General features: G+C 70.0%; 99 protein-coding genes and 3 pseudogenes (2 of these 102 cut by a window edge). 49 read left to right on the top strand and 53 right to left on the bottom strand.

Going from position 1 to position 114287, the window contains the following annotated elements; genetic code table 11:
- From ACZ4MU_RS09480 to ACZ4MU_RS09440, 9 genes are all read right to left on the bottom strand, one after another.
- Window positions 1–593 carry the 5' portion of a hydrolase gene (locus tag ACZ4MU_RS09480; protein ID WP_467873121.1) on the bottom strand. It extends 70 nt beyond the left edge of the window, so only the first 593 of its 663 coding nucleotides appear in the window; the start codon lies at window positions 591–593; the stop codon falls past the left edge of the window.
- A 165-nt stretch (window positions 594–758) separates the two neighbouring features.
- Window positions 759–953 (bottom strand): hypothetical protein, encoded by a 195-nt coding sequence (locus tag ACZ4MU_RS09475; RefSeq protein ID WP_467873119.1) that lies wholly within the window; start codon window positions 951–953, stop codon window positions 759–761.
- A gap of 83 nt (window positions 954–1036) precedes the next feature.
- Window positions 1037–1168 (bottom strand): hypothetical protein, encoded by a 132-nt coding sequence (locus ACZ4MU_RS09470; protein ID WP_358835152.1) that lies wholly within the window; start codon window positions 1166–1168, stop codon window positions 1037–1039.
- A gap of 33 nt (window positions 1169–1201) precedes the next feature.
- The gene (locus ACZ4MU_RS09465; protein WP_467873115.1) at window positions 1202–4618 is read right to left on the bottom strand and encodes an RHS repeat-associated core domain-containing protein; all 3417 of its coding nucleotides are present in this window, start codon (window positions 4616–4618) and stop codon (window positions 1202–1204) included.
- 498 nt (window positions 4619–5116) lie between these two features.
- A complete protein-coding gene (locus ACZ4MU_RS09460) occupies window positions 5117–5980 on the bottom strand; it encodes an SAM-dependent methyltransferase (protein ID WP_467873112.1) in 864 nt (287 codons plus the stop codon).
- A gap of 478 nt (window positions 5981–6458) precedes the next feature.
- Window positions 6459–7247: an ABC transporter permease gene (locus ACZ4MU_RS09455; protein ID WP_467873109.1), complete on the bottom strand. Its 789-nt coding sequence runs from the start codon at window positions 7245–7247 to the stop codon at window positions 6459–6461.
- Window positions 7244–8236, bottom strand: a complete 993-nt coding sequence (locus tag ACZ4MU_RS09450; protein ID WP_467873107.1) for an ATP-binding cassette domain-containing protein — start codon at window positions 8234–8236, stop codon at window positions 7244–7246. Before ACZ4MU_RS09450 ends, ACZ4MU_RS09455 begins: the two co-directional genes overlap by 4 nt.
- A 77-nt stretch (window positions 8237–8313) precedes the next feature.
- The gene (locus ACZ4MU_RS09445) at window positions 8314–9162 is read right to left on the bottom strand and encodes a DUF4097 family beta strand repeat-containing protein (RefSeq protein ID WP_467873104.1); all 849 of its coding nucleotides are present in this window, start codon (window positions 9160–9162) and stop codon (window positions 8314–8316) included.
- A 90-nt stretch (window positions 9163–9252) separates the two neighbouring features.
- Complete coding sequence (locus ACZ4MU_RS09440; RefSeq protein WP_467873101.1) at window positions 9253–9777, bottom strand: hypothetical protein; 525 nt, start codon at window positions 9775–9777, stop codon at window positions 9253–9255.
- A gap of 425 nt (window positions 9778–10202) precedes the next feature.
- Between ACZ4MU_RS09440 and uvrA the strand changes: the two genes are divergently transcribed.
- Window positions 10203–12671, top strand: a complete 2469-nt coding sequence (uvrA, locus tag ACZ4MU_RS09435; RefSeq protein WP_467873098.1) for an excinuclease ABC subunit UvrA — start codon at window positions 10203–10205, stop codon at window positions 12669–12671.
- 83 nt (window positions 12672–12754) lie between these two features.
- On the opposite strand, the gene ACZ4MU_RS09430 is transcribed toward uvrA, so the two are convergent.
- The 7 genes from ACZ4MU_RS09430 to ACZ4MU_RS09400 form a co-directional block, all read right to left on the bottom strand.
- Window positions 12755–13171: a carbohydrate-binding module family 20 domain-containing protein gene (locus ACZ4MU_RS09430; protein ID WP_467873095.1), complete on the bottom strand. Its 417-nt coding sequence runs from the start codon at window positions 13169–13171 to the stop codon at window positions 12755–12757.
- 628 nt (window positions 13172–13799) lie between these two features.
- Complete coding sequence (locus tag ACZ4MU_RS09425) at window positions 13800–14207, bottom strand: TraR/DksA family transcriptional regulator (protein WP_467873093.1); 408 nt, start codon at window positions 14205–14207, stop codon at window positions 13800–13802.
- A gap of 332 nt (window positions 14208–14539) precedes the next feature.
- Entirely contained in the window at window positions 14540–15082 is a 543-nt protein-coding gene (locus ACZ4MU_RS09420; RefSeq protein ID WP_467873090.1) for a GNAT family N-acetyltransferase, read from the bottom strand.
- Window positions 15083–15154: 72 nt separating this feature from the next.
- On the bottom strand, window positions 15155–17389 hold the full coding sequence (locus ACZ4MU_RS09415; RefSeq protein WP_467873088.1) for a hypothetical protein: 2235 nt from the start codon (window positions 17387–17389) through the stop codon (window positions 15155–15157).
- Entirely contained in the window at window positions 17379–17792 is a 414-nt protein-coding gene (locus ACZ4MU_RS09410) for a hypothetical protein (RefSeq protein ID WP_467873085.1), read from the bottom strand. The genes ACZ4MU_RS09415 and ACZ4MU_RS09410 overlap by 11 nt, the downstream gene beginning before the upstream one ends.
- Entirely contained in the window at window positions 17789–19210 is a 1422-nt protein-coding gene (locus ACZ4MU_RS09405; protein ID WP_467873082.1) for a PrsW family glutamic-type intramembrane protease, read from the bottom strand. The genes ACZ4MU_RS09410 and ACZ4MU_RS09405 overlap by 4 nt, the downstream gene beginning before the upstream one ends.
- Window positions 19211–19245: 35 nt before the next feature.
- Window positions 19246–19602 carry a hypothetical protein gene (locus ACZ4MU_RS09400; protein ID WP_467873080.1) on the bottom strand — a complete coding sequence of 119 codons (357 nt, stop codon included), beginning with the start codon at window positions 19600–19602 and terminating at the stop codon, window positions 19246–19248.
- 261 nt (window positions 19603–19863) lie between these two features.
- On the opposite strand from ACZ4MU_RS09400, the gene ACZ4MU_RS09395 reads away from it, so the two are divergent.
- From ACZ4MU_RS09395 to ACZ4MU_RS09375, 5 genes are all read left to right on the top strand, one after another.
- A complete protein-coding gene (locus tag ACZ4MU_RS09395; protein ID WP_467873078.1) occupies window positions 19864–20265 on the top strand; it encodes a hypothetical protein in 402 nt (133 codons plus the stop codon).
- 143 nt (window positions 20266–20408) lie between these two features.
- Window positions 20409–21791, top strand: a complete 1383-nt coding sequence (locus ACZ4MU_RS09390) for a S41 family peptidase (protein ID WP_467873075.1) — start codon at window positions 20409–20411, stop codon at window positions 21789–21791.
- 681 nt (window positions 21792–22472) lie between these two features.
- The gene (locus ACZ4MU_RS09385; protein ID WP_467873073.1) at window positions 22473–23774 is read left to right on the top strand and encodes a glycine-rich protein; all 1302 of its coding nucleotides are present in this window, start codon (window positions 22473–22475) and stop codon (window positions 23772–23774) included.
- Between the two features lie 154 nt (window positions 23775–23928).
- On the top strand, window positions 23929–24159 hold the full coding sequence (locus tag ACZ4MU_RS09380) for a hypothetical protein (protein WP_467873071.1): 231 nt from the start codon (window positions 23929–23931) through the stop codon (window positions 24157–24159).
- Window positions 24160–24164: 5 nt separating this feature from the next.
- Window positions 24165–25193 carry a serine hydrolase domain-containing protein gene (locus ACZ4MU_RS09375; RefSeq protein ID WP_467873068.1) on the top strand — a complete coding sequence of 343 codons (1029 nt, stop codon included), beginning with the start codon at window positions 24165–24167 and terminating at the stop codon, window positions 25191–25193.
- A gap of 115 nt (window positions 25194–25308) precedes the next feature.
- Here the strand turns inward: ACZ4MU_RS09375 and ACZ4MU_RS09370 are convergent, their stop codons facing one another.
- Complete coding sequence (locus ACZ4MU_RS09370) at window positions 25309–26958, bottom strand: class I adenylate-forming enzyme family protein (protein ID WP_467873065.1); 1650 nt, start codon at window positions 26956–26958, stop codon at window positions 25309–25311.
- Window positions 26959–27422: 464 nt separating this feature from the next.
- Here ACZ4MU_RS09370 and ACZ4MU_RS09365 point away from each other — a divergent pair, with 464 nt between their 5' ends.
- The gene (locus tag ACZ4MU_RS09365; RefSeq protein ID WP_467873063.1) at window positions 27423–27794 is read left to right on the top strand and encodes a VOC family protein; all 372 of its coding nucleotides are present in this window, start codon (window positions 27423–27425) and stop codon (window positions 27792–27794) included.
- 228 nt (window positions 27795–28022) lie between these two features.
- Here the strand turns inward: ACZ4MU_RS09365 and ACZ4MU_RS09360 are convergent, their stop codons facing one another.
- From ACZ4MU_RS09360 to ACZ4MU_RS09350, 3 genes are all read right to left on the bottom strand, one after another.
- Entirely contained in the window at window positions 28023–28442 is a 420-nt protein-coding gene (locus ACZ4MU_RS09360) for a VOC family protein (RefSeq protein WP_467873061.1), read from the bottom strand.
- 143 nt (window positions 28443–28585) lie between these two features.
- Window positions 28586–28882 carry a hypothetical protein gene (locus ACZ4MU_RS09355; RefSeq protein ID WP_467873059.1) on the bottom strand — a complete coding sequence of 99 codons (297 nt, stop codon included), beginning with the start codon at window positions 28880–28882 and terminating at the stop codon, window positions 28586–28588.
- A gap of 5 nt (window positions 28883–28887) precedes the next feature.
- The gene (locus ACZ4MU_RS09350; protein ID WP_467873057.1) at window positions 28888–29886 is read right to left on the bottom strand and encodes a helix-turn-helix transcriptional regulator; all 999 of its coding nucleotides are present in this window, start codon (window positions 29884–29886) and stop codon (window positions 28888–28890) included.
- Window positions 29887–29973: 87 nt separating this feature from the next.
- Between ACZ4MU_RS09350 and ACZ4MU_RS09345 the strand changes: the two genes are divergently transcribed.
- Together ACZ4MU_RS09345 and ACZ4MU_RS09340 are read left to right on the top strand one after the other, a co-directional pair.
- Window positions 29974–30360 carry a VOC family protein gene (locus tag ACZ4MU_RS09345; RefSeq protein ID WP_467873054.1) on the top strand — a complete coding sequence of 129 codons (387 nt, stop codon included), beginning with the start codon at window positions 29974–29976 and terminating at the stop codon, window positions 30358–30360.
- 132 nt (window positions 30361–30492) lie between these two features.
- Window positions 30493–32001 carry a DUF4246 domain-containing protein gene (locus ACZ4MU_RS09340; RefSeq protein WP_467873052.1) on the top strand — a complete coding sequence of 503 codons (1509 nt, stop codon included), beginning with the start codon at window positions 30493–30495 and terminating at the stop codon, window positions 31999–32001.
- Between the two features lie 95 nt (window positions 32002–32096).
- Here the strand turns inward: ACZ4MU_RS09340 and ACZ4MU_RS09335 are convergent, their stop codons facing one another.
- The 6 genes from ACZ4MU_RS09335 to ACZ4MU_RS09310 form a co-directional block, all read right to left on the bottom strand.
- Entirely contained in the window at window positions 32097–33278 is a 1182-nt protein-coding gene (locus tag ACZ4MU_RS09335) for an ARPP-2 domain-containing protein (RefSeq protein ID WP_467873050.1), read from the bottom strand.
- Complete coding sequence (locus tag ACZ4MU_RS09330) at window positions 33275–34726, bottom strand: hypothetical protein (RefSeq protein ID WP_467873047.1); 1452 nt, start codon at window positions 34724–34726, stop codon at window positions 33275–33277. Before ACZ4MU_RS09330 ends, ACZ4MU_RS09335 begins: the two co-directional genes overlap by 4 nt.
- Before the next feature lie 307 nt (window positions 34727–35033).
- Window positions 35034–35774 (bottom strand): dienelactone hydrolase family protein, encoded by a 741-nt coding sequence (locus ACZ4MU_RS09325; protein ID WP_467873045.1) that lies wholly within the window; start codon window positions 35772–35774, stop codon window positions 35034–35036.
- 389 nt (window positions 35775–36163) lie between these two features.
- Complete coding sequence (locus tag ACZ4MU_RS09320; protein ID WP_467873042.1) at window positions 36164–36391, bottom strand: DUF5133 domain-containing protein; 228 nt, start codon at window positions 36389–36391, stop codon at window positions 36164–36166.
- Between the two features lie 124 nt (window positions 36392–36515).
- The gene (locus ACZ4MU_RS09315; RefSeq protein ID WP_467873040.1) at window positions 36516–37163 is read right to left on the bottom strand and encodes a fasciclin domain-containing protein; all 648 of its coding nucleotides are present in this window, start codon (window positions 37161–37163) and stop codon (window positions 36516–36518) included.
- Between the two features lie 129 nt (window positions 37164–37292).
- Complete coding sequence (locus tag ACZ4MU_RS09310; RefSeq protein ID WP_467873037.1) at window positions 37293–38894, bottom strand: molybdopterin-dependent oxidoreductase; 1602 nt, start codon at window positions 38892–38894, stop codon at window positions 37293–37295.
- 161 nt (window positions 38895–39055) lie between these two features.
- On the opposite strand from ACZ4MU_RS09310, the gene ACZ4MU_RS09305 reads away from it, so the two are divergent.
- Together ACZ4MU_RS09305 and ACZ4MU_RS09300 are read left to right on the top strand one after the other, a co-directional pair.
- Window positions 39056–39640, top strand: a complete 585-nt coding sequence (locus tag ACZ4MU_RS09305; RefSeq protein WP_467873035.1) for a sigma-70 family RNA polymerase sigma factor — start codon at window positions 39056–39058, stop codon at window positions 39638–39640.
- Window positions 39637–40392: an anti-sigma factor gene (locus ACZ4MU_RS09300; protein WP_467873033.1), complete on the top strand. Its 756-nt coding sequence runs from the start codon at window positions 39637–39639 to the stop codon at window positions 40390–40392. Before ACZ4MU_RS09305 ends, ACZ4MU_RS09300 begins: the two co-directional genes overlap by 4 nt.
- 96 nt (window positions 40393–40488) lie before the next feature.
- On the opposite strand, the gene ACZ4MU_RS09295 is transcribed toward ACZ4MU_RS09300, so the two are convergent.
- Complete coding sequence (locus ACZ4MU_RS09295) at window positions 40489–41226, bottom strand: VOC family protein (protein ID WP_467873030.1); 738 nt, start codon at window positions 41224–41226, stop codon at window positions 40489–40491.
- 349 nt (window positions 41227–41575) lie between these two features.
- Here ACZ4MU_RS09295 and ACZ4MU_RS09290 point away from each other — a divergent pair, with 349 nt between their 5' ends.
- Window positions 41576–43705: a PIG-L family deacetylase gene (locus ACZ4MU_RS09290; protein ID WP_467873027.1), complete on the top strand. Its 2130-nt coding sequence runs from the start codon at window positions 41576–41578 to the stop codon at window positions 43703–43705.
- A 16-nt stretch (window positions 43706–43721) separates the two neighbouring features.
- Here ACZ4MU_RS09290 and ACZ4MU_RS09285 read toward each other — a convergent pair whose 3' ends face one another.
- From ACZ4MU_RS09285 to ACZ4MU_RS09275, 3 genes are all read right to left on the bottom strand, one after another.
- Entirely contained in the window at window positions 43722–44147 is a 426-nt protein-coding gene (locus ACZ4MU_RS09285; RefSeq protein ID WP_467873024.1) for an ATP-binding protein, read from the bottom strand.
- Between the two features lie 122 nt (window positions 44148–44269).
- Complete coding sequence (locus tag ACZ4MU_RS09280; protein WP_467873022.1) at window positions 44270–45739, bottom strand: sulfatase family protein; 1470 nt, start codon at window positions 45737–45739, stop codon at window positions 44270–44272.
- Window positions 45740–45809: 70 nt separating this feature from the next.
- Window positions 45810–45905, bottom strand: a complete 96-nt coding sequence (locus ACZ4MU_RS09275) for a putative leader peptide (protein WP_467873019.1) — start codon at window positions 45903–45905, stop codon at window positions 45810–45812.
- A gap of 223 nt (window positions 45906–46128) precedes the next feature.
- Here ACZ4MU_RS09275 and ACZ4MU_RS09270 point away from each other — a divergent pair, with 223 nt between their 5' ends.
- The 3 genes from ACZ4MU_RS09270 to ACZ4MU_RS09260 all read left to right on the top strand — a co-directional run bounded on the left by ACZ4MU_RS09270 (window position 46129) and on the right by ACZ4MU_RS09260 (window position 48647).
- A complete protein-coding gene (locus ACZ4MU_RS09270; protein WP_467873017.1) occupies window positions 46129–47169 on the top strand; it encodes a sulfotransferase family protein in 1041 nt (346 codons plus the stop codon).
- Window positions 47170–47312: 143 nt separating this feature from the next.
- A complete protein-coding gene (locus ACZ4MU_RS09265; RefSeq protein WP_467873014.1) occupies window positions 47313–47951 on the top strand; it encodes a hypothetical protein in 639 nt (212 codons plus the stop codon).
- A gap of 291 nt (window positions 47952–48242) precedes the next feature.
- Complete coding sequence (locus ACZ4MU_RS09260) at window positions 48243–48647, top strand: FKBP-type peptidyl-prolyl cis-trans isomerase (RefSeq protein WP_467873011.1); 405 nt, start codon at window positions 48243–48245, stop codon at window positions 48645–48647.
- A gap of 43 nt (window positions 48648–48690) precedes the next feature.
- Here ACZ4MU_RS09260 and ACZ4MU_RS09255 read toward each other — a convergent pair.
- Window positions 48691–49170 (bottom strand): annotated as a pseudogene (locus ACZ4MU_RS09255) (hypothetical protein); the annotation flags it as partial.
- 379 nt (window positions 49171–49549) lie between these two features.
- Between ACZ4MU_RS09255 and ACZ4MU_RS09250 the strand changes: the two are divergent.
- Genes ACZ4MU_RS09250 through ACZ4MU_RS09240 form a run of 3 tightly spaced genes read left to right on the top strand, consistent with a single transcriptional unit; the run spans window position 49550 to window position 53642 of the window.
- Window positions 49550–51754: an MMPL family transporter gene (locus ACZ4MU_RS09250; protein WP_467873008.1), complete on the top strand. Its 2205-nt coding sequence runs from the start codon at window positions 49550–49552 to the stop codon at window positions 51752–51754.
- Between the two features lie 50 nt (window positions 51755–51804).
- Window positions 51805–52992, top strand: a complete 1188-nt coding sequence (locus ACZ4MU_RS09245) for a sensor histidine kinase (protein WP_467873006.1) — start codon at window positions 51805–51807, stop codon at window positions 52990–52992.
- Window positions 52993–52994: 2 nt separating this feature from the next.
- The gene (locus ACZ4MU_RS09240; protein WP_467873004.1) at window positions 52995–53642 is read left to right on the top strand and encodes a response regulator; all 648 of its coding nucleotides are present in this window, start codon (window positions 52995–52997) and stop codon (window positions 53640–53642) included.
- Window positions 53643–53687: 45 nt separating this feature from the next.
- Here ACZ4MU_RS09240 and ACZ4MU_RS09235 read toward each other — a convergent pair.
- Together ACZ4MU_RS09235 and ACZ4MU_RS09230 are read right to left on the bottom strand one after the other, a co-directional pair.
- Window positions 53688–53756, bottom strand: a pseudogene (locus ACZ4MU_RS09235) (VOC family protein); the annotation flags it as partial.
- A gap of 24 nt (window positions 53757–53780) precedes the next feature.
- On the bottom strand, window positions 53781–54371 hold the full coding sequence (locus ACZ4MU_RS09230; protein WP_467873595.1) for a TetR family transcriptional regulator: 591 nt from the start codon (window positions 54369–54371) through the stop codon (window positions 53781–53783).
- 104 nt (window positions 54372–54475) lie between these two features.
- Between ACZ4MU_RS09230 and ACZ4MU_RS09225 the strand changes: the two genes are divergently transcribed.
- Window positions 54476–55411: an oxidoreductase gene (locus ACZ4MU_RS09225; protein ID WP_467873001.1), complete on the top strand. Its 936-nt coding sequence runs from the start codon at window positions 54476–54478 to the stop codon at window positions 55409–55411.
- Between the two features lie 182 nt (window positions 55412–55593).
- Entirely contained in the window at window positions 55594–56355 is a 762-nt protein-coding gene (locus tag ACZ4MU_RS09220; protein ID WP_467873592.1) for a class I SAM-dependent methyltransferase, read from the top strand.
- 267 nt (window positions 56356–56622) lie between these two features.
- Here ACZ4MU_RS09220 and ACZ4MU_RS09215 read toward each other — a convergent pair whose 3' ends face one another.
- The gene (locus ACZ4MU_RS09215; RefSeq protein WP_467872999.1) at window positions 56623–57633 is read right to left on the bottom strand and encodes a YVTN family beta-propeller repeat protein; all 1011 of its coding nucleotides are present in this window, start codon (window positions 57631–57633) and stop codon (window positions 56623–56625) included.
- A 758-nt stretch (window positions 57634–58391) separates the two neighbouring features.
- On the opposite strand from ACZ4MU_RS09215, the gene ACZ4MU_RS09210 reads away from it, so the two are divergent.
- Both ACZ4MU_RS09210 and ACZ4MU_RS09205 read left to right on the top strand, forming a co-directional pair.
- Window positions 58392–59132: an SDR family NAD(P)-dependent oxidoreductase gene (locus tag ACZ4MU_RS09210; RefSeq protein ID WP_467872996.1), complete on the top strand. Its 741-nt coding sequence runs from the start codon at window positions 58392–58394 to the stop codon at window positions 59130–59132.
- Between the two features lie 214 nt (window positions 59133–59346).
- Window positions 59347–59904, top strand: a complete 558-nt coding sequence (locus ACZ4MU_RS09205; protein WP_467872993.1) for a DUF4142 domain-containing protein — start codon at window positions 59347–59349, stop codon at window positions 59902–59904.
- A 414-nt stretch (window positions 59905–60318) separates the two neighbouring features.
- Here ACZ4MU_RS09205 and ACZ4MU_RS09200 read toward each other — a convergent pair whose 3' ends face one another.
- Window positions 60319–62052 (bottom strand): serine/threonine-protein kinase, encoded by a 1734-nt coding sequence (locus tag ACZ4MU_RS09200; protein ID WP_467872990.1) that lies wholly within the window; start codon window positions 62050–62052, stop codon window positions 60319–60321.
- Between the two features lie 337 nt (window positions 62053–62389).
- On the opposite strand from ACZ4MU_RS09200, the gene ACZ4MU_RS09195 reads away from it, so the two are divergent.
- Window positions 62390–70096 carry an SDR family NAD(P)-dependent oxidoreductase gene (locus ACZ4MU_RS09195; RefSeq protein ID WP_467872987.1) on the top strand — a complete coding sequence of 2569 codons (7707 nt, stop codon included), beginning with the start codon at window positions 62390–62392 and terminating at the stop codon, window positions 70094–70096.
- 128 nt (window positions 70097–70224) lie between these two features.
- Here ACZ4MU_RS09195 and ACZ4MU_RS09190 read toward each other — a convergent pair whose 3' ends face one another.
- The gene (locus tag ACZ4MU_RS09190) at window positions 70225–72534 is read right to left on the bottom strand and encodes an MMPL family transporter (RefSeq protein ID WP_467872984.1); all 2310 of its coding nucleotides are present in this window, start codon (window positions 72532–72534) and stop codon (window positions 70225–70227) included.
- Window positions 72535–72796: 262 nt separating this feature from the next.
- Here ACZ4MU_RS09190 and ACZ4MU_RS09185 point away from each other — a divergent pair, with 262 nt between their 5' ends.
- The 3 genes from ACZ4MU_RS09185 (at window position 72797) to ACZ4MU_RS09175 (ending at window position 75707) form a co-directional block, all read left to right on the top strand.
- Complete coding sequence (locus tag ACZ4MU_RS09185) at window positions 72797–73393, top strand: hypothetical protein (RefSeq protein ID WP_467872982.1); 597 nt, start codon at window positions 72797–72799, stop codon at window positions 73391–73393.
- Between the two features lie 263 nt (window positions 73394–73656).
- Window positions 73657–74298, top strand: a complete 642-nt coding sequence (locus ACZ4MU_RS09180; RefSeq protein WP_467872979.1) for a hypothetical protein — start codon at window positions 73657–73659, stop codon at window positions 74296–74298.
- Between the two features lie 617 nt (window positions 74299–74915).
- Entirely contained in the window at window positions 74916–75707 is a 792-nt protein-coding gene (locus tag ACZ4MU_RS09175; protein WP_467872977.1) for a 2OG-Fe dioxygenase family protein, read from the top strand.
- On the opposite strand, the gene ACZ4MU_RS09170 is transcribed toward ACZ4MU_RS09175, so the two are convergent.
- From ACZ4MU_RS09170 to ACZ4MU_RS09155, 4 genes are all read right to left on the bottom strand, one after another.
- Window positions 75694–76854: a carboxylate-amine ligase gene (locus tag ACZ4MU_RS09170; protein WP_467872974.1), complete on the bottom strand. Its 1161-nt coding sequence runs from the start codon at window positions 76852–76854 to the stop codon at window positions 75694–75696. The genes ACZ4MU_RS09175 and ACZ4MU_RS09170 overlap by 14 nt on opposite strands.
- Window positions 76855–77028: 174 nt before the next feature.
- Window positions 77029–77865: an RNA polymerase sigma factor SigF gene (locus ACZ4MU_RS09165; RefSeq protein ID WP_467872971.1), complete on the bottom strand. Its 837-nt coding sequence runs from the start codon at window positions 77863–77865 to the stop codon at window positions 77029–77031.
- 206 nt (window positions 77866–78071) lie between these two features.
- The gene (locus ACZ4MU_RS09160) at window positions 78072–79004 is read right to left on the bottom strand and encodes an anti-sigma factor RsbA family regulatory protein (protein ID WP_467872969.1); all 933 of its coding nucleotides are present in this window, start codon (window positions 79002–79004) and stop codon (window positions 78072–78074) included.
- Window positions 79004–79411, bottom strand: coding sequence for an STAS domain-containing protein (locus ACZ4MU_RS09155; RefSeq protein WP_467872967.1), 408 nt, complete (start codon window positions 79409–79411; stop codon window positions 79004–79006). Before ACZ4MU_RS09155 ends, ACZ4MU_RS09160 begins: the two co-directional genes overlap by 1 nt.
- Window positions 79412–79715: 304 nt before the next feature.
- Between ACZ4MU_RS09155 and ACZ4MU_RS09150 the strand changes: the two genes are divergently transcribed.
- On the top strand, window positions 79716–80480 hold the full coding sequence (locus tag ACZ4MU_RS09150; RefSeq protein WP_467872965.1) for a restriction endonuclease: 765 nt from the start codon (window positions 79716–79718) through the stop codon (window positions 80478–80480).
- Between the two features lie 124 nt (window positions 80481–80604).
- Window positions 80605–81177: a hypothetical protein gene (locus ACZ4MU_RS09145; RefSeq protein ID WP_467872961.1), complete on the top strand. Its 573-nt coding sequence runs from the start codon at window positions 80605–80607 to the stop codon at window positions 81175–81177.
- Window positions 81178–81255: 78 nt separating this feature from the next.
- Here ACZ4MU_RS09145 and ACZ4MU_RS09140 read toward each other — a convergent pair whose 3' ends face one another.
- The gene (locus tag ACZ4MU_RS09140; protein WP_467872958.1) at window positions 81256–81927 is read right to left on the bottom strand and encodes a LysE family translocator; all 672 of its coding nucleotides are present in this window, start codon (window positions 81925–81927) and stop codon (window positions 81256–81258) included.
- Between the two features lie 376 nt (window positions 81928–82303).
- Between ACZ4MU_RS09140 and ACZ4MU_RS09135 the strand changes: the two genes are divergently transcribed.
- Both ACZ4MU_RS09135 and ACZ4MU_RS09130 read left to right on the top strand, forming a co-directional pair.
- Complete coding sequence (locus ACZ4MU_RS09135) at window positions 82304–84472, top strand: discoidin domain-containing protein (RefSeq protein WP_467872955.1); 2169 nt, start codon at window positions 82304–82306, stop codon at window positions 84470–84472.
- A gap of 147 nt (window positions 84473–84619) precedes the next feature.
- Window positions 84620–85708 (top strand): DUF1996 domain-containing protein, encoded by a 1089-nt coding sequence (locus ACZ4MU_RS09130; RefSeq protein ID WP_467872953.1) that lies wholly within the window; start codon window positions 84620–84622, stop codon window positions 85706–85708.
- A 90-nt stretch (window positions 85709–85798) separates the two neighbouring features.
- On the opposite strand, the gene ACZ4MU_RS09125 is transcribed toward ACZ4MU_RS09130, so the two are convergent.
- Window positions 85799–86920 (bottom strand): YihY/virulence factor BrkB family protein, encoded by a 1122-nt coding sequence (locus tag ACZ4MU_RS09125; protein ID WP_467872951.1) that lies wholly within the window; start codon window positions 86918–86920, stop codon window positions 85799–85801.
- 308 nt (window positions 86921–87228) lie between these two features.
- Between ACZ4MU_RS09125 and ACZ4MU_RS09120 the strand changes: the two genes are divergently transcribed.
- Window positions 87229–88443: a sensor histidine kinase gene (locus tag ACZ4MU_RS09120; protein WP_467872949.1), complete on the top strand. Its 1215-nt coding sequence runs from the start codon at window positions 87229–87231 to the stop codon at window positions 88441–88443.
- Between the two features lie 28 nt (window positions 88444–88471).
- Window positions 88472–89140 carry a response regulator gene (locus ACZ4MU_RS09115; protein ID WP_467872946.1) on the top strand — a complete coding sequence of 223 codons (669 nt, stop codon included), beginning with the start codon at window positions 88472–88474 and terminating at the stop codon, window positions 89138–89140.
- 41 nt (window positions 89141–89181) lie between these two features.
- Here the strand turns inward: ACZ4MU_RS09115 and ACZ4MU_RS09110 are convergent, their stop codons facing one another.
- Window positions 89182–89586, bottom strand: a complete 405-nt coding sequence (locus ACZ4MU_RS09110) for a hypothetical protein (protein ID WP_467872944.1) — start codon at window positions 89584–89586, stop codon at window positions 89182–89184.
- A 407-nt stretch (window positions 89587–89993) separates the two neighbouring features.
- Here ACZ4MU_RS09110 and ACZ4MU_RS09105 point away from each other — a divergent pair, with 407 nt between their 5' ends.
- The 4 genes from ACZ4MU_RS09105 to ACZ4MU_RS09090 all read left to right on the top strand — a co-directional run bounded on the left by ACZ4MU_RS09105 (window position 89994) and on the right by ACZ4MU_RS09090 (window position 93398).
- On the top strand, window positions 89994–90842 hold the full coding sequence (locus tag ACZ4MU_RS09105; protein WP_467872942.1) for a peptidoglycan-binding protein: 849 nt from the start codon (window positions 89994–89996) through the stop codon (window positions 90840–90842).
- Entirely contained in the window at window positions 90839–91672 is an 834-nt protein-coding gene (locus tag ACZ4MU_RS09100) for a helix-turn-helix domain-containing protein (RefSeq protein WP_467872939.1), read from the top strand. The genes ACZ4MU_RS09105 and ACZ4MU_RS09100 overlap by 4 nt, the downstream gene beginning before the upstream one ends.
- Window positions 91673–92571: 899 nt before the next feature.
- On the top strand, window positions 92572–92775 hold the full coding sequence (locus tag ACZ4MU_RS09095; RefSeq protein ID WP_467872936.1) for a hypothetical protein: 204 nt from the start codon (window positions 92572–92574) through the stop codon (window positions 92773–92775).
- Between the two features lie 245 nt (window positions 92776–93020).
- Window positions 93021–93398, top strand: a complete 378-nt coding sequence (locus tag ACZ4MU_RS09090) for a hypothetical protein (RefSeq protein WP_467872934.1) — start codon at window positions 93021–93023, stop codon at window positions 93396–93398.
- A gap of 125 nt (window positions 93399–93523) precedes the next feature.
- On the opposite strand, the gene ACZ4MU_RS09085 is transcribed toward ACZ4MU_RS09090, so the two are convergent.
- The gene (locus tag ACZ4MU_RS09085; protein WP_467872932.1) at window positions 93524–94186 is read right to left on the bottom strand and encodes a deoxynucleoside kinase; all 663 of its coding nucleotides are present in this window, start codon (window positions 94184–94186) and stop codon (window positions 93524–93526) included.
- 230 nt (window positions 94187–94416) lie between these two features.
- On the opposite strand from ACZ4MU_RS09085, the gene ACZ4MU_RS09080 reads away from it, so the two are divergent.
- Window positions 94417–94866: a glutaredoxin domain-containing protein gene (locus ACZ4MU_RS09080; protein WP_467872930.1), complete on the top strand. Its 450-nt coding sequence runs from the start codon at window positions 94417–94419 to the stop codon at window positions 94864–94866.
- Between the two features lie 81 nt (window positions 94867–94947).
- Complete coding sequence (locus ACZ4MU_RS09075) at window positions 94948–95280, top strand: hypothetical protein (RefSeq protein WP_467872927.1); 333 nt, start codon at window positions 94948–94950, stop codon at window positions 95278–95280.
- 81 nt (window positions 95281–95361) lie between these two features.
- Here the strand turns inward: ACZ4MU_RS09075 and ACZ4MU_RS09070 are convergent, their stop codons facing one another.
- Window positions 95362–96489, bottom strand: a complete 1128-nt coding sequence (locus ACZ4MU_RS09070) for an ABC-2 transporter permease (protein ID WP_467873590.1) — start codon at window positions 96487–96489, stop codon at window positions 95362–95364.
- A gap of 393 nt (window positions 96490–96882) precedes the next feature.
- Here ACZ4MU_RS09070 and ACZ4MU_RS09065 point away from each other — a divergent pair, with 393 nt between their 5' ends.
- The gene (locus tag ACZ4MU_RS09065; protein ID WP_467872925.1) at window positions 96883–97716 is read left to right on the top strand and encodes a PIG-L family deacetylase; all 834 of its coding nucleotides are present in this window, start codon (window positions 96883–96885) and stop codon (window positions 97714–97716) included.
- 101 nt (window positions 97717–97817) lie between these two features.
- Here ACZ4MU_RS09065 and ACZ4MU_RS09060 read toward each other — a convergent pair whose 3' ends face one another.
- Both ACZ4MU_RS09060 and ACZ4MU_RS09055 read right to left on the bottom strand, forming a co-directional pair.
- Window positions 97818–98039: a hypothetical protein gene (locus ACZ4MU_RS09060; RefSeq protein ID WP_467872922.1), complete on the bottom strand. Its 222-nt coding sequence runs from the start codon at window positions 98037–98039 to the stop codon at window positions 97818–97820.
- A gap of 359 nt (window positions 98040–98398) precedes the next feature.
- A complete protein-coding gene (locus ACZ4MU_RS09055; RefSeq protein ID WP_467872920.1) occupies window positions 98399–98926 on the bottom strand; it encodes a MarR family winged helix-turn-helix transcriptional regulator in 528 nt (175 codons plus the stop codon).
- Window positions 98927–99108: 182 nt separating this feature from the next.
- Between ACZ4MU_RS09055 and ACZ4MU_RS09050 the strand changes: the two genes are divergently transcribed.
- Entirely contained in the window at window positions 99109–100422 is a 1314-nt protein-coding gene (locus tag ACZ4MU_RS09050) for an SgcJ/EcaC family oxidoreductase (RefSeq protein WP_467872917.1), read from the top strand.
- A 178-nt stretch (window positions 100423–100600) separates the two neighbouring features.
- On the opposite strand, the gene ACZ4MU_RS09045 is transcribed toward ACZ4MU_RS09050, so the two are convergent.
- Entirely contained in the window at window positions 100601–101089 is a 489-nt protein-coding gene (locus ACZ4MU_RS09045; protein ID WP_467872914.1) for a DUF5709 domain-containing protein, read from the bottom strand.
- Window positions 101090–101301: 212 nt separating this feature from the next.
- Between ACZ4MU_RS09045 and ACZ4MU_RS09040 the strand changes: the two genes are divergently transcribed.
- Window positions 101302–102768: an aminotransferase class I/II-fold pyridoxal phosphate-dependent enzyme gene (locus ACZ4MU_RS09040; protein ID WP_467872911.1), complete on the top strand. Its 1467-nt coding sequence runs from the start codon at window positions 101302–101304 to the stop codon at window positions 102766–102768.
- A 129-nt stretch (window positions 102769–102897) separates the two neighbouring features.
- Here the strand turns inward: ACZ4MU_RS09040 and ACZ4MU_RS09035 are convergent, their stop codons facing one another.
- A complete protein-coding gene (locus ACZ4MU_RS09035) occupies window positions 102898–104091 on the bottom strand; it encodes an amidohydrolase (protein WP_467872909.1) in 1194 nt (397 codons plus the stop codon).
- 317 nt (window positions 104092–104408) lie between these two features.
- On the opposite strand from ACZ4MU_RS09035, the gene ACZ4MU_RS09030 reads away from it, so the two are divergent.
- The 4 genes and pseudogenes from ACZ4MU_RS09030 (at window position 104409) to ACZ4MU_RS09015 (ending at window position 108334) form a co-directional block, all read left to right on the top strand.
- On the top strand, window positions 104409–105206 hold the full coding sequence (locus tag ACZ4MU_RS09030; RefSeq protein WP_467872907.1) for a DUF2382 domain-containing protein: 798 nt from the start codon (window positions 104409–104411) through the stop codon (window positions 105204–105206).
- Between the two features lie 119 nt (window positions 105207–105325).
- Window positions 105326–105569 (top strand): annotated as a pseudogene (locus ACZ4MU_RS09025) (pirin family protein); the annotation flags it as partial.
- Between the two features lie 252 nt (window positions 105570–105821).
- Window positions 105822–106976: a serine hydrolase domain-containing protein gene (locus ACZ4MU_RS09020; protein WP_467873587.1), complete on the top strand. Its 1155-nt coding sequence runs from the start codon at window positions 105822–105824 to the stop codon at window positions 106974–106976.
- A gap of 269 nt (window positions 106977–107245) precedes the next feature.
- A complete protein-coding gene (locus ACZ4MU_RS09015) occupies window positions 107246–108334 on the top strand; it encodes a DUF5954 family protein (protein WP_467872905.1) in 1089 nt (362 codons plus the stop codon).
- An 11-nt stretch (window positions 108335–108345) separates the two neighbouring features.
- On the opposite strand, the gene ACZ4MU_RS09010 is transcribed toward ACZ4MU_RS09015, so the two are convergent.
- A complete protein-coding gene (locus tag ACZ4MU_RS09010) occupies window positions 108346–109185 on the bottom strand; it encodes a class I SAM-dependent methyltransferase (protein ID WP_467872903.1) in 840 nt (279 codons plus the stop codon).
- A 74-nt stretch (window positions 109186–109259) separates the two neighbouring features.
- Here ACZ4MU_RS09010 and ACZ4MU_RS09005 point away from each other — a divergent pair, with 74 nt between their 5' ends.
- The 3 genes from ACZ4MU_RS09005 to ACZ4MU_RS08995 all read left to right on the top strand — a co-directional run bounded on the left by ACZ4MU_RS09005 (window position 109260) and on the right by ACZ4MU_RS08995 (window position 111120).
- Window positions 109260–109862, top strand: a complete 603-nt coding sequence (locus ACZ4MU_RS09005) for a TetR/AcrR family transcriptional regulator (RefSeq protein WP_467872900.1) — start codon at window positions 109260–109262, stop codon at window positions 109860–109862.
- Between the two features lie 119 nt (window positions 109863–109981).
- On the top strand, window positions 109982–110770 hold the full coding sequence (locus tag ACZ4MU_RS09000; protein WP_467872898.1) for a hypothetical protein: 789 nt from the start codon (window positions 109982–109984) through the stop codon (window positions 110768–110770).
- A gap of 26 nt (window positions 110771–110796) precedes the next feature.
- Entirely contained in the window at window positions 110797–111120 is a 324-nt protein-coding gene (locus ACZ4MU_RS08995) for a hypothetical protein (protein WP_467872896.1), read from the top strand.
- Between the two features lie 120 nt (window positions 111121–111240).
- Here the strand turns inward: ACZ4MU_RS08995 and ACZ4MU_RS08990 are convergent, their stop codons facing one another.
- From ACZ4MU_RS08990 to ACZ4MU_RS08980, 3 genes are all read right to left on the bottom strand, one after another.
- On the bottom strand, window positions 111241–111570 hold the full coding sequence (locus tag ACZ4MU_RS08990; protein ID WP_467872894.1) for a hypothetical protein: 330 nt from the start codon (window positions 111568–111570) through the stop codon (window positions 111241–111243).
- Window positions 111560–112162, bottom strand: coding sequence for an RNA polymerase sigma factor (locus tag ACZ4MU_RS08985; protein ID WP_467872891.1), 603 nt, complete (start codon window positions 112160–112162; stop codon window positions 111560–111562). The genes ACZ4MU_RS08990 and ACZ4MU_RS08985 overlap by 11 nt, the downstream gene beginning before the upstream one ends.
- Before the next feature lie 326 nt (window positions 112163–112488).
- Window positions 112489–113256, bottom strand: coding sequence for a hypothetical protein (locus tag ACZ4MU_RS08980; protein ID WP_467872888.1), 768 nt, complete (start codon window positions 113254–113256; stop codon window positions 112489–112491).
- A 592-nt stretch (window positions 113257–113848) separates the two neighbouring features.
- Here ACZ4MU_RS08980 and ACZ4MU_RS08975 point away from each other — a divergent pair.
- Window positions 113849–114287, top strand: the 5' portion of a protein-coding gene (locus ACZ4MU_RS08975) for an FAD-dependent oxidoreductase (protein ID WP_467872885.1). The gene runs 698 nt beyond the window's last position; 439 of the gene's 1137 nt are visible here — the first part of the coding sequence; its start codon is at window positions 113849–113851; its stop codon lies beyond the right edge, outside the window.

The raw sequence follows: 114287 nt of genomic DNA, 5'->3' as shown, positions 1-114287 counted from the left end.
GCCTTGACGATCTCCATGACCGCGCCGTACGACTCCTGCCGCGCCCAGTCGCGCTGCAGCTCCAGAAGTACCTGGACCCAGGTCACGGGCACCGCACCGGCGGCGATCATCCGCTGCAGGGCGTGCTCGTGGGCGGCCGGGCTGACGCCGCCGGAGGCGTCGCTCACGACGTACACCTCATACCCCTGCTCCAGCGCCGAGAGCGCGGGCAGCACCAGGCAGACCTCGGTCCACAGACCCGACAGGATGATCTTCTTGCGCCCGGTCGCCTTGACGGCCGCAACGAGCGCCTCGTCCTCCCAGGCGTTCATGGAGGTCCGATCGATGACCTCGTGCTGGGGGAACACTTCGGCGAGCTGCGGCAGCAGGGGCCCGGAGAACGACTCGGCGGCGACCGTGGTCAGGACTGCCGGTACGTCAAAGGCCTGAGCGGCCTTGGCAAGGCCCACGGTGCTGTTGATGATCGCGGCACGGTCGCCGCTGCCGGTGCCGAAGAACATCTGCGGCTGGTGGTCGACGAAGAGCATGACCGCGTTGTCCGGCGTGAGCAGATCCGAACTGGGGGAAGCCTGAACGTTGTTGACATCAAACACGAGAGGTCCTTTCGCAACCATCGGTAGCGCGCCCGCCGCGCCCGCGGCTCGGCACTGCTTCAAGCTACGAGGGACCCGACCGGCCGTGTTGCCCTCCTGCGCCCAGGACATGGCACGACAGCGCACAACCGTTCAGGGGTGCGCCTTCACCGGCCGCGCACGTCCTCAGCCGATGACCCCGACCGCGTACAGCAGCCCCGCCACGGCGATCAGGGTGCCGATGAGGCGGAAGGCCACCACGTTGGACGCGGTGAAGGTTCGCTTCGCGCTCCGGGTGCCGCCGGTGGTGGCCAGACGGGGGGCGAACAGGGCGAAGACGAGCCCCAGGGCCAGCAGGAAGATTCCTACGAGTATGTGCATCGGCACACCGTTCCGGAGTCAGAAGGAGGGAGGAGGGTGAAGATGAGGGTGGGCGGCCCCTGACGGGACCGCCCACCCGGTGTTCAGCGGCGTTTGTTCCGCATGCGTACGGCCAGGAAGATCGCGACGAGTACCGCCACCGCCACGAAGGCGTAGGGGAACCAGGACGGGCCGTCCGGCCGGTTGCCCTGAGCCAGCGTCACCAGGTCGTTCATCGCGTCACTCTCCTGTTCAGAACGTGTACTTCTTCAGAACGTGTACTTCGCGCTCGCCGAGCACTTTCCGGTGCTGCCGCCGGTGCCCACGCCCTCCGACCCGTCCGTGGCGACGGAGAGCTCCGCGGGACCGAAACCGCAGGCCACCTCGCCGGTCAGACCACTGTCCGCGCTGCCCGACGCGAGGCTCGCGTCGGCGCTGGCGCCGGGAGATCCCACGCCCACGGAGAGGTAGGGGTGGACACTGCCGTCCTCGTTGATGCTGACTCCCCCGCCCAGGCACAGCACGTCGCAGGCCTCGACGCCGAGGTCGAGGGAGAGCAGTCCGCGCGGGTCGATCCGGTTGACCGGGTCGCCCTCCGCGTACAGATAGGGGTTCTTCTCCTGGCCGGACGGGTCGGGCTGGGTGAAGCGGCCGATGTTCGGGTCGTAGTAGCGGGCGCCGAGGTGGTAGAGACCGGTCGGGTCCTGGTGGCCGCCGGCGAAGCGGTACGGCTGCGGGGCCGCCTCCACGATGGTGCGGGAGACGCCGCGCGGACTGTAGGTGTAGGTGTTGACCTTGGCGCCGGACTGGTCGGCCAGGCCGATCACCGAACCGAGCGCGTCGGTCAGGTAGTAGTAGGCCTTGCCCCCGGTCGTCATGGAGTTCAGGGTGCCCCCGGGCTCCCGGTTGAATCCCGTGTCCACGCCGCCGGTGGTCTCCGCCGACAGGCCCAACGGGCCGTTGTGGAAGAGGGTTTGGCCGAGCTTGGTGCGCTCGGACTGGTCGGTCGAGGCGTACTGACCGGCGTAGGTCGTGCCGGCGACGGCGATCGACTTCAGCTGCGAGTAGTCCGACCACTGCTCGGCGGTGCGGGTGGCCTCCGGGGTGGCGGCACCGGCGGTCTCGTTGCCGGCCTTGTCGTACGACCAGTTGGTGGTGGAGCCGTTCTTGCCGGTGATCTGCTGCGCGTCGTTCACGGTGTAGGTGGTGCCGCGCGGGCAGCCCGGGTCGACGCCCTGCGAGGTCAGGTTGCCGGCGAGGTCGTAGCAGTACTGCCAGGAGGCGTTGAGGGCGCTGCCCTTCTCCTCCTTGGCGTAGGAGAAGCGGCCCGCCACGTCATAGGTGTAGGAGGTCTTCAGCCCGGCCAGGACGTCCGTCGCGGTGCGGATCTTCGAGCCGTCGGTCGCGCCCCCGGTGCCGTAGCCATAGCTGTACGTCAGATGGGTGAGGGTGCCCTTGGGCGAGGTGGTCTTGATGGTGGTGGGCCGCCCCGACTTGTCCACGTCCACGCTCTGCACGGTGTTGCCGGGGTAGGTGGTGCTGGTCCGGGCGTCGTTGTTGTTGTACCCGTAGGTCGTCCTGCGGCCCGCCTGGTCCTTCAGCTCCGTCAGCCGGTTGGCCGCGTCCCAGGTGTAGTCGACGACGCCCGAGGGGTCGGTGTAGGTGTCGACGTTGCCGTCGGCGGTGTACGCCAGGACCGTCTGCGACCCGTCGGGCAGGGTCCGGATCGTCTCCCGGGACAACGCGTCGAACTGGTAGGTCTGGACCCCGGTGCGGTCGGTGCGCGAGGTGAGGTTGCCGTCGCCGTCGTAGACGTACACGACGGTGTCGTAGCTGCCGGTGTCGACCTTGGTGACCCGGTCGCGGTTGTCGTAGGTGTAGAGCGTGGTGACGCCCCGGCCGTCCTTGGAGCTGGTGACCCGGCCCAGCGCGTCGTAGCGGTAGGTCACCTTGCCGATCTGGGCGGGCGGCGTCACCGCGTCCAGGTTGCCCTGGGCGTCGTAGTGGAACGACGTCACCGAGTTCTGGGTGCCGCTCATCTTGGTGGTGGCCTTGCAGCGCTGGCCCTGGAAGCCGCCGCAGGTGGGGGTGGCGGGGTTGTAGTCGATGGTCGCCGAGCCGCCGCCGGTGCCGCTCTGCGCCACCGAGGTGGTGTTGCCGGCCGCGTCGTAGCCGTAGTCCGTCTTCTCGCCGTCGGCCGAGGTGGCCGTGGCGGGCACGTCCCGGCCTGCCTTCGTCGACCAGCCCGCCACGGTGGACGTGGCGCCCGTGGGCAGCTTGGCCGAGGTGGGGTTGCCACGGGTGTCCCAGCCGTAGGTGGTGACGTTGCCGCCCTCGCTGCCCACCCCCATCGCGTCCGTCGCGGTCTGCGTCAGATGTCCCTTGTACGTCTTGGACCGCTCATGGCCGAGCGCGTCGATGACCTTCGTGACCTCGCCGTCGCCGTTGTGCTGGAACTTCGTGGTGTGCAACAGCGGGTCGGTCACCGTCGTGGTGCCGGCCGCCAGAGGGCTGGTCGCGTCGTAGGAGTACGTGTACGTGGGGGCGTCGCCGCCGGAGCCGCCGAGCTCGACGAAACGGCGCATCGAGGTCACGCGGTTGGCGGAGTCGTAGGTGAACACCGTCGCCCGGGACTCGGGGGTCGTCACCTTGATCAGACGCCCGTCCTCGTCGTAGCCGTAGGTGGTGGAGTTGTCCTCCGGGTCCCAGGACCGTATGAGGTGACCGCTGGCGGCGTCGGTCTCATAGCGGACCGTCCGGCCGCTGTTGTCCTTCGCCGTCCACAGTGTGGCGCTGGTCCGGACGAGGTCGACGGTGCGCCCGGAGCGCGTCTCGGCCAGCTTGAACCCGGCAGGGCGGCCGTCGGCGTCCGTGTTGGCGGTGACCGTGATGGTCCCCTTGTTGCGGTCGGTGACCTTGGTCAGGGTGCCGTCGGCGCTGTAGGTGTCCTGGGAGCCGGACTTGCGGTCGGTGAGGGTGTAGGTGCCGTCGCCGTTCTTCTTGAGGTCCTTGTCATAACCGTCCGGCGTGGTGAGCGTCCCGTCGGCGTTCTTCGTGAACTTCACGGTCGCACCGGAGGAGTCGTACCAGACCACCTCATTGGTGAACCAGGTCTGGAGCCCGCGCTCGTACCCGGTCCACCAGGGGCCGTCGACCTGGCCATGGGGGGCGTCGAAGGAGTTGTAGGTGCGGGTGAGCTGGAGGGATTCGCCCACGCCCGCGATGTCGAAGTCGGTGGCGGCCAGCATGAGGTTGCCGGTCGAGTAGTCGATGCGCCCCACGAGTGCGTCGGTGATGCGGAAGTCGAAGATCTGGTGCCAGGGCACGTCACCCTGCCCCGTGGGGACGTAGACCATCGTGGAGGAGGGAGTGGCGCCCGCCGTGGGCGAGGTCTGCGGCTCACCCCGCAGCCTGGCCTTCTCGCGGGCCTCCCACAGGCGCTTGCCGGGGTCGGGCGCCGCCTTGCGCTGGTTCTTGGGGGGCTTGTTGGCCCCCACCTTCACCGCGGGCATGGTGGCCCGCGCCTTGCTCTGCCCCCACACCGAGACCGGTGCGGGTGTCGGCCCGGCAGCCACCGCGGGCAGCGCGGACGCGCCGATACCCAGAACGGCGACGGATGCGATCAGCGATCTTCTCGCTGTCGTACGGGCATGCCGAAGAGGCATGCCGAAGGCACGCGGACGCATGATCTTCTCCCCGTGAGACATGTCGCCCCAGTGGCCCCACTGGTCACTGGGAGCGCACACGTTCGCACAGGACCCTCACAGAACGGCGGCCCCTTCCCCGGAAGTTCGCACACAAGCGCTCAGGAACCGGTCCCTCCTCTTCGGCGGACTCCCCGGCCGGAAATCGGACACGAACGGATGTTCCTACCTCGGGTCTCCGTTCCACGCGGCTGCGCAGCGCGGATGCAGGCAATGGATATTGGCTGGAAATTGACGGTGTCGGCTGGGTGTTGACGAGGAGGTTTGGACGGTGGCGTAGAGGTTTTCGGCGGCGCGGCTCCGGCCCTTCTCGCTACCGCCGTACGCGGTGGGCCACCTCCCGCGCGGCCCGCTCGCCCGCGACCTGTCCCGCCACGACTACCCGCAGGCGGGCACCAATGCCCCCTCCCCGCCGCACAGGCGGCGCCTCGCGGCGCCGCATCGACGCCTTCGCGGACACGGACCTTCGCAGAGGTGCCTTCAGTCAGCCGGGGCGGCATCCGCACGCGGCATCAGCGTTCCGGTCGCCACCCAGCAGGCGGGCAGACGGGAGACAGTGCGGCCGTGCCCGATGCGGGGGTCGGCTCCGCTGTAGACCTCAGCATGCCAACCGTGGCCTGCCAGCCACGGCCGCAAGTCGTCCCGGGCGGACCGCCAGTGGGCACCCTGCGACGCGAGCCGTTCGCGGGAGGGCTTGCCCTCCTCCCCCAGCATCACCGCCTCCAGCTGTTCCAGCATGATCCGACTGCCCGGTGCGGACAGCGCGGACAGCTCGGAGAGCAGGGCCTCCACCTCTTCGTCGGAGAGGTACATCAGCAGGCCTTCGACCAGCCAGGCGGTCGGCCGGTCGGGGTCGAAGCCCGCTTCGCGCAGCGCGTCCGGCCAGTTGGCGGTCAAGTCCGCGGCCACTCCGTGGCGTTCACAGGTGGTGGCCAGCCCCGAGTGGGCGATCAGTGCGTCTTTGAAGACCGTCATGTCCGGCAGGTCGAGCTCGTACCACTGTGTTCCGGGCGGGCAGTCCAACCGGAGGGTCCGTCCATCCACACCGGCAGCCAGAGTGACCACTTGGCGGACCCCGGCGCGCATCGCGCTGAGCAGTTCGTCGTCGAAGAACCGAGTGCGTACCGCGAAGTACGTAGGGTATTCGCGCGTGCTGCTGCTCGCTCGGGCGACCATTTCAGACACCTCGGTGAAGGACTGGTCCTCGGCGATCGCTTTCAGCAGTTCCTCGGCGAACGGGTCGTGGAACAGGGCGTCGGGTCGCTGGCTCTCCATCTGCCGCGTCCAGGCGACGACCAGCGCCGTCTGCCCGACGCCTTCGGGGAACTTCAGACCATCGATCATCGAGTTTCTCCCGAGTGAGGGGGTGGGGATGGCTGGGTGGAGTTCGCGGTTCCGGCCTGGGGTCGGCGGAGAAGTGCCGGCACATCAGGCCCCGGGCACATAGCAGTCGGCCCCTCCGCAAGAGGCGAGGAACGCACGCGCCGACGCGATTATCACTGGTTCGAGCCCCCGTGAGCACGAACTCCACGGTATCCATGGGCATGTGTCATCGCAGACCGCCGGGTCTGGGTCCCGGACACGACAGCCTTTCGGGGAACCGGGGAACCCATCTTGGGCGAGCGCCACGACCATCTCGGCCGCGCGGCGGTGTACCAGGCCGGTCCCGTGGAAAGTCCCGCCGCGGTGGACAGCCGTACCGCCTGATCGGCCCATACCAGTGCCGCTGCCCTGCGTGCAGCCGGGCAAGTGTGCCGTACAGGACACGGACGTCAACAGCGGGTGGCCGCCTCGCCTTCCGCGGGCCGTGCGGTTGTCTCGACTACTTCGGGTCGCGGTTGAAGACTGCTTTCGACCAGAAGTAGCCCAGTACGGTGAGGACCAGGCACCAGCCGACGGCGAGCCACCCGTTGTTGCCGATCTCGGTCCCGAGCAGCAGGCCGCGCAGGGTTTCGATGGCCGGGGTGAACGGCTGGTACTCGGCGATCGGCTGGAACCAGCCCGGCATCGCGTCGACCGGCACGAAGGCGCTGGAGATGAGCGGCAGGACGATCAGCGGCAGCGCGTTGTTGCTGGCTGCCTCGGCGTTCGGACTGACCATGCCCATCCCGACCGCGATCCAGGTGAGCGCCAGGGCGACCAGCGCGAGCAGCCCGAACGCCGCCAGCCACTCCAGGGCCGTGGCATCCGCTGACCGGAAGCCGATGGCGACCGCGACCGCACCCACGAGGGCCACACTCATGACCGACTGCAGCACACTGCCGACGACATGCCCGATGAGCACCGAGCCACGGTGGATCGCCATCGTACGGAAGCGGGCGATGATGCCCTCGGTCATGTCGTTGGAGACGGAGACCGCGGTCCCGACCACGGTGCCGCCGATGGTCATCAGCAGGATGCCGGGCACGACGTAGGCGATGTACGCGGAGCGGTCGGCGCCGCCGCCCATGCCCGCGCTCATCACGTCGCCGAATACGTAGACGAAGAGCAGCAGCAGGATGACCGGTGTGAGCAGCAGGTTGAGGGTGAGGGACGGGTAGCGGCGCGCGTGCAGGAGGTTGCGGCGCAGCATCGTGGACGAGTCGCGGACGGCGAGGGCCAGGGAGCTCATCGGGCACCCTCCTTGGGGTGGTGGGACTGCTTCGGATGGTCGGAGCCGGTCAGGGCGAAGAAGACGTCGTCGAGGTCGGGGGTGTGCACGGTGAGTTCATCGGCCTCGACGCCGATCGCGTCCAGCCAGTCGAGGATGGATCGCAGCTCGCGCTGGGTGCCGTCGCTGGGGATCCGCAACGACAGCGCCTCGTCGTCGCGGGTGACCTCGCGCAGGGCGAGGGCGGCACTCCGGTAGGTGGACGGGTCGGTGAAGCGCAGCCGCACGTGGCCGCCCGGGATGAGCCGCTTCAGCTCCTCCGCCGTGCCCTCAGCAGCGATCCCGCCGTCGTTCAGCACCGCGATACGGTCGGCGAGCTCGTCGGCTTCGTCCAGGTACTGCGTGGTGAGGAAGACCGTCACGCCCTCGGCGACCAACTCGCGGATGATGCTCCACATGTTGTGGCGGGAGCGCGGGTCGAGGCCGGTGGTCGGCTCGTCGAGGAAGATGATCCGCGGGTCGCCGACCAGGGTCATGGCGATGTCCAGGCGGCGTTTCATGCCGCCGGAGTAGGTGGAGGCGGGCTTCTTCGCGGCCTCCGTGAGATCGAAGCGCTCCAGGAGTGCGGCAGTGACTCGGCGTCCCTCCCGCCTGGAGAGGTGGTGCAGGTCCGCCATGAGAAGCATGTTCTCCTCACCGGTGATCAGCCCGTCGACCGCCGAGAACTGGCCGGTCACACCGATCGCGGCACGCACCCCGTCCGGTGACGTGGCGATGTCGTGTCCCGCGACCCGCACCTGCCCGCCGTCGGCGCCGATGAGCGTGGAGAGGATCTTCACGACGGTGGTCTTGCCCGCGCCGTTCGGCCCGAGGAGCGCGAAGACGGACCCGGCCGGTATGTGGAGGTCGATGCCGTCGAGCACGGTCTTGTCTCCGTAGGACTTGCGCAGACCGACGGCGGAGACCGCGGCGGGCGACTGCGCACCTCCGCTTCCGATAGTCGTGCGCATGACAGATGAAGGCATGGAGCCCTCCCGTTCGAGGGGTGAAGTGACAGCGGTGGTGGGTGGGTGCGCGGCGCCGGTGTTCAGCCGCGGGCGCGGCGGACGTCGATGTTGCCGTAGCGGGTGCGGGCGCGGACCTGGACGGTGTCCTCGGTCTCTTCCGGGCTCTCGGACGCGGTGAGCGTGTTGCGCACCTGTCCGGCGTTCGAGCTGACGTCGAGCCAGGCGGCGGTGCCCTCGCGGATGCCGATCTCGATGGCACCGTAGGAGGTCTCCAACTGGACGTCCCCGCGCGCCACTTCGCCCACACGCAGGGTGCCGTGGGCGGTGGTGGCGGTGACCGAGTCCTCGGCGCGCCGGATCTCGATGTCACCGTTGGCGCCGCTGACGCGCAGCTCGCCGGTCGCGGCGTCGACGGTCGTGGTGCCGTGCGAGTTCTTCAGCACGGCCGAGCCGTCGACGAGGCCGACGCGCAGACTGCCGGAGCTGGTGGTGATCTCGGCCTCACCCTCGACGCGCTCGACGGTGATCGAGCCGTGCGAGGCCTTCACATGCAGCGGCCCGGTCGTGTCCAGACGCACGTCGCCGGACGAGGTCTTCACGCGGACCTCGCCGAGCCGCCCCTCCCCCAGCACCTGGGCCCAGGCGCCGGTCATGTCGACGCGCGAGCCCGTGGGCAGCTCGACCGTGACGTCGACGGTGCCCGTACGGCCAAGGCCGAAGAGATTGCCCTTGGGCGTCCGGATGGTCAGTGCGCCGCTCGCACAGGCGACCTCGGTCTGCTCGGCCGCCCGTACGTCCTGGTCCCGCTTCGGGTCGCGGGGCCGCACCTCGACGACGGTGTCGGAGCGGCCGCCCGCGGTGAACTGGATGGAACCGGCCTCCACGTGCGCGGTGGCCGAGATCGGTTCGGGAGTGTCGAAGGAAGGCATGGCTGTCCCGTCCTCTTGGGTCTTCGGGGCGTTCCCGCTGGCGGGAGACGTGATGGGGTGACGTGGCGAACTGCGGCGGAGCGGGTGCGGCTAGCGCACCCAGCCCGTAAAGCTCTGTCCTACGGTCTGGGCCTTCTCCGCCGTACGCGTCCGTGCACCGCCGTCGACCGCGGCCGATACCGCCCGCACCAGCCACGCGTTGACCGAGAGCCCCTCACGGCCCGCGGCCTCCTCGGCGCGCGACTTCAGGTGGGCCGGCAGACGCAGATTGACGCGGGCGGTGCCACCGTCGTCGCCGTCGCCGGGCGCCTGCGCCTGCGCCGCAAACGGTTCAGCGGGTGGGGCCGGGGCCACCGGAGCAGGGCGGTCGGTGGACGGCAGCGTGACCACGAAGTCGGGATCGAGACCGCGCAACCGTACGTCGACGGAGCCGGGGGCGAGGTCACGGGTGATCTCGTCCATCGCGGCGGAAAGCACGTTGAGCATGACCAACCGGGTCGCCGATTCCAGCGGAGCGGTCAGCCGCTCCGCCAGCGCGCGAGCGTCTTGCCCGCCCGCTTCGGCGGCCACCGCGAGTTCACGGCGAAGGGTCTCGACATACGGGGTGAGGTCCATAACGCCATGATGGCACCACAGTGATGCCACATGCAAGCGCTTCTGGCACCCCACTGACACTAGGCGCTCAACAACCTCTGGACTGGGAAGGCAAAGGAAACAGTCGATCCCTTGGAACACGAGGCACGCCGATCACCCTTGCTGACGACAGAAAGTGCCATCGGGTGGTGCCACGTGGCACCGTATGACACCACCAGGGCCACCGCATGGTGTCACCAGGTCGTCACGGCTGTGAGCCGACGCCACGGCTCACAAGACCGAGACGTACCGGCCGTTTCCTTCCCGGCGCAGCCTCCGACGGTGAAGCACTCCTCGGCAGTTCGCTGCGAGCGGCTCACACCGGGACTCGCCGGATGGTCGTGTGAGCGGGTGCCGGTGACGGTGCCTGTCGCGCGGGGCCCGGCGCGATGAGGTAATCAGGAACGGTGAACAAGGACGCCAGCGACCCCTTCGTGCATGTCCGGGGCGCCAGTGAGAACAACCTGCGGAACATCGACGTCGACGTGCCGCGGGACGCGATGGTCGCCTTCACCGGCGTCTCCGGTTCGGGCAAGTCCTCGCTCGCGTTCGGCACGCTCTACGCGGAGGCCCAGCGGCGCTACTTCGAGTCCGTAGCACCGTACGCCCGCCGGCTCCTGCAACAGGTCGGCGCACCGCACGTGCGGGAGATCACCGGACTGCCACCTGCCGTGGCCCTCCAGCAGCGACGCGGGTCGCCCAGCTCGCGCTCGACGGTCGGCACCATCACCACGCTGTCCAACCTGCTGCGCATGCTGTACTCCCGCGCCGGCACCTATCCGCCCCGGGCCGCACGGCTGGAAGCCGAGTCGTTCTCCCCCAACACCGCGGCCGGCGCCTGCCCGGAGTGCCACGGACTGGGGGTCGTGCACGACGTCGCCGAGGACCTGCTCGTCCCGGACCCCTCGCTGACCATCCGAGAGGGGGCGATCGCCGCCTGGCCGGGCGCCTGGCAGGGCGCCAACCTGCGCAGCGTCGTGAACGGCCTGGGGATCGACATCGACCGACCGTGGCACAGGCTCAGAAAGAAGGACCGGGACTGGCTGCTGTACACCGACGAGCAGCCCTCCGTATACATCGAGCCGGAGGAGGACCGCGTCGACTACGGCTACCAGGGCAAGTTCTGGAGTGCCCGCAAGCACGTCAGGCACGTCCTCGCCGACTCCAAGAGCGAGAAGACGCGCGAACGGGCGCTCCGCTTCGTCAGAAGTGTGCCCTGCCCCGAATGCCGTGGCAGCGGACTGCGGCCCGAAGCACTCGCCGTGACCTTCGTCCGACATTCCATCGCCGAGATCAACGCGATGCCGCTCACCGAGGTCGTGGAGCTGCTGCGGCCCGTCGCGGGGCGATCCAGGGCCGACGCCACCACGTCGACCGCCCGATCCGGAGAGACGACCGAGGTCGCGGTCCGCCTCTGCGGCGATCTGGTCGCGCGGGTCGAGGTGCTGCTCGGCTTGGGCCTCGGATATCTCAGCCTCGGGCGCCGCTCGACCACCCTGTCACCCGGCGAGGCACAGCGCCTGCGCATCGCCACCCAGCTGCGTTCGGGACTGTTCGGCGTCGTGTACGTCCTTGACGAACCCTCCGCAGGCCTGCACCCGGCCGACGCGGAACCGCTCCTTGACGTGCTGGAGCGCCTCAAGGCGGCAGGCAACTCGCTGTTCGTCGTGGAGCACGACATGGACGTCGTACGGCGAGCGGACTGGGTGGTCGACATCGGCCCCGGCGCGGGCGAGGGCGGCGGACGCGTGCTGTACAGCGGCCCGGTCGCCGGTCTCGAGCGGGTCGGGGAGTCGGCCACGAGCCAGTACCTGTTCGGGCGCGCCCAGCCGCTCGTTCACCGTACGCGCACACCGCAGGGCTGGCTGCACCTGCGCGGCGTCTCCCGCCACAATCTGCGCGATGTGTCCGTCGACGTACCGCTCCGCGTACTGACCTCGGTGACCGGCGTGTCCGGTTCCGGAAAGTCGACGCTGGTGACGCAGGTGCTCGCCGAGGTCGTCCGCGGCCACCTCGGACTCGTACCCGAGGAGCCCGCCGAGGCGCAGTTGCAGGTCGACGTCCAGGACGCGTCGGGGGTCGAATCGTTCGACCGGCTGGTCCGGGTCGACCAACGGCCCATCGGGCGGACTCCCCGGTCCAACCTGGCCACGTACACGGGGATGTTCGACGCGGTACGCAAGCTGTACGCGGCGACGGACGAGGCCAGGGCGCGGGGGTACTCGGCCGGGCGGTTCTCCTTCAACGTGCCCGAAGGGCGGTGCGAGACCTGCCAGGGCGAAGGATTCGTCGCGGTGGAACTGCTGTTCCTGCCCGGCACCTACGCGCCGTGCCCGACCTGCCGGGGCGCCCGGTACAACGCCGAAACGCTGGAAGTGACCCACCACGGCAAGAACATCGCGGAGGTGCTGGCGCTGTCCGTCGACGCCGCCGCCGAGTTCCTGTCCGCCGTCCCCGCCGCCTCCCGCAGCCTGGAAACGTTGCGGGAGGTGGGACTGGGGTACCTGCGGCTGGGCCAGCCCGCGACGGAACTCAGCGGTGGTGAGGCGCAGCGCATCAAGCTGGCCACCGAACTGCAACGAGCGCGCCGCGGGCACGCGCTCTACCTGCTCGACGAGCCGACCGCCGGGCTGCACCCCGCGGACATCGCGTTGCTGCTGCGACAGCTGCACCGGCTCGTCGACGCCGGCAACACAGTGGTCCTGGTCGAGCACGACCTGGACACGATCGCCACCGCCGACTGGGTCATCGACCTCGGACCGGGCGGCGGCGACGCGGGCGGCCGGGTGGTCGTGGCGGGGCCACCGGCCAAGGTGGCCAGGGCCCGCCGCAGCGCCACCGCGCCCTACCTCGCGGGACGGCTCGCGCGTTCCTGACGAGGGTGGGAGAGATGTCAGTTGTCGCTGCGCCGTCGGCGGAGGGCCAGGCGCTGTGCGCGCCCGGCCCTCCCTGCGCGCGGTCAGTTACGGAAGGTCTCGTGGGTGATGTAGGTGCCTGTGGGCGGGGTGACCGTGGTGCGGTTGGGGCCGCTCTCCCACCGGACCGGGGAGTTGACGGCCTTGACGATGTACTTGTACTCCACAGTGGTGTTGGCCGGGAGGATCACGGTCGCCGACCAGGTCGGGTAGGCGGCCGAGGAGAGCGGCACCGCCTTGTCGGGGTTCCACGACCCGAGCTCCGGACGGTTGCCCGTCACAAATACCTGCTGGCCCCACTGCGTGTACGCGGTGACGTTGAACGTTGCCACGATGGAGCTCTGGTTCGTTCCGCTGGAAGGTGCGGCCAGCGCCGGCGGAGCCACGAGCGCCCCGAGGAGCAGGGCGAGTACGGCTGCGAAGCCCAGGCGCAGGCGGATGCGAGGACGGCTGCGGTCCATGAGGAATGCCCTTTCGGATGATGACGGACGATGTCTGAAAGGTCTGTCAGGCCCTGACGGGCGCCATCCTTGTGAGGCCGTTCCGCCTTGCGCAAGGCTATGCAGGAATTTTCAGACGTGATGAAGATCTGAGGAGAAACTCCCTGATCAACACGGCATAAAGACCGCTGAAAGGCTTTCATGGCCCAGAGGATTACGGCTCGGGAGGTGCCACACCCGGGGCGGCTCGAGGAGGCATCCAGGCGCCTGGCATGCGCCTACGGCCCGGGGGGCTGGGTCAGCAGCGAGGACCGGACAAGGGCCCTTGCAGCGGTCGGCCCGTGGGGTCAATGGCTTGATAGGCACGCGACAAGCCCCTCAAGGCGGCTGATGCCGAGGCATCTGTATACGTCTGAGTGCGGCCGCACCTCAACCAGCGTCACGGCGGTCCTGGAACTCGTCGAGCGGGCCCACGCGGTCGCCGACGGCACGCGAGCGGTCGACGGTCACACGTCCGCCGAATACGCGGCCGGCCCAGCACCCAGGGACCACACGCGCTCATGCCACGACCGTGGATGGGGCGGCTCTCCCGGGCGGGTCTTGAGGTACTGCCAGGCACCCACCGGTGTCAGGCTGGGCTTGGCGGCCATCACGGGTCCGTGCGGGCACAGCCGACGCAGTGGGTCGCGGCCGGACGGATCTCCAGACGTTCGGGCGGAATCGTCCCGCCGCAGATTTCGCACCGCCCGTACTGGCCGCGTTCCAGCCGTTCCAGGGCCCGGTCCAGCTCTTCCAGGTGCTTGCGCGCCGCCGCCATCAGGGAAGCCACGTGAGCCCGCTCGAAGGCCGTGGTGCCTCCTTCGGGGTCGTGCTCGTCGTCGACCGCGATCAGGGCGTTCGCCGCGACGATTCCGTCGAAGTCACGGCTGAGCGCGGCTGCCCGTGCGAGCGTGTCGGCGCGGTCCGCCGCAAGGCGTTCGCGTACGGCAAAGGACTCGGACTCGGACTCGGACTCGGACTCGGACTCGGCAGGACGGTAGCGGGAGGTATCACCCATACTCCCGACAACACCAGGCCGAAGTCGCCGATTCCCCCTGTCACCCGGGCCACCCGGCCATCTCCTCAGCACGGGCGCCGTCCACGCAGGTGGGGATGTCGGCGCCTACCAGTCGGCCCAATCCTCAAAAGGCAGCCAACCTCTTCGCCATGACTCGCTCCCTGCCCATGCCATCGGGCAGAAGAGGGCGCCTCAGCAAGCGCGGCCAGTCGCAACTCCCGCCAAAGGGGCCAGTCGTCCGATGTCAGAGTGCGTAGTTCAAGCATCATCCAGACCCTGCCCGCCCGCCCAGGCGGACAGCAAGTTGATTACCACCACGCATACAGGGTCGTTCAGCACCCCGGCCGATCGACGCGGTAGAGGTAGTGGGTGTGATCATCGACTGGGTTGTCCGGCTGTAGGTTTCCGACACCGATCCGGCGCAGCCCCGCTCGCTCGAGCGCCCGCCATGAGCGGCGATTGGCCGCCACCACAGGGACGAGTACGCACGAGGCAAGGGGCTGTTCGGTCCACATGCGTACGATGACGGCTTGGATCAACGCCGTTCCAACGCCCTGGCCGGTTTGGCGGGGATCGCCGATCAGGTAGTCGATGGTCATCGCGTCATGAGGCACAGGAACGATGGCCGCCAGCTCTGCCAGATACTCCGGGTAGTCGGACAGGCGTGAACACTGGACCAGACCGACTGGTCGCCCGTCGAGGAAAACAAGGAGGTCCTCCGAGGGCTCCTCGCCTCGCGCGGCGGGACCGAAGTCGCGCGCCACCGCTGCCGCTGTGGTCTCGTGATTCCACCAGCGCTTCACATGGGGTTGCTGGAGCCACCTACGCAACAAAGGGAAGTCCTGCTCCCCGATCCGACGCCACGTGAACTCCATGAGACCACTCCAGGACAGCTCTCGATTCCTCAAAGGCTACGCGCTGCAAGGCTCAGAGCGGGTCTCGCGGATTCAAAGGGTCCTTCGGCGTCGGAACGCCGAGCCGTCACGGACGAACAACAGCAGGATTACCAGGGCGAGCAGCAGGCCGATGAGGATACCGGTGCGGCTGCGGGCGAAGGCGAGAATGCGGTCCCAGACACTGACCGGTGTGGCCTCCGCCGTATCACCGAGCCAGACGGTGCCATCGGCGGCCTTGACCGGCTGGTGTGCGGACTTCTGGATGGTTTGGGACAGCCCGGGCGCCAGACGGTTCATGTCCGCGGCACCGAGTCTGGTCGAGCTCAGCTTGCTGAAGTCGACCCCGCCGGTGCGCACGATGTAGGTGACGACCTTGTCACCGACGCGCGTGGTCCGCGCGTACGTGAACGCCCCGTCGCGGATGGACCGCAGGTACGCGTCGTACACCTGTCGGGGCCGCCAGTGCCCCTCCTGGGCGGCGGGTCCAACGTCGCCGGAGCCGATCAGCTTGTCGAAAGCGGTCGCCTGGCCCTTGTCGTGCCGGTCACGGATCCACTGGGCCACGACGCGAGCCAGGAACACCTGGCGCAGCGGCGCGTATTCCGGTGCCGTGTTCACCGCCTTCGCGATCCTGGGTACGAGCATGTCCTGTTCGGCCCGCGCGTGGCGCGCCGTCTCCTGAGGATCGGCGTTGCAGGTGGCCTGCCCGAGGGCGGCCACCTTCTCGGCCTTGGCCTTGACGTCGAGCGTGGCTTTGAGGACGTAGAGCGAGGAGCCGTCCTGACGCACCTCGACGGTGCCGGGAACGATCCACATGCGCGACGAGTAGCAGGTAGGGGTGCCTGACATACCGAGCCGCCGCCAGTATTCGGCTCCGAACTCGGTCTTGGGGTCCAGCAGTTTCCCCTGGGTCTGCTTCATCTGCCAGTCCGCCTCCAGCAGGGCACGGCCGGCATCGGTGCGGCCCAGCTGTGCGTCGATGATGCGGTCCGGTTCAGCGGGATTGAGATTGACCCAGAACTTGTCCGGGCTCAGCGCCAGCCATGTCCGCAGCGCGGCCATGCTGTCGGTCAGCGCCTGACGCCCGGTGCGGGGATCGCTGATCTGCCCGCCCGCGGCAGCCTGCCCCGAGAAGGCGTACTGCACCGCGGCGTCGCCGTCGTCGGAGAGGTAGCGCAGTTGGAGGCTGGAGAGGTCGATGCCCCCGTTCTGGTCGTTGCCCAGCGTTCCCGCCAGGCCGCCCCCCTCACTCTCATCGCAGGGTGAGGCCATCAGGCGGGAGTCGGGGTTCACCGCCTGCGGCTTGTTCACGGGCGTGCACGGGGCGGTGAGGCCGACCTTGTGGAGAGCCTTGTCGATCTGCTCACCGGCATGTTTGCCGTAGGCGGTCTGCAGCGGTTGGCTGAGCCGTTGAAAGGTGGTACCGGCGAGCTTGGCCTGTGGGGTGTTGTAACCGTCCCAGGGAGTGATGAACAGGCGTTTGGGGAAGGTGTAACCCCACTTCGCCATTTTGGGGGCGCACGCGTTGCAGAAGCCGCGCTGGCCGGCGATCCCGGCGCCGACGTGTTTCTTCATCACGCCAACGGCGCTGTCGATCTCGGCGCGTTCGGTGCCGGTGCGCGCGATGTGTCGCAGGATGTTCGTCATGGTGCGTTCGAACCACTCGTTCATGGCGTCTTCGGAGTGTCGTCCCTCGCCCAGGCTGCCCGTGGCCAGTTCCAGGACCTGCTCGTTCCCGTAGGCGTCCGTCGCGTACGCGCCGAGTTCCTCCAAGAGCGGGTCGTTGGCGTAGTTCTCGGCGTCGAGCATGCTCGCGGCCACCGCATACTGCCATGCGGGCTTGGTGGTGGGTGAGCCGATCTCGTGGGGCAGCCAGCTCATGAAGTCTCGGTAGCGCTCCCGGACCCAGGCCGGAAGGTCGGTGTCCTTCGTCTCCATCCAGGAAAAGGTGAAGTACACCACCTGAGTGTTCACCGGGCGCTGATCCTTGGGCAGCAGATTGAAGCGCTGCCTGAACAAATGGAGGGCCTCACCGAGAGGATCGCCGACGATCTGTTCAGCCATCTCCTGGAGTTGGTCTTTCGTCGGGGACTGCCCGGCCTGGATCACGAAAGGACCGTTGTCACCGGGGTGGGCAGACGGCTGCGCCGCAGAGGCGGTGCCACCGGGCTGGGGGGAAGGTTGCGCGGCAGCCGCGGCGTTGCGGTGTCCCGGCGCGGCGGCGGGGACGAGCATCGTCAGCAGGGCGGCGAGCAGCACACCGAGGCGCGAGAGGCTACGCCGCATGATCGGCCTCCTCCGTCAGCGGGACGACGCCGGTGGCCGCGAGGTACTCAGCGAGTACGGCGGCCTGGCCTGTAGCGAGGGCCTCGGTGAGTACGGCGGCCTGGCCAGTGTGGAGGCCGTCGGCTTGCCGGTCGCCGACCTCCCGTTCGACCCGGCGGACGACGAGCGCACCCGCCGTGGCCAGCGCACCTAGCGCCAGTACGGCGACGACGGCCGCGCCGGTCGCGGAGGTGGCGCTGGAGCAGGTGCGGTGCTCCCGGAGGTCCTTCAGCGTCACGGACGGCTTGTAGCCGACCCCGATGCTGCAGGCGGATGCCGTGGGCGCGGTCGGGAGTACGGCACCGAACGCCAGGACCACGACCACCGCCAGTCGCGCGGCGAACCCGCGTGCGGTGCGCCTCACGGTTGCACCGCCCTGCGCTCGCCCTTGGCCCGCATCACCTGTGCCCTCAACTCGTCCCCCTCACTTGTCATTTGTGCATCACCTGCGGCGACCCAGCCGGCCAGGTCCAGTTGAGCGGACTGGAGGCGGTGGAGGGACCATACCGTCCGCCGTCCGTGAAGACGCCATGTGCGGACCAGCGTCCACCACCTGTTTGCTGCGGAGGCCAGCACAGGGATCTCAACCGCAGTGACGGGTCCTGCGGGCGCGGCTTCGGCCGCCAGTGCTTCGTGCAGCAGGACGGCTCGGGACCGCAGCCCTGTCACCAGGATGGCCACCGCCAGCGCCATGAAAGGCAGTTGGGGCAGCAGCCAGAAGAAGGGTGATACCACCAGTGTGTCCAGGGTGCTGCCGGTCCGGACGTGCTCGCTCACCTGCCCAGCCATCCAACCGGACAGCGTCTCGGCCCCGGTGGCACCGCCTATTCCGGCGAGCAGTCCCGCCGCGATGGGCCTGCCGCGCCGCCGGGATCCGGCGGCGGCGCCGAGCCCGGCCCCGATCAGGGCCCCGAACGTCACCTGTCCGCCCAGCACACCGATGGACTGACGGATCCAGTACTCGAAACCGCCGGTCGGGCCGAGGAACGCGCCCAGGCTGCCGTAGATCTTGATGAAGAGGATGCTCTCGACGAAGTTGTAACCGAGACCTACCGTCGCGCCGAGTACCAGGCCCGTCACGGCGTCCGTGACACGATGGCGCAGCAGTATCAACAGCAGGGCGACGCCCGCCGCGATCACCAGACCATTGGCAACGCTGAGGTGGACGACCACCAGGTCCATGGTGTGGCTGAGACTCTTGGTGAAGCCACTGAGGTCCGTTGTCCCGGCCTTGGGTCCCAGGAAGCCGTAGGCGGTGCCGAACGCCAGGCTGGTATAGGCGCGGCCGAGGCCGAAGACGATCAGAGCGCCCCAGCCGAAGGCCAGAAGTATCGCTGTCCATGACAGCCGGGCAAATTGCACGCTCGCACGCAGCAGGAACAACACCAGGGCCGTGCTGGGCAGACACAGCAGTGTGACCGGGAAGTATGAGATCACCACCATCAACGGGATGAGTCCGAACGGCAGCAGCAGGCACCCCAGGGTGATCCAGGTCAGGACGATCGCGCGCCGTCCGTCCCGCTCCGCGGTCCTGCGGCGGCTGAGTGCTGCGAAGATCTGGACCGCCGCCCCGGCCGCGATGCCTGCGATCACCGTCCAGAAGACCAGCCGGGGCATGGACAGCAGCTGGCCCACCGAACCGGATGACCCCGGGAGCCGATAGAAGATGGACAGGGCAGGCTCGTCCGGCAACAGGTGCGGCCGGATCAGATTGAGGGCCAGTTCGATCAAGTAGAGCGCGATGGCCAGCCGCGCGATCAGCAGGGCTCGGCTCCGCAGCACAGGGTCGTCTCTGACGGCCACAGGACGCCGGGCACTCACGAGCCACCTCCCGACAGACCGGTCGGCAGCCCCGTCGGGAAGTCTGTGGGGAAGCCCGTCGGCAGATCCGTCGGGAAGTCTGTCGGGAGGTCCGGCAGATCCGTGGGCAGACCGGTGGGGTATCCGGAAGGCAGGCCACCGCCGTCGGGAGTGGACGGCAAGGGCGGCATCGACGGCAGCGGAGGCAGGTCGGTCGGTATCCCCGACGGTTTCGGCAGGCTCGGCACCGCCGTCTCGTTGGCACCGGTCAGATCCACTGCGAGTACCGCGCAGAGCAGGGCGACACCCAACGCACCCGCGATAACCAGCAGCCGCATCTGCCGCGCTTCTTGAGTAGCCAACTGATCCTCCATCCCCCGCTGAACCGTTCGCATTGACCTGATGGACTCGTGCACTGATGGACTGCCGAAAGTTGTCCGCGCTCAGTCACGCACAGGAGGGCAGGGCAGGGAATCCGGAACGTTCCGGAGTGTCCGATGCATACCGGGAACCCGGCACGGATGCCGCCTGTGGCTCCGTTCCCATGGCTCTCGGTCTGGTGACCTCGGCGACCGGCGGACCACAATCACATCGCGGCAATCACCCACTGTCTGGACAACAGAACAAGGGAACCCGTGCACATACGAAAGATCGTCGTCGCCACGGTGATGGCCGCCTCAGCCGCCACCGCTGTTCCCGCGCAGGCCGGCGGGAAGCCGTACCCGGCGCCCGAGTTCATCATGGTGAACCGGCTGACCGCGCCGACCACCGTGGAGTTGACCTATCGGTGCCACCCCGGCCCGCCGCGCACCCTCGTCATCCAACTGACGGCCCCGGGGACCGACTTCTCCATGAAACTCAAGGGCAGGCAGGTCACCTGCAACGACAAACCGCAGCGCTACACGGCGGTGCTTACCGAGCCCGTCGACGGGATGGACCGCCCGCTCAAGCCGGGCGAGACCGGCCGGGTGCGGCTGGGGATCTACGACGGCCCCGAGGGAGACCTGCTCCACACCCGCCTGATGACCGCCGACTGACCCTCTAAGCGCACCGCCGGTCAGTGCCCAGTAATGGGGCTGACCCCACCTTCCATCAACCGGGCAGCCGGATGGCCCTGAGGATGTCGCGTCGGCGATCGTGAGGCTGTCCAGAGAAAGCCGCCTATCGAGAAGGCAAGAACGTGCGTATTGTCACGGCCACCGCCGTCGCCATGGCTCTCGCCGGCCAGGCCGCGCCGGCCGCCACCGCCGCCACCCATCAACCGACCGCCGACGGGTTCTGGCGCATGGACGGCTACGGCACGGTGCTGTCCATCCGAAACGGAACCTTCCAGGAGTACCAGACGACGGCCGTCAGCTGTCTCAAGGGTGACTCCGCGCAGCGGACCGCCCCCGGCACGTACACCATGCGCGACGGCACTGTCCTGACGGTGCGCACCGAGGGAGGCCGCGACCGCGGGTCCCTGCGTGCGGAGGGGTCCGTCGGTGAGCGGAACCTGAGCCGCATTCCAGGGTTGCCCGGCACCTGCACGCGTCCGGCTCCCAAGGGCCCGCTCGCCGCCTTTGACGTCTTTTGGCACTCCTTCGAGGAGAACTACCCCTTCTTTTCAGCCAAGGGCATCGACTGGCACGCCGTACGTGACCGGTACCGGCCCAAGGTGCATGCGAAGACGAGCAGGGATGAGCTCTACGCCGTCTTCAGTGAGATGGTCAGGCCGCTCTACGACGCCCACGTCGCCATCCAGGACGGCGAGCGCGTCTTCGCTCAGGTTCGCCCCGGCACCGTCCTGCCCACCGAAGAGCTGGACACCGAGGTCAAGACGTTCATCGTGGCGCACGACCTCGGGGCCGCCCGGAACGTCCAGGACTTCGCCCACGGGCGGATCACCCACGCCGACCTCCCCGGCGGGCAGGGCTATGTGCGAATTTCCGGGTTCGGCGGTTACGCGGGCGATCGTGCCCCTTACACCGCCCAGCTGGCCGAACTCGACAAGGCGCTGGATACCGTCCTCAGCAAGGAACGCACCCAGCGCATGAAGGGCCTGATCATCGACCTGCGGATCAACGGCGGCGGCTCCGACGCCCTCGGAATCCACATCGCCGAGCGCCTGACCGACACCTCCTACCTCGCCTACTCCAAGCGGGCCCGCAACGACCCCACCGACCCCGCCCGGCACACTCGCCCTCAACCCGTCTATGTCACGCCCGCCCCAGGACCCCGCTACACCGGGCCGATCGCCCTGCTGACCGGTGGATCCACCGTCAGCGCCGGGGAGACCTTCACCCAGGCCCTCATGAACCGGCCCGGCACGACTATCCGGATCGGACAGCCCACACAGGGCGTCTTCTCGGACGTCATGCTCCGCAAGCTCCCCAACGGCATGTCCGCCTGGCTGCCGAACGAGGAGTTCCTGACCCCGTCGGGACGGACCTTCGACGGCACAGGTATTCCGCCCCACCTGAAGGAGCCGGTCTTCACCCAAGAGGAATTCGACAAGAAGAGGGACTCGGCCTTCGACAGCGCCCTCAACGTCCTGCAGAACCACGGCGGCACCAGGAGCTGACGCAAGAGACAAAGAGCGGCGGCAAGACGAAGGGCGACGGCAAGACCACGTTCTGCAAGACAGCGGACCTGGCCATCAGCGCCGAGAACGCCGCGCCGGACAACGTCTCCGGCAGGATCGACATCACCATGGCCAACCGGGGGTCGGCCATCTGCTCGGCCACCCGGCTTCGCGGGAGTCGACATCAAGGACGCCGACCACACCTCGAACCCCATCGAGCGCGGCCACGCCCAACCGCGCGTCACCATCCTCAAGCCCGGTGACGCCGCTGTCTTCAACCTCTCCTACGACATCAACACCGCAGGCAACAGGTCTACCCCGCCCAGACGACCAAGTAGGGGTGCCGGCCGCAGCGGCGGACGGGATGTGGTGAGTGATGGACCGGGAAGTGAGTCACGGTCCGCCGTGACTGTGGCCTGTTGACTCCTTTCGGCCAGAGTTCCGGCCGGGCATGCTCGTTGATCTGTGAACGGTATGCAGCGGACTCACCTCAGGATCTCCGCGTGGGGCGCGGCCAGAAGGCCACGGGCGGAGCACTGACGAGGACGGAACACCGGGCCGGCGTCCGTTCATGCTTGGGGCAGGAGCGGGCGGTGGGCCATGGCGGCCTGCCGCGTCCAGTCGGCCCGAGGGGGGCCGCCGGGGCAGAGCCGCAGCCCTCATGGAAGGGGAACAATCCCCGTGTCACTCAGAACTCTTTGCGCCCACGAAGGCAGATCGTCGACATCGCGACGGCGCCGAGGCGGTCTGACCGGGCGCCTGACCACGCTGGTTCTGCCCGGCACGGTCGCGCTCGCGCTCACCGGCGCCGGGCTGGTCGCACTCGCTCCCCCGGCCCTGGCCGCGACGACGGTCACCTTCGCCTACACGGGCGGCGCGCAGTCCTTCACCGTGCCCGCCGGGGTGTACTCGATCAGTGTGGACGCCTTCGGTGCCCAGGGCCAGGACGGGCCGGCGGGCGGCAGCGCGGGCGGACTGGGCGGGGAGGCCCAGGGTCGGCTGACGGTCACGCCGGGGCAGGTCCTCCAGATCAACGTCGGCGGCTCGGGCGGCTACGGCGGCTCGGGCGCGGCGGGCAAGGGCACTGATCCGGACACCGATGGCGGCGCCGGAGGAGGCGCCTCGGATGTACGCCGGGGCGGCAACAGCCCGAGCGAGCGGCTGTTGGTGGCCGGTGGCGGCGGAGGTGGCGGTAACTGGATGGGCACCGCGGTCAGCGGAACGGGCGGCAGCGGGGGCGGCGCCGGCGGTACCGCCGGCGGCGACGGGAGCGACGGGGCGACAGGCGGCGGCGCAGGCACTGCCAGTGCGGGCGGGTCAGGCGGACTCGGCGCGAACGGAGCCGATACCGCGGCGGCCGGATCCCCGGCCCTCGGAGGCACGGGCGGCGCCGGTGCCAGCGGTACCGGCGGAGGAGGCGGAGGCGGGGGCTGGTTCGGTGGCGGGGGTGGCGGCGGCATCCTGAACAGCCCCTCCGCGACCGTCGGCTCGGCAGGCGGCGGCGGAGGCAGCGGGTACGGTCCGGTCGGCACCGTCTTCCACACGGGCGTGCACGCGGGCGACGGCTCGGTGGCCATCACCTATACCCCGTCCTCCGCCGACATCGGCGTGCACGTCACGGCCAAGCCGCAGCTGGGCCTCCTGGTGCCCTACCTCCGCTACACCCTCACGGCTACCAACACCGGGCCCGACGCCGTCGCCTCGGCCACGATCACCGCCTCCCTGCCCCGGGGTGCGACCGCAACAGGCCTGTCTGCCGGATGCACCGCCCGCGCAGAAACCGTCACCTGCACGTACGGAGCCATCGCGAGCGGTGCCGGTGCGACCAAGTCCTTCGACATTCCCCTGCATCTGCTCTCACTCGGCCGCGTGTCGGTGACCAGCCACCGCAGCGCATCGACGCCGACCGACCCCAACGCCGTCAACGACAGCTCCACGGCCGACTGCACCGTGATTTCCATCCTCCTGGCCAGCTGCTCCTGAGACCCGGAGGCTACTCAGGGTGGGCCCGAGCGGTGTCCCGGGCCCACCCTGAGGCACGCCCGCGCTCGGCGCCGTAGCACGGATCACGCCGCAGCCTCACCGCTGCAGTCAACTTAGGTTGACGACCAGGAGAAGGGTCAACTAAAGTTGACTCATGACTGGAGTTGACATCTCGTCGATCACCGAGAACGCCGATTCCCTCCAAGCGCTGCGCGAGGCGGCCGCACTACGTCGCCGCCTGGAAGGACAGGAAGAGATTCTCGTCCACCGGGCGCGGGTGGCGGGCACGACGTGGACGCAGATCGCCGAAGCGCTGGGGGTCTCAAAGCAGGCCGTACACAAGAAGTACGGCGGCCGGCGCCTGTTCGGCCGGACGGAGGCCTGACGATCATGCCCTCGCTCGTCGATGATTTGGCACGACGAACGGCGGAGCGGCTCGGCGCCCGACAGCGTGGCGCAGTGGTGGTGGGGGCCTTCCGGGGCGGGCAGTCCGCCGTGCACGGCGCGGACCCCGGCACGCTGTTCGAGATCGGTTCCGTCACCAAGACGTTCACCGCTCTGGCCCTTGCCCAGCTCGCCGTGCGCGGCGCCGTAGGGCTGGACCAACCGCTTCGCGACCTGCTGCCCCGCGCCATCACGGCTCCGCAACGCGGCGGTGAGGTCATCAAGCTGGCCCACCTGACCTGCCACACGTCCGGCCTGCCCCGGTTGCCCAAAGGCCTCCTGACGCGAGGCCTGTTCCGCTCGGACCCCTACGCCGGCTGCACGGCCGAACTCCTGCTGGACGGATTGCGGCGCACCCGTCTGCGGTCGGCGCCCGGCACCCGCTTCCACTACTCCAATCTGGGTGCCGGGCTCCTCGGGCTCGCACTGGCACGCCACACCGGCACCGACTACGACACGCTCATCCAGACCGAGATCTGCCGGCCCCTCGGTTTGACCGACACACGTGTGGTTCTCGACTCCGGACGCACCGCACGGCTGGCCCCCGGCCACTCCCGCACGGGCCGCCCCCGCCCACCCTGGCACCTGGCCGCGCTCGCCGGCGCCGGCGGCCTGCACTCCACGGTGCCGGACCTGCTCACGCTGGCCCGCGCCCAGGTCGGCCCCGCCCCCGAAGAACTCGCCGAAGCCATCGCCCTCACCCACACCACCGCCCACCGCATCAACGCCAGGGCCGCCGTCCATCCCGGCTGGATCTCGGCCCACCTGCCTCGCGGCCGGCACCGGATCCTGTTCCACACCGGCGGCACCGGCGGCTACCGCAGCCTGCTGGCGATAGCCCCCGAGCATCGGGCCGCGGTCGTCATCCTCAGCGCCAACGCCCGCGACGTGGGCCGTCCAGGCCTCAACCTGCTCGCACAGATCATCGGCTCAACCCCCGGTTCGGACCCCGTTCCGGCCGTCACCGGCACCTGACCGGGAGTTGCCGACACCGACAGACCTGACGCGGTCTCAGTTGGCGGGCGCCCTTCCGCAGGCCGCCGCACGGCTCTCCACGGGGGCCGGTCCATGCCCTCGACGGCAGCGGCGCCTACGGGGTATCCACGGCCGTACTCGTAACCGTATTCGTATACGCGGCCCGCAGCGCCTTCTTGTCCACCTTGCCGACCTTGGTCATCGGCAGGCGGTCGAGCAGGACCGTCTTACGGGGCGTGTACAGGTCTCCCAGTTCGGCGGTCACCGCGGCGCCGACCTCGTCCGGGTCGATCTCAGCACCCGCGGCCGTGGCCAGGAAGATCTGGACGGCCTCCCCGTACTCCTCGTCCGGCACCCCCAGGGCCGCCGCGTTGAGCACACCGGGCAGGGTGAGCAGGAAGTCCTCCAGGACCCGGGAGTAGACGTTGTCGCTGGTACTGCCGGTGACGATGATGTCCTTGGCCCGGTCGACGAGATAGAGGTACCCCTCGGCGTCGAGGTAGCCCAGGTCCCCGGTGCGCAGCCATTCGCCGTGGAACGCCTCCGTGGTGCGCTGCGGATCCTCGTAGTAGCCGAGCATCACGGCCTTGCCCCGCACGCACACCTCGCCGACCTGTCCGGTGGGAAGCACGCCCGAACCGTCCTCACCACGGATCTCGATCTCGGTGTCGGATATCGCGCGGCCGCAGCTGCGCCAGAGCTCGGGCCGGAGGGCTGCCTGCGAGGCGAGGTCTTCCGCGTCGAACGCGGCGATGCCCAGCGCCTCCGACTGCCCGTAGCCCTGGCTGAGTACGGGCCCGAAAACCTCGACCACCTGCTGGAGCCGACTGGGCGAGGAAGCCGCGCCACCGACCACGATCCGCCGCAGCGCGGGGAGGGCGCCCGCCGCACACTTCGGGTGGTCGAGCAGCGCGTACAACATGGGCGGGACGAACATCGTGGCGGTGATCCGCTCCTCGCGCAGTACCTTGAGGGCCGCGTCCGCGTCGAACTCGGGCAGCACGACGAGGGTGCACCCTGTCACCAGTGCTTGAAGCGAGGTGAGGTGGCCACTGGCGTGCGTGAGCAGCGTGGAGACGAGCACCCGGTCCGTACGCGGTTCCATGGCCGGGAAGAAACCCGTGGTAGGAGCGTTGAGCCCGTCGTCCTCGATGCCCTCCAGCAGAACGTCGTACAGCCGGTGGCTGTGGGCGGCGAGCTTGGGGCGGCCCAGGGTGCCGCCGGTGTAGAGGACGGTGACGGCCTCGTACGGTGCCGGGACCGGCAGGCTTTCAGGGCACGCCACAGGGCATTCGGCCGCCACGGCCAGCAGGTTGGTGCACGGTTGCTGCTCACAGGGACCGACACTGAGCAACACGGGTGCATGGGCGCTGCGGCCGGCCGCGTCCGCGGCGCGTGCCGCGAAGACGGGGTCGGTGACCACAGCGCGCGCCTTGGACTGCTCGACCAGCGCGGCGAGCTCGCCGGGGCCCGGCTCGGGCGGCAGAAACACCACGCGGCAGCCGATGAGATGGACCGCGAGCTGCACCAGGACGGAGTCCACGCGGTTGGCCAGGAACAACCCCACACCGTCACCCGGAGCGAGACCCTGCCGCCTCAGCGCGTGCCCCAAGCTGAACAGGCGTTGCCGAGCCTCTCGCCGCGTCAGTCGTTGCGTCCCCTGGACGAGCGCCTCGGCGTCCTCGTCCTTGTGCCAGTGCTCCAGGATGTGGTCCAGGTATGTCCGCGGCTCGGGTGCTTCCTGCAAATTAACGATCATGAACATATGCAAGCACGCTCCTCGGGAGGCGAGACCTCGCAGGGAGCAACTTCGGCCATCACCAACTGGAGGATTATGCTCCGGTATGGGACGGTTACCCGGCTCTCTATGGTCCGGGATCAGCGGGCGCACGAGCTGGGAGGTGGCGTGAACGCGGATCCCACCGCTGACCGTGCGCTTCAGCTTCGCAACCTCCCTCCAGGCGACCGGCGACCTGATGTCGAAGGCACGGGCCGGCGACGGTGCCGCGTTCCGCGCACTGGTCCAGCCCCACCGCGCGGAGTCGGAGGTTGCGGCGGCGTGCGCGGTGGGCTTGAGGACCTCTTCGTCGTCCCGGTCCTCGGCGGCGATGCTGACCAAGTATCAGCTGGCGCTGCCGCCGCAGGTTGGAATCCAGGCTCGCCAGGCAGTGCCGCGCTCGTATGCCGATCGGCACCCGTCCGGGCGATCGCCGGGGCACACTGGTCGGCATGCCCGTTTCCCTGCATCACATTGTCATCGACGCCCACGATCTGCCCGCCCTGGCCCGGTTCTGGGCCGAGGTGCTGGGCTGGCGAATCCTGTCCGAGCGGGAACGAGAGGTCGTCATCGGTCCGGACGTGACCGCACCAATGGGGATCTGCTTCATGCCCGTGACGGGCCGTAAGGTCGTCAAGAACCGGCTGCACCTTGATCTGACGTCCGCCGCTGAGGACCGGGCGGCCGAGATCGAGCGCATCCTCGCACTCGGCGCCCGCCGGGCGGACGTCGGACAGAACGGCGACGAGTCATGGACGGTCCTGGCCGATCCCGAGGGGAACGAGTTCTGCATAGTGCGACCCAAAGAAACCCTCATCGGCTAGAACGTGGCCGTCTGCCCGTGCCCGGTGTAGTACCGCCTGCCCCCGGTGGACCTGGGACAACGAGAACGACCTCATCCGAGCCCTCGCCCAGACCCGGAGGCGACCGCGGCTGACTCCTTGACGTCCCCGTCTACCCGCGCTTCGAACAGGACCTGGCGTCGGAGGACGACTCATGACGCCCTCCGACCCCGTCTGACGTCATGAGCACCTCGTCAACCGCGACCACACTCACGCCTGCGAGTCGTGCTTGGGCCATATGGGGCCCTGGTCGGTCCAGATGACACCCTTGTTGCGGCACAGGCAGAAGGGGTGGCCGATGGGGTCGACGTAGACGCGGAAACCGTAGCCGTTGGGGCCGATGCAGTCCCGCTGCAGGGTTGCGCCGAGGGCCAGGACGCGGCGCTGTTCGTCCTCGATGTCGTCGACTTCGAAGTCGAGGTGGAACTGCTTGGGGTGCTCGCTGTCGGGCCACTGCGGGGCGCGGTAGTCCGCCACCTGGATGAAGGCCAGCTCGATCTCGCCGAACTGGATACCGGCCCAGTGCTCGTTACTGCCCTCCTTGACCGGGAGGCCCGTCACCTCGGAGTAGAAGGCCGCCAGCTTCATGGTGTCCGGGCAATCGATAATGAAGTCGGTAAGTCGTAGCATCCGGCGATCTTGCCACAATGAGCGAAGGCGTTCTCTGGTGAGGGGTGGACAAGGGCCGATAGCCGGCCAACTCCCGCAGGCGAAAGGGGAACCGGCGGGATCGTGCTGTCTGCAAGGGCCGGCGTCTGATCGCCGCGGAGCCCTCACACCGTCCGGGGCAGGAAAGGGACGAGGGCGTCGCTCGGCGCCCGATCGTCACCTGTACCCCACACCACAAGGACCGGGTAGGCCAGCGTCCGCCCGATGGTCTTGTCGGCCTCGTCAGCCCGCCGGTTCACGGTGAGTCCGGCCCAGTCCTCGCACATGGCGTGCACGGTGCGGGGATCGCGCCGGGCGGCGCGGCAGTCCGTGAAGGCCTCGTCCGTGACGTACGCGGGGCTGGTCTCCGTACCAGCTATCCCGCCAACAGCAACTGCGCGACCAGCTCCGTCAGCGCACACGAGTGTCATGGACGATGACGCCGTCCCCGAAGCGCTTCGCTGTCCACGGAGGCCACCCCATTGACCTCCAGCAACTCCCGCGTACGACGCAGCAGCGCCTCCCGCACCTCGTCCGGGGACAGGACCCGCAGCGGAGTGGCCAGGCTGAGCAGGTAGCGGGCGAGCCCGTCGGCGTCGGGGCCGCCGATGTCGACGACGGTGGCGTCGGGGCCGTCCGGCCGGTGGCTGCCGACCGTCGGTGGCACCAGCCGCAGTGCTCCCTCCAGGGGCAGCGGAAGTCGGACGCGTACATAGAGGGGGTAGGTGCCGGACGCGATGGAATGGGAGACGAGGCGAGCCGGGTCGGGCGGGTCGCGCAGTTCCACCGCGTGCCCGGTGGACTGTATGTGGGCCACCCGGTCCGCCCGGAACGTCCGCCACTCGCCCCGCGTCACATCCCGGGCGACGAAGTACCAGCGGCGTCCCGTATGCACGAGTCGGTACGGGTCGACGTCCCGAGTCGTGGCCCTCCCTTCCCTGTCGCGGTACGACAGGTGGACTCGCTCGCTCCGGCGGCAGGCCGTGGCCAGTTCCAGCAGCATGCCCGGCGTTATCTGCGGCTCATCCGGTCTGGGGGTGTGCACGAAAGCGGCGTCCATCTCCGCGAGCCGGTCGGCGATCCGCGACGGCAGGACCTGACGCAGCTTCAGCAATGCCGACAGCGCGGCCTGTTCGCCGCCGAGAACGCCGCTGAGCGCCGCCTCCCGCAATCCGACCGCCACGGCTAGTGCCTCTTCGTCGTCGAGGATCAGCGGTGGCACCCGGTTCCCGGCCCTGAGGCGATAGCCGCCCCAGGGGCCGGGGTCGGACTCGACTCCGTAACCCAGCTCCCGGAGCCTGGCGACGTCCCTGCGCACCGTGCGCTCGGTGACCGCCAGCCGGTCGGCCAGCTCACCGCAGGTCCACGAAGGGCGCGCGGACAGCAGGGACACCAGTCGCAGCAGGCGGGCCGAGGTGCTGATCACAGCGGGAAGTATCGCGTATGACCAGAGCCGAGCAAGGCCGTGGGACCAGGACCGTATCTGTCCTGGTCCCGTCCTAGCCTCTGCCGCATGAGCACTGCAAACACCTCCACACCCGCGTTCCGCTTCGCGGCCGTCACCTTCGACTGCCACGACCCTGCCGAAATGGCCCGCTTCTACGGGGAAGTCCTCGGCCTGCCCGTCGTCCACTCCACCGACGACTTCGTCCTGCTCGGCCAGGAGGGCTCGGCCGGACTGGGGTTCAACCGCCTGGCCGACTACCGGCGCCCCACCTGGCCGGACCCCTCCCAGGGGAAGCAGGCCCATATCGAACTGGGCGTGGACGACCTGGATGCGGCACAGTCCTGGCTGCTCGCCCAAGGGGCCGTCGAGCCGACGGTCCAGCCGGAACCCGACCGGTGGCGGGTCCTGCTGGACCCGGCGGGCCACCCGTTCTGCATCACCACCCTGGTCTGAACACCCCGCCAGGTTGTCGGTGCGGGCCGGCCCCGCACCGACAACCGGCGAGACCACCGGGAGCGTGGCTGCGATGTCAGTCCGCTGAAGTATCCTTCCGGCCACCGCACGCCAACTGGGAGGACCTGAGAATTGACCGGCCTGTCTGCTTTCCCGCTGCCCTTCAACGCATCCCGTTCCCTGTCATTCGCGACCCCTCGGACGCTGAGGGAACTGCAGATGATGGAGTGCAGCGCGCACATCCGGGCAAAGCCCGGGTGGTTCAAGAAGATGCACGATGCCGACATCGTCGCCCGGTGGACGCAAGAAGCGGTCGCCCAGGGCCTGACCGAAGCACAAGTGCGGTACGTGTTGGAGGAACTCGCGCATTACGCCGCGCTGCGGGACGAGCGGACGGGTATCGAGGTGTCCGCCGTCGACGGGGTGTGGCAGTCGGACACCTTGATCGACGACAAGCTCCGGTCCCGGCTGTGTGAGGCTGTTCAGGTTCTGGAAGAGGTCCCCGAAGCGGAGCGGGACTGGCATCCCGGATCCGACGGCCAGGTACTGGATCTGGTGCATCCCTCACTGTTCTGCCTGGTGAGGGAGGCGAGCGGCGGGCCCGAGCGGGCTTGGCGGAACCCGACAAACCAGTTTTCGAAGTACGAGTTCTCTGAGCAGTTCCAGTGGCTGCCCACGGACGTCGACATCAGCGACGACGGCGAGGCCACCTTCCGTTCGTACGTCAACAACGTCCACCCCGAGGACCACCGCGAACTCGCATCCGTCCTGCCGGACTTGCTCGCGCGCATGCGCCCGCTGCTGGAGAACGTACTCACCGATCTGCGCCATCCACGGCCCGTGCGGATCGAGGCCGATCCCTACGGGTGGTACGACTCGGAGCCGGAGTGTCCGGTCAGGTCCTCCTACAGTGACAACGATGCCTACGCGGAAGCCCGTGACGCGTGGGAGCAGGCCTATGAGGACTGGTGGGAGGATCGCCAGCCGGTCGTTCCGGACGCCCCGGCCTTCACCGCGCCCCCCTCGCCCGACGCATCCGCCCGCGTCGACCTGCGCGGCCGCCGCCTCCAGGTCATCGTCAAGCTCGCCACCATTCATCTCACCCCGGACAAGCCGGAGTACGCCGGCGGTTCCTGGCACGTCGAGGGGATGCTGAACGAGCGGATCGTTTCGACCGGCATCTACTACTGGGACAGCGAGAACATCACCGAGAGCCGGCTGAGCTTCCGGGCGGCCCTCGACGATCCCAGCTACGAGCAGAACGACGACAACGGTCTGCGTGAGGTCTACGGTCTGGAGGACGAAGACTCGCTGAACCAGATACTGGGATCGGCATCGACTCCACAGGGCCGCTGCCTGGCGTTCCCGAACATCCTGCAACATCGCGTCGGCGCGTTCCGCCTCAAGGACGCCACCCGCCCGGGTCACCGCAAGATCCTGGCGTTCTTCCTGGTAGACCCGTCGGAGAGCATCGTCTCCACATCCGATGTACCGCCGCAGCAGCCGTGGTCCGACACGTCGACCATGACGCTCGAACAGGCGAAGCACTACCGCGAACAGCTCATGCGGGAACGCAAGTTCTTTGTCGACGAACACAACGAGCAGCTCTACGAACGAGAATTCTCCCTCTGCGAGCACTGAACCAGGTCGTCGGCCCGGGCGACATCACCACCGGTCACGGCCCGGGCTTCACCACCGGTCACCGGCGTGCCATCCCTCCCAGCACGCCGAAGCCGTCAATCACGCCGCGCTCGTCCCGTACGGGTTCGTTCCGTACGGGTTCGTGCTTGCTTGCGGTATCCGTCCAGCACGTCCTGGCGAAGCAGGAAACCGAAGCCGGCGGATTCCAGGCGCAGGCCCAGCTGGGGCTCATCGACACCCAGGTCCACCGCCGCGTCCGCCAGGTGCCAGTCGTGGGCGGCGAGTACGCTCAGCAGGTGGCCCCGCCGGACCTGGGTCTCCGACAGGCGGAAGCTCTTGAGGTAGGCGATCCTGCCGCTGTCGTCGGTGATGGCCTCGCCGATGTGGTTCTCCTGCTTGGGGCGGAACTCCGGCAGGAAGCGGGAAAGCGCAAAACCTCCCATCCGGTAGACCGTCTGCCAGGTGTACGCGGACTCCAGCAAACCGACGGCCATGGTCGTGTCGTGGAAGTGCGTCCAGGCCCGCTCCTGTTCGGCGACGGCCGTGCGCAGGTGGGCCAGGGAGCGGATCCGCGCGTCGGGGATACGGGCCCGGAAGTCCCCCACCGGCGGCATCAGCGTGGCGTAGTGGTGGATCAGTTCACCGTACAGATCCTGCACGAGCGTGGCGTGGAGCGCACGGTAGTCGTCCGGGTGCGGGACCACGAACGCGGCGGCCGGCGCGTCGGCGACGTAGAGCAGCACACCGCACTGGTCGGGGTGGATCTCGAAGACACGCAGGGCGTCCGCGAGCCCGCGTACTTCACCTCCCACGTAGGCCTCCTCGACGCGCGGCGAGAGTCCTTGGCGGATCGCGCGCTGTGACCACTCCTCCCAGGCCACGGACGGGCCGCCGAAATGCAGGGCCAGATAGCCTTCCAGCGCCAGGTGCAGGGGCAGGAACCGCAGCCGGTCCCTGGCCTGGCGGCGGGCCGTCCGGTGGTGGAAGCGAAGGTCCATGGTGGCGGCGGGGGCCGCTTTGCCGTCGGCGGACAGATGGGTGCCGTAGGCGGCCGCGGGCGTGCCGTCCTCGGTCCACGAGGCGACGAATCCGTGCGGAATGTAGGACGTATAGCTCTGGCGCGGGCCGAGGTCCACCACTCCGGCCCCATCGCCGTAGAGCTGCGCGGCCAGACGCAGGCCGTGGACGGGCTCCTCACGCACGAGCGGCACCAGTCGCACGGCATTCCACACCTGGGAAGGGCGAGGGGTCAGCCCGGTCAGGTCCAAGGTGGTCATCGCGCCCGCTCCTGGAGGTGTGCCTGCGTCATACGGGCCGCGCGGGTGTCCATGTACGCGGTCAGTTCGGCCAGACCGGTACGGCCTTCCGCGAACTGGGCCAGTTCCACAAGGGCGGGAAGGTCCTCGGCGTCACGGATGCCCGCGGTGGGCACCGTCGGGGACAGCCGGCGCACGTCGAAGTCGGCGGCGTCGTAGACGGGGTTGAGATGCACGATGCTGGTGTGGCGCTCGGAATCGAGCCGGGTCCGCCAGATGCGCAGCACCTCGGCGGCCAGGCCGGGAGGCGCGTTGTCCCACCCGTCGGAGACGATCACCAACCGGCTCGGGGCGGTGTCCAGTGCGTCCAGGATGCGTCGTCCCACCGGCGACGGACCGTACGGGTAGGTCAGCAGCGCATCCGCCCGCCCGGACGTCCACAGCGCGATGTAGTCATCGGCAAGAGCCGCGAGCAGGTAGTGGCAGGCCAGGGCCACTGCCAGCGGCCGACGACGCTTGTGCACCGATCCGAAGGCGGAGAAGCTGTCGTCCAGGACGGCGGTGACCTTGCCCCAGCTCCCCCGGTGGGAGCCCGCCACCCGGGCGGCGGCCGACTCCAGAGCGCGAGTCAGCTCGGCGCGCCGACGCCCACGCTCCTCAAGAGGCAGCGACAGCACATACGTCGTCAAGCGGGTCAGCGGCATCCCCGCCAGATCCGCTTGCACTCCGGTGATCCCGCGAGCGCGCGCGGACTCCCGCAGCCGCAAGGTCTCCAGGCGCGTCATACGCGGAGCTATGCGCTCCAGGAAGACGTTCCGGGGGATGCCGTGCTTGGCGGCGAAGCCCTCGGCGACCGTGTAGGGCAGCTCATACAGGGCGGACTGCTCGTAGTGAGCACGGCGCCACGTCTCCAACAGGGGTGTCGCATAGTGCGCGCGGGCCAACGGCGCGAACATGAACGTCCCCAGCTCTTCGGTGACAGGGGGCAGGTGCGCATGGCGAAGGGCTCGCTTGAGGCTGCCGCGATACTTCACGGCGTCGAACGCCAGGTCCTGGCGTGCGGAGAGCCAGTCACGCATGATCGCGCGGGTGCGCCGGTTGTTCACCTTGGCCCGGCGCAGGGCGTCGAACAGTCCGTACACGCGTTGGGGCGGCATCCGCGCAAGACGCGATGCGATCAGGCGGCCCTCGTTGCGGCGCTGGTCGGCCGTGGCCTCAGCCGGGGCCTCCAGCAGCCCTCGGATGATCAGGACGGCATTGTGGTCGTTGATGTCGAGCGCAAGGACCCCGCTGTACAGGTCGCGGTAGTTCCCCAGCATGTACGCATGGAGAAAGTCCAGGGACAGCCGCTGCCGGTCCGCATCGCTGTGGAACTCACGCTGGCCGGTGGAGGTGATCGCCGCGTTGACGAAGAGCAGCACATCATCGGCTGCGACGAGGTCCCCGTACGATTCCGAGTCCATCCGCATCCTTCCCCCAGGAGTGCTGACGCCGGCCGGGGAATGGGAGCACGAGCAGCGAATCATTGCTTTACAGGCAGGTTCCGGAAGTCGCACTGAAGTCCCGCGGCCGGCCCCCGAACCGTAACAGGGCAGGCCACACGCACTCCACCGACTTGTCCGGCACTTGACGCGGGCCGCCGCCCCGCAGCGGTGCGGGCCCCTGCCGGATGGGCAGGGGCCCGCAGCTCGGACGGCGCGGAAGGCAAAGAACGACTCTCCGTGAGCCGCTTCCTCACACGGCCCGCCTTCTGCCGGGCGGGCCGCCCGCCCGGCCTTACTTCAGGTGCCGGACCAGGAACTGGGCTGCGGCGTCCCCCGCGAACTGCGGGACGCCGCTGTGGCCGCCCAGATTGGCGTGCAGGGTCTTCTCCTTGGAGCCGAGGGCGTCGAACAGGTCAAGGGCGGCCTGCCGGTCGTTGCCTTCGTCGTCCCACTGCAGCAGGACGTGCAGCGGGATGGTCACCTGCCGGGCCTCGTCGAACACGGCGCGCGGCACGAGGCTCCCGGCGAACAGCACGGCGGCCGTGATGCGCGGCTCGGCCACCGCCAGCCGGATCCCGATGGAGATCACTCCTCCCGAGTAGCCGACCGGGCCGCCGATTCTCGGCAGCGACAGCAGGGCGTCCAGGGCGGTCCGCCATTCCGGGACCGCCCTCTCGACCAGCGGGAGGACGAGCCGGTCCACGATCTCCTCGCCGACCGGCTCCCCGGCCTGCGTGGCCCGGCGCAGGTCCGCGCGGGCCTGATCGAGAGCGGGCCAGCGGGGCCGGTCACCGCTTCCGGGCAGTTCGATGGTGGCCGAGGCGAAACCGTCCGCCGCGGCCTGCCGGGCCCGGGCCACCAGCCGGGGGTACATCTTGTCGAGTCCCAGCGGGGGGTGACCGAGGAGGATCAGCGGCGCCGGTGCGGATACGGTGGCGGACGCAGGCGTCCACAGGATGCCGGGGATCTCACCAAGGGTGAACGTGCGCTCCAGGACACCGTCGTCGAAGCGCTGTTCGGAAGTGAAGTGCATGGGCATGGTCGTGCCTTTCGGGAGTGCAGGACGGCGCTCCCGGACGACCTATCGCCCGACCGTGACCCCGGAGGAGAGCACCCACGTCGATACTGCGTTCACGGGTACCACCTCCTCGTTCTCTCGCACGGCCTCCGGCAAAGTAGCAGAGACCCCCGCGGTCCACCAACGGGTTTCCGCTCCACCCGGCCATGCTCCGCCGTCACACCAGCCGGTGCCGCGAACTGGCGACGCGGTCCTGGTGCTGTCCCGGGACAACCGGAGGGAAGAGGGCGCGGCGGCACACGTCTGAGGGCCTCCACCGGGTGGCGAAGGCCCTCGATGCGCGTTCACACCGCGGCCAGTGACTGTCCGGGGTGACCGGCGCGCTGGACGGCGCGGAGGCCGGCTCAGGCGGCGAGCAGGGAGTCGTCGCTCGGCCGGGCTCCGGGCAGGTGGTGGCGGGCGGCGATGAGGGCGGCGTCGATGTCCCGCGTCCCGGTCGCGATGCACAAGCTGTACGCGACGTCATTCATCCGCTGGCGTGCGGCCTCCGTACCGTCCTCCGCATGCAGGGCACGCAGCGTCAGGTACTGCTCGACCAGGTTGTTCAGGACCACCGGATGCGCCATCAGCATGAGACATCTCCCTCGTCACGGCTTTCACAGCTCTACACACATCGCCTTGTGCCCAAGATCGCCGCCGCCATTCACCTCCCGCGAAAACACGCTCCGGCGGGGCTCCCGTTCGTGGCCCGCACGGTTACTTGGGCATCAGGACGGTGTCGATGATGTACACGGTGGCGTTGGCCGTGGGGACGTTGCCGCAGACGACTTCGGCGCTGTCGTTCACCTTGTAGGTGGTTCCCGACCCCGTGGTGGTGAGCTTGCTCTTGGCCAGGGTGTCGAAGGAGCCGTTCTCCAACTGCTCGGGGGCGAGCCGCCGGCCCACCACGTGGTACGTGAGGATCCTGGTCAGGGTCGCCTTGTCGTTGAGGACCTTGTCGAGGTCGGCCTTCGGGATCTTCGCGAAGGCGTCGTTGGTCGGTGCGAACACCGTGATGTTCTGGGCGTTGTTGAGGGTGTCGACCAGCCCCGCCTGCTTCACCGCCGCCACCAGCGTGGAAAGCGCCGGGTTGTGCGAGGCGGCCGTGGCCACCGGGTCCTGCGCCATCCCGTCGAACGAGCCGGCGCCCTCCTTCGGCACCGAGGCGCACGCCGTGCCGAACGGCTTGCCCGCCGTGGGCGCCTCGTCGGAGCCCTGGGACGGAGACTGCTCGGACGCGGCGGACGACGGGGCCGCGGAGGAACCGCTGTCCTTCTTGTCGTCGTCGCAGGCGCTCAGGGTGAGAGGCAGGACTGCGGCGGCGGCCACGACGACGGCGGCGCGGCGGATACGAAACGTGCTCATGGTTGCTGCTCCTGTAGGAGAGGTGACGTTGCCGGACGGTCCGGCGGGTTCGGGTGGTCTGGGGTGTTCGGATGGTCCGGGTGTTCGGATGGTCCGGGTGGTCTGGGGTGTCCGGGCGTTCGGGGCTGTTCAGCCGACGTCCACCACGACGGAGTGCCAGCCGCTGGCGCCGTCGGGAACGGTCGAGGTCCGCTGTTCGGTCTGGGTCTGTCCGCTGCGGTCGGTGGCGCGGACGGTCAGGGTGTGGCTGCCGGGCGGCGCCTGCCAGGGCAGGGACCACTGGCGCCAGGTGTCGGTGCTGTCCTGGGCGGCGAGCCGAGCCGGCTGCCAGGGACCCTCGTCGACCCGGACCTCGACACGGCCGATGCCGCGGTGCTGGGCCCAGGCGACACCGGCGATCATGACGGGGCCGGGCTTCGGCGTCGCGAAGGGCTTGGGGGTGTCGATGCGGGACTGCGTCTTGATGGGAGCCCGGCGGGCCCACGAGCGCTTGACCCAGTACGCGTCATAGGCGTCGAAGGTCGTCAGCTCGATGTCCCGAATCCATTTGCACGCCGATACGTAGCCGTAGAGGCCGGGCACCACCATGCGGACCGGGAAGCCGTGCTCGAAGGGCAGCGGCCGCCCGTTCATCCCGACCGCCAGCAGCGCGTCGCGGCCGTCCATGATGTCCTCCAGCGGGCTGCCGATCGTCATGCCGTCCACCGACCGGGCCACCAGCTGGTCAGCGGGTCCTCCCCGGGAGGGCGGCTCGACCCCGGCTTCCCTGAGCAGCTCTGCCAGGCGTACGCCGGTCCAGCGAGCGGTGCCGACGTACGGGCCGCCGACCTCGTTGGAGACACAGGTGAGCGTGATGTCGCGTTCGATCAGCCGACGCTCCAGCAGGTCCTGGAAGGTGACCGACAGGGGGCGTGTGACGCCTTTCCCGTGAATCCTCAGACGCCAGTTCGTGGCATCGACCTTGGGAACCACCAGGGCGGTGTCGACGCGGTAGAAGGCATGGCTGGGAGTGAGGAACGTACTGATGCCCGGCACGCGCAGCACCGCGCCGGCCGGGATCCGCCGCGCGGGCGAGGCGGGCGCGGGAAGCACCGTCCTGGCGCGGGAGGCCACCGCTGTCCGCCCGTAGGAGCCGTTCAACACGCGGCCCAGCAGCCCCGCCCCGGCCGAGGCGGCGGCCGCTCCGGTCGCCGCGATCACGAACCCGCGCCGGTCCCAGCCCGCCCCCGCCCCTGTCGTACCGCGCTCACCGGGCGCGGGAGGTCCTGCGGGACGTGCCGGGCGCACCAGACGGCCGCTCAGCCCGTACAGCACCCCGCAACCCGCCAGGGCGCCGACGAGGGAGGGCAGTGCGTCGCCCGTGCCGGTGGAGTCGGGGCGGCTGGCCGCGGCCACCGCACCGACCACACCGAACAGCAGGACGCCCGCCGCTCCGGACCTGCGGTGCCACAACGCCAGTACGCCCAGGACGACTGCCAGGACCCCGAGCACGGCGACGATCCCGAGCTGGAGCACGAGCTTGTCCTGGGTGCCGAAGTGGCGGACGGCCCAGTCCTTCAGCGCCGGCGGCGTGCGGTCGATCGCCGCACCACCGACCGCCACCACCGGCCCGGCCTGGGGACGGACGGCGGACGAGACCAGTTCCGCGACCGCGAGTGCCGCGAAGCCGGCGAGCAGTCCGGAAAGGGCCGCGAGCGGCAGGCGGACGCCGATGCTCCGAATTTTCCTCACGGCTGCTGTTCGGAGCCGACGGACAGCCGGATTGGTCGTTCACCCGAGCGGGTTGCCGCACGTTCGTGATTGACGGAGCGTGACGGGCACGACGGACCAATCCACGAGCGCACCGGCTCCGAATCACTCTCGCAGCCATCGATGTGCAGGAGGATCACCGCGTGAAAGAAGTGGCACGCATCGGCGGGACCCCCGCCCCGGGCCCCGGCCTGCCCGGGCTCCTGGGCCGGGTCGCGCAGGGGGACCAGGACGCCTTCAGCGCCCTCTACGACGTGGTGGGCGGACCCGTGCTGGGCCTGGTGCGGGCCGTCGTACGCGATCCGGCCCAGTCCGAGGAGGTCGCCCAGGAAGTCCTGGTCGACGTCTGGCGGATGGCCGCCCGCTACCGGCCCGACCGGGGCGGCGTCATGAACTGGGTCCTCACCCTGGCCCACCGCCGGGCCGTCGACCGGGTGCGGTCCGCCCAGGCCGCCACCGAGCGCGAGCACAAGGCCGCGCTCCTGGAGCGGACACCGGCCTTCGACGAGGTGAGCGAGCAGGTGGAGAGCCGCCTGGAGCGCGAACAGGTCCGCCGGTGCCTGCGCGCCCTCACCGAGTTGCAGCGGCAGTCGGTGACCCTCGCCTACTACCGGGGCATGACCTACCGGGAAGTGGCCGAGCTGCTGACCGTGCCGCTGGGCACGGTCAAGACCCGACTGCGTGACGGACTGATCCGGCTGCGCGACTGCCTGGGGGTGACCGGATGAGCCTCGCCGATCTGCACACACTGACCGGCGCGTACGCCCTGAACGCGCTCTCGGACGCCGAGAGGACGGAGTTCGAGCGGCACCTCGACGCGTGCGAGGCGTGCACCCGGGAGGTCGGTGAACTCACCATCACGGCGGCCCGGCTGGGGCTCGCCATGTCGCTCACCCCACCCCCCGACCTCAAGGCGGCCGTACTGCGACGGATCACGGTGGTACGCCAGGAACCTCCGCACACCCCGGCTCCCGCGGTCCCGCGCGGCAGCCGCCGCAGAACAGCGCTGTGGTCCCGTATGGCGCTGGCCGCGTGCTGCGCGGCCGCGGCCGGGCTCGGCGGGGTCGCCGTGTGGCAGCACGAGCGGGCCACCACGGCGGAGCAGCGGGCCGACACGGCCCAGCGTCAGTCCCGGCAGCTGGCCGAGGTCCTCGCGGCGCCGGACGCCCGGACCGTCACCACGGGCCTCAAGGGCGGGGGGACCAGCACTCTCGTCGTGGCCCGCAGCAGGAACCAAGCCGTGTTCGTCGCCTCGGGGCTGCCACGGCCGCCGGACGGCAAGGTGTACCAGTTGTGGTTCGACGACGCGGGCAGGATGCGGCCGGCGGGCTTGATGAACCCCTCGCACACCACCGACGCGGTCCTGCTGTCGGGCCCGGTCGAGAAGGCGTCCGGCGTGGGCCTCACGCTGGAACCGAGCGGCGGGTCCCCGGCTCCCACCTCGGCGCCCCTGGCCTTGCTGAGTTTCGTCGGGACCTGACACGCCCGCACCGCAGATCCGGCGCGCCCGCGATCGTCGCGCCGGGGACAGCTCCGGACGGGCCGGCCCCCGGCCGACCGGAGCTGTCCCTCACCGTCAACGCGGCGTAAGCAGGCAGAACTCGTTTCCCTCCGGGTCGACCAGAATCGTCCAGGCCAGGGCGGACTGGTCGATACCGGGGTCGGTGGCCCCCAAGGCGCGCAGCCGGGCAGCCTCCGCTGCCATGTCGTCACCGGCGTAGGGGCGGACGTCGAGGTGGACACGGTTCCACCCAACCTTGGTGTCGGTGTTCCGGATGAACTCCAGGTAGGGGCCGACGCTTTGGGCGGAACGCATCCGCGCCTGGTCGTCGCTCACCTCGTGCAGCGTCCAGTCCATCGCCCCGTCCCAGAACCGGGCCATGGGCCTCGGGTCGGCGCAGTCGACCACCACCGCGGCGATCGGCCCGGTGTCCCGGTACAGCGGACGGGGTTCCAGGACACAGAACTCGTTGCCCTCCGGGTCGGCCATGACCGTCCAGGGAACATCACCCTGACCCACGTCGGCCGGCGTCGCACCGAGACTCTTGAGGCGTTCCACCAACTCCGCCTGGTGCGCGCTCGATGTGGTGGCCAGATCGAGGTGCACCCGGTTCTTGACCTTCTTGGGTTCCGGATCGGCCACGATGTCGATGCAGACCGCCACGGGATCGGGATAGACGAAGCCCACGGGTTCGAGGTTGGTCACCCCTGGCCCCTCGCTGTCCATGCCCCACCCCAGTGCCTCCGCCCAGAACCGGCCGAGCGCGGAGTCGTCCTGGGCCTTCATGGTGATCTGCACGAGTCGTGTTGCCATGCCAGAGATCCTACGAAGCCGTCATCGGCGGAGGGCCCTGTCCGTGGAGCTTCACAGGCGACGTAACGACTTCGCATGGCAATGTGCGGACAACTGTTACATCGCCGACGGAATACCTACGTGCGCTCTTCGTAACGTCAGCCGTGCCGCTCACACCCCGGTGCCGCCCGTCAGCACGACCCCCACCCCGCCGGCCCGGGACGGGCCGATGCAGGGCTGCGCCCCGGGCAGACCACCGTGGCGGTGCACGCATCTCCCCGGGAAGTCGCGGAAGGCGTGCTCGCCCCGCGTCCCGCCCGATGCCCCGCCTGTACGCCCCGCCCGCCCATTGACCCGCGAAAGACCTCCTGTGCCGCTTCAGCCTGCCCGCCGCGCCTTCGTCGCCACTCTCATAGCCCTTGCCGCGGCGATATCGGCCTGCACTCCCGCCTCATCGACGCTCGCCTCCTCGCCGGTGCGCCAGCGCGGTACGGTCCAGGCAGTCCGGGACGGTTCCAGCGGTGCCCGGGTCATGCAGATCGTCGCCCACCCGGACGACGACCTGTACTTCATGAACCCCGACCTCCAGCAGTCCATCGACGCCAATGACCAGCTCGTCAGCGTCTACGTGACCAGCGGCGAAGCCCAGGGCTTCAACAAGCTCCCCGGCCGCAAGCCCTCCAAGCCGAACGTCACCGACTACGCCGGTGCCCGCCGTCAGGGCCTGCGCCAGGCCTACGCGCTGATGGCGACCGGCGACACCAAGGCACCCTGGACCAGGCAGGCCAGCGCGCTCCCCGACGGCACCTCCATAGAGGTGGACGCCCTGAGCGGGCATCCCGGCATCCGTCTGGTCTTCCTCGGTGTGTCCCAGCACTACGCCGCCCCTAGCGCCATCACCGACCTCGACCTGCGCCATCTCTGGGAGGACCCCCGCGCGGTCACCCGGACGCTGGCGGGCACCGGCTCCCCCGTACGCACCTCGCACCAGGTCACCCGCGCCGGTCTGATCGACGCGCTGGTCCACCTCATGGACAGCTATCGGCCCACGCTCGTTCGCACCATGGACCCCGACCCGGACATGCAGGTCCGCGACGCCAAGCACCGCGCCCACCACGACCAGCGCGGCTACTCGGACCACCCCGACCACACCGCTGTCGCGCTGTTCACCTACGCCGCGCTCGACCGCTACCGGGCCCCGCACGCCGTGACCGCCTTCCGCGGCTACTACAACGAGCGCTGGCCGCAGGCCCTGCCCCCGCGGATCGTCCGCGAGAAGGCCGACGTGCTCAACGCCTACGGAGGCTCTCCACGGGACTGCGACGTCAAGGCGTTCGGCGGCTGCGGTGACTACGACGTCGGCCGGGACCGTTCCTACGGCACCGGCTGGCTCCAGCGCACCTCGCTGCGCTACCCCACCGCCGCGCCGCAGGTGCGGCAGGACGCCGACGGGCGGCTCACGGCGTTCGCCGTCCTGAACGGCCAGGCCGCCACATGGCAGGAGACCGCCCGCGGCAGCGGACAGTGGACGGCGCCGGAACTGCTGCCCGGCAAGGGACTCGTGCCGGGCCTGACAGCCTCGTCGAGGCCGGACGGCCGCTGGCAACTGTTCGCCGAGCGCATCGCCGCCCTCGGCCCCGGGGCGACGGACAACCGGCGTGAGATCGTCACGACGGAGCAGACACGCAGGGGCGGGCCGTTCGGTGCCTGGGTATCGCTCGGCGCACCCGACCGCGACCCCGAGCACAGCCGCCGGGTCGGCGGGCCCGTGGTGACCCGCGGCGCCGACGGCACCACCTGGCTGTTCGCCCGCGACTGGGCCAAGGGCGTCTCGGTCCGCAGCGAGCGCGCCGACGGTACGTGGAGCGACTGGGCGGACCTGGGTGGCGCCGAAGTCCAGGAGGGGCTGAGCGCCGTCACCGACGCGCGGGGCATCGTGCACGTCTTCGGCGCCGGGCACCACACCGTTCGCCACTGGGCGCAGCGCGTCCCCGGAGGACCGTTCGCGGTCGTGCCCACGGGGCTGCCCGCGCCGGCCGATCCGCCGGCGGCGCTGGCCCGGCCCGACGGGTCGCTGGTCCTCGCGTTCCGCGAGGCCGGGACCGCCCGTCTGCTCGTACGCACCTTGCCCGCCGGTGGCGGAGCATGGCTCGACGAGAAGATCGACCTGGACAGCCGTGGCTACGGCACGCTCGCCCTGGGGCTCGTACCCGGCGGAGTGCTGCTGGCCGGCCGCGACGATGACGGTGGTACGAGCGTGGCCGCTCTGGGCACCGGGCGTGCCCCGCGCTGGAGCACCGTCCCCGGAGCTGTGGTCGGCGCGGCGTCCCTGGCGACCGACTCCGGCGGCCGCCCCGTCCTCGCTCTGCTCGCGCCCGACGCGACGCTCCGTGTCCGGGCCGTATCCGATGGCGAGGCCGCCGAACAGGGAGATTCCCGAGACCTCCAACGGACGACCGAGGCTGCCTCACAGAGCCGCCGGCTCATGCACCCGCGCTAAAAGCTGTCCGAGTCGATCATTGCCCGTCCCTCGGAGGCCGGGGCGGCTGGAAGCAGGCTGTGACGTCCTTGCCGCGGGGGCAGCGGTAGGTCTGCCAGTCGTCGGCGAGGGCGTCGATGAGGAGCATTCCCCGGCCACCGGTGGCTTCCTCACCGGCGTGACGTGGTTCCGGCACCAGGGGCGAGGCGTCGTGCACCGTCACGTGCAGGCATTCCTCGTCCCAGGTCAGAATGAGCTGGGCGTCGCTTCGGGCATGTACATGGGCGTTGGTGACCAGCTCGGAGACGGTCAGCACGACGGAGTCCAGCAGATCCGGCGCGGTCCGGTCCCACCCCAGCCTCGCGAGATGCTCACGCGTCCAGTCCCGTGCCGTCTTCACGCCGCTGCTGACCGGCAGCGAACGCGCCCACCCGACAGCTCTCAGCGCAGGATCCTGCGGCACTGTCTCTCCTTCCACCGACAACGGGTACTCGTCTCCGTCTGCCCGGGAAGCAGCTCAGTCAACGTGCCCTGCCGAAGAGGTTCCCGAGGAAGCCGCGGGCCGAGCCCACGGAAACCCCCGCCTCAGCCGGCCGGATACGCCAGCAACCCCCTGTCCGTCTCCTCCCACGCTGACTTCAGCTCGTCCAGGAGCCTCGGCTCGTCCACGGCCCGGTCGGCCTGCTCGCGCTGGTCCTGCGAGAGATCGAACAGTTGGTCCTGGCCGTTCCTGCCCCGGTAGTACTTCCAGTTCCCGCGCCGCAGCGCGCGCTCCCCGCGCACACGCCAGAACAGGTCACGCTCGGCAGGCTGCCGCCCCCGCAGCAGATAGGGGGCCAGGCTGGTCCCGTCCAGCGTGTAAGCCGGGTGTGGGCGCGCCCCTCCGATCTCCAAAAGCGTGGCAGTCCAGTCCGGTGTGAAGACCGGCTCGTGGCTGACCTGCCCGCCGTCGAGGCGTGCGAGCCACCGCACGATGGTGGGCACGCGGATTCCGCCCTCCTGGAGCGAGGCCTTGTTGCCCGACAGGGGCCAGTTGTACGAGAAGCGCTCACCGCCGTTGTCCGAGGCGAAGAACACCAACGTGTCCCGCGCCTGGCCGGACTTCTCCAAGGCGTGCAGCACGACGCCGACCGACCGGTCCAGGTCCTGCACCATCTGCGCGTACTTCTCGACGGAACCGCCGTCCTGATGCCAGAGCGCGCCTTTCGCGCCCGCTTTGATCCTGCGAACGATCTCGGCGCTCTCCTCCTCGTCCCCCTCGGCTGTCCAAGGCCAGTGCGGAGTGGTGAAGTTGAGGTTCAGCAGCCAGGGCCGACCGCCGTGGTCGCGCTGGACGTACTCGCCGGCGCGCTCGGTGAGGATGCGTGTGTAGTACCGCAGGTCCTTGTACTCGGCATCGCCCTCGCGTACGTTCCCCGCGTACAGGTCGTACTCCCCACCGAGCCCCAGCTTCGAGTAGTACTCGAGGGCCCCGCCGAAGTTCCCGAAGAACTCCTCCCAGCCGGACTTCGTGGGCGAGTAGTCCGGCAGATATCCGCAGTGCCACTTGCCGATGAGCGCGGTCGCGTAACCCGCGTCGCGCAGCAGCGAGGCAAGTGTGGGGTGGGTGGGCTCGAGCCCGACGGACCTGTCCGCGATCGGCTCCGCGAGACCCCCCTTCGTACGTCCGGGCAGGCGCCCCGTGTACAAGCTGAACCGGGTCGGCGAGCAGGTCGCGGACCCGGCGTAGGCATCCGTGAACCGGACGCCCTGCCGTGCGAGCCGGTCAAGGTTCGGGGTCTTGATGTGCGGGGCGCCGTAGCAGGACAGATCGGCCCAGCCGAGATCGTCGGCGAGGATGAAGAGAATGTTGGGCCGCTTGGCCCGTCGCTGCGGTGCCGCCCTGAACGGCTGCTCGCGCTCCGGGACTTGAGCCTGGGCGTCGGCGGCGGACACACCGACGGCCGCGGCGGTGACGCCTGCGGCGACAGCACCGCCGAAGGACCGCCGGGACAGCGGGGACGGTGGGGGCGGTGGGGACAGCCGGGTCAGGGGAAAATCGTCGTACGAGGACACAGTGCGCTCCTGAGCGGGGCACGGCGCACCACGGCGTCACGTACCCGAAGAGAGTCGAAAGGGAGTCGGTTCAGACAGCGCGACGACAGATGGCGCTCGCGACACGTACCAGGTCGACGTGGCGGCGCTCCACAAGCGTGGCCGTCGGACCACCGGGCGTCTGCATGGGTCAGGAGCCTCATCGAGCGCCTGTGTGCCTGTCAACGAAAAGCCCACCCGTTCACAAGGGCTTCGTATCGGCGAAATCCGGCGCACACGCCCGCTCTGCGCACACGCCCGCTGTGCGCAGAGGCATATTGGCGGCTGGGCACCTGGCCAGGGATAGATCGCGGTGCCAGGGGGAAGTCTGCTCGCGATCGCTACGGTCGTCTGCGAGGGAGATCACGGACGTGCGCACTTTGACCTTCGTTGTCGGAACGGGCCGCAGCGGGTCGACCGCGCTGTCCGGCATCGTCCACGCGCATCCTGATGTCCTCAGCCTCAACGAGTTCCTGTCGTCGGTGCAGAGCCGGGGTTTTCCCGAAGGCCGCCTGGACGGTGCGGAGTTCTGGCGGCTGCTGGCTGAGCCCAATGCGCAGTTCGAGACGATGATCCGCAGCGGGGTTCCGATGCCGGAGTTCCTCTATACGCGCCGTCCCGGACGCTTCGCCACCGAGACCACGGGCATCCCCGCGATCTCACTGATGGTGCTTCCGCACCTGACCGACCAGCCGGACGACCTGTTCGACGACCTGGAAAAGCAGGTGCGCGGGTGGCCGCCGCGGCCCGCCGCCGAACACTACGCGGCCCTTTTCAGCCTGCTGGGCAGCCGTGAAGGGCGCACCGCGGTGGTCGAGCGATCGGGCTACTCCCTGCACCGGGTGCCGTTGCTACGCAAGGTCTTCCCGTACGCACGTTTCGTACACCTGTTCAGGGACGGACCCGACTGCGCGCTGTCCATGAGCCGGCACACGGGCTACCGACTGATCTTCCTGCTGCGCGAGATTCTCGCCCGCAGTGGCGCCGACCGCATCGAAAACCTCACCGAGGAGCAGATCCGTGCTCTGCCACCCACCCTGTCACCGCTGCTGACCGAACGCTTCGATTCCGCCCTGGTCCTCGACCCTGACCTGCCGCTTCCCGGCTTCGGCGCATTGTGGTCACAGCTCATCGCCCAGGGCGTGGCCGACCTCGACGCCGTGCCCGCACCCCAGCGGACCACCCTCGCCTACGAGGACCTCCTTGACGACCCCCGCAACCAGCTGACCCGCCTGGCCGACTTCATCGGTGTCGAACCACTCCCCGAGTGGCTCGACACCGGCGTCGCCCGCCTGGACAGCAGCCGCCGGGGAGCCTCCCGACAGTTGCCCGCGGCAGAGCTGGCCGCGCTCCGGGCTTCCTGCGCCCCGGGCACACGGGCCCTGGCCGCCGGCCGGACACAGACGACGTGACCGGGCCGGGACCACCTCCCTCCGGCTCGCGTGGCGGCGGGCGACGGCCGTGAAGTCGCGGCGGAGCGGAGGCAAGTTGCCGGTCGCCAGGGGGCGTGAAACGCTGGAGAACAGTATCCGAATGCCCGGATCGGAGGATTCCGATGCGCCTCGGACCCTTGACCGGCCTGGTGGCCGTTGTTCTGATCGCCGTCGCTTTCGCCGTGGGCGGCGATACACCGGATGTAGGTGCCTCCGGGCCACAGGTCAAACTGTTCTACCAGGATCACGACACGCAACAGGCGGTCTCTCTGTACCTGCTGGTCCTGGCGGGTGTCTTTCTTGTCTTCTTCGCCGGGAGTCTTCGCCACCACCTCGCCGACTCCGACCGGCACGGCTGGCTGCCTCAAGTCGCCTTCGCCGGGGGCATATTGTCGGCGATGGGTTTCTGGGTCGCATCGGGCGTGACGCTCGCGCTGATCGACGCAAGCGACAAGCAGAAGGTGGACGGTCCGGCCCTCCAAGCCATGAATGCCATCAGCAACGACCTCTTCATCCCCTTCGTCGGCGGAATCGGCATCATGCTCCTCGCCGCCGGCCTCGGTACAGCACGCAGCGGAAGCCCTCTGCCACGTTGGCTGGGCTGGGCCGGGATCGTGCTGGGCGTGCTGATGTTCATCCCCTGGGCCGGTTTCGTCGCCTTCCTCGTAGCCGGACTGTGGATCATCGCCGCCGGCGTGCTGCTCGCCCGTCGACCCACCATTCCGGACACCACGAGGGCCTCGGACATGCCGACACCCTGACCTCTACCTCTCTCCCGCACCCCGGCTGCCGGGCGGGTCAAACCGAGGCGGGTGGTCCCGGCGGGACCGCCCGCCTTGGCGCGCAGTCAGTGGCGCGGTCACGTTAGACGCACCGGGACCCTCGTGATTTCCGCTGGACCGGCGTATTCCGGAGATCGGCATCGTCGGTAGCCTGATCATCAGCTGCACGGAGTATCCATGTGTCCCGGTGGCCATGTGTTGCGGCGACCATGTGTCCCGATGCCCCGCTGGTTGGTACGAGGGCTTACGACAGGGAGTAATGAGTCTGCGATGAGTGAACTGACAAAGCCCGAAGTCCACGTTCCGGAGGGTGACGCCCCCACCGAGCTGTCCATCCGGGACCTGGTCGTCGGGGACGGGGCCGAGGTGAAACCGGGCATGGTGGTCAGGGTCCACTATGTCGGGGTGACCTTCGAGTCCGGGAAGGAGTTCGACGCCTCTTGGGACCGGGGCCAGCCGTACAAGTTCGCCCTGGGCAGTGGCAAGGTCATCAAGGGCTGGGACCGGGGAGTGAGGGGAATGAGGGTCGGCGGCCGACGCGAGATCATTGTTCCCCCGCGTCTCGGATACGGCAACCAGTCACCCTCGCCTCTGATCCCGGCGGGCTCGACCCTGGTCTTCGTGGTGGACCTGCTGGACTCGTATTCCAGCACAACCGGGTGGAGCAACACGTAGTGATCCTGGCCCCTGCCGGCTACTGGGACAACCGGGAGCCTCGCGGCGCGGCGTCGATACCGTCAAGGGCGACGCGGTACACGGCGTCCGGGCTGAGCCGCACCGCCTGCCAGAGCGAGCAGTCGTCGATCCTGCTCGCCACCGGCACGCCGCACCTCGCACAGGCCAAGTTGGGGCCGTCAGCACCGTCGAGCCCACAGCAGGCACCACTGTGTTTCTCGGGCATCAGCCGCGTTCCTCGGAGGTCACCGGGCGCGATGACGACCGCTTCGGGCGCACGGTCGGACAGGGCGTAGACCGGTGCGTAGATGCCGCGTGCCTCCGCCTCGCTCGGGTCGATCTCGTCCCACACCTGCCACGGTCCTCCCCACGGGTCCGGATCCACGGCAAACGTCCCCGACTCCATGAGCACCAGCAGCTGGACCCCGTTCCCGTACTTCTGACGGGCGTGGGCCGGAAGGGAAACCTGGGACAACGGGACGGTCAGCTCGGCATCGCACCGCACACAAACGAAAACGAACAAAGACCCTCCGCATGACAAACAGCCGCATCATCGCACCTCGGCGGCAGCCGGCCAACACGTTTTCGCGTCCAGCACGGGGCCAGGTGGTGTGCGGCGTCCTGCCGCTCTCGCCGGCATCCCCTGTGCAGCGCCCCTGCTCCAATCGCACCGGCCCTGACTGGCCCCGGGACTGTCGCCCATCACGTACGACTTGACGGAACGTTGGCTTGACGGAGCGTTGGCTTGACGGCCGCCTCCTCTTCAGGCGCCCCCTTGTGGTCCCACGCTCCATCAGCCGTCCCGCCGCCCCGCCCCCAGGCCGGGGTCCACCAACCGGTGGACCCCAGGTTCAACCAGTCGCTGCTGTCGGCGCCGCACCCCCTGCCAACAGCATGGAGGCATGAAGAATCTTCCCGTACGCATTGCTCGTTGGAGCGCCGCCCGTCCCTGGCGGGGCATTGTCGGCTGGTTCGTGTTCGTCGTTCTGTGCCTCGGTATCGGTATGTCCGTCGGCACCAACGCGGCGACCACCGAGGACTTCCGCATCGGAGAGGCGGGACGCGGTGAGGCGATCGCCGCGGAGGGCGGGTTGCAGCAGCGGCCCGTCGAGCACGTCCTGATCACCGCGCAGCCCGGGACCGGAAAACTCGACATCGCCGCGGCCGATTCGGCCGCCGCCGACATCGCCGCCCGGATGGCCCGACTGCCCGAGGTGCTGTCCGTCGCCGGCCCGGTGCACGGCGCGGGCAACACGGCGGTGCGGGTCACCATCACCATGAAGGGCCCGGAGCTGGAGGGCAAGGAGCATGTCGACCCGCTGATCGAGCAGACCGCCGCCGTGCAGAAGGCCAACCCCGGGCTGCGCGTGGAGGAGACGGGATCACCGTCCATCAGCAAGGGCGTCGGCAAGCTGCGCGGCGACGACCTCTCGCGCACGGAGGTGATCGCCCTGCCGGTCACCTTCCTCACCTTGCTGCTGGTCTTCGGTTCCATGGCGATGGCCCTCGTACCGCTGCTGCTCGCCCTCTCCTCGATCGCCGCGGCCGTCGGCCTGTCGATGGTGGCCTCGCACGTCTTTCCCGACGCGGGCGTCGGCACCAACGTCATCCTGCTCATCGGTCTCGCCGTCGGCGTCGACTACACGCTCTTCTACCTCAAGCGCGAACGCGAGGAGCGGGCCCGCGCCGACGGCAGGCTGAGCCCGCAGGCCGTCGTCGAACTGGCCGCCGCCACGTCAGGGCGGGCCGTCGTCCTCTCCGGTCTCGCCGTGGCCGTCTCCAGCGCCACCCTCTACCTCGCCGACGACGTCATCTTCTCGTCCATCGCCACCGGCGCGATCGTCGTCACCCTGGTCGCTGTCGTCAGTTCCCTGACCGTGCTGCCCGCACTCCTCGCCAAGCTGGGCATGCGTGCCGAGCACCGGGCCGAGCGCCGGGCGGCCCGTGGGCTCGCGCCGAAGAAGCAGAAGGCGCACAAGTCCGGCCCCGGCCGTCTCACCGCCGCCGTGCTGCGCCCCGTCGCCAAGCACCCCGTCGCCACCCTCACCGTCACCGTCGCCGGGCTGGTCGCCCTCGCCGCCCCGCTCCTCGGCCTCAAGCTCACGGACATGGGCCGCGAGACGCACTCCCGCTCCATCGTCGCCATGCAGGTCTACGACCGGCTGAACGCGGCCTATCCGGAGCTGAAGTCCATGCACCAGATCCTGGTCCGCGCCGACGCCAACCGCTCGTCGGAGGTGACCGCCGCCCTGCGCGAACTCGCCGCCGACGTCAAGGACGATCCGCGCCTGAGCGGCACCCCCCGGCTGACCACATCGCCCGACCAGCGGATCAGCATGCTCCAACTGCAGGTCCCGCACTACGTCAGCAGCGACGAGGCCCAGTCCTCGCTCCAGGACATCCGCGACACGTACATCCCGCAGACCGTCGGCCGGGTGAAGGGGGCCGAGACCGCGGTGACCGGTGACGTCGCCCGCTACACCGACTACCCGACCCACCAGGAACAGAAGCTGCCCCTCATCATCGGAGCGCTCCTCCTGGTCACCTTCACCGTGACCGTATGGGCCTTCCGCTCCGTGGTCCTCGGCCTGGTGGGCGTCCTCCTCAACCTCCTCTCCGCCGCCGCCTCGCTCGGCATCCTCGTCCTGGTCTTCCAGCACACCTGGGCCGAAGGCCTGGTCGACTTCACCTCCACCGGGTCGATCGGATCCCGTGTGCCGCTGTTCCTCTTCGTGATCCTGTTCGGCCTCTCCATGGACTACCAGGTCTTCGTGATCAGCCGGATCCGGGAGGCGGCCCTGCGCGGAGTCCCGACCCGGAGGGCCGTGATCGAAGGCATCGGCAGCTCGGCGGGGGTGGTGACCAGCGCCGCCGTGGTCATGGTGACGGTCTTCGCCAGCTTCGCGGCACTGCACCTGATCGAGATGAAGCAGATCGGCTTCAGCCTCGCGGTCGCCGTCCTCCTGGATGCCTTCGTCATCCGGCTGCTGGTCCTGCCGTCCCTGATGCTCCTGCTCGGCGAGGCCAACTGGTGGCCCTCGCGCGGAGTGAGCCGTGCCCGCCCCACCACCGACCACACCCCTCACACCCTGGAATCGGTAAGCTGATCGACTCGACCGCCGGGCCTCCAACTCCCCTACGAACGAAATGAATCAGCGTGAGTCAGTGGCAGCAGCAGCCGGGTGACCGGCTCATCCAGGACCGTACCCTCCGCTGGAACCTGGCAGCCTGGATCCTGTTCGGCCTGCTTCCCCCGGCCATCGCCGTGCTCGACGCGTCACCGGCCCGCAGGTGCTGGATGTTCGGCCTGCTCGCCCTGATCGCGCTGTGCCACACCGTCGTTCTCACCCGGCCGGACACCCCCGTGCTGCCTCCCCGCACCTACCTTGCCGTCCTCGCTGTCGTCCTCGGCGCAGCGTCCTACCTCCTGGACGGCGGGGCCGCGTTCTACGTGATATCTCTGCCGCAGTTCTGGCTCTTCACCCGCATCCCGTCGGACGCGATCAGGCTCAGCGGGGCCGCCGCGGCCCTGACCGTCTTCGGGGGCACACTCGGCCAGGGCTGGAGCCCGCATTTCCTCACCGGGAACGCGGTGGTCACCGTCGTCGCCTACGCCGCAGGGGTGAGTCTGGGGCTGTGGGTGCACCGCTTCGTCGGCCAGAGCAAGGAGCGGCAGGAGCAACTGGCCTCCGAACTGTCCGTCACACAGGAGGAGTTGGCGGCCGCGTACCAGCGGCAGGGGGCGGCCGAGGAGCGCGAGCGGCTTGCCCGGGAGATTCATGACACCCTCGCCCAGGGCTTCGCCTCCATCGTGGTGCTCGCGGAGGCCGCCCGCGCCGCCGTCGTCAGCGACCCCGTACGCTGCGCCGAGCAGCTCACCTCCATCGAACAGACCGCGCGCGAGAACCTGGCCGAGGCCCGGGTGCTCGTCGGCTCCGCCCCGGCGAGCGGTGTCGCGGCCGGTTCGTTGGCCGCCACCCTGCGCAGGACCCTCGACCGTTTCGTCCAGGACACCGGTCTCACCGTCACCGCCGAGCTGCCCGACATCGACCTGGACCAGCGCACCCGCATCGCCCTGCTGCGCTGCACACAGGAGTCCCTCGCCAACATACGCAAGCACGCGGGCGCCTCCACTGTCGGCGTCGTCCTCTCCGATCGCCCGGGCGGTGTCGAACTGGAGATCACCGACGACGGCCGCGGGTTCGTCGTCGAGGAGTCCCACGGCTTCGGCCTCGACGGCATGCGCCGACGGCTGGCCGAACTCGACGGCGAACTCGCCGTCACCAGCTCGCTCGGCGACGGCACCCTTGTCCTCGCCACCCTTCCCACGCAGAGTCAGGACTGACCATGACCGACACCCCCTACGACCGGATCCGGGTGGTCGTGGTCGACGATCACGCCGTCATGCGCGCCGGAGTCATCGCCCTGCTGGCCAACGAGCCCACGATAGAGATCGTCGGCGAGGCGAGCGACGGCCGCGAAGGCGTCCATCTCGTCGAGCGGCTCGCCCCCGATGTGGCGCTCCTCGACCTGCGTATGCCGGTGCTCGACGGCGTGGCCGCCACCACCGAGATCGTTGCCCTGCCGACGCCCACCCGCGTGCTGATCCTCACCACCTACGACACGGACGTCGAGATCGAACGGGCCGTCGAGGCCGGCGCCGTCGGCTACCTCCTCAAGGACACCACCCGCGAGCAGCTCGCCGACGCCATCCGCTCGGCCGCACGCGGTGAGACGGTCCTCGCGCCCAAGGTCGCCGAGCGCCTCGTGGCCCGGATGCGCCGCCCCGAGCCGGTCGCCCTCACCGCGCGGGAACGGGACGTGCTGCGCGCGGTCGCCGACGGCCTTTCCAATGCCGAGATCGGCCGTCGCCTGGTGATCGGCGAGGCCACCGTGAAGACGCATCTTCTGCGGGTCTTCGCGAAACTCGACGTCAATGACCGCACGCGCGCCGTCGTCATCGCCCTGGAACGCGGACTCCTCGCACACTCCTGACGCCCCGACACCGACAAGGGTCAGACGATCGGCAGACGGGTGTGTGGCTTCGGGCAGTTCCAGCAGCTCGCGGTGGAAACGGGCCGACTCGTGGCGGTCCTGGGAAGCGATGATGGTGTGGTTGAACGTGACGGGCTTTCAGCTGACCTCGTTGGCATCCAGCGCCGGGGCGATCGTGGAGAAGGCCCGGTCCGTCAGTTCGGCGGGGTCCTCGGTACCGTCGCTGCCGCTCCAGCGTTGCAGCACGGCGTCGAAAGCGGTGAGTGCCATCCCGGCGGCCAGCTGGGGGTACAGAGCGGTGTCGGGGTCCAGTCCCAGCCGTAGCGCCAACTCTGATGCCAGGTCGACGCGCCACTGGTCCTGGCGTTCCAGAAAGCGTGCGCGCAGGGCCGGGGTACGCAGGATCAGTTGCACCACACGCAGCGCCCTGTCCGAGTGGTCGGCGCAGACGGCCATGGAGTCCCAGACGGCGTGCCGCAGAGCCACGGATGGCTGTTCACCAATGGGACGGGACGCCAGCGTTGTACGCATGCCGGTGCCCAAATCGGCCAGGAACTGGACGACCACGTCCTCCTTGGAGGCGAAGTACCGGAAGAACGTCCGCTTGGACACCCCGGCGGTGGCCGCGATCTCGTCGATGGTGACCGCGTCGAATCCCTTCCGCGCCAGTAGCTGGAGGGCGGCTTCGCTCAGCTCGTTGGAGACGAGCCGGCGTTTGCGCTGGGCCATCGTGACGTCGGGGCGGGAGTCCACCGGGCAATCCTACGCCATGCCATCCATGCCACTTGGTGATTCTATTGACACCAAGTGCCATACACGACAACGTGTGCCGCATGATGAATAAGGAGCGCTGGACGGCCGATCGCATCCCGGACCAGGCCATGCGGGTGTTCGTCGTCACCGGAGCCAACAGCGGCCTGGGCCTGGCCACCACCCGGGCACTCGCCCGCAAAGGCGGCCACGTGATCCTCGCGGTGCGCGACGAGACGAAGGGCCGCCGGGCCGCAGCGGAGATCGCCGCTGAACAACCTGGCGCCAACCTTGAGGTACGTCGGCTCGACCTGGCCGATCTGGATGCGGTGCGGGCGTTCGCCGAGCGATTGCGCGCCGATCACCCGAGGCTGGACGTGCTCGTCAACAATGCCGGTGTGATGGCACCGCCCCGCTCACTGAGCGCCCAGGGACACGAGGTGCAGTTCGCCTGCAACCACCTCGGCCACTTCGCGCTCACCGGTCTGCTGCTCGACCTGCTGACCCATGGCGACCAACCCCGCGTGGTCACGGTGAGTTCGACCAACCATCGGCAGGGACGCCTCCACCTCGACGACCTGTCCGGCGAGCGCACGTACTCGCCCATGGCGTTCTACAACCAGTCGAAGTTCGCCAACGCCGTCTTCGGATGGGAACTCCACCGGAGACTGACCGCCGCCGGCAGCCCGGTCCGCAGCGTGCTCGCCCATCCCGGTTACACCTCCACCAATCTGCAGACAAGCGCACCGGTCGGCATGGTGAAGATGCTGTTCGGCCATATCGTCGCCCCGCTCGCCCAGCCCGCGGAGCAGGGCGCATTGCCCCAGCTGTACGCGGCTACCGCTCCGGATGTAGAGGGTGGCGAGTTCATCGGGCCGGACGGCTTCGCCGAGCTGCGCGGCGGCCCGACGCGCGTGCGGCTGTCCGCCGCGGCAGCGGATCCTGAGACCGGCCACCGTCTCTGGGAACTGTCAGAACAACTCACCGACGTGCGGTTCACGTTTCCGGCCTTCCCCTGACCAAGTGGTAGAGGCCTGCCACGGTGCGACTGGACGGATTGCTGTGCGACAGATGGCGTACGCAGCGGCCGCACACAATGGCGGCCAGGCGCGACACGGGAAGCACGAGGCCGGGGGTCCGGACTTGCGTTAGCGTAGGGAAAGTGACGGGAAACGATGCCGACCGGCGGTGGTCGGAGTCCATGCCGACGGCTTATGAGCAGTATCTCGTGCCGGTGGTCTTCCGGCCCTTCGCCGAGGATCTGGCGGTCCGGGCAGCCGCACTCCAGCCCCGGCGGATCCTGGAACTCGCCTCCGGCACCGGCGCGTTGACCTCGTCACTGCTCGCGGCTGTGCCCTCGGCGGAAGTGACAGCAACCGACCTGAACGAGGCCATGGTCGCCTACGGGTCGGCCCGGGTGCCCGGGGCTACGTGGCGACAGGCCGACGCGCAGCGGCTGCCCTTCCCCGACGGGAGCTTTGACCTCGTGGTCTGCCAGTTCGGCGTGATGTTCTTCCCCGACCGGATCGCGGCCTTCCGCGAAGTCCGGCGGCTCCTGGTTCGGGGCGGTCGATTCCTGTTCAACACCTGGGGTCCACTCGGCACGCACGCCTTCGGAGCCGCGCTGCAGGCCGGTCTGGAACGGGCCTTTCCGAGTGACCCGCCGCGATTCCTCCCCACCGTCCCGCACGGCTACGCCGACCCCGCTGTCGTCACCTCTGATCTGATGGCCGCCGGATTCGCCGTCGAGGAGGAGCGGGAGCTGACGCTGGAGGGTCGGGCGGCGTCGCTCGCCGACGTCGCCACCGGGTTCCTCACCGGAACGCCGGTACGCGCGGCTGTGGAGGAGCGTGGCGACGAGCCAGCCGTCCGAGACACCGTCATCGGGGAGATGACGGCCCGTCTGGGCAACGGGCCGGTCACCGCCCCGATGACGGCGTACGTCTTTCGCTGCGCGGCCTGAGCCCGGAAGGGACGCCTGCCACATCCCCCGGTCGCTGCCCCCCCAGACGACGACTCCCTGCGAACGCCACCTCGGCATCGCCCTGGCCGTTCTCACCCATCCCCGCCTCACCTTCAGCGGGCCGCTCATGGATGTCGACCGGCTGGACCAAGTGATCGGCGGACGCCGTCCGCGACGCTGACCCGGCGCCGCCCCGCACCCCGGTTTCCGGGCAGTCATGTCGGGAACGCCCGCACCCGGCCCATGCGAATCAGCGGCGTCGCGCTGTCACCTGGGGGTGATGGCGATGCCTTCGGGGTGGTGGCCCGTCTCCAGCGTCGCCCGTACCTTGGCCTGCGTCGGATCGATCACCGTGACGGTGTCGGACTCCTCATTGGTGACCCAGACGCGACTGCCACCCGGACTGACCGCCAGACCCTGCGGCGTCTTGCCCACGGGCACCCGGGCGAGAACGCGGCCGGTCGACGTGTCGATGATCAGAAGGACGTCCGCCGCCGAGTCCGCGGCGTAGAGCCTCCGTCCGTCGGGACTCACGCCCACACCCACCGGCGCTTTGCCGACCACCCAGGTATCCACCACTCTGCCGACAGTGGTGTCGATGACCGAGATGCTGCCGGATCCCGTATTGGCGACGTAGACCTTTTCCCCCTTCGCCGTGGCGGTGATTCCGCTCGGGAAGTCACCTACCGGAATCCGGCCCAGCGGCTGGTATTCCGCCGACAGCATGGTGACGTCATTGGTGCCGCTGTTGGTGACGTACGCCGATCCCTGCGGGATGGTGGCGACGCTGTGCGGGAGTTCGCCCACCGGCACCGTCACGATGACCTTACGGCTGGCTGTATCGATGACCGATACATTGTCGCTGCCCCAGTTGGCCACGAACACACGACGCCCGTCACGGCTCGGCGAGGCCGAGAACGGATAGGCGCCGACGGGTACGTTCGCCACGACTTTGCGGCCGGAAGTCTCGATGAAGGAGACGGTGTCGGACACTCCGTTCGCCACGTACACCTGAGAACCGTCGGGAGCCGCGCCGACGCCGGTCGGTCCCGTGCCCACCTCCGTGGTGCCGACAGCCCTTTCCAGTCGGACGTCGAAAGCGGAGACGTTGCCGGAACCGCTGTTGGCCAGGAACGCGACGATGCGCATCGGGTAATCCGCGACGGCGGAAGCGCGTTGCGCCGCCGGTGGCGCGAGCGGAGACGGTGCGGGGGACGCCGCCGCCGAGGTGCACGCCATGACCGCCAGCGCGGAACCGAGGGCCAGACGGAAACGCAAGCGTGAGAGGAAAAGTTGTGGGACGCGAGAGGGAGGGAGGCCTGCGGCGGCAGCGGACCGCGAGCCTTGGGGCACGCGGCCGAGTCCGGGAATTCTCAGCATGTGTCTACCTTTGCGTCTGTCACACGGGGGAGCTGGACGTACACGCGTGATCAAACGTCCGACATCGATATTCCGCACGGCCAGATAAAGAAGTCGTTCTTTCACGTGGCGCTATCTGGACCAACTCGCCCATTACGCATACATGTCGGAGTAATATAAATGCAGGATCTGCCGTCGCCCCCGCGATGCCGCACCCGGATCATTTCCACCCACAACGCCAGGTCGGTTCAAGGCTTGCCCGGAAGGATTCCATAACTACTTGTCGACATGCCAGCCAATTGCCACCTCCGGAAGGGACGTTCCTGCAAACACGCCTTTCGCGACTTGGTTCCTTGCACCCCCAGACCAGGAGCGGATCAGGAAGATTTATCGACAACGGTCGGACGGCATATGGGGGGCGAGCCAAACCGTCGTCACGGTTCTTTCCCGCCATTGGTCACGCCGCGTGGAGAGCCACCGTCGGGTGCAGACGTGAGGCGCGGATCGCCGGGTAGAGCAGCAGCGACTCGGTCAGGAACTGGAGGCGGACCGCGCTCACGGCCGGACAAGGCCCCGCGCGGGACCGGCATGACGAGGCCCGGTCGCCTCCTGACGGTGAGAGCAGGGTGACCCCGTGGGGGCCAGGCACAACGGGCCCCGTGGCAAGATCCATAGGTATGAGCATGGAACGAGCGCATCGGCCTGTCGCCCTGGTCACCGGGTCCACCTCGGGGATCGGGGAGGCCGTCGCGCGGAGGCTGGCGGCGGACGGGATGCGGGTAGTCGTGCACTCGCGGAGCAGTACGGAGACCGGGGAGGCGCTGGCCGCGGAGCTCGGCGGGGATTACGTACGGGCGGACCTGGCGGTGGAGCAGGAAGCCCGGGGGCTCGTCGAGACGGTGCTCGACCGGTGCGGACGGCTGGACGTACTGGTCAACAACGCGGGCATCAGCTGGCCGATCCCGCACGACGACCTTGCCGCGGCGACGCCCGCCGACTGGCGGCACCTGCTGGAGGTCAACCTCATCGCGCCCTGGGTGCTGTGCACGGCAGCCCTTCCGGCGCTGCGCACGTCCCCCATGGGCGGCAGCATCGTGAACATCACCAGCCACGCCGGAGTACGGCCCAAGGGTTCGTCGGTGCCGTACGCGGCGAGCAAGGCGGCGCTCAACCACGTGACCCGGCTGCTGGCATCCGCGCTCGGACCCGAGGTGCGGGTCAACGCTGTCGCGCCGGGACTGGTGGACACGCCGATGACGAAGGACTGGTCACAGGCGCACGAACTGTGGCGGGAGCGCGCACCCATGCGGCGTCCCGCCCAGCCCGCCGACGTGGCCGACCTGGTGGCCTCGGTGATCACCAACACGTATATCACCGGCGAGGTCATCGTCCTGGACGGCGGGCTGAACCTGACCTGACGCATATGCGCGGCCCGCCCTCGGCCGCCTCTCCTGCCTGCGCACCGTCTGCCTGGAGCTGCACTGGAGAGCACCCGTCACACTCAGTGACTTGAGCATGCGCCTGAGTGACGAGCGGCCTAGCCTGATCGGGGAGGTGCCCAGGCCCGGACAGACTCCGAGCCGTTCAGCCCCCGTCGGGCCCTCCCCCGGTCCACGGATACGTGGAGGTTCCATGCGACTCACCCACCTGTACTCGGCCGCTGCCGCATCCGCAACGCTGGTCCTGGCCGGTCCCACCACGGCCTTCGGCGCGGCCGGCCCGTCGCCGGCCACGGACACGGCCTTCCTGCAAGCGATACACCAGGCCAACCTCGCGGAGATAGCCGCGGGCAAGGACGCCCGCGCCCATGCGACCAGCACCTGCGTGAAACAGGTCGCCGCTGTCCTCGTGCGTGACCACACCGCACTCGACAACAAGGGAGCGGCCCTCGCCAAGAGCAAGGGCCTGTCCTTGCCCAACGCACCCACAGCGGCCCAGCAGAAGCAGCTGAGCGCGCTGAAGTCGAAGAACGGCACGCGTGGCTACGACACCGCCTGGCTCAAGGACCAGGCCACGAGCCACCAACAGGCCCTCGCGCTGATCGACAAGGAACTCTCGACGGGCAAGGACACGCAGATCCGCGCGGCGGCCAAGGCGGCACGGCCCGTGGTCGCCGAACACCTCAAGATGGTCCAGGGCGGCACGTGTCACACACCCGCGCCCTCTCCCAGTGCCTCGCCCAAGCGGTAACGCAGGACGCGCGGCACCCGCACCAGCTCAGCCCAGACCGCCCCGGGAGGGCCCAACCCCCCGCGGCGGTCTGCGGCCGAACTCTCACTCCACCGTCATCGGGAACACGGGCCGTTCCGCCGGGCCGTGGATGGCCCCGGTCCGCGTCCGCCGCGCCGGGCCCAGCCCGCCTCGGGACCGTGGCGCTGGTGCGGTGGTCGCCGTGAAGCGAACCGGCCGGAAAAGCGACAGGCACATCCCGGGACGTGCCCTCACGCTAAGCAGACCACCAGGGTCGCGCGCCCGGACACGGCCACCCGGGGACGGGGCCGGCGCAACCGGTCTCCGCGCCCAGCGCGTTCGCATCGCGGCCCCTCTGGCGGCTGGTCCGGGAGCCCTCCTGATGGGGGACGGATCGCCACGCCGATCGCCTTGTCAGCAGCGGACCAGTGCGCCGCTCTTCAAGCTGGACTTCCCGCTGAACAGCCAGCCCTCGGTGCTGGTGCCCTGGATACGGGCGTAGATCCATTTGTTGCCCTGGGCGTTGGTGACGTAGCAGTGGTAGTAGACCTTCACCCCTGACTTGACCACGGTCACATAGGAGCACACCGCGTACGGCCCGGTGTAGAGGTGGGTGGTCTGGGTCGCGTAGCCGTAGCCGTCACTGCGGTTCGAGTGGGCCCAGCCGGTACACGTCGTCGATACCGGGACGGGCTCCTTCACCGTCGAGCTGGGCTTGGGCTTCGACGAAGCGGACGGAGCCGCAGGCGACTCGCCGCCGCTCTTGCCGGGCTTCGGTGTGGGCGTCGCCGCCGGGTCCCCGCCCTTCTTCGGCGGGGTGATGGACGGGCTCTCGCCGGGATCGAGGGTCGTCAGGTCTCCGGGGGAGGTGGGGCCGTCCGTGGTGTCGGACACCTCACCGCCGACGGGAGTGCTCGGCGCGGAATGCGCTGTGTTGGACTCGCCGGCGCCATCGCCGCCCCCCATGCCCACCAGGGCGTAGGCCCCTCCGCCGCAGGCGAGGACCGTGGCGGTGGCCACCGCGACGACGGTACGGGTGCGGCGGCTGCGTGCGCGGACCACCGCCGTTCCGGCTCCGGAGTGGTTGGCGTGGCCGTTCGGTATACCCGGCGCCATGCCCGGCTGCTCGACGCCCGGCTGCGGAGTGACGCTGTAGGGGGCGGCCGGTGGATAGGCGGCGATGGGCTGCGGGGTGGGCTGGGAGAACGGCCCGGCGGCGGGACCGAACCCCGGTGCCGGTGCGATGCCCGGAGCGGTGCCGGACTGGGAGGCCGGCACCGGCCCCGGATTCGCCGTCCGGCCCTCCGCCACCGCCTCCAGCATCTCGCGCGCCCGCCCCGCGTCGGGCCGGTGCAGCGGGTCCTTGGCCATCAGCGCCCGCAGCACCGGGGTGAGCGGTCCGGCTCGCCGGGGCTCGGGCAGGGGTTCGCCGACGATCGCCGCCAGCGTGGACAGCACCGAGGTGCGACGGAAGGGCGAGGAGCCCTCCACGGCCGCGTACAGCGTCATACCGAGCGCCCAGATGTCCGAGGGGGCGCCCGGATCCCTGCCCTGGGCGCGCTCGGGCGGCAGGTAGTCGAGGGAGCCGACGATCTGACCGCTGTGCGTCAGCTTGGCCAGGGCCTCGTCGCCGGGGGTGTCCATGCTGGCGATGCCGAAGTCGGTGAGCACGACCCGGCCGCCGCGCTCCAGCAGGACGTTGCCGGGCTTGACGTCCCGGTGCAGGACCCCGGCCCGGTGCGCCGCGTCGAGCGCTTCCATCAGCTTGGCGCCGATCGCGGCCGCCTCGCGCGGGTCCAGTGTGCCGCGCTCCGCCAGTACGTCGTCCAGGGAGGGCCCGTCGACCAGCTCCATGACGATGACGGGCAGCCCCTGCTCCTCGACCACGTCGTGCACGGTGACCACTCCGCTGTGCCGGATACGGGCGGCGGCCTGCGCCTCCCGCCGCATCCGGACCCGCAGCCCGGCCAGCTCGTCCGGGGAGGCGTCGGTGTAGGCCCGCACGACCTTGACGGCGACCTCGCGGTTCAGCAGCTGGTCCACGGCCTTGGCGACCACACCCATGCCACCGCGTCCGATCATCTCGGTCACGCGGTACCGCCCGCCCAGAACCGTCCCGACCAGCTCCGCGCCGCTCGCCCCCGTCACCTGTCACGCTCCCCTTCGTCGCCCTGTCCCAAGATCCGCCACGTGGCAGGGACCAGCGTAGGGGTAGAGGGGGTGGACGGGTTCCGAGGGCCCGGCCCTCGGCACGCAGGACACCTCGATCCGCGCCCCGGCCGCCTCTGCCCTCGGGGGCACCCGGACCGACGAAACGATTCCCCGCCCACGGTCTGCGTCACGTCCCGTCATGGCGGGCGAACAGGGGTAACCCCGACGGCCTAGCGACCACTTGTCATTGGCTGATTACAGCCCGTTAGATGGCGTCCCCTGCTTGTCAATCGACGGTCCATCCATCTCCAATTCCGAAGAAAGCTGGCTGTGCATGTGGGACGAGGCGAAGTCAACGGACCGGGCCATCGCGGTAGTCGGGGCGGCGTGCCGCCTTCCCGGCGGCATCGGTGACTTGGACCAGTTCTGGGCCGCGCTTCGGCAGGGCCGCGACCTGGTCGGCGAGGTGCCCGACGACCGGTTCGAGGCGTCCCGGTTCGTCGACACCTCGATGCCGCGCCCCGGCAAGAGCTACACCGCCGCAGGCGGCTTCCTGGACGACGTCACCGGCTTCGACGCCGCCTATTTCGGCATCTCGCCGAAGGAGGCGTCCCGGATGGACCCTCAGCACCGGTTGTTGCTGGAACTGGCCGTCGAGGCGCTGGACGACGCCGGAATCGTTCCCGAGCACCTGTCGGGCACCGACACGGCCGTGTACGTCGGGGTGTCGGACTCCTCGTACGGCGGCCTGCAGATGATGATGCCTCAGGCCGTCAACGCCTACACCATGTCCGGCGGCGCCTCCTCGATCACCGCCAACCGCCTCTCCCACTTCTTCGACCTGCGCGGGCCGAGCATGGCGGTGGACACCGCCTGCTCCTCGTCCCTGGTGGCGCTGGACCGCGCCTGTCGCACCCTGCTCGACGGCAGCAGCCGCGTGGTGCTCTCGGCGGGAGTGAACGTCCTGCTCAGCCCGTACCACTACGTGGGGTTCTCCCAGGCGGCCATGTTGTCGCCGAGCGGCAGGTGCGCGTCGTTTTCAGCGGCGGCCGACGGGTTCGTACGGGCCGAGGGAGGGGGGCTCGTCGTCCTGAAGAAACTGTCGGACGCCATGGCGGACAGCGACCGGATCCACGGGGTCATCCTCGCCAGCGCCTCCAACAGCGACGGCAGGACCATGGGGCTGGCCCTGCCGAGCGCCGAGGCCCAGGAGGACCTGCTGCGTTCGGTGTACGAGCAGGCCGACGTCTCGCCGGACGAACTGGTCTACCTGGAGGCGCACGGCACGGGAACCCTGGTCGGTGACCCGCTGGAGTGCCGGGCCATCGGCCGGGCCCTGGGCCGCCGCCGCACCGCCGGGGTACTGCCGATCGGTTCCGTCAAGACCAACATCGGGCATCTGGAACCGGCTTCCGGGATCGCCGGCCTGCTCAAGGCGCTGCTCGTCCTCCGGCACCGGGTGATCCCCCCGTCCCTGCACGCCTCGCCGCCCAACCCGGACATCGATTTCGCGGGACTGAACCTGGCGACCGCCGACAGCACATGGCCACTGGACACGTCCGGGCGTCCTGTCGTGGGGGTCAATTCCTTCGGCTTCGGCGGCTCCAACGCCCACGTCGTCCTCACCTCCGCGCCCACCGCCCCGCCCGCCCCGCGGCAAGAACCCGGCAGCGACCCGGTCACGGATCACGAGCGGGCGCTTCCGGTGCTGGTATCGGCGCGTACCCCCAAAGCTCTGGCCGAGGCGGCCACGCGGATGGCGGACCGGCTCGCCGCGGCCACCGCGCAGGAGTTCTACGACATCGCCCACACCTCCTGTCTGCGCCGGGGAACGCATCCGCACCGTGCGGTGGTGCTGGCCGGGCCCCAGGCGGCCGCGCAGCGGCTTCGGGCAGTCGCGGGCACCTCGACGCCGGCGTCGACCGAGACGTCCGTGGCCGAGGAGCCGGTGCCGGGTGCCGGTGGGTCGGTCGGGCAGGACGCGCCGGGGACCGAGGGCCAGGGGCAGTCACCGTTGTTCGTGCCCTCGCCCCGGGAGGGGGACGAGCTCCGCTCTGCCCCCACCGCCTTCCAGGCCGTGTCCCGGGGGCGGATCACGTTCGTCTTTCCCGGCAACGGTTCACAGTGGCCCGGCATGGCGGCCGACCTCCTTGAGCGCGATCCCGTCTTCCGCGCCGCTGTCACGCAGGTGGACGCTGCCGTAGCTCCCCTGCTGGGGTGGTCGCTGGTCGAGGAGCTGGAGGCGCCGGCGGAGCGGTCGCGTCTGGCGCTGACCGAGGTGGCTCAGCCGCTCCTGTTCGCCGTGCAGGTCGGCCTCGTACGGATGTTGGAGGCGCAGGGCATCGCGCCGCACAGCGTACTCGGCCACAGCGTGGGCGAGGTCGCCGCCGCCCATGTCGCGGGTGCCTTGGACTTGGCACAGGCCGCGCAGGTGATCGTCGGCCGCAGCCGTACCCAGGCGGCGACCGCCGGGACGGGCCGGATGGCGGCTGTGGCGCTGCCCGTGGACGACGCGGCCAAGGAACTAGCCGCCTGGCCGGGCCTTGAAGTGGCGGCGGTCAACAGTGCGCGGGATGTGACCGTGGCGGGCCCGGCAGCCGTTCTGCGGGCGTTCCTGGCCGAGTTGACGCACAAGGAGGTCGCCTGCACGGAGCTGGATCTGGACTACGCCTTCCACAGCGCGGCCATGGACCCCATCTACGGGCCGCTGCGCGAGGAACTGGCCGGACTGCGGCCCGGGGCGGCCAAGGTGCCGATGTTCTCCTCCGTGACCGGTGACCGGATCGAGGGCGACCGCCTGGACAGCGCCTACTGGTGGCGCAACGTGCGCGAGCCCGTCCTCTTCGCCTCGGCGGCCGAGAAGGCCCTGGAGGACGGCACCGACATCTTCGTGGAGATCGGCCCCCATCCGGTCCTCCGCTCCTACCTGCACCGTATCGCCCGCTCCCGCACCCGGGACACGGTCGCGGTGACAGCCACCCTGCGGCGCGACACCGACGGTCCCCGGGCGGTGCACCGGGCGGTGACCACCCTCATGGCGCAGGGCGCCGAGCTCGACTGGAGCGTGCATTTCCCGCGCCGGGGACGGGTGGTGGACCTTCCGGCGTACCCGTGGCAGCGCGAGCGCCACTGGAACGGCACCCCGCAGACCTGGCTGCGCACCAGCGGCTCCGGACGCCTGGACCACCCACTGCTCGGTGAGCGGCTGCCCTCGCCCGTACCGACCTGGGAGGGGGCGGTCGAGCCGGCTCTGGCGCCGTGGCTGGCCGACCACCGGCTGGCTGGTTCGGTGGTGGTCCCGGCGACGGCCTACGTGGAGATGGCGATGACCGCAGGGCGCCTCATCCTCGACGGCCCGGCGGAGGTCGACTCCCTGGACATCGCCCGCCCCCTGGTCGTTCCGTGGGCGGACGCCGGCAGTGTGCGGGTCCAGCTGGCCGTCACGCCGGACGACGGTCTGGTGAGCATCACCAGCACCGAGTCACGTACCGCGCTGCCGCGTGCGCACGTACGGGCCAGGGTGCGGGCCCTCCTGGGGAACGCACCCGCCGATGTGGACCTCGCCGCGGTCCGGGCGCGCTGCCCTCACGTCGTGGACGGCAAGGAACACTACGACGCGGTCGGGCGCGCCGGTCTGCAGTACGGTCCCGCCTTCCAGGTGCTGCGCGAACTGCGCGTGGGCGACGGGGAGGTGGTGGCCGCCTACCGGCACGAGGCACCCGGTGAGGAGTACCAGGCCCACCCGGCCCTGCTGGACGGCGCCCTCCAGGCGGGCGCCCCGCTGATCGGCTCGGCCGTCGAAGAAGGCACGGTCTACCTCCCGGCCGCGATCGGCTGCGCCCGGGTGTGGCGCACACCCGCCCCCTCGGGATGGATTCACGTACGCCGACGGTCCTCCTTGGCGGCCGAGGAGTGCTGGGACATCGTCATGACCGACGAGGAGGGACGCGTCGGTGTCGAACTGCTCCGCTGCCGTCTGCGGCGGCTGACCGGCGCCCCCCGAACCGCCCTGACAGCGCATCACACCACGATGCGGGCCGCACCCGACCCGCTGCCATGGACCGGCGACGGACCGCCGGTCACCCCCCACCAGATCGCCTCGGACGCCGCCGACCGCATCGCCGCCTGCCGCGCCGACTGGCACGACGCCGCGTACGAGCGCTTCGAAACCCTCCTCAAGAACGCTTCCGCGCACCGGTACGCCGCCGCCCTCGCCGCCCTCCTGCCCGACCACGGCGTGCCCTTCAGCATCGACGACCTCGTCACGGCCGGACTGGACCCCCGGTGCGTGCCGTTCGTCGAGGCGGTGGTCCCCGAGCTGGTCCGCCACGGCCTGGCTCAGGAGGCGGGCAGCGGACGTCTGCGGCTGACCCGCTCGACGTTCGAGGACAAGGAACTGCTGCGCGCCCTGGTCCTGGAGCTCCCGCGGTACTCCACCGAGAACCGACTGGCGATCAGCCGTACCCGGGACGTCCTGGGCCGCGAGGACGACGCGCGCGCGGAGCTCACGGCGGCCGACGGCAGTCTCACGGACGTCGAGCAGCTCTACGACACCGCCCTCACCTCGCGCTTCCACAACCGTCTCGCGCAGGCCCTCCTTCGCGAGACGGTACGGACATGGCCGCAGGACCGGCCCCTGCGGGTGCTGGAGGTCGGGGCGGGCACCGGCGGCACGGCAGCGGCCATGCTCCCCCTCCTGCCCGCCGAGCGCACCCACTACGTCTACAGCGATGTCTCCCCGGCGTTCCTCGCCCGCGCCCAACGGCGCTTCGCCGCCTACGACTTCCTCAGCTACCGCACCTTCGACCTGAACGAGGACCCGGCCGGCCAGGGACTGCCCGAGGCGGGATTCGACCTCGTGATCGCCGCCAACGCGCTGCACACCGCCTCCGACCTCGAAGCGGCGGTACGACGCGTCGCCACCCTGCTCACCCCCGGCGGCCTGCTGCTCGCCGTCGAGAGCCACGACCCCCACGTGCTGGTGCCCTTCTTCGGCACGCTGGAGTCGTTCTGGACCCGTACCGACCACGCGTTGCGCCCCGGCTCACCGCTGCTGGCCGGGGACCGCTGGCCGGAGCTGCTCACCAGGTGCGGCTTCACCGACGTCGTACGCACCGGCGACGACGCCGCGCCGTGCCGCGACGACTTCTCCGTGCTGCTGGCAGCCGTTCCCCGGGGCCCCGTCCAGGCACCCGCCCTGCCGACGCCCGCGACGGCACGCCGCAGGATCCTCGTCGCCGAGACGGCCGGGGAACTCCCCCTGGCCGAAGCCGTCGCCGCACACCTGCCACCGGCCGCGGACGGCACCCCGGCCCCGGCACACATGACGGTGGACGACACGGCCGACTGGACCCACCTCCTCGGGGAGGAAGGCGCTCAGGTATGCGTACTCCTCGGTGCGGCGTCCGGTGACGACCCGGCCGAGGCCGTGGTACTCACCACCCGGCGCGCGGCCCTCCTGCGCTCCATCGCCCGGGCCGGAGCGGCCTTCACCGGCGGCGCACAGACCGCGCTGACGGTGGTGACCCGGCCCAGCGGGGCGCTCCCCCTGCCGGAGCGGGCCGAGGCGACCCATGACGCGGCCGTGTGGGGGATCGCCCGCACCCTCGCCAACGAGGAGCCCCGGCTGTCGGTCCGTACCGTCTCGCTGGACCGTTCGGGCACGACCGCCACCGACGCCTACCGGGTGGCCCGCGAACTGCTCACGGACGACACCGAGCCCGAAGTGGTCATCACCGCCGGCGGCGGACGCTTCGTTCCGAGGGAGCGGGCACTGCCCGCCGACCACGCCGAGGTGACGGCCGCGGCGGAGGAGCCCTTCACCCTGGAGGTGCGCTCCCCCGGCCTGTCCTACCAGCTGGCATGGGTCGAGAACACTCCTCTCACCCCGGGAGCGGGACAGGTCTCCATCGCCGTACGAGCCGCCGCCCTGAACTACCGCGACATGATGCAGGCTGTCGGACTCCTGCCGGCCGAGGCGATCGAGGGAACGTACACCGAGGTGGGTCTCGGCTTGGAATGCGCCGGGGTCGTGACAGCGGTCGGGCCCGAGGTGACCGGGTTCCGGCCGGGCGACCGGGTGTACGGCCTGGCACCGGCGTCCCTGGCCTCCCACACCCTGACCGCCGCCCAGGCACTCGGCCACATCCCCGACACCATGGGCTTCGCCGAGGCCGCCACCCTGCCCGTCGTCTTCTCCACCGTGCACTACAGCCTCGATCACCTCGCGCGCCTCAAGCCCGGGGAGACGGTCCTCGTCCACGGCGGCGCGGGCGGCATCGGGCTCGGCGTGCTCCAGTACGCCCGCCTGCGCGGTGCCCGCGTCATCGCCACCGCCGGGACACCCGCCAAGCGGGAACTGCTGCACACCCTCGGGGTCGATCACGTCCTGGACTCCCGCAACCTGGACTTCGCCGTCCAGGTCATGGAGGTCACCGAGGGGCGCGGCGTCGATGTGGTGGTCAACTCCCTGGCGGGAGAAGCCATCACCCGCAGCCTGGAACTGCTGCGTCCCGGCGGCAGGTTCATCGAGCTCGGCAAGCGCGACATCTACGAGAACAAGCCCCTGCTGCTGCGGCCCTTCCGCAACAACATCAGCTTCTTCGGCGTGGACCTCACCACCCTGGCCTTCGACCCCGACCGTGGGGCGGCACTCTTCGCGGACGTCACCGAGCGCGTCCACGACGGTTCGTACCGTCCGCTGCCGCACAGTGTGTACCCCGCGGCACGGGTGGCCGAGGCGTTCCAGCTCATGCAGCATTCCCGGCACGTCGGCAAGGTCGTCGTCAGCCTGGACCCGCTGGACGAACCCGTGCGTGTCGAGCGGCGGACACAGGCGCCCGCCCTGGACCCGCGGGCCACCTACCTGGTGACCGGAGGCCTGGGCGGATTCGGTGCCGCGACCGCCGGGTGGCTGGCGGACCGCGGCGCACGGCACCTGGCGCTGGTGGGCCGACGCGGCGACGCCTCGCCCGAGGCCGAGAAGGTACTGACCGGTCTCACCGAACGCGGCGTACAGGCCACCGCGTACGCCGCCGATGTCACCGACGCGTCCGCGATGAGGGAGATCATCGCCCGGATCGACGCGGGCGGGCACCCGCTCCGCGGGGTCGTCCACTGCGCGATGCAGTTGGAGGACGACCTGCTGGCCGAACTTTCCGACGACCGGTTCGCGGCCGCGCTGGCCCCGAAGATGGCCGGGGCGATGGTGCTGGACCGTCTCCTGGGCGACCGGGAACTGGACCTGTTCCTGCTGTACTCCTCCGGCACCACCTTCCTGGGCAACATCCGCCAGGCCAACTACGTGGCGGCCAACCTCTGGCTGGAGGCCCTGGCCCGGCGCCGTCGGCGGTCGGGGGCCGCCGGGCAGGCGATCGCCTGGGGCGCCATCGGGGAGACCGGGTACGTCGCCCGCAACGAGCTGACCGAGACGCTCGCCTCGGTCGGCATGGAACCGGTGGCGCCGCGCGAGGCGTTCAGCGCTCTGGAACTTCCGGCCGTGCGGCGTGCCGAGGTGGCGGGCATCGGACGCTACAACTGGGCGCGGGTGCGCAGCCTCCTGCCGACCCTGGCCGCGCCGCGCTGCTCCACGCTCCTTCCCGAGCGCATGGACGAGGCCGACCACACGCGCGAGGAGATCGTGGCGGCACTGGCGGCCATGTCGTCGGCGGACGCCGTACGTGCCGTCGCCGGGACGCTCGCCCATCTGCTGGCCGGTGTGCTGCACATGAACGAGGAGGACCTCGACCACGACCGCAGGCTCGACGAGTACGGGCTGGACTCGCTGATGCTCGCCGAGATGCTGGTGTCCCTGCGCACCCGGTTCGACATCGAGATCCCGCCGCTGGAGCTGCTGCGCAGTGGCGGCACCATCACCGACATCGCGCATCTGGTGCTCCTGCGCCTCGGCCTGTCGGGCAGCCCGCAGGCACCGGCCGGGAGCGAAGGACCGGCCGGGAGCGAAGAGCCGGTCGAGAACGGTGCGGTCCCGGACAACGGTCGGGTCCCGGACGACGGGGCGGCCGCTTCCTCCAAGGGGTAGCCCCTGTCTCGGTCGCCCCGGGGACGGTGTGGACGGTCACCGGGGGCGGCCGCGGGCCCTTCCGCCCCGGTCCGGGGTTACCCGGACCGGGGCGTCCCTGTGCCGGGGCGGCAGGACGCAGCTGGAGATCAGGCGACCGGGTCCGAGGTCCGTCCGGCTCGGGCACCCGGCACACTCCCGGCGGTAGGGGGCAGTGACTCGCCGCACCACCGGTCCAGGCCCAGACGACGGTGGACGGCGGCAAGGGAGCGCGGCGCCCACCAGTTGGCGTGCCCGGTCAGCCTCATGAACGCCGGTACGAGCACACCACGTACGACCGTGGCGTCCAGCAGAACGGCGAGGGCCAGACCGCAGCCGATGAGTTTGAGGAGCGTGATGTCCGAGGTCACCAGCGGGAACAGGGCCGCCGCGAAGATGACGGCCGCGATGGTGATCATGCGCCCGGTGCGGGCGAGACCGCCGTACACCGCCGCGCGGTGGTCGCCGGTGGCCCGGTACTCCTCCTGGATGCGGGAGATGAGGAAGAGTTCGTAGTCGACCGAGAGCGCGAAGGCGGCTCCGAACACCAGGACCGGCATGGAGGTCTCCAGTTCGCCGGTCACCGTGAAGTCGCCCAGCAGCTGCCGCAGATGCCCGTCCTGGAAGACGTACACCATGGCACCGAAGCTGGCACACAGGCTCAACGCGCCCATGACGACGGCCTTGAGGGGGATCAGGACGGAGCCGGTGAACAGGAACAGCAGCAGCAGGGTACTGCCGACGACGATGCCCACGGCCCACGGAAGGGTCCGCAGGACGGCGCCCTTGGTGTCGAGTACGCGCGCGGGTCGGCCCGCGACGTAGTGGCGGCCGGGGGACGGCAGGGCGCGCAGCTCTCGCACCAGACTCTCGTCCCGGTCCGTCGGTCCGTCGGCGGCTACGGCGAGCCAGGTGGCGCCTTGGGTGATGTACATGAGCGAGTCGGTCGAGGGGCCGGAGTGGAGCCGGCCGTCCTTGTACGTGCCCAGGGCCGTGACAGTCGTGCCCACGCCCGGCAGGGCGGAGACCGCGCGGGCGTAGCGGTCCAGTTCCTCTCCCTGGTCGATCACGTCCGCGTCCGGAAGCAGCACGGCCAGGGTCCGCGTCCAGGGCAGCGCGAACTCCTCCTCGATCCGGGCGGCGGTGGCGTGGGACTCGGCCCTCGCGGGCAGGACGCGCTGGTCGGCGACGCCGAAGCGTACGTGCGCGAAGGGAGCGGCGAGGGTGAGCAGGACGAGCGCGGCGCTGCCGCCCACCAGCACCGGCCGGGTGGTGGCCTGGCGGGCCACCCGCAACCACAGGGGCTGCCGCCGCGCGGTGATCCGGCGCAGGGGAGCGAAGAGGTCGCCCCGGTCGATACGGGTCCCGATGACGACGAGCAGGGCGGGCAGCACCAGATGCGTGGTCGCCGCGGCGAGGACCACCACGCTGATGCCCGCGAGCGCGAGGGACCGCAGGAAGCCCAGCGGGAACAGGAGGAGGGCGCTGAGACAGACGACGACTGTGGCCGCCGAGTACAGCACGGTGCGCCCTACGGTGCGCATGGTGGTCTCGACCGCCTCGGCAGGGGTTGCTCCGGCCGCCAGTTCCTCGCGGTAGCGGGTGACGACGAAGAGGCCGTAGTCGACGGCCAGGCCGAGACCGAGTGCGGTGGTGATGTTGGCCGCGAACGCCGACAGCGGCATGACGGTCATCAAGACCCGCAGCACGGCGAAGGTCCCGGCCACCGCGAGGCCGCCGACCACGGCGGGCAGGAGCGCGGCGGTGAGCGACCCGAACGCGAAGAGCAGGATCAGCAACGCCGTGGGAACGCCGATGAGTTCGGCCTGCCACAGCTCCTGGCGGCTGAGCTGGGTGACCTGGGCCATGACCCAGGCGGGCCCGGTCACCGACACCCGAAGGTGTCCCGGTCCATCGCGTCCTACGTGCTCGGCGTGTCCTTCATGCGCGGCGTGTCCTTCGTACCCGGCGCGTCCCTCATGCGCGGCGCGTCCGCCGTACTTCGCGGTCAGTTGGGGTACGAGCGTGGCGGCCAGCCGCGCCGCCTCGTCCTCGTTCCCGCGCAGATCGACCGTGACCAGCGCGGCCCGCCCGTCCTTGCCGCGGAGTCGGCTGTCCCCCACGGCCCAGTACGAGAGGACCTCGCCCACTCCGGGGCGCCGTCCGACCTCCTGGGTGAGAGCGCGCCCGGCGCGCGCGACCGCGGGGTCGTCGACGGGCGCGTCCGCCGTCACATGGAGCACCAGGTCGGGAATGCCCGCGCCGAAGCGCTGGTGGAGCTGGGCCTCGGTACGCGCGGCCTCTGTTCCCTCCGCGATGTAGCCGCCGTTGGAGAGCCGTACGGGGGCCACGACGGCGGCGAGCGCCAGCATCAGGCCGATCGCCAGCGCTCCCGCCAGCACCCACCAGGGATGACGCACGCCCCGGCGCACCCGGCCGACCGGCGATGGCGCTCCGCTCGCGGAATCCGAGGGCGACCGCAGGGCGTAAGGCCATCGCATGACGGGTCCTTTCTCTCAACCAGGACAACCCTGGCGAGGCGGATGTGTCATGGTCAAACACCTATTGATCCATACGAGTGAGGAAATACCGGTACTCATACGGAAAGAGCTACCTTGCGGGGCGTAGCCCCCAGCATCGGATCACCGCACGCCGGCACAGAACACCAGCAAGGAGAACCCCATGCGCAGGACCGCTCTTTTCCGCTCCGCCACGGTCGCCACCGCGACCCTCCTCACGTTGCTCACCTTCAGCTCCGGGAGCGAAGCCGAGTCGCGGGTGCCGACCGCCGCAGCCGGAGTGCGAGCGCAGAACACGCTCTCCTGCACCCTCACCACGGGCCCGGGCGAACGCATCTCCTTCTCCCCCGCGGTCTCCAGCACCCCCCGCTCCATCTCGGCCCACGGCAGCGCCCAGTTGAACAACTGCTCCTCGCCCAACGGACGCCAGAGCCGCATCCAGTCGGGCCGGCTGACCCTGAGCGGGACCGGCCGGGCGAGCTGTGCCCGCGCCACGGGGATCAGGGGCAGCGCCACCATCACCTGGTACTCCGGCCCCCGCCGCACCGGGCGGATCGTCGGCCGCTCCACGCTGAGGCCCGCGAGCAACGGCTCGCGGGGGTACACGCCGCTGGACTCCTTCCTTTCGGGCACCATCGTCTCCGGCCTCATGCAGGGCCACCCGTTCAGCGGTGTCGCGGTACCGACCAACGACGTCCGGCGGTGCTTCGGCAGCGGCGTCGGGTATGTGCAGGGCCGCGGCCGCCTCTCCATCGGCTGACCGGGCCGGGCGGCCCCGCCCCCCGAGCGGCGGGGCGGGGCCGTGGTCAACGGAACATGGGTCGTCCGCCAGGACGGTCGGCGTGGCCCGGGCCTGTGCGTGGGTAGTGGTCAGGCGGTGATGCGCCTGGCGATCCAGGCATCGCGTCCGGGGCCGCGGCCCCGGACGCGGAGGCGTTGCAGGCACAGCTCGGCAGGGGCCTCGACGAAGACACTCAGATCGCAGAAACCGGCGACCGCCGGCCCACGTACGGGAGCGTCAGCATGACGGGGATCCCCGCAACAGCACGGCATCGACGCCCCCGGCTGCGATTCGACGGGTGGATCGCGGGCCTGGGCACTTCGAGCGGCACCAGGATCGTGCTCGGCCACTGGCAGCGGACACCGTTCGGGCCGTTCAGCGATGTGATGCTGGAAAAGGCCGACGGAGAGCGGCTGCTGCTCGCCCCCACATCCGAGACGGCCGACTTCATCAGCGGTACCTACACCTTCGACGCCGTACGCGTCGTCCCTGTGAAGGTGAGGGTCACCGGCGACACCTGGATCGTGGCGGCCCCGCCGCTGGACCTGCGCTTCGTGGTCGGCCGCCGCGGCATTCTGGGACAGCTGCTGCGCGCCGTTCCCGCACCGCTGGCCCGCCACCCGGCGTGGAGCGCTCTGACGGACTATCCGGCGCGCTTCCTGCTCGACGGGGTACGGACCCGAGGGAGCGCGGGTGCGGGGCGCACCGAGTGGTACGGAGCCCAGGATGTACGGCATCTTCGCGCGGCCTCCGCCAGCTTCGACGGGGCCGACCTCGGCTCGATGGCCCCGGTCGCACCGCCGGTGCGCTTCGGGTTCGGCTCAGCGCCTCGCCGCCCCGCCCTGACCCGGGTCACCACGACGGTGGCGCTGAACGCGACCTGACAACCGGCAGGCGCGAACCGGTACGCCCGCTTCAACGCCCCGTCGCGCCTACCAGTATCGCTGTCGATGACGACCACGGTGACGAGAGGTGCTGGTGCCAAGCAGCACCAGGGCAAGACCCAGGGGCAACACGGTGAGCAGCAGGAACGTCATGAGAGTGCGTGTGCCCGCCTCCGGTCGGCTGAACCAGCCTCGTGGACCGTGCTACTCGAAACGGGCACGTCTGGCGCACGTGTGTGACGGTCGACGGCGACCGGCGAAGGCCAACCCCCGGTAAGCACGCGTCTGTTCACCTGCGGACCCCGAGCATGAGCATCGCCTCCGCGACCTCCTCAAGGACGGGCTGCCGTCCCCCGGGGATCTCGCGTGCGATCGCGCCACCGTTGCCGATCGGCCAGGGCCGCCGCGTCGGCGGCGAGGTCGCGCAGCGTGTAGGGGAACCTGCGGATCCGTCGTCGTCGACTCCCAGCGATGACGCGAGTCATACCGGGGAGACCCGAGCCATCGCCCGAACCCATCGCTCCCGGCCCGAGCGGGCAGCGCGCAGCAGCGGAGTCCGAGGTACTCCCGAACGGGCTGCGGATGCCGCGGGCGGCGCCGGGGAGCAGCATGAGCATATGGACGATGACCACGCCGTCGCGCAGGCCGAGAGGGAAGGGGTGGCCCGCAACAGAGGGGACGGCACGACCGCGGGCGAGGCGACGCGTCTCCTCCAGGCGGCGCGCGGAGCCGTCGCCGACCGTGGCTGGCACCTGATGCCTCCGGCCACGACCTCACTGTGTGTGAAGGCCGGCCCCAGCGTGTGGGGGCGGTTCGCCGCGCACTGGGAAGACCTCGTGGTGGATCAGTACGCAGCCGAGGAGGGTACGCGCCGCCTGCGGCGTTACGGACAGTTCCTGGTGTCCCGGAACGGGGAGATCGCGCCGCTGAGCCACGACGTGTTCGTGCAGCCCGGGGACACCAACCCGCTCTATGTCGATGTCGAGCGCCGTTTCGAACCGCTCACCGAGGCGTTCCGGGCGGAGCCGGTGCTGCACGCGCTGATCCGGTTGCTCGGTGAGGTCGCCGGAGGTATGGACGACGCCGCCGAATGGCTGGTCCGGGTGCATCCCTTCCGGGTGATCGCCCAGTCGGACACCCTGGGCCGGCCCACCCCTGAGGGCCGGCACAAGGATGGCGTCACCCTGGTCTCCTCCCTGCTGATCGGCCGCGAGAACGTGAGCGGCGGCCGCAGCACGGTCTATGACGCGGACGGCCGGGAGATCGCGTCCGTCACGCTCAGCGAACCCGGCACCCTGCTGTTGAGCGACGACCGGACGACCTGGCACGCCGTCTCACCCGTACACCCGCGGGACGCGGCCCGGCCCGGCCGCCGTGACGTCCTGGTCACGACGCTCACCGGCCGCTGATCCCGGCCCCGGGCTCCGCCCCACCAGCCGTGGCCAGCACCAGCCGGTCCACCACCGTCCGCGGCCCGGTGCCACTCCCCGCCCAGGCCCGCTGCCGGGACGCTCCGTCGCCACGCCCGGAGAGCCGATCGAACAAGGCTGCGACCTCCTCCAGGTCCCCGGCCTCCTCCAGCGCAGGCCGTACGAAGGCCACCATTTCCCCGGCCAGGTCTGCCACCGGCCTGGAGCGGCCGGTGAACGGATCGAAGCCCTCGCCGCTCCACCCGTCGCGGGCGGCCCGCCAGCACGCGGCCCGCACCACCTCCCCCGCCCATACGGGTCCCGGGTCACCGCCCCGTGCGCACCCAGCGGCGGTGACCGTCAGAGCGCGCAGCAGGACGGCGACCGCGACGGTGTCCTCGACATCCTGTGGTACGTCCATCGCCCGGATCTCCAACGTGGGCAGCCGCGGGTTGGGCCGCAGGTCCCAGAACGGCGTATCCGCGTCCAGCATGGCCTCGGTGTCCGCGATGGTCACGGCGAGCCGCTCGTGCTCCTGCAACGACGCCGCATAGGGCGGAGGACCCAGGCAGGGGAAACGGCTGCGGATGACCGACCGCCAACTGGCGTAGCCGGTGTCGCGGCCGCGGTCGAACGGCGAGTTGGCGCTCAACGCGATGAGCAGGGGCAGCCAGGGCCGCAGATGGTTGCTGGTCAGGACCGCGAGCTCACGGTCGGGCAGGTGGACGTGGACATGGAGGGCGCTGATCGCGAAGTCGTCCATCATGCTCCGGTACTGCGCCCGGCCCGCCAGATAGCGCGGATGACCGGCCACCGCTACCGGACCCGCCTCCTGCATCACCGCCGTACCCGACGCACACAGCTCCACCCCCTCGGCGCGGGCAGCCGCCACCAGCGCTGCGCGCACCCGCTCCAGCTCCCCGCGCAGCTCACGTGCGGACCGGCACGGCGAGGTGCGCCCCTCGACCTGGCACAGGGCGAATTCCTTCGTCACCAGATCACCCACCTCCGCGGCGGCCCGCTCGGCCACCGCCGGTCCGGCCGGAACGAGGAAGCGCGTATGGGGGTCGATGAGGAAGTACTCCTCCTCCACCCCGATCGTCGGTACGGCGGTGGACAGACCGGCGGGCGGCGGGGATGTGTTCACGCCGCCCAGCATCGCGACAACACGGCCCCGCCGCGAGGTCCGGCGCGCGCGGACCGGCAACTGGACCACTTCGTCCGGGCATCGGATGAGCATCCCGGGGGAAGCCGCCCCGCAGTGGATCTCACAGCCCTGTGCGGGGGTCCCATGCCGCTGCCCGTGAGGGGCTCGACGGCCTCACTGGTGCGTGAGCATGCCGTCCCGCAGGCGGGCGAGGGTGCGGGACAGGAGCCGGGAGACGTGCATCTGCGACACGCCCAGGCGCTCGCCGATCTGCGCCTGGGTGAGCTCCTCCACGAACCTCATGTGAATGATCTGCCGGTCCCGCTCGCCGAGTTCGGCGAGCAGGGGAGCGAGCGTGTGGAAGTCCTCCACCAGTTCCAGCGCCTGGTCTTCGGCACCGATGAAGTCCTGGAGGGCGCTTTCGCCGTCCTCGCTGCCGCTGATCGCGGCGTCCAGGGAGGCGGAGTTGTAGCCATTGGCGGCCAGCCGGGCTTCCCGCACCTCGTCCTCGGGCAGGCTCATCAGCTCCGAGAGTTCCTTGACGGTCGGCGTACGCCCCAGACGGCTGCGCAGCTCCTCGGTGGCGCGGGCGAGCTGCACGCGGGCTTCCTGGAGCCGACGCGGCACGTGCACGGCCCAGGAGGTGTCGCGGAAGAACCGCTTGATCTCACCCACGATGTAGGGGATCGCGAAGGAGGTGAACTCCACCTCGCGCGTCAGCTCGAAGCGGTCGATCGCCTTGATCAAGCCGATCATGCCGACCTGGACGATGTCCTCCATCTCCTCCGCTCCGCGGCTGCGGAACCGGCCGGCCGCGTACCGGACGAGGGACATGTTCATCTCGATCAGCGTGCCGCGGGCGTAGCTGTACTCGGGCGTGCCCTCCTCCATGACCGCGAGCTGATCGAAGAACAGCCGGGAGAGTTCGCGGGCGTCCTTGGGCGCCAGCCGGGAGGGCTCGGCGATCTCCGGCAGCTCGCTCGTCTGCGTGTCTGCGGTCGGAATGCTCATGAGCGCCATACTGTCCCTCCCATAGGTCGCGCCACTGCTACGGCCGACACGAACGGCCGATGCCGCAGCGCCTACCCCTTCGTCCCGCGCCCACACCCGCACCGCGTGTGAATCAACCCCCACGCGGTCGCCTCAGCGGCAGCCGGACGCGCTGAGCCCTCGAGTGGCCCGGACCGCACCGCGTCCCGACCACCAGAGCGTGCCCCTCAGCCCGGCAGATAGCAGCGAATGGTGGTTCCGTCAGGGCCGGTATGGACGCGGACGAGGTCGGCGAGTTGGTGGACGAGCAGGAGTCCGCGGCCGCCGGGCTGGGTGGGATTCGGCGGGCGGCGTCCGGCCAGGGGATCGGTCAGCTGTCCGCCGTCGTGGACCTCGCAGACGACTCGGCCCTCCTCGCCCCAGATCCGCAGCATCCCCGAGCCGGCGCCGTGGACAACGCTGTTGGTGGTCAGTTCCGCCACCGCCAGCTCCACATCGCCCAACCGCACGCCGGACACGCCCATGGACCGCGCCTGGGTCACGGCGAAGTCCCGCGCGTTCGGCAGGCTCTCGGCGCCGAAGGAGTGGGCCGCGGCACCGGCCGGGGAGAGCAGGGGCTCGTTGTACCGGGCGATGATCTGCTCGGGGCTGTAGGCGGTGGACACCGTCTCGCCGTCCGCGTCGATGACGACCGGGTGGGTCGCCAGGGCGTCGCTGAGGGCCTGCTTCTCCAGCTGGTCGGCGTCGTACGGGCACAGGATGGTCACCGCGCGCCCGGTGAAGGCGGCGTTGATCAGCGCCTCGTGCTGGACGCACGCCGGATACTCGACGGAGGAACGCCCCTGCCAGATCGGCTCACCGATGATGCGGATCCGAGGGGCGCTCGGATGGGCGTCGGCGAACTTGCGCAGCACGTTGGGGATGATGCGGCCGGGGTTGCGGCCCGCCTGGGTCATGTCGATGAAGCGGACGGCAGCCGCCCGCTCCCCCAGGCCCTCGCGGATCAGCTCCAGCCGGTCCGGCGGCGCGGCGACGGCCGCGGGCTCACCGGCGTCCAGCCCTTCGCGCAGGAAGGGGACCGTTCCCGCGATGTACTGGTCCGCCCCGCGGTAGAAGAGTGCCGGGTGGACAAATGGCTCGTGCGAGATGGCTGTACTCATTACGCAGCCACCTCAATCGCGTCGAGTCCGGGCCAGAAAAGCTCAAGGATACGTGGCAGCTGCGGCGGAGGCTGGTGCAGGACCATCCGCTGCCCCTCGGGGAGGTGCTGGGCGGTCACCGCCAAGTCCGTCACTCCGGCCACATCCACGAACTTCACCCTGGAGAGATCCACATGCAGCACATCAGTGCGCTGCTCGACCAGTTCCCGCAGCGCGTGCTGCCAAACGGTCCGTGTGTTCATACTAATCTCCCCGCTCGCCCTCAGCCCGGAACTGTCAGGCAACGGATTGATCCGCAGTACCGCGCCACGTGGGGGCGTGGCGGGGGACCCGCCTACGCCAGGTGGGATGTCCACGCCGTCCCTCCCTGGTTCGCCGGACTCTGCCACACGGCAGCCCCTATTCATCACCTTGCACGATACCCCCGGTCAGCGACCCCCCACGGGAGCAGGCTACAGGCCGGGCGCGACCGCCCGGGTCCTGTACGGCGATCCGTCGGCGGGCCACGCACCGCTTCCGTCGGGATTACGCCGGGTTCCGCCCGGGTTGCGCCGAAATCCATCCTGCGGTGGCGACAGCCCTCCCCCGCGCATCGGATCCGGGTCCGCCGCGAGCGGGCCGTCTTCGCCGCGTTGGTAGTCCCGGGAAGCGGGGCAGACGGGACGCCATGGATGATCATGAAATAGCCGTGCACGGGGAAGCCGGGCGCATATGACCACGCCACTGGACCGACAGGCAACGACGAGCAGGCGGGCCTTCAGCCTCCGCCAGACCGTGCTGGTCTTCGCCCTGCTGGCCGTCCTCCTGTGGGGGGCCGCGCTCACGGCGAAGACACTGGCCCAAGCGGCCGGGGGCGGCCCTCCGGGCGCGGGGGTGGCCATGGTGGTGTGCGCGTCCGCGGCCCTCATCGGTCTGCGCCGGACCCGGCGCAGGCGCCTGGCGGACCGCCTTGTGGAGGCAGCCGACGCGATCAGCCAGGAACTCGCCCCACCCCCCGAGCCCGCCGCCCCGCAGGCCGGTCCGGCCGTCGTCGCCGTCCCATACGGGCAGGAAGCGGGCCCGCCGAGCACCGCCTCGACGGCGGAGATGTACGGCGCCATGGACGCGGACGCCTTCGAGGAGGCGATAGCCGCCCTGTGCGAGCGGGACGGCTGCACGGACGTACAAGTCGTCGGCGGCGCAGGCGACCTGGGCGCCGACGTCCTGGCGACGGCCCCGGACGGCCGCACCGTGGTCATCCAGTGCAAGCGGTACGGGCCGGTGAACAAGGTGGGATCGCAAGAGCTCCAGCGTTTCGGCGGCACCTGCTTCGCCGTCCATGAGGCACAGGTGGCCGCCGTCGTGACCACGGGCGAGTTCACACAGCCCGCCGTCGAGTACGCGGAGCAGTGCGGCATCCGCTGCGTGGACCACACGAGCCTCATCGCCTGGACCGACGGCACCGGCCCCGCACCATGGATCGAGGCAGCCCCTTGAGTCCCGGGTGTCTCCCTGGTGGCGGGCCGCCGCCGACCGGTCGCCCCGCCCGCGCTCCTTGGGAACCAAGGACCGGGATCCTGCGTGACGACGTGATGGGTAGCCGGCCGAGGGAAGGAAGCGGATGAGAACACGAACGATGGCGAGCGCGGCGGTATCGGCGTGCGTGGTGCTGCTGGCGGGCGCGTGCGGCCCGGAGAAGGCAAAGGAGGACGCGGGCGCGAAGCCCTCGCAGCCGTCCGCGTCCACGCGGGCGACAGAGCCGCCGGCCGCACCGACCCCGTCCGCCTCCGCTCATACCGAGAAGCCCTCGCCCACCCCTACCGGCCGCCGGCCCGCGCCCAGGACGAAGGAGCGAGCGATCCAGCGGTACGAGCAGTACCTCCACGGCCTGGGCCGCGAGGACATCGGCACGGTCTGCGAAGTGGCCGGGCCCGGTGCCAAGAAGGCGGAGGAGAAGGGGTTTGGCCCCTGTACGTCGACGTACGTCGTCGTGTTCCAGATGATCTCACCCGCGCAGAAGAAGGCCCTCAAAACCGCGACGGTCGATCCGCAGCGCGTCATCGTGCGTACACCCGACAGGATCGAGATGCCGCTCGCATCCGTCAGGTCCTCCGCCACCTTCTCCGAGAGCGACCTCGGCAGCTACACCCTGGAGTACCTCAAGGACGACTACTACATCACCGACGGAAAGTGACGTGTCGTACGCGGAGCCGACTGTCGGCAGGAGGCGCCGGGCGCTTGCCCCAGGTCGACCGGTGCACTCCTCAGCGCATCAGGACGCCGCAGCGACCCCGATACCGATGGCGATGAACAGCCAGCCCGTCGTCAGCTCCCAGCGGCGGCGGATCCTCGGGCGGGCGAGGAGCGCCCGGAGCCGCGCGGCCACGGCTACGAGGGCGAACCAGTAGAAGACGCCGATCAGGATGTCGAGGGTGCCGAGGAGGAAGATCTGCCCCGTGGCGGAGCCTCCGCCGTGGACGAACTGCGGCAGGATGCTGAGGAAGAAGAGCGCCGCCTTGGGGTTCAGCACATTGGTGAAAAAGCCCTGGATGAAGCCGGAGCGCCACTGGTTGCGAGCCTTCCCGTTTCCCGCCGGCTCCCGCGGCGCGTCCATGGGATCGCCGCTCATGTCCCGCCCGTCGCGCCGCCGGGCCCGGGCGGCACGACGGGCGGCCAGGACCGCCCGGATCCCCAGGAAGACAAGGTAGGCCGCGCCCAGCAGTTTGATGGCGTCGTAGACCAGCGGAGAACGGGCGGCGATCAGTGACAGCCCGACCGCAGCAGCGATCATGTGGATGCACAGCCCGGCCTGGGCGCCCAACGCTGCGGCCCGCCCCTTGCCTGGATGTTCGGTGGCCGATCTGACCACGACGAGGAAGTCCGGGCCGGGGACCACGTAGGCCACCAGTACGACGCCGAGGAAGCCGACGAGGTCGACCGACATCCGCTCTCCCTTTCGCTGGCCCTGCTGGGGCGTGCTCACCTACCCCGGAAACCCGTCCCTCAACTCAGCCGCGCGGAGCGAGGCACGCCTGCCTGACGGCGGACCGGGGCTGAGCGGCCACCGCCAATGCGCTTGTCCGGTAAGGCCGTTGCCTCGGAGTGGCGCGTGGCCCGGCTCTCCATCCCCTTCAGGAGGTAAAGGCTTAACTCGAGCCTGAAGGAAAGTGCGCCCAACTTCTTGACCGATGCATGACCGGCGGGCATGGTTCCGGAGAGCGCTCTCCCAGCCCACGTCTCCTTCGACTCCCACGACGCCACGCGGGCAGTCTCAGAGGTCAGTCCTGCTACCGGGCGACCCGACCCGTCAGGAGCAAACCGTGCCCAGACCCTCGTTCGCACTCCCCCGCCCACGCGGTGGCGGGTTACCTCTTCTCGCAGTCGGTGCGCTTCTCGCCTCCTCCCTCACCGTGGCCCTCGCGCCGGGGGCGCACGCCGCCGACACCCTCCTGTCCCAGGGCAGACCCGCCACGGCCTCCTCGCAGGAGGGCGACGGCTACGCGGCCACCGCGGCCGTGGACGGCAATCCGGCCAGCACCCGGTGGGCCAGCCAGTGGAGCGACCAGCAGTGGCTCCAAGTCGACCTGGGGCAACAGGCAAGCCTCAGCCGCGCCGTCCTGACCTGGGAGAGCGCCTACGGCAAGGACTACGCGATCCAGGCCTCCGACAACGGCACCGACTGGCGCACCCTGAAAACCGTGACCGGCGGCGACGGCGGCACCGACGACCTCACCATCTCCGGGACCGGCCGCTACGTCCGTATGCAGGGCATCACCCGGTCCAGCGGATACGGGTACTCGCTCTGGGAGTTGCAGATCTACGGCTCCCCCGGCACGACCCCGTCCCCCACCGGAGCCGTCAAGGTCGAGGGGGTCCAGGGCAATTGGCGGCTGACCGTCGGCGGGCAGCCCTACACCGTCAAGGGAGTCACCTGGGGCCCCGCCGTCTCCGACGGTCCCAAGTACCTTCCCGATGTGAAGGCGATGGGCGCCAACACGATCCGCACCTGGGGCACCGACGCTTCCAGCAAGGCTCTCCTGGATGCGGCCGCGGGCAACGGCATCCGCGTGATCAATGGCTTCTGGCTCCAGCCGGGCGGCGGGCCGGGAGCGGGTGGCTGCGTCAATTACCTGACCGACACCGCGTACAAGAACAACTCGCTCACTCAGTTCGCCACTTGGGTGGACGCCTACAAGAGCCACCCCGCGACGCTGATGTGGAACGTCGGCAACGAGTCGGTCCTCGGCCTGCAGAACTGCTACAGCGGCAGCGAGCTGGAAGCGCAGCGCAACGCCTACACCAGCTTCGTCAACGAGGTGGCGAAAAAGATCCACAGCCTCGACCCCGACCACCCCGTCACCTCCACCGACGCGTGGACCGGAGCGTGGCCGTACTACAAGCGCAACGCGCCCGACCTCGACCTGTACGCGATGAACTCCTACAACAGTGTGTGCAAGGTCCGTCAGGACTGGATCGACGGGGGCTACACCAAGCCCTACATCGTCACCGAGACCGGCCCGGCCGGTGAGTGGGAGGTCCCCAACGACGCCAACGGTGTTCCCGAGGAGCCGACGGACGTACAGAAGGCGGACGGATACACCACCGCCTGGAGCTGCGTGACGGGTCATCAGGGGGTCGCCCTGGGCGCCACGCTCTTCCATTACGGCACCGAGCACGACTTCGGCGGTGTCTGGTTCAACCTCGTACCCGACGGACTGAAGCGGCTGTCGTACTACGCCGTCAAGAAGGCGTACACCGGCTCGACGGCGGGAGGCAACACCCCTCCCGTGATCAGCAACATGACCGTCTCCCCCGCCTCCTCCGCCCCCGCGGGCGGCGAGTTCACCGTGCACGCCGACGTCCGTGACCCCGAGGGCGACCCGATCACGTACAAACTCTTCCTCAGCGGCAACTACGCCACCGGCGACAAGAGCCTCGTCCCGGCGCAGTGGCGCTCCACCGGCAACGGGAACTTCGCCGTCACCGCCCCGCAGAAGCTCGGTGTGTGGAAGGTGTACGTCCAGGCCGAGGACGGCCACGGGAACGCCGGCATCGAGACCAAGTCCGTCAAGGTCGTCGCCCCGCCGGTGAACGGCACCAACGTGGCGCTGAACCGGCCCGCGACCGCCTCCTCCTTCCAGCAGTCCTACGGCGACTGCCCCTGCCCCCCGGCGCTCGCCGTCGACGGCCGCGCCGAAACCCGCTGGGCCAGCGACTGGAGCGACCCCCAGTGGTTCCAGGTCGACCTCGGCGCCTCGAAAACCCTGCGCAAGCTGCAACTGGTCTGGGACCCGGCCTACGCCAAGTCCTACGAGGTGCGGGTCTCGGACGACGGCACCATCTGGCGCCCGGTGTACTCCACGGCCACCGGTGACGGCGACGTGGACACCGTGGACGTCTCGGCCACCGCCCGCTACGTGCGCCTGCAACTGACAGCACGCGGCACGGGCTGGGGCTACTCCCTCCACGAGCTGGGGATCTACAGCTGACCGCTGTCCCCCGCAAGACGGTGGCGCATCCCCGCAGGGGATGCCACCACACCGCACCACCGACCGCACCCCCCGCGTGACACGTACGCGTGTGACACATACGCGTGTGCACGGACCCTCTTCCCACCCCCACGGCCAGGAGACCCCATGAGATCGAGTCCAAAGCGCCTCCCAGCGCTCCTCCTCGGCACCGCCCTCCTCGCCGGTGCCCTCGGCGTCGGCACGGTCGCCTCCGCCGCCACCGACGGCCGAGGCGACACACCGGCCGTGACGGCCGCCGCCCCCGCCGGGCACACGATGGCGGTGTCCACCCAGGCCTCCGGCGACGACCCGGACGGCGACGGTTACATACCGGCCATTCCGCAGGTCACCGGCGTCATCCCGTCCACGGCGACCCCGCCCTCGCGGTACTTCCACGAGTTCCAGGCCAACTGCTCGGTCACCCACACCGCCCCGGACGACCCGATCGTCTACCCGGGCCAGCCCGGCAAGTCCCACGACCACACCTTCATGGGAAACACCTCGACGAACGCGAGGAGCACGACGGCCTCCCTCTACGGGGGCGCCACCACCTGCAAGGCGCCGGCCGACGCGTCCGCGTACTGGATGCCCTCGCTGTACAAGGGCGACCAGAAGATCCTTCCCGTGGGTCCGCAGACCATTTACTACAAGACGGGCGTCACCGACTACACCAGCGTGCGCCCCTTCCCCAAGGGGCTGCGGTTCGTGGTGGGCGACCCCATGCAGAGCGCCGACGCGTTCCGCCACCACCGCGGCTTCGTCGAAGGCTGGGAGTGCGGCGACAGCTACTTCAACGTCGACTTCCCCGCGAGCTGTCCGAACCGTGCCGACGTGCAGCTCAACATCCGTTTCCAGGCGCCCAGTTGCTGGGACGGAAAGTACCTCGACACACCCGACCACAAGAGACACATGGCCTATCCGGTCGTCAAGCCCGGCACCAACGACAACATGTGTCCCGCCGACCACCCGGTCGCCGTGCCGATGATCGAGTTCAAGATGGCCTTCCCGGTCAACGGCGACATGAGCCAGGTACGTCTGGCGAGCGGCCGCGGGTACTCCTTCCACTACGACTTCTTCAACGCCTGGGAGGACCGCACACTCAAGGCCCTGGTCGACCACTGCGTCGTGGGCGGCCTGCAGTGCGACGCCCGGGGGTACGACCAGACCCACCCGGAGGCGGGCGCGACTCTCAACGCGGACTACCGGCTGCCCTGACCGCCGGTCCGGCCGATGCGGCCCGGCCCCTCCCGATGGTTCCCGGCGGGAGGGGCCGGGCTCTCGTCCTGCCGTGGACTGGGCCGTCTGTCACCTGTCGGAAGCCGGGCCTGCCCGGTGCTCACGCTCGGGCTCGTCCGCTGGGCGGTGGCCGCCATCGTCCAGCCGACGCAGGTCCTCCTCGTCCCACTTCCGTGTGTCGCGCGGCTCGGTGTAGGGCTCCTGATGCGGTGGCAGGCCCCCGGCGATCGCCCGTTGCCGTACGGTCTCGGCGTCGAACTCCAGGCCGAGCAGGATCGCCAGATTGCTGAGCCACAGCCAGATGAGGAAGACGATGACACCGGCCATGGTGCCGTAGGTCTTGTTGTACGAGGAGAAGTGTGCGACGTACAGCGCGAAGCCCGCAGAGGCGATCATCCAGATGACCAGGGCGAGGAAACTGCCCGGAGTGATCCATCTGAGCCCCTTCACCCTGGCGTTCGGGGCGGCCCAGTACAGCAGCGCGATCATGGTCGTGACCAGCAGGACCAGGACGGGCCACTTGGCGATCGACCACACCGTCAGCGCGGTGTCACCGATGCCGAGGGCCGTGCCGGCCTTGCGGGCCAGCGTGCCGGTGAAAACGACGATCAGGGCGCTGACGACCGCGAGCAGCATGAGGGCGACCGTCAGCCCGAGCCGTACGGGAAGGAGCTTCCACGCCGGGCGGCCCTCCGGCATGTCGTACACCCGGTTGGACGCGCGGATGAACGCGGCCACATACCCGGAGGCCGACCACACCGCCAGGACGACGCCGACGATCGCCATGATCGATCCGAGGCCGCTGTTGTTCTGCAGCTGTGTGACGGCGCCGGTGATGATGTCACGGGCCGAGCCCGGAGTGAATTGCCGGAGGTTGTCCAGCACGCTGTCGGTCGTGGATTTACCGGTGAGACCGAACAGCGACACCAGCACCAGCAGAGCCGGGAACAGCGACAACAAACCGTAGTACGTCAGTGCCGCGGCCCGGTCCGTCAGCTCGTCGTCCTTGAACTCCCGCAGACTGCCCTTGAGCACTGCCCGCCACGCCGTCTTCGGCAACCGCGTGGGCTTATCCGGTGCGCGTCGCTCCACCTCGGGCCCGGGGCCGGCCTCCTCGGGAGGCGGGACGCCGCGTTCCGGTGCCTCATCGCCGCCGTGGTGTCCTTTGTGTCGCAGAAGATTCCGGTTCATACCGTTCTAGTACCCCTGCTGGCCCGTTGCATCTGACCACTGATGTATCTGGCGACCACAAACTTCCATCGACGGCAACCGGCCGCCCCGCAGAGTGCTCGACCCGTAGCAGATTGTCATCACGTGGGGCAGAGGAACGGCGGTGTTCCCAGGAGCGGACTCCTGGGGAACACCGCGGTTGAGGGGAACACCGCTGTTGAGCGGAGGGGCCGGCCCGGCCGCGGGGCGCCTGGTGCACCGCGGCGTTGAGCGGAAGCGTCAACCCTGGGGTTGACGACACCGGTTCCCGCCGAAGGTAGCGTCGAGCGATGCGCAGGAGGTTCGCGATGCCCGGCCGCACATGGCCAGTCCGTCGTCGGCAGCAGATGTTCGACGTCGCGCTCGCCGGCGTCATCGCCGTGAGCGGCTGCGTCGCCGGCCACGAATATCATCCCGACGGCTGGGCCCTCTTCGACGGCCGCGCCTATCTGCTCAGTTGCCTGGTGGCGCTGCCCGTGGTCTGGCGGCGGCCGGCCCCGATGGCCACCGTCACCGCCACGTGCGTGGCGTACTCGCTGTACCTGGCTCTCGGATACCAGCCCTCGGTCAACTGGTGGGCTCCGATGCTCGCCCTCGTCAGCCTCACAGCGCGGCGTTCTCTGCGAGCCTCGGCCGTGGGCGCCGTCCTCACCACCGGTGTGGTGCTGCACAGTGGACTGGCGGGTCACCTCTCACCGCTCATGGCCGTCGCTCAGGCCCTGCTCATCTCCCTCATCGCCGTCTTTCTGGGCCGCACCCAGCGCCTGCTGGCCGAACGCAACCGCGAACTCAAAAGGCTCACCGAGCAGTTGAGACGCGAGCAGCAGGAACGGGCCCGGCGGGCCGTTGTCGACGAGCGCATGCGCATCGCGCGGGAGTTGCACGACGTCGTCGCCCACCACATGTCGGTGATCACCGTCCAGGCGGGACTCGCTGGGTATGTCTTCTCCACCGAGCCCGAGACCGCCCGTACCGCGTTGGGCAACATCGCGGGAGCCGGGCGGGAGGCGCTGGCCGACCTGCGCAGGCTCCTGTCCGTGCTCCGGGTCGACATCGACGAGGACGACGTCCCCGCCCCCCAACAGACCTGGGGGCCCGCGCTCAGCAGACTCGACGAACTGACCGCACGGGTCAGAGCAACCGGCGTCGACGTCACGGTCCGTACGGAAGGAGACCCCCGCCCGCTGTCTCCAGGACTGGAGATGTGCGCCTACCGGATCGTGCAGGAGGCCCTCACCAATGTCGTCAAACACGCGGGCCGAACCCGCGCCGAGATCACGGTCAGCCACCTGCCGAGCGAACTGCGCATCACCGTGCGGGATGAAGGCGGCAGCGCAGATCCAGCCACCTCCCCCCAGGGATCCGGACACGGTCTGATCGGCATGCGCGAGAGGGCGAAAGCCTACGGCGGTACGCTGGTTGCCGGTGCACGGCGGGCGGGGGGATTCGAGGTCCGGCTCACCCTGCCGACCAACGCCGGGCATCCGGTGACGGAGACTGCTTGACCGCGGTGGACATCAGGGGGAGCCTGCTGTGACCAGAGTTCTGGTGGTCGATGACCAAGACCTCATCAGGGCGGGACTGGCGGCCATCCTGCGCGCCACCCCCGGCTTCACCTCCGTCTGGGAGACCGCGGACGGCGAGACGGCCGTGGCCCTGGCGGTGGAACACCGCCCCGACGTGATCCTGATGGACATACGCCTGCCGGGTATCAATGGCATCACGACGACCGAGCGCATCCTGGCCCAGTACACCTCCCCCACCCCCAAGATCATCGTCCTGACGACCTTCGACACCGACGAGTACGTGTACGGTGCCCTGCGCGCCGGAGCATGCGGCTTCCTCCTCAAGGACATCCCCCCGGCTCGGCTCATCGCCGCGATCTCGGCGATCCGCTCCGGCGACATGCTTTTCGCGCCCTCCGTGACACGCCGCCTGATCGAGGCCTACGCACCGCAGCCGAGCGAGACGGCCCACCGGCCCGAGAGCCTGCACCAGCTCACCGCGCGCGAGACGGAAGTACTCCGGCTGGTCGGCCAGGGGCTGGCCAACGACGAGATCGCCGACGAGCTGTACGTGAGCGAGGCGACCGTCAAGACCCATATCAACCGCACCATGGCCAAACTCGACCTGCGCAGCCGCGCCCAGGCCGTTGTCACCGCCTACGAAACAGGCCTCGTCGTGCCGCGCGGAACGCGATAGGGGTCCTTCGGCAACGGCCCAGGACCGCGCCCGCGATGTGATCAATGTTGCCGGCAGGCGTAGCGGTAGTCCTGGCTGACGTAGACGACGATGCACTGGCGTGGATCAGCGGGGCCGTTCGGGCTGAGCAGATTGTCGGCACGGCCGTCGCCCGGCTTCTCCTTCCAGTCGCCGACGGCCTTCCAGGAGCGCAAGGCGGTCCGGTCCGGCGCGATCACGAAGACCTCGTCGGTGCGGCCGTCCCGGTCGGGCCTGCTGGGTTCGGTGCCGCAGGTGGAGCGGCCCTGGCAGCCCCAGCCCCTGAGGGGCCGCCTGCAACTCGCCGCACAGTCAGCGCCCTTCTGGTGCGCGGCGACTGAGCCGATTGCCTCGGACGACAGGGATGTGCCCGTCAGACCTGCCAGAGCCACAGCCATGCCGAGAGCGGCCTGGGTGATGACGTGCATCGGCTATCCCTTTCTGTGTGGGCGGACCGGTCGGGGGACGTGCGGACGCAGCGGGGCGGACCGCGCCGTGCGGCGCACACCGCAGAGGTTGCTGGCCATTCCGGGGCCGGACCAGCCAAGCCCGTCCCCTTGGGACACCGTGGGACGTCCCAGGCATTGACCTGCAAGGACGCCGAGCCGAACTCGGCACGGCTGGGACGTGCGCCCGAGCGACGACTGGCCGAAAGAGAGGAGCAGGCACCTTGGCCGGGCCCACGGCGTGTGCGCAAGGTGTATCTGGCGGAGAAACAAGAAAAGGAAAGCCTCGGGGATCTTTGACCCATACGGAGTGCAGCATGCCGCGTTGGCAGGCATTGCCAGAGCCGCTTGACCAGCGGGTCCGGCAACTCGTCTTGCAGTTACGCAGGTTGAAGGACCGCAGCGGTCTGAGCCTGGCCGCGCTCGCTTCCAAGACCGGATACAGCCGCTCGTCCTGGGAGCGCTATCTCAACGGCAAGGCGTTGCCGCCCCGGCACGCGGTGGCGGAGCTGGCCCGGGTCGCCGGGGCGGATCCGGTCCGGCTGCTGGTGCTGCACGAGGTGGCCGAGGAAGCCTGGCAGCAGGCGGGCACACCGTCCTCGTCAGCCGACGGGCAGGAAGAGGGCAGGCAGGAAGCGGGTGCGCCGGGAGCAGTGGGCGGGGCTGCCGCCGAGCGTCCCGGCGCGGTCGGGGATTCCCCGGCACCGACGGAGGAACCCAGGGTTCCGAAGGAGCCGCCCCCGGTCGCGCAGCCGCGCGGTGTGCGCGGAATCTTCGTCCTCGCGGCCGTGGTGGCCGCGGCACTCCTGGGCCTGGGCGCGGGCATGCTGATCGCCCAGTCCTGGGACGACGACGACGGGCGCGACAAGGTTCCGGTGGGCGTGGGCGGGCCCACCCCGCGCCCGAGCAGCAACAGCCCCACAACCACCGCCCAGGGGCCCGGCCGGTACGTCTTCACTCCGGGCAAGTCCTACCCCTGCAAGGTCCACAGGACCGGGGCGGCCGACGCGGAACTGTTCGCCGGGTACAGCACCACCCGTACCGCCGTCCTTGCCGGACCGGGCTGGGACGTCGTCGAGGCCCAGTGCTTGCTGAGCCATCACAAGCTGGACCCGGGCATCGTCGACGGAGTCTACGGACAGCAGACCATCGCGGCCGTGATCCGTCTTCAGAAGAACGCCGGACTCCCGGCGGACGGCGTCGTGGGCCCGCATACCTGGAAGGCGCTGCGGGGATGACCGCCGCCGCACCGGAGTGCGTGGCCCTGGCCGAGGGACTCCGCGAGATGAGGGCGCGTACGGGCCTGAGCCTGGCCGCGCTGGCCGAGCGCACCACGTACAGCAAGTCGTCGTGGGAACGCTATCTCAACGGCAAGGTGCCCGTGCCCCGCCAGGCCATCGAAGCGCTGTGCGCGATGGCGGGTGAGCCCGCCGGGCGCCTGCTCGCGCTCTGGGAGCTGGCGGACGCCGAATGGAGCGGACGCGCCCGCCAGACCCGCCCCACTGCCCCGCCGCTTTCTGCGTTCTCGCCCACCCCAACAGGTGCCACGGGCACCCCGGATACCCCCGGCCGGACTCGCCGCCCGTGGTTGCCCTTTGCCGCAGCGGCGCTGGCAGCAGTGGCGGTCGCCACGGTGCTGGCGGCGACGACCGTACGGGGTCACAGCGCCGGGCAACCGGCGGTCCTGGTGTCTCCCTTCCTCAACCCCGCTCCCGGTTGCCACGGGAAGACGTGTGACGGCAAGGACCCGACGGACATGTTCTGCGGTGGACTGCCCGGCCGCGCGGACGCGCTCGGGAAAGAGCACCTCACCAGGACCGGTACGCGTGTGGAGATCCGCTACAGCCCGGTGTGCGCCGCCGCGTGGGGTCGGCTCTGGCACGCGAAGGCCGGGGACGCGATCGAGATCTCGGCTCCCGGCACCCGCACGCGGCGCGTGGTCATCAGAGACACGACGGACGCGAGCGCCTACCACTACACATCGATGATCGGCGCCCCGGACCGCGCCGGGCTACGGCTGTGCTTCACCTCGAAGGGCGCCCCGGGCCAGGAGTGTTTCCACCCCTGAGGTCAAGACCGCACGCTTTCGTCCCTGGGGGAACGGCAGACACGTTGAGGGGCCCGGGTGCCGTAACGCCACCCGGGCCCCGAAGGAACTGCTACACCATCTGCCGGCTTCGATACCGCGCCGGCCTTCTGTTTCCGCCGCCCCGACCGAGAAGCTGCCGGGGATACGGGGATCGCGGTTGCTTGACCGGAGACCACCTCACTATCGATGTCCTGCGGTACCCGGACTCCGTAACACCTGTCCGGGCGATCCTGATGGCGTCCAATCCCTCCGTTCTTCCCTCGGTATCTCACGTACCTACTACGGGTACTGCGAACTGCTGGTCCTGCTGATGTTGCATCCTGCCGACGGCCTGTGAGAGCGCCGCTCGTCGGCAGCCAGCCCCGTCGCCCGTCGTGCGTCTGCTCTGGCTTGGAACCCCACTGCCGAACTTCCCCGGTGCGCGCGCCCGCAGCCGACGCCTTCACCGGGATACCGCTGACTTCACTTCGCTGCTGGGTACTGCGAACCGCATGCATCACTGTTTTCTGCGGTACTGCTGATGGCGGCCCCTGATCACTGCGGGCCACCCGGTCCGGTCGCCAGTCCCGTCGCCATCCCGCAACCACTCCGGCTCCGACACTCCACGACCGCACCGTCCTGCGCACTGCAACTGCAACTACCTGTACTGCGGGTACTGCTTCCCGGCAGTTCGTCTCTGCCGGGCCCTGCGATCTCTCTGGGTTACGAGAGAAACCATAACCACACCAGCACCCAATGTCTACCTCGCTCAGCATAGATTTTTGGGTGTCGGATCATCAGGTAGTCATCCACGACTGCCGTAGAGCCGCACTCCCGCGCGAAGCCGCTGGTGCGAGGAGCACGGGTGACTCGGCGGCTCCGCAGGCGTTGAACCACGTATGACGACCACGACGACCCGGCGCAGGCCCGTCATCGGCGCGCAGCGCGGCGGCACAACGGTCCCCCGGCCCGAGCTGGAGCCGATCTTCACCGAGCTCGTACGCCGGTGGGAGGGAGCCGGTCGTCTCGTCCCCGGCCGTCACGACGAGGAATGGGCCATCCTCACCCGCCCGTACCCCTGGCCGAGGCATCCTCCGCGCTGACAGCCCTCCGCACCTCAGAGAGCCAGCGATGGGTGGCCCGCGCTCGGTGTTCTCGCAGCATGCCCCCGGCCGCCCGGACCTGCGGGGGGGGGGCGCACCGCCATGACCGGACGGCAAGCCGGTGAGTACCGGGCTCAGACAGCACATGCCGTGCGCGCCTTCGCTAAGGTGCCTGCTCGACGAAGTCGGGGAAGACCGGCCTCGGGCGCTGGGCCCGAGGCCGTCGTGAAAGTGGAGAGAGGCGCATGGACACGGTCGAGACGGTGCTGGAGAAGGCACTGACGATTGAGGGCGCCACCGGAGTCGCCGTGGTCGATTTCCACCAGCGCCGCGTCCTGGGCTCCCTCGACAGAGGCAGCGGCCTCGACATGGACAAGGTCGCCTACGGCGACAGCGACGTCATGCGCGCCAAGCTGTACACCCTGGAGCTCCTCGGGTACCCGCCCGACAGCGTCGAGGACATCCTCATCACTCTCCGGAGTGAACTTCACATGATCCGGCCGCTCCCCCGGCTGCGTGAGGACGGACTCTTCATCTACCTCGTCCTCCACCGCGACCAGACGCCGCCCCTGGACGAGATCCGCCGACAGCTGCACGCCTTGGAACCTCTACTGGAGCTTTAGGGATTCCGAATGCAGGTATCCGTATGCAGGTATCCGTATGCAGGTATGGCGTACGGAACCCGGAAAGCGGGCCGGCGCGTCCGCGACAGCTAAGGCGGCCCCGGGGCCGCGGCCCGGGGGCAGACTCAGACGCGGCTTCTGGCCGCGGCCAAAGCCTCCTTGACCTCGCGCACCACGCGCGCCGCGTCCTCGTCGTTGTTCACCACGTCGGTGTCGTTCATGTCGACGACGAGGACGTCACTGGCCGAGTAGTGCCGGTGCACCCATTCGTCGTAACCGGACCAGAGCGTCCGGTAGTACTCGACGAGGTGTTCGTCCTGCTCGAAATCGCGGCCCCGCAGTCCGATGCGGTGCAATACCGTTTCGAAGTCCGCCTTGAGGTAGACCATGAGATCGGGCGCCTTTCGATACGGCAGGCCCTCGATTTCGCGCATCATCTCGCCGAGCAGACCCTCGTACACCCGCATTTCGAGGGAGCTGATCCGGCCCAGATCGTGATTGACCTTCGCGAAATACCAGTCCTCGTAAATGGACCGGTCCAGGACGTTGTCACCCTGCTTGTACGCCTCCTTGATCGACGCGAAGCGCGTCTGGAGGAAGTAGAGCTGCAACAGGAAGGGGTAGCGCCTGGCCTGGATCTCCTCGGGGCTCGCCGTGTAGAACAGCGGGAGGATCGGGTTGTCTTCCACGCTCTCGTAGAAGACATTGCTGCCGAGCTCCTTGGCGAGCAGTTCGGCAACGCTCGTCTTGCCGATCCCGATCATGCCTCCGACGCAGATCACTGCCATACCTCACTTCTCCCCGGGGGGTCCTCGGTCCACGGGCGGACGGGCTGGACGGCCACGTCACCCAGACACATGCCGACGGGGGCCACCCAGTTCGCGGGGGCCACGTATGGCGATGAACCCACCCCTCCGCGGCTGTCCTGAAGCATAAACGCCTCTCCGCGCGACGCTCGCCAGAGCAGCGGCAGCAGCGGTTTTTCTGGTTCAGGAGAAGGTGGGTAGCCTTCATCCTCATGACCCGCGCTTGGATCTTGCCGGTGCTCCTGCTGCTCTGCGGCTCAGTCGTTGCGACCAGGCTGATGTCCAGTGGGTCGCCCGGGGCCGCCGTAGCACTCCTTCTGGTGTTCGCGCTGCTCGCGGGGGTGAGCTCGCCTCTGATCTTCCCGGCGTCGATCGACTCACCGGAGGCACAGCGCCGCAGCATGGCCGACGGCCGGCCGGTCGTCTACTGGCGGCCGGGCTGCACGTACTGTCTGAGACTGCGTCTCCGCCTGGGCTCCAGCGCCAACCGGCTGCACTGGGTCGATATCTGGCGTGACCCGGCCGGGGCGGCGGTGGTGAGGGCGGCCAACGACGGCGATGAGACCGTACCGACCGTCGTCGTGGCGGGGCGGCCGCACACCAACCCCGATCCTGCGTGGGTGCGCGAACAGCTCGACCGCCACGATGTGCCTGAGCCCTGACGTATCCGCGCGGGGACGGGGTAAGGCACGTAAGCGAGGCGGCATCCAGGCGCCCGGGGGATCGCAGGAAGAGGAGAGCCGATGACGTACCAACAGCCTTTGCCCGACCCGGAGTCGGCGGTGGAGGGGCCCACCGAGGCCGAGCACGCGGGGCGGGCGGCGGTACGTCGTCAGGCTCAGGGGATGACCCACCATGAGGCGGCCAAGGCGTTCCACCGGCTGGCCGCACGTCCCGACAGTCCGGCGCCGGAGGACATCGGGGACCCGGCGACCCAGCCGGACGGCGGACGCCGGGCCGCCGAACTCGCCGAGTGGGAACGCATCGTGGAACAACTGGCCGTCCACGCGGGTACCTATGACGTCGAGTTGGACCCGTACGTCCAGGGCGAACGCGCCGCTTCCGGCGAATCGTAGGGTCTGCCGGGACCGCAGCGCTTCGATCCACCGCACCCCGCGCTGAGACGCCCGGCGCCCTCCCCGTCCCCCGCGTTCGGGTCAGGCCGCGGCGGCCGCCCCGTGCTCCGGCGCGCCGCGGTCGCGACCGCCGGGGTGGCGGTGGCGCCAGAACCAGAAGACCCCGCACGACAGCAGGGACCAGCCGGCCAGGACGAGGTACGGGAACGCATGCTGGGCGTCGGCGAAGTACACCGCGGTGTGCTGGGCGTTCACGGAGGCTCCGGGCGGCAGCCACCGTCCGACGTGCCCGAAGACGGAGGGCAGCAGCGGCCAGGACACCGCGCCGCCGGAGGAGGGATTGCCGAGCAGCACCATGAGCCCCCAGGTCGGCAGCATGGCCCAGCGGCCGATCAGGGTGTTGAACATGGTGAAGACCATGCCCGACGTGAACATCGTGAAGGCGAGGATCAGCCAGGACCGGACGAACGGCAGCTGTACCGCTCCGAGTCCCCAGTCGACCACCGCGGCAATGGTGAATCCGCCGAGCAGGGAGTACGCCATCGTGAAGGCGATGCGTTCCAGCGGGTTCAGTGCGCGCGCGTGCACGCTCAGCTGGATGGAGCCGACGAAGCCCAGCACGACGGCGGCCAGGGAGATGTAGAACAGGGCGAGGCCGCGTGGATCGCCCTGCTGGAGCGGCTTGACGTCGGTAATCGTCATGGGTACGCCGAGGGCCTTCGCCACCTGGGGCGCGGTCTGCGTGAGCACCTGCGCCACCGAGGCCCCGGCCGCGCCCGCGACTTGCAGGTGCACACCGCCCGGCCGTGCATCGATGATCGCGAAGACGCTCTGGTCCTCCATGGCCTGCCGGGCAGTGCGTTCGTCCGGATACGGCCGCGGCGCGAGCGAGGTGTTGAGGGCTTGGTCCATCCCGGCCACGAACCTCTTCGCCACGACCGAGTCGGCCGGTGCTACCAGCGCGCTGGGGATGTGATGCGGGGTGGGGTTGGCCATGGAGTACGTGTACGAGCCGGCGAACAGTCCCGCGGCGGCGGCCAGGATGAAGACCAGCACGGTCGCCGGGAGGAACGGAGAGTCCTTGAACTCCGTCCAGAGCCGCCCGGCCGTCCCGCCCCCTCCGGCATGCGCGGCGTGCTTGCCGTGCCCGCCGTGTCCGCCGGGCCGGTTTTCCTGTTCGGCCCTGCGGCCGATGTCCTCTTCTTCCATGGGCATGTGCGACCGCTCCGTGACCGGGGACATTGTCTGCGCCGTCTACCCCGCCCGACCTCCCCGATCACGGGGCCTTCGGTATGTCACCCCGAAGGCGTACCGGCGGAGGCCCGCGCGGCGCGTACGGACGGAACCGACGGCGGACACCGACCCCGCGTTCACTCGTTCCCGTGTCCAGCGGGAACAACAGGTATGGCCGCCACCGTTACACCCGCCGTGACCGGCGCCGCACGGCGTGGAACCCCGAGAGCGGCAGGCCGTCCCGGCATGGCGCGGGGTCCACGGGGCCGCCGCACCCGGTCATCCCCGACCATTCGACAGTGAGGGGCGGTCGCTCACACGCCCGCACCGCCTCGGACCGAGCTCTTTACCATGCTGGAGGACAGATTGATGAACAACCGGCCCCTGACGCTCATGGCGGTGCACGCCCACCCCGACGACGAGGCCACGGGAACGGGAGGCGTCCTCGCGCGGTACGCGGCGGAGGGCGTGCGGACGGTCCTCGTGACATGTACCGACGGCGGTTGCGGTGACGGGCCCGGAGGTGTCAAGCCGGGCGAGCCCGGGCACGACCCGGCGGCCGTCGTCTCGATGCGCCGCCAGGAACTCGAGGCCAGCTGCGAGATCCTGAAGATCAGTCACCTTGAGATGTTGGACTACGCCGACTCCGGGATGATGGGCTGGTCGACCAATGACGCCCCCGGTTCCTTCTGGCAGACACCGGTCGAGGAGGGCGCAGCCCGGCTCGCGGAGCTCCTGCGCCGCTATGAGCCCGATGTGGTCGTCACCTACGACGAGAACGGCTTCTACGGCCACCCCGACCACATCCAGGCCAACCGCATCACGATGGCGGCCCTGGAGATGACCGAGCTGACTCCGAAGGTGTACTGGACGACGGCTCCCCGCTCGATGATGCAGCGGTTCGGAGAGGTCATGCGCGAGTTCGGTACGGAGGGGCAGGAACCGGACCCCGCCGAGGCCGCCGCACTCGCCGAGATCGGGCTTCCCGACGAGGAGATCACCACCTGGGTGGACACCACCGCCTTCGGCGGCCAGAAGTTCGAGGCACTGGCCGCGCACGCCAGCCAGGGCGAGAACATCTTCTTCCTCAAGATGGGCCAGGAGAGGTTCACCGAGCTGATGGGCGTCGAGACCTTCGTCCGCGTCCGGGACACCACCGGCGCGGCCGTGCCCGAGAACGACCTCTTCACCGGACTGCGCTGATCGGCTCACCCACCGGGGTCAGCCCTGCCCGGTCGCGTGGCGGGGGCGTTTCCGTACCGGTCTCAGGGGGCGGGCTCGCGGACGCCGTCGGTGACGGGTTGTCAGGCCGCCTCGTAGTGGTGGGCGCGCCCGCCGCGCCATTCGATCATCCGCGAGTCCCCCGCGACCATGTCCTCGGCCACGCTCTCCTCGATCCCGGCCCGGCGCAGGATCTCGGTCAGGTCCCGGTCGGAGTAGGCCAGGCCGACGATCTGCCCTCGGATCGTCACCCGCCGTCCGCCAGTGCCGCGCGGCGGGTGCACGAATATCGGCGTCTCATCCATGGTTCCAGGGTGCCCCGCACGGGCCGTCGCAGCACACCGAGGTTCATGGCAAACGGCTGGGTGGGGCGAGGAGCGGCAAGAAGGAGGCGAATCGGAGGTGCCGGTACCTACCGGCACCCGAGGGCAGCTGCTTCCCCGGGTGCCCGGATTCCGCCGCCTTGCCCGCACCTTGCCGTCGTTCACCCCTGGCTCACGTCGTTCCTCGCGCGGATCCTGTGCAGATCGCTGACCGCCGTACTGGTGAGTAGCGCGGTCGCATGGGCACCGGCGGCCTCTTCGAGCCGGTCCAGCACGCCGCCGTATCAATCCGTCCGCGAGGCGCTGCCTCCGCCTCCGGCGTGCCGTCAACCCACGTCGACTCAGCCCATGGCCGGTGTCTGCGGTTGGTCGCCGAGGGAGATCAGCAGGGTGCGCAGGAGTCCTTCGAGTTGTGCGCGCTCGGTGGGGGGCAGACCGGCGAGGAGGCGTTCCTCGTTGGCCAGGTGGTGTCCTACGAGGTCCTCGGTGGCGCGGATGCCCGCGTCCGTCAGGGAGATGAGGACACGGCGCCGGTGGGTGGAGTCGACCTCGCGGTCGACGAGGCCCTTGTCGGCGAGCCGGTCGATGCGGTTGGTGAGCGCCGGGGAGCTGACCATCGCGGCTGTGCTGAGCTCTCCCGCGCTGACGGTGTACGGCGGGCCCGAGCGGTAGAGCGTCGCGAGGACGTCGAACTCCCACGGCTCGTAGCCGTACTGCGCGAAGTGTTCTTTCAGCGCCCGCTCCAGCAGGCGGGACGCACGGGACAGACGGCCGATCACGGCCATCGGTGAGCAGTCGAGGTCGGGCCGGACCTGCTGCCACTGCCCGATGATCGCGTCCACGCCGTCGCCCGGCTGGGTTGCCGCCATGTGTCCTCCTTTGGGGGTCCTCGCCGCATCCGACCTGAGGTGTCGAGCCGGCTTCATCCTGAGCTTAACACTTCGACGTCGAACCTTTTGACATCGCCATGAGCCTGTGTCTAATATTTCGACATCGAATTTTTCGACGGGCGCTCACCGCAGCGCTCGGCTTCCGCGAAAGGGTGATCCCCGTGAAGGTCCTTCTCATCGGCGCCTCCGGCTACATCGGCTCCGCCGTCTCCGCGCACCTCGCCGACGCCGGTCACCAGGTAATCGCCCTGGTACGCGCCGCCGGCCGCACGGACGTCGGACACGAGCAGCGCCTGGGAGACCTGACCGACCCCGCCTCGCTCACCCGCGCGGTCACCTCCGACATCGACGCCGTCGTCGACCTGGCGCCCCCGACCGGCGACGCAGAGGTGGACGCCGCGGCCATCACCGCGCTCACCGACCCGCTGCGCGGCACCGGGCGCGCGTTTGTCTACGCCAGCGGTGTGTGGGTCCTCGGCGCCACCGGCCCCGAAGCCGCCGACGAGAGGGCCCCGGTCAACCCGCTGCCGATCGTCGGATACCGTCCGGCGATCGAGCGCCAGGTGCTCGCCACCGCCGACGACGGCGTACGGGCAGCGGTGATCCGGCCCGGCATCGTGCACGGCAACGGCGGCGGCATACCCGCCCTGCTCGTCGAACTCGCCCGCAAGAACGGCACTCCCACCTATGTCGGCGGTGAGTCCGTGCACTGGCCGATGGTCCACGTCGACGATCTGGCCGACCTGTTCGTCGCCACCGTCGAGAAGGCGCCCGCGGGCACCCTGTGGCACGGCGTCACCGAATCCGCGGTGCCGGTACGCGACCTCGCGGCAGCGGCCGGAACGGCGGCCGGGGTGGGCGGTGAGCCGCGGTCGTGGGCCCTGGAGGACGCCCGCGCGGAACTCGGCGCGCCGTTCGCCGACGCGCTCGCCCTCGACCAGACCGTGAGCGGGAACGCGGCGCGCGAAAGCCTCGGCTGGCTGCCGCGGCGTGCGGGAGCGGTCGCCGACGTACGTGAACTGTCCTACCCGCCGGTGGACACGAGTGGCATCGAGGTGTTCGGTGCGGCGGACGGGCAGCAGGGCGACGTCGAGGCCATCGTCCGCTTCGTGGCAGGTGTCCAGTACGCGCAGCGGAACGAACTGGTCGACGCGTTCATGAGCAACTTCCGTACCCAGCACCCGGTGTGGACGACCGGGCACGGCAAGCGCCTGTCCGGCTGGGACGAGATCGATACCTTCACGCGCGAGGTGCTGCCGGGCGCGATGAAGAGGTCGACGGCCACGTACGAGGTCGTACGGATCCTGTTCGTCCGCCCGGACGTCGCCGCCGTCAACGTCCGCCAACGGCCGGTCACCCTCGACGGTCAGCCCATCCAGGACCAGCCGGAGGGCCGCCCGCTGTACGTCCTCGCCAAGGACAACGGCCGCTGGCGGATCGCGGCCGCGCAGAACACCGTGGTCTTCTCCGGCTGACGCGACGGACGCACGGGGCAGTGGCCCGGTTCCAAGGGGGGATACCCCTCGGAACCGGGCCACTGCCCGTCGGGTCGTACATCCAGCGGTCGGGGCACGGCAACCGCTACAGGCGGCACCGGCGGCAGAGGTCGACAGGGAGCGCACGGCCGCCCGGCGCCGGCTCCGCGCCGCCTCGTCACTCCCGGATCTCGTCGGCCGGTGGCAGGTCCTCGTCGGAGATGACGTGCATCGCGGCCTCCTCGGCGCCCGCCGCGCCCCCGTCGATGCCCTCGTCCGTGGCGACGGCCTCCTTGGTGGTGTCCGGGTGGGCGCCCTCGTCCGGGGCCACGAGCCGTCCCGCGCGCCGCCCGCCGGACTCGGGGTCGATGGGCTCGCCCTCTCCCCCGGGCAGATCACCGATGCCGTCGCCCGGGGGCGGCTCCACGTCCGGGACCTCCTGCTTCAGCCGCTCGTCCAGCGACTCGCCCTCGCGCTGCTCCCGGGCCGTGGTGCCCGTCTTGGTGACGCCCAGGGGCTTCTCCGGCGGCGAATAGCCCTCGTCGAGCATGTCGTCGTACGTACGCTCGTCCACCGCGTCCTGGAGATCCAGCGGGGAGGCGTCCTCCTGCTCCTCGTTGGTGCCGGTGGGCTGGTAGGCGTCGTCCGCCATGTTCTGGTCGCTCATGACTACCTCGCGTCAGGGGTCTCGTTCAGATCGCGCTTCGCCCTCTGATCGTCGCGCGTAGATCCTCGGAGTGCCCGCGGCACACTCCTCCAAACGTGCCACCGGGTGATCGCCGGTTGTTCGTCCGGGCTGCGGGTCCACCGCAGGAGAAGACGCCGTAAAACCGAACCGGAAGGCGTTTACCGAGCCACCTTCGCAAGAACACATCACTCATGGACCATTCGAAGGCTCCCGTACTGGAGGCGCTGGCCGCCTACCACGCCGAGGGACAGACCCCGTTCACCCCGCCCGGCCACAAGCAGGGACGCGGCGCCGACCCACGTGTGCGCGCGGTGCTCGGTGACGCCGTCTTCCACTCGGACGTACTCGCCACCAGCGGCCTGGACGACCGCACCTCGTCACACGGCGTCATCGAGCGGGCCCAGGACCTGATGGCGGACGCCGTCGGAGCGCAGCACACCTTCTTCTCCACCTGTGGCAGCTCCCTCTCCGTCAAAGCGGCCATGCTGTCCGTCGCGGGCCCGCACGAGAAGCTGCTCGTCGGGCGGGACGCGCACAAGTCCGTGGTCTCCGGGCTCGTCCTCGCGGGCATCCGTCCGGTCTGGGTGGATCCGCAATGGGACCCCGAGCGTCATCTGGCGCACCCGCCGTCGGCGGACGCGTACCGCGCGGCCCTGGCCGAGCACCCCGACGTGCGCGGCGCGCTGGTGACGACCCCGACCCCGTACGGCACCTGCTCGGACCTGGCCGCGATCGCCGACGCCTGTCATGAGCACGGTGTCCCGCTCATCGTCGACGAGGCCTGGGGCGCACACCTGCCCTTCCACCCCGACCTGCCCACCTGGGCCATGGACGCCGGTGCGGACGTGTGCGTCACCTCGGTGCACAAGATGGGCTCCGGACTCGAACAGGGCTCCGTTTTCCACCTCCAGGGGGATCTGGTCCAGGCGCACGTCCTCCAGAGCCGTGAGGACCTGCTGGGCACCACCAGCCCCTCCGTACTGCTGTACGCCGCCCTCGACGGCTGGCGCCGCCAGATGGTCGAGCACGGCCGCGAGCTGTACGACGCCACGCTCGCCCTGGCCAAGCGGACCCGCGCCCGTATCGCGGAGCTGGACGGACTGCACGTCCACGGCAGGGAGGACTTCTGCGGCCCCGGACGTGCCTTCGACCTCGATCCCCTGCAGATCACCGTCGACGTCACGGCTCTGGGAACGACCGGGTACCGACTCGCCGACTGGCTGCGCGAGCACCATCGCGTCAACCTGCACCTGGCGGACCACCGGCGCATCAGCGCCCAGCTGACCCACGCCGACGACGAGCGGAGCGCGGACACGCTCCTCGCCGCGCTGTCGGACATGGTGGCCCACGTCGCCGAGCTGCGCCCCGCCCCCGAGGTGGACGTGCCCGACCCGCAGGAGCTGCGGCTGGAGCAGGCGGTCCTGCCGCGCGACGCCTACTTCGGGCCTGTCGAGCAGGTGCCGTTGGCCAAGGCCGTGGGCCGGATCGCCGCCGAGATGCTGACCCCGTACCCGCCCGGGATCCCCGCCGTCCTGCCCGGGCAGCGGCTGAACGACGCCGTGGTGCGCTACCTGCGGACCGGTGTGGACGCGGGCATGGTGGTCCCGGACGCGGCGGACCCCGAGCTCGCTTCGGTGCGGGTGACCGTGGAGGAGTGAGGCGGGAAGCCGGGCGGGCGGGGCGGTCGCACGCGACGGCCCCGCCCGCCTTTTCGGTCACAGCGTTTCGGCTGTCGCCCTCAGATCACAGCCCGCCTTCAAAGCATCAGCACCCCGGCCGCCTTCAGATCACAGCCCCGCCGTCGCCTTCTCCCGCAGCCGCGCCCACGCCTCCTCGCGGACACCGGGGCCGAGCAGTACGTCGGCCGCCGTGCACGCCAGCGCCTCGGCGGCGGCGAGCATCACCTCGCGGGCCCGCAGTCCGCCCGCCGCCTCCGCGAACTCGGGCGTGTGGTCGGAGGCGTCGGCGTCCATGATCGCGACGAACGGGTGGATAGCGGGCAGACGGGTGCTGACGTTGCCGATGTCGGACGAGCCCAGGTACACCCCCGGAACGGGCTCGGTCAGCTCGATCCCGCGCCGGGCGATGTGGCGGGCGAACCGCCGCGACAGCACGTCGTTGTCGCGGAAGTGCTCATACGTCTCCCCCACGCGCTCCACCACCACCCTGGTGCCGGTCGCCAGCGCCACCCCGCGGGCGCAGGAGGCCACTTCGGCCGCCAGTTCCTCCAGGGCGGCGGTCGTGGCCCCGCGCAGCCCGAAGAGACCCTCGGCGTACTCGGGGATGATGTTGGTGGCCTCGCCGCCGCGCGTCACGATGCCCTGGATGTGGGAACCGGACGGCAGACGCCTGCCCAGTACGGAGACGGTGTTGAAGAACTGGATCAGCGCGGCCAGGGCGTCGATACCCTCGGTGGGGTTGCCCGTGGGGTGCGCCGACCGGCCGTGGAAGCCGAGCCGCAGCTGAGTCTGCGCGGTCAGCGGCGCCCACGACCAGTTCCGCACACCGGGATGGAACATCAGCGCGCAGTCCGTCCCCTCGAAGAGACCTGCGGCCACCTCGGCCACCTTGCCCCCACCCCGCTCCTCCGCCGGCGTGCCGACAGCCAGCACGGTCCCCGGTATCTCCGCGAACGCGTCACGCAGCGCGAGCGCCGCGCCGAGACCGGCCCCGGCGATCAGATTGTGCCCACAGGCGTGACCGAGCCCGGGCAGCGCGTCGTACTCCATCAGCAGCGCCACACGAGGCCCCTCGCCGGTGCCGGCGCGCGCCAGGAACGCCGTCGGCATACCGGCCACACCGCGCTCCACCCGGAATCCGGCGCCCTCCAGTTCCCCGCTCAGTGTGGCGGCCGCGCGGTGCTCCTCGTAGGACGGTTCCGGATCCTTGTGCAGAAGCGAGCTCACGTCCCACAACCGCTCCGCGCGGCTCGTGATGCTGCTTCCTATGCGGTCGTACGTCGATGCGAGCGTGTCCGGCACGTACCTCTCCTGCCCTGGTGCGCTGGGTGCCCGACTGTGCGGGCGTTCACGCAGCACCGTGTTCCACGCTGGGCGCACCTGAAGCCTGCGCGCTGCCGCGGGAGGCGCCTCGCTCGCATGGCCTAACGCTCCCCGGTCGAAGGGGTGAGCCGAAACAGCCACTGGCGGCGCGGAAGCGCGCGGCGCGCCGAATCCGAGGCGCGCGGCCACCGTTTGCGGGACTGCCTGGTAGGGGCGGCAATGGGTGGCAGGGCGCGGCCTTTCCCACGGGGCGCACCGAATCCCCTGGGCCGCATCCTCCAAAGGAGCGATGAAGCATGACTGCAGGATTCCTCCATACCGGCGAGCTCAAGGACCTCACCGTCCGCGACCCGAAGGGCGACAAGATCGGCACCGTCGAGCAGGTCTGGCTCGACGACCACACCGGCCGCCCGGAATGGGTCACCGTCAAGACCGGTCTCTTCGGTACGAAGGAGACCTTCGTACCGCTGTCCGGGGCGCGCAGCGACGGCGACACGCTCACCGTCGTCCACCACAAGGCGCACGTGCACGACGCCCCGCACGTCGAGGCGGACCAGCACCTGGACGCGGACGAGGAGCGAGCCCTCTACCGCCACTACGGTCTGTCCGGCAACGGAGCCTCCGGCACCGGCCGCACCGACCAGGCCGGTATGGCGGCGGCGGACGGCCACAAGACGCGCAGTCAGGACGAGCTGATCCGTTCCGAGGAGCGTCTGCACGTCGGCACCGAGGAGCAGGAGGTCGGCCGGGCGCGTCTGCGCAAGGTCGTGGTGACGGAGAACGTGGCCACCACCATCCCGGTCAGCCACGAGGAAGTCCGCGTCGTGCGCGAGCCGATCCGTGACGGCGAGAAGGTCCGCGCCGACATCGGCGAGGCCGAGTCCGAGGTGACCCTGCACGCGGAGCGCCCCGTCGTCGGCAAGGAGAAGGTCGCCGTCGAACGCGTCCGCCTGGAGACCGACAAGGTCACCGAGCAGCAGGAGATCTCCGAGACGGTCCGCAAGGAACAGGTCGAGTACGACGACGGCACCGGCAGGCGTGGCCGCCGGGGCACTGAGCCGGGTCGTGGCGACCGGCGCGGCCCGCAGCGCTGAACCACCCGCATCAAGCTCTCGGGCGTCAGCTGCGTGACGGCCCGAGCGAGCGGGACGCCCGGCCCTGGCGAGGAGCGGACTACGGCTTCCGCCGGGGCCGGGCACCCGTATGTGCGGCGCTGCCGCAGCGGGCCCGGACGCTCATCGGCGCCTGGTGCTTCGCCGGCCACTACGGGTCCGACCGGGTCGCCGAGTCCGGCGGTATGGACGTCGCCCCGCACCCGCGCACCGGCCTGCGGTCAGCGGGCTCTTCAGCGGGGAGATCGAGCACCGCGACAGCCTCGGCACCCGCGCCTTCGTCCGCCCCGGCGAACTTGAGCTCATGACCGCGGGCACGGCATCGCCCACACCGAGGTCTCCACACGGGGACGAGGAGGGGCAGGGGGTTAACCCCACCCGAAAGCAGGTGGCTGACGGGATCCCGGTGCAGGCCAGGACCGCAAATACTGGCTCCCACAGACCAGTTGTCCCCCACCGGCCTCGCGGGAGCCTTTCGTGTACGAGCACACCCATGCAGCAGACGGATCACCTTCCTCCAGGAGGAAGGTGGGTCGCGGGCCGGGGGCGGTGCCCAGGTTGCGGGTCGCCGTTGTGGGGGCGGCCGCGCTGGCCGTGATGACCGCCGGATTCACCCAGCCCGCGTCGGCCGGGGGCGCCAGTCCGGTGGGGGGAGTTGGAGGCACCGGTCAGGCAGCGGCCGCGCGCGGCGGCCACCAGGCCACGCAGGCGGCCTTGGACGGAGTGGTCAAGGAGGGCCCGCCCGGCGGGATCGCGCTTGCCCAGCGGGGGCACGATGTCTGGGCAGGCCGAGCGGGCACCGCAGATCTGGCAACCGGGCGGCAGCCGCGGCCCGACGACCGATTCCGGGCGGGCTCGATCACGAAGACGTTCGTGGCCACGGTCGTCCTCCAGCTCGAAGCCGAGGGCAGGCTGAGCCTGGACGACACCGTGGACCACTGGCTGCCGGGTCTGGTGCAGGGCAACGGCCACGACGGCACGAAGATCACTGTGCGGCAGCTCCTCAACCACACCAGCGGCATCTACAGCTACACCGACGACGCGGACTTCAAGCGCAGGGAGTTCAGCACCGACTTCCTCCGGCACCGCTACGACACCTGGACGCCGCAGCAGACCGTCCACCTCGCCATGACCCACCGGCCGGCCTTCGCTCCCGGCGCCGGATGGAGCTACTCCGACACCAACTACGTCCTCGCCGCCATGGTGATCGAGAAGGCCACCGGGCACACGTACGCCCGCGAGATCGAGCAGCGGATCCTGCGCCCCCTGCGCATGGACGCCACCACCGTGCCCGGCACCCGGTCTGGCGTACCGGGCCCCAGCGGACGCGCCTACTCGAAGCTGACCGGGGAACTCGCCGGGCCCGCGGAACCCGGCAGCCCCACCTACGACGTCACCGAGCTCAACCCCTCGCTCGCGGGCGCCGCCGGAGAGATCATCTCCAACACCCATGACCTCAACCGGTTCTACCGGGCCCTGCTCTCCGGCCGACTCCTCGACAAGCGCCGGCTCACGGAGATGACCACGACCGTGCCGATCAAGGAGATGCCGACCGTCTCGTACGGACTGGGCCTGATGAAGATCAAGCTTTCCTGCGGAGTCGACGTATGGGGGCACAACGGCGGCATCCAGGGCTCCGTTTCGCAGACCATGGCCACGAGGGACGGCGGGCACGTGCTGTCGTTGAACTTCAACGGCGACTGGAACGTCCATGAGCAGCGAGTCGTCGAAGCCGAGTTCTGCGGCGCGTGAGCCACGAGCGCGTACGGCGAGCGCCCCCTTGCACCCGCGCACGCCCCGCCGGGCAGACGGCTTACCAGACACGGGCACGGCCGCCCCGTTGAACGGCCGTGCAGACCAGAACCGCTGGTCACCGGCGGTTCCCGCCCGTGCGGCACGCCCTCGGACCGCCCCCGTAAGAGCGCGACCCGAAGCCGATTCACGGCCAGGCGGGGCCGTCACGGCCGGGGAAAGTCCCCGAACCCCTGAGGAGGTCAGGGCGCCATCGGCACTATGGGGTCATGAGCCATGGGCGTAAGGGATCGGGCCGGGCACGGCCGCTGGTCGTACGGGTCCCGGTGGAACCGGTGGAAGCCGTCATGGAGGCGGACGCGGTGGACGCCGCGCGGCGGGCGGACAGCTGGGCGGTGCGCGGTCCGCTGTTCGGCATCGCGGCACAGAGCGCGCAGGACGGACCGCGGTGGCGGGTGGTGGTCGCGGTGACGGCCGACAACCCCCAAGAGGTCCGCGACACCCTGAACTCGCGGTTGTGGTTCCGGGCGAAGGACCACGCCAAGGACAGGGAGGAGCGCCGCGCGCTGCTGGCGGCGGTCGCGCGCCTGGAACGTGAGCGTGTCACCGAGCTCACGGTCCTGGGGACCCGCTACCGCGTCGTACGCGCCGAGGAGTACACGGGCATGGGCACCGACGGCCTTGAGCTGCCGCGTCCGAGCGACCCGGAGCCGGCCGTGCCCGACTGGGATCCCGGTGCCCCGACCGGGCGGACCGACGACGGCCTGGTGCTGGATCCGGACGCGCCGGTCACCCCGGCCCAGGCCGCGGAGAGGCTGGCCCTGCGGAAACTGTCCTACTCCGGATCGCGGTTCCCGCGAGCGGTGCTGGAGGACTCGCGCCGGGCCCGGGACTCCCACCCGGACGTCGTGCTGATGCCCGTGGCCTTCGCCGTCGCGGAGCGAGGGAGGGAGGGGTGGAGGCCGTCCAGTTCCCTGCACCCCACCGCGCACGACGCCCGCAGAACCCTGGAGTTCACCCTGCTGCAATGGCGGCCACGCCAGCGCGGACTCTTCAAGGACGTGCACGCCGACGCCCGTACCGTACTGGCCGCCGGGGACTGCGATCCCCGCACGGCCGAGGAGCTGGCCGTATACGTCGCGGGCGCCGACCGGCTCCGGGCCGGATCGCTCAACGAGCTCAAGGTCCGGGGCGTCGTCTACCGGATCGTCAGGACGCGCCGCATGCTGCGCTGGGGCCCTGACGGGCCCGAAGGCCCCCGCCCTTCCGACCCCAGGGGCGAGGCCCCCTGCCCCATCCACATCCCGCTGGACGAGGACGGCAACTACGTGCCGGAGGCAGACGCGGAGGGCGTGTGAGGGGGAGCTGCTCAGCGGGGGCGTTCAGAGGCGCCGACCAGCACGGCTGTCGTGGCCAGGGTGGTGTAGGTCATCGTGAAGCGTCCGCCCAGGGAGTCGATGGCATCGCCGACCGCGTCCATGATCCCGGTCAGTTGCTCGGGACGGAGCCCGGTGAGGCCACCGGTCGTGGGGAGCAGGTCCAGCCACTGGTCGCGGGTGTAGGACTGCTTCCAGTCGTATCGCCACTGCTCGGGTTCGCCGAACTGTCCGGTCTCACGGATCCGGTCGGCGAACTTCGCGTATGCCGCCTGGTAGAGGGCGATCGGGCGTCGGGCCGGCTGGCCGTTGAGCGGGGAGTCCGGCGCCGCCCGTCGGTAGGCGGCGGCGAACGGTTCGGCCACCTCGGCGGGCGGCTCGTACGCGTGCCCGAAGACCGCCAGCCGTCCCCCCGGAAGCAGCAGATGCGCCGCCTTCGCCGCGCCGACGACCGGATCCACCCAGTGCCACGACTGGGCGGCGATGACCGTGTCGAACTTCCGCCCGCCCGACTCCCAGCCTTCAAAGGACGCCACCTCGACCTCCAGGCCACGGGCTCGCGCGAAGTCGGCCATCCGGGCATCGGGTTCGACGCCGAGCACCGCGCAGCCGGCGGCCTGGAACTGGCGGGCCGCGACGCCGGTGCCGCATCCGACGTCGAGCACCTCGGGCCCGGGACTTCCGGCAACGATCCGTGCGACCAGCGCATCGGGGTAGCCGGGACGGGAGCGGTTGTAGCGTTGCGGATCGACGCCGAACGATTCGGCCATTCTCCGAGCCCTGCGCGGCTCCGCCGGGAACGGTTCCGGATGCTCTCGCGGTAAGGTGGGCATGCGCCCACCTTAGTGGGCACACGCCCACTGGGCAACGAGCCACAAGGGTCTGACGTACGAGAGGAGTCGGTGAAGTGCCGACCGGGGTGCACCTCCGTGACGCGCGGCAGCAACTGTTCGACGCTGCCGAACGCGTACTCCTGCGGGACGGGCCGAACGGACTGACAAGCCGGGCCGTCACCGACGAGGCGGGTTGCGCCAAGGGTGTCCTGCACCGGCACTTCAGCGACTTCGACGCCTTCCTCACCGATCTCGTGCTCGACCGGGCCGCGCAGCTGGAGACGCAGACGGATGCGCTGCGCGACTCCGCCGGTACGGGCACGGTGGCCGACAACCTCACCGGTGCGCTCACCACCCTGTTCGGACCCGTTCCGGTGGCGCTCATCCCCCTCATCACCTTCCGGGATGAGCTGCGCGTACGGCTGCGGAGAGCGAGACCCGGAGGCGGCATCGCGATCCTGGCCCAGGCCACGGCCGAGATCGCCGCCTATCTGACCGCCGAGCGTGACCTCGGACGCCTCGCGGCCGACGTCGACATCGACTCACTCACCCTCTCCCTGGTCGGTGGCGCGCATCTGCTGTTCGCGGACAGGGAGTCCGGGCCGCCCACTACGCCCGTTCTCCACAAACTGGTGACGGCGGTCATCGCGGATCCCGTGCGGCGCGGAACCGTCTAGGACGGCGACCTCCCAGGCGTCGCATGGCGCGATCCTGTACGTGTGTGGTGATCACATCGGGGCACGGTGGCTGAGAGCGTCCACAACGCGCCGTCCCGAGTACCCGAGAAAGAGGACCCATGGACAACGGCTTTCCGAGCGGGGACTTCCGGATCGTCAACGTCGAAACCGGTCTGTGCCTGTACGCGCCGCGCGAGATGCCCGAGGCACGCGTCGTTCCGCGCGAGACCCACGGCAGCACGGTGGCTCCCGGCGGGGAACCGGCCACCGGCGCCACCCCCGAGCTCGCCATCCGTGAGCCGCAGGGCACGGAGGACGAGAAGTGGTGCTTCGACACGCGCCCTGACCAGGAGGGCATGAATCCGGTCAACCAGCTGGTCAGCGCCCCTACGCAGACGGTCCGCGCCCAGTACGCCCTCGACGCCGGGCAGGCCGGTCTGTACGCCACGGAGAAGGACGAGGCCCGCGCGGACACGCTGAGCCGGCTCATCCGGGCGGAGGAGGAACAGGCCAGGCTGGAGGCGATGACCACGGATCCGGAGAAGGAGGAAGAGGCCGTACGGCGACTTCAGGAGCTGGCCGCCGACGAAGAGCTGGAGGATCTGCGCGAGACGGTCGGTTTCGTGGGTCTGGGGGCGCTGCGCGCCCAGCTCCGTCTGGCACAGGGTCTGGATCTCCTTCCGCAGGACGTGCCGCACCTGCTGGGCGGGGTGGGGCTGGTGGGGACCGGAACGTCCCCCGTGTCGAAGTGGATGGCTCATGATGGGGCACTGGTCCTGGAGGCGAAGCCGGACCAGCAGGTCGTGATCTACCAGACACCCAACACCGGTGAATACCGCCCCGCGCTGATCCACAAGAAGGCCACGGGCCCGGGACTCAACCGCACCTGGCGCTTCGAAAAGGCGTGAGCGACGGCGAAAGGCATGATGACCCGATGGACAAGCACCTCCCCGCCGCGATCGCGCAGACGCTCCTCGCCCGCAACCAGATGAGCGAGGCGCGCCCCTACGACCACACGCGCCAGGTCATGACCTTCCTCTACCAACGCGGGGACGAGGCCATCGACCTCGGCCTCTTCGAAGGCCCCCTGCCCATCCCCGCCGTGGGGCAGGCCGTGACGCTCTGGATCACCGGTAACCCGCTGATCGTCACCCGCGTCGAGACGCATTACGGGATCGGCCAGCACGGTGAGGACAAGCAGGGCGCGCAGGTGGCGTCTGTCCTGGTGTTCGTCGAGCCTGCCGCCGAGCGCCCTTAGCCACGGGAGCCGTCGACACGGAAGACGGGCTCTTCATGGCGTGAAGGCAGCCCGGTCGGCGGCGGTTCGCCGCAGCAGCTCGCCTCGTCGGCCGCTGCGGCGAGACCACATACCCACGGGCTAGGACCCGGCGCGGGTCAGTTCGCATCTCCCGTTCGCGCAGGAGCGGCGCAGCCGGGCCCCCGAGACCGTCTCCACCAGGCCGAGCGCCCAGCACATCGGGCAGCCGCGCAGCGCGATCAGGCCGACCGGGGCGAGCAGGAGGCTCGCCGGGCCGGTGACCGGCAGCAGGGCCAGGGATCCGGCGAGGGCGCCGAAGCCGATGGCACCGCGGGCCAGATGACGCGGAACGGTGACGCTCGCGAAGCCGGTGCTCGTCGGCGCGCCGTGGGCCTCTGCGGGGTCCGGCGCGGGGGTGCGGGTGGTCACCGGGGCCGGGTCATGCGTCATTGTCGGTCCTCCTCGTTCCCGGGGGTTCCTCGCGCAGCGCCTCGCGTACCGCCGAACGGGCCCGGTGCAGACGGGACTTCATCGCGGCGGTGCTCAGCCCGAGCCGGTCGGCGACCGTGCGGCCGGGGAGGCCCTGGATGTCCCGCATCACCAGCACCTGCCGCTGGTCCTCGGGCAGGGCGGCGACGGCGGCCGCGACGCGTTCGGCCTCCAGCCGCAGCAGCACGTCCTCCTCCGCGGACCGCGCCGCCCCGCCCGCCGCGTCGGTGTCGGTTTCCGTGCTGGACCGGACGGGCTCGTGGACCGGCTCGTGGCGGAGCAGTACGCGGGTACGGCGCAGGCACTCGTTGCGTACGATCCGGAACATCCAGGACGCCAGCGCCCCGGAAGCACGCAGCATGCCGATCTTCCGGTAGAGGATGATCAGCGCTTCCTGTGCGGCGTCCTCCGCGTCCTGCGGTGTGGCACACAGCGTGTGGGCGAACCGCTGTACATGCGGATAGGAGCCGTACACCAGTGCGGTGAGCGCTTCGACGTCACCGCGTTGAGCCGCGGCGACGAGAGTGGCGCCCGGCCAGCTGTGCTCAGCCACGCTGACGCCTCCGGCGCAGCAGCGTGACGGTGCACGCGCACAGCAGCAGCGCGGCGGCAACCGCGGCGATGACGACGATGGTCATGGGGTCCTCCCGGTGGGGTGCGTGCGGACCCGGTCGCCCGCACACCTATGAGAGGCGATGGGGGCGCGGAAGGATTCACCCCGTCGTGAAGCGGCGCCGTCCCGTGCACGGCGCCGCGCACACGGCTCGTCCGACCCTGCCGCCGTCACCGTCACCGTCGTCGTCCGCGACCGGCCCAGAACCACACGGAGACCGGGCCGGCCCGCGGCGACAACTCCCGGCCGGGGCGAGGGACTTCGGATCAGCCGAGCTTCTTCAGCTGGGCGTCGATCACGGGCTTGGGCTGCTCCGCCTTGCCGGCCAGGCTCATGGCGTAGAACGTGGCGAGCGTGGTGCCCTTGCGGACGGCCACCAGGTGGACGGCGCTGGGGACACCGTCCATGTCGGCGGTCAGCGTGAAGGCAACCGCCTCGTCGCCCCCGGTGTAGGTGGCCGGGGCGACCTTGGTGAAGGCGGTCTTGTCACCTTCGGCGATCAGGGCGAAGCCGCCCGCGCAGTCCGTGCCCGCCTTCTTCAGCGTGGCCAGGGCATCGGCCGCACCAGTGCCTTCGTAGGAGGCCAGCGTGTCGGCGGTGACCGTCGCGCCCAGTGCTTCGAGACCGGCCTTCGCCTTGTCCTCGGCCGACGCGCCCGCGCCCGGTCCCTTCGGCACCGCGATGATCTTGCGGGTGGCGGAGGCGCCGGGAGCACCGACCGTGCGCAGCGCCATCACGTCACCGATCGGCTTGCACGCGGGCTTGTCGGTCGTGACGGTCTTGCTCGAAGCGATGTCCGCCGGGGTGGGCTTGGCGACCTTGTGGTCCTTCAGGTCGGCCTCGGTCAGGACGAGCTTGTCCAGCTCGGCCTGGGACAGGGCCTTGTGGCCCCCGGCCGCGGGCGCGGCCGACGACGTCTTGCCCTTCGGCTCCTCCTTCGCCGAGGAGTCGTCCGAGCCGCAGGCGCTGACGAGCAGGGCGAGCGAGAGCGTGGACGCGGCGAGGGCGGTACGGCGGACTGTGGTGCGGCGCATGAATGAAACAGCTTCCTTCGAATCGGGGGACGACGACTCTTCCGCGTACCGCACACTGACGCGTGGACCTGCGGAAACATCGTGTACAGATCAATCTATGCGCGACCTCGCCCAAGAAGGGGGAGACCTCCTGCGCAGCGCCCTGATCGTGACGACAGCGCAACCTCACCTGCACGCGATCGATATTCCGGCGCATACAACCTTCCGCGTACGGCGAGCGGCGCGCGCGAGGTGGCGGCGCCGGAAGTCGGGGAGCGCGCCGCGTTCCTGGCCCCCGCACGTCCGCGCGGAGGCATCGGGATGGGCGTACGCCGTGTAGTACGCCCGCGGCCCTGCTGCTTCTCGAAGTGGCGTGCCGCGGCCGGGGCCTGCTCCGTGCGAACGGGTACCGGCGTTCGTCGATGCCCTGTTGGTGCCGTGTCGGTGCCGTGTCGGTGATCTGTCGACGGCCGAAGGGACAGTGGTCATGTCCGGCGCCGACCACAACGACCCGGGCCGCCGGCGACTCACCGTCCCGACCTACCGGAGCAGCACACCCGGCACGACTCGCCGGGGACCTGCCCCCCAGTCCACTATCACGGAGAAAACCTCAATGACCACCGACATCACGATCATCGGCGCCGGGCTCGGCGGACTCACGCTCGCCCGCGTCCTGCACGTCCACGGAATACCGGCCACGGTCTACGAGGCGGAGCCGTCCCCGGCCGCGCGCTCGCAGGGCGGCATGCTCGACATCCACGACTACAACGGCCAACTGGCCCTCGACGCAGCGGACTTGCTGGACGAGTTCCGAGCCATCATCATCGAGGGCCGTCAGGCGATGAGGGTGCTCCAACCGGACGGGGCCGTCCTGTTCGAGCAACCCGACGACGGCACAGGGGGGCGCCCCGAGGTGCAGCGCGGCGAACTGCGCCAGATCCTGCTCGACTCGCTTCCGCCCGGCACCGTCCGGTGGGGGCGGAAGGCCACCGGCAGCCGTACCCTCGGTGACGGGCGCCACGAGGTGACGTTCGCCGACGGCGGCACCGTTG

The sequence above is a fragment of the Streptomyces sp. NPDC026377 genome, assembly GCF_055567715.1.
Note: the sequence above shows the minus strand (reverse complement) of the source record. Positions and strands in the feature narration are given on the sequence as shown.

Bases quoted from the DNA above. Each gene is read 5' to 3' on its own strand.
- ACZ4MU_RS09205 (WP_467872993.1), top strand. From the start codon at position 59,347: ATGCGACTCACCCACCTGTACTCGGCCGCTGCCGCATCCGCAACGCTG.
- ACZ4MU_RS09110 (WP_467872944.1), bottom strand. From the start codon at position 89,586: ATGCACGTCATCACCCAGGCCGCTCTCGGCATGGCTGTGGCTCTGGCA.
- ACZ4MU_RS09185 (WP_467872982.1), top strand. From the start codon at position 72,797: ATGCGCAGGACCGCTCTTTTCCGCTCCGCCACGGTCGCCACCGCGACC.
- ACZ4MU_RS09360 (WP_467873061.1), bottom strand. From the start codon at position 28,442: ATGCTACGACTTACCGACTTCATTATCGATTGCCCGGACACCATGAAG.
- ACZ4MU_RS08990 (WP_467872894.1), bottom strand. From the start codon at position 111,570: ATGACGCATGACCCGGCCCCGGTGACCACCCGCACCCCCGCGCCGGAC.
- ACZ4MU_RS09150 (WP_467872965.1), top strand. From the start codon at position 79,716: ATGACCACGCCACTGGACCGACAGGCAACGACGAGCAGGCGGGCCTTC.
- ACZ4MU_RS09125 (WP_467872951.1), bottom strand. From the start codon at position 86,920: ATGAACCGGAATCTTCTGCGACACAAAGGACACCACGGCGGCGATGAG.
- ACZ4MU_RS09045 (WP_467872914.1), bottom strand. From the start codon at position 101,089: ATGAGCGACCAGAACATGGCGGACGACGCCTACCAGCCCACCGGCACC.
- ACZ4MU_RS08995 (WP_467872896.1), top strand. From the start codon at position 110,797: ATGGACAAGCACCTCCCCGCCGCGATCGCGCAGACGCTCCTCGCCCGC.
- ACZ4MU_RS09420 (WP_467873090.1), bottom strand. From the start codon at position 15,082: ATGGAGTTCACGTGGCGTCGGATCGGGGAGCAGGACTTCCCTTTGTTG.
- ACZ4MU_RS09140 (WP_467872958.1), bottom strand. From the start codon at position 81,927: ATGTCGGTCGACCTCGTCGGCTTCCTCGGCGTCGTACTGGTGGCCTAC.
- ACZ4MU_RS09100 (WP_467872939.1), top strand. From the start codon at position 90,839: ATGACCGCCGCCGCACCGGAGTGCGTGGCCCTGGCCGAGGGACTCCGC.
- ACZ4MU_RS09230 (WP_467873595.1), bottom strand. From the start codon at position 54,371: ATGGCCCAGCGCAAACGCCGGCTCGTCTCCAACGAGCTGAGCGAAGCC.
- ACZ4MU_RS09165 (WP_467872971.1), bottom strand. From the start codon at position 77,865: ATGAGCATTCCGACCGCAGACACGCAGACGAGCGAGCTGCCGGAGATC.
- ACZ4MU_RS09010 (WP_467872903.1), bottom strand. From the start codon at position 109,185: ATGCCCACCTTACCGCGAGAGCATCCGGAACCGTTCCCGGCGGAGCCG.
- ACZ4MU_RS09425 (WP_467873093.1), bottom strand. From the start codon at position 14,207: ATGGGTGATACCTCCCGCTACCGTCCTGCCGAGTCCGAGTCCGAGTCC.
- ACZ4MU_RS09020 (WP_467873587.1), top strand. From the start codon at position 105,822: ATGACCGCCGGATTCACCCAGCCCGCGTCGGCCGGGGGCGCCAGTCCG.
- ACZ4MU_RS09470 (WP_358835152.1), bottom strand. From the start codon at position 1,168: ATGAACGACCTGGTGACGCTGGCTCAGGGCAACCGGCCGGACGGCCCG.
- ACZ4MU_RS09195 (WP_467872987.1), top strand. From the start codon at position 62,390: ATGTGGGACGAGGCGAAGTCAACGGACCGGGCCATCGCGGTAGTCGGG.
- ACZ4MU_RS09000 (WP_467872898.1), top strand. From the start codon at position 109,982: ATGGACAACGGCTTTCCGAGCGGGGACTTCCGGATCGTCAACGTCGAA.
- ACZ4MU_RS09440 (WP_467873101.1), bottom strand. From the start codon at position 9,777: ATGGACCTCACCCCGTATGTCGAGACCCTTCGCCGTGAACTCGCGGTG.
- ACZ4MU_RS09370 (WP_467873065.1), bottom strand. From the start codon at position 26,958: ATGTTCATGATCGTTAATTTGCAGGAAGCACCCGAGCCGCGGACATAC.
- ACZ4MU_RS09330 (WP_467873047.1), bottom strand. From the start codon at position 34,726: ATGCGGATGGACTCGGAATCGTACGGGGACCTCGTCGCAGCCGATGAT.
- ACZ4MU_RS09155 (WP_467872967.1), bottom strand. From the start codon at position 79,411: ATGAATAGGGGCTGCCGTGTGGCAGAGTCCGGCGAACCAGGGAGGGAC.
- ACZ4MU_RS09315 (WP_467873040.1), bottom strand. From the start codon at position 37,163: ATGAGCACGTTTCGTATCCGCCGCGCCGCCGTCGTCGTGGCCGCCGCC.
- ACZ4MU_RS09210 (WP_467872996.1), top strand. From the start codon at position 58,392: ATGAGCATGGAACGAGCGCATCGGCCTGTCGCCCTGGTCACCGGGTCC.
- ACZ4MU_RS09095 (WP_467872936.1), top strand. From the start codon at position 92,572: ATGACGACCACGACGACCCGGCGCAGGCCCGTCATCGGCGCGCAGCGC.
- ACZ4MU_RS09225 (WP_467873001.1), top strand. From the start codon at position 54,476: ATGATGAATAAGGAGCGCTGGACGGCCGATCGCATCCCGGACCAGGCC.
- ACZ4MU_RS09015 (WP_467872905.1), top strand. From the start codon at position 107,246: ATGAGCCATGGGCGTAAGGGATCGGGCCGGGCACGGCCGCTGGTCGTA.
- ACZ4MU_RS08980 (WP_467872888.1), bottom strand. From the start codon at position 113,256: ATGCGCCGCACCACAGTCCGCCGTACCGCCCTCGCCGCGTCCACGCTC.
- ACZ4MU_RS09460 (WP_467873112.1), bottom strand. From the start codon at position 5,980: ATGATCGATGGTCTGAAGTTCCCCGAAGGCGTCGGGCAGACGGCGCTG.
- ACZ4MU_RS09250 (WP_467873008.1), top strand. From the start codon at position 49,550: ATGAAGAATCTTCCCGTACGCATTGCTCGTTGGAGCGCCGCCCGTCCC.
- ACZ4MU_RS09430 (WP_467873095.1), bottom strand. From the start codon at position 13,171: ATGGACCGCAGCCGTCCTCGCATCCGCCTGCGCCTGGGCTTCGCAGCC.
- ACZ4MU_RS09325 (WP_467873045.1), bottom strand. From the start codon at position 35,774: ATGCACTTCACTTCCGAACAGCGCTTCGACGACGGTGTCCTGGAGCGC.
- ACZ4MU_RS09160 (WP_467872969.1), bottom strand. From the start codon at position 79,004: ATGAGTACAGCCATCTCGCACGAGCCATTTGTCCACCCGGCACTCTTC.
- ACZ4MU_RS09465 (WP_467873115.1), bottom strand. From the start codon at position 4,618: ATGCGTCCGCGTGCCTTCGGCATGCCTCTTCGGCATGCCCGTACGACA.
- ACZ4MU_RS09260 (WP_467873011.1), top strand. From the start codon at position 48,243: ATGAGTGAACTGACAAAGCCCGAAGTCCACGTTCCGGAGGGTGACGCC.
- ACZ4MU_RS09130 (WP_467872953.1), top strand. From the start codon at position 84,620: ATGAGATCGAGTCCAAAGCGCCTCCCAGCGCTCCTCCTCGGCACCGCC.
- ACZ4MU_RS09335 (WP_467873050.1), bottom strand. From the start codon at position 33,278: ATGACCACCTTGGACCTGACCGGGCTGACCCCTCGCCCTTCCCAGGTG.
- ACZ4MU_RS09065 (WP_467872925.1), top strand. From the start codon at position 96,883: ATGAACAACCGGCCCCTGACGCTCATGGCGGTGCACGCCCACCCCGAC.
- ACZ4MU_RS09365 (WP_467873063.1), top strand. From the start codon at position 27,423: ATGCCCGTTTCCCTGCATCACATTGTCATCGACGCCCACGATCTGCCC.
- ACZ4MU_RS09295 (WP_467873030.1), bottom strand. From the start codon at position 41,226: ATGGCAACACGACTCGTGCAGATCACCATGAAGGCCCAGGACGACTCC.
- ACZ4MU_RS09080 (WP_467872930.1), top strand. From the start codon at position 94,417: ATGACCCGCGCTTGGATCTTGCCGGTGCTCCTGCTGCTCTGCGGCTCA.
- ACZ4MU_RS09070 (WP_467873590.1), bottom strand. From the start codon at position 96,489: ATGGAAGAAGAGGACATCGGCCGCAGGGCCGAACAGGAAAACCGGCCC.
- ACZ4MU_RS09240 (WP_467873004.1), top strand. From the start codon at position 52,995: ATGACCGACACCCCCTACGACCGGATCCGGGTGGTCGTGGTCGACGAT.
- ACZ4MU_RS09060 (WP_467872922.1), bottom strand. From the start codon at position 98,039: ATGGATGAGACGCCGATATTCGTGCACCCGCCGCGCGGCACTGGCGGA.
- ACZ4MU_RS09090 (WP_467872934.1), top strand. From the start codon at position 93,021: ATGGACACGGTCGAGACGGTGCTGGAGAAGGCACTGACGATTGAGGGC.
- ACZ4MU_RS09415 (WP_467873088.1), bottom strand. From the start codon at position 17,389: ATGCGGCGTAGCCTCTCGCGCCTCGGTGTGCTGCTCGCCGCCCTGCTG.
- ACZ4MU_RS09055 (WP_467872920.1), bottom strand. From the start codon at position 98,926: ATGGCGGCAACCCAGCCGGGCGACGGCGTGGACGCGATCATCGGGCAG.
- ACZ4MU_RS09075 (WP_467872927.1), top strand. From the start codon at position 94,948: ATGACGTACCAACAGCCTTTGCCCGACCCGGAGTCGGCGGTGGAGGGG.
- ACZ4MU_RS09450 (WP_467873107.1), bottom strand. From the start codon at position 8,236: ATGCGCACGACTATCGGAAGCGGAGGTGCGCAGTCGCCCGCCGCGGTC.
- ACZ4MU_RS09455 (WP_467873109.1), bottom strand. From the start codon at position 7,247: ATGAGCTCCCTGGCCCTCGCCGTCCGCGACTCGTCCACGATGCTGCGC.
- ACZ4MU_RS09030 (WP_467872907.1), top strand. From the start codon at position 104,409: ATGACTGCAGGATTCCTCCATACCGGCGAGCTCAAGGACCTCACCGTC.
- ACZ4MU_RS09400 (WP_467873080.1), bottom strand. From the start codon at position 19,602: ATGGAGGATCAGTTGGCTACTCAAGAAGCGCGGCAGATGCGGCTGCTG.
- ACZ4MU_RS09275 (WP_467873019.1), bottom strand. From the start codon at position 45,905: ATGCAGACGCCCGGTGGTCCGACGGCCACGCTTGTGGAGCGCCGCCAC.
- ACZ4MU_RS09345 (WP_467873054.1), top strand. From the start codon at position 29,974: ATGAGCACTGCAAACACCTCCACACCCGCGTTCCGCTTCGCGGCCGTC.
- ACZ4MU_RS09320 (WP_467873042.1), bottom strand. From the start codon at position 36,391: ATGCTGATGGCGCATCCGGTGGTCCTGAACAACCTGGTCGAGCAGTAC.
- ACZ4MU_RS09475 (WP_467873119.1), bottom strand. From the start codon at position 953: ATGCACATACTCGTAGGAATCTTCCTGCTGGCCCTGGGGCTCGTCTTC.
- ACZ4MU_RS09380 (WP_467873071.1), top strand. From the start codon at position 23,929: ATGACTGGAGTTGACATCTCGTCGATCACCGAGAACGCCGATTCCCTC.
- ACZ4MU_RS09085 (WP_467872932.1), bottom strand. From the start codon at position 94,186: ATGGCAGTGATCTGCGTCGGAGGCATGATCGGGATCGGCAAGACGAGC.
- ACZ4MU_RS09120 (WP_467872949.1), top strand. From the start codon at position 87,229: ATGCGCAGGAGGTTCGCGATGCCCGGCCGCACATGGCCAGTCCGTCGT.
- ACZ4MU_RS09180 (WP_467872979.1), top strand. From the start codon at position 73,657: ATGACGGGGATCCCCGCAACAGCACGGCATCGACGCCCCCGGCTGCGA.
- ACZ4MU_RS09145 (WP_467872961.1), top strand. From the start codon at position 80,605: ATGAGAACACGAACGATGGCGAGCGCGGCGGTATCGGCGTGCGTGGTG.
- ACZ4MU_RS09445 (WP_467873104.1), bottom strand. From the start codon at position 9,162: ATGCCTTCCTTCGACACTCCCGAACCGATCTCGGCCACCGCGCACGTG.
- ACZ4MU_RS09175 (WP_467872977.1), top strand. From the start codon at position 74,916: ATGGACGATGACCACGCCGTCGCGCAGGCCGAGAGGGAAGGGGTGGCC.
- ACZ4MU_RS09220 (WP_467873592.1), top strand. From the start codon at position 55,594: ATGCCGACGGCTTATGAGCAGTATCTCGTGCCGGTGGTCTTCCGGCCC.
- ACZ4MU_RS09375 (WP_467873068.1), top strand. From the start codon at position 24,165: ATGCCCTCGCTCGTCGATGATTTGGCACGACGAACGGCGGAGCGGCTC.
- ACZ4MU_RS09040 (WP_467872911.1), top strand. From the start codon at position 101,302: ATGGACCATTCGAAGGCTCCCGTACTGGAGGCGCTGGCCGCCTACCAC.
- ACZ4MU_RS09265 (WP_467873014.1), top strand. From the start codon at position 47,313: ATGCGCCTCGGACCCTTGACCGGCCTGGTGGCCGTTGTTCTGATCGCC.
- ACZ4MU_RS09300 (WP_467873033.1), top strand. From the start codon at position 39,637: ATGAGCCTCGCCGATCTGCACACACTGACCGGCGCGTACGCCCTGAAC.